Origin of the sequence: Vibrio sp. YT-16 (genome assembly GCF_033337405.1) — a bacterium.
Taxonomy (GTDB): Bacteria; Pseudomonadota; Gammaproteobacteria; order Enterobacterales; family Vibrionaceae; genus Vibrio; species Vibrio alginolyticus.
Genome location: NZ_JAWOQQ010000013.1, coordinates 57,672 through 142,363 on the forward strand (window position 1 = coordinate 57,672; position 84,692 = coordinate 142,363).

The 84,692-nt window shown below is 45.2% G+C and carries 73 protein-coding genes and 3 tRNA genes (1 of these 76 only partly in view); 37 read left to right on the forward strand and 39 right to left on the reverse strand.

The genetic code is table 11. The features are described 5' to 3' along the window. From R7F07_RS18625 to tadA, 4 genes are all read left to right on the forward strand, one after another. Positions 1 to 777, forward strand: partial view of a hypothetical protein gene (locus tag R7F07_RS18625; protein WP_053306533.1) — the 3' portion only. 519 nt of this gene lie to the left of the window's left edge; the window shows 777 of its 1,296 coding nt (coding positions 520-1,296); its start codon lies beyond the left edge, outside the window; its stop codon occupies positions 775 to 777. Then, positions 767 to 1,177: a prepilin-type N-terminal cleavage/methylation domain-containing protein gene (locus R7F07_RS18630; protein WP_053350260.1), complete on the forward strand. Its 411-nt coding sequence runs from the start codon at positions 767 to 769 to the stop codon at positions 1,175 to 1,177. The genes R7F07_RS18625 and R7F07_RS18630 overlap by 11 nt, the downstream gene beginning before the upstream one ends. Positions 1,178 to 1,465: 288 nt before the next feature. Next, positions 1,466 to 3,025 carry an AbgT family transporter gene (locus R7F07_RS18635; RefSeq protein WP_005383758.1) on the forward strand — a complete coding sequence of 520 codons (1,560 nt, stop codon included), beginning with the start codon at positions 1,466 to 1,468 and terminating at the stop codon, positions 3,023 to 3,025. A gap of 252 nt (positions 3,026 to 3,277) precedes the next feature. Further along, entirely contained in the window at positions 3,278 to 3,787 is a 510-nt protein-coding gene (tadA, locus tag R7F07_RS18640; protein ID WP_373921587.1) for a tRNA adenosine(34) deaminase TadA, read from the forward strand. A 588-nt stretch (positions 3,788 to 4,375) separates the two neighbouring features. Here the strand turns inward: tadA and mltF are convergent. Continuing rightward, positions 4,376 to 5,953: a membrane-bound lytic murein transglycosylase MltF gene (gene mltF, locus R7F07_RS18645; protein WP_031777268.1), complete on the reverse strand. Its 1,578-nt coding sequence runs from the start codon at positions 5,951 to 5,953 to the stop codon at positions 4,376 to 4,378. Between the two features lie 299 nt (positions 5,954 to 6,252). Between mltF and purL the strand changes: the two genes are divergently transcribed. Together purL and R7F07_RS18655 are read left to right on the forward strand one after the other, a co-directional pair. After that, on the forward strand, positions 6,253 to 10,146 hold the full coding sequence (gene purL, locus R7F07_RS18650; RefSeq protein WP_171343020.1) for a phosphoribosylformylglycinamidine synthase: 3,894 nt from the start codon (positions 6,253 to 6,255) through the stop codon (positions 10,144 to 10,146). Positions 10,147 to 10,441: 295 nt separating this feature from the next. Beyond that, positions 10,442 to 10,750 carry a DUF3622 domain-containing protein gene (locus tag R7F07_RS18655; protein ID WP_025998700.1) on the forward strand — a complete coding sequence of 103 codons (309 nt, stop codon included), beginning with the start codon at positions 10,442 to 10,444 and terminating at the stop codon, positions 10,748 to 10,750. Positions 10,751 to 10,840: 90 nt separating this feature from the next. Here the strand turns inward: R7F07_RS18655 and R7F07_RS18660 are convergent, their stop codons facing one another. The 3 genes from R7F07_RS18660 to R7F07_RS18670 form a co-directional block, all read right to left on the reverse strand. Next, positions 10,841 to 11,281 carry a hypothetical protein gene (locus R7F07_RS18660; RefSeq protein ID WP_054700854.1) on the reverse strand — a complete coding sequence of 147 codons (441 nt, stop codon included), beginning with the start codon at positions 11,279 to 11,281 and terminating at the stop codon, positions 10,841 to 10,843. Between the two features lie 118 nt (positions 11,282 to 11,399). Then, positions 11,400 to 13,586, reverse strand: a complete 2,187-nt coding sequence (locus R7F07_RS18665; protein WP_017635690.1) for a TonB-dependent receptor domain-containing protein — start codon at positions 13,584 to 13,586, stop codon at positions 11,400 to 11,402. Positions 13,587 to 13,849: 263 nt separating this feature from the next. Then, positions 13,850 to 14,917 carry a succinylglutamate desuccinylase/aspartoacylase family protein gene (locus R7F07_RS18670; RefSeq protein WP_017635689.1) on the reverse strand — a complete coding sequence of 356 codons (1,068 nt, stop codon included), beginning with the start codon at positions 14,915 to 14,917 and terminating at the stop codon, positions 13,850 to 13,852. Between the two features lie 330 nt (positions 14,918 to 15,247). On the opposite strand from R7F07_RS18670, the gene R7F07_RS18675 reads away from it, so the two are divergent. Next, positions 15,248 to 15,787, forward strand: a complete 540-nt coding sequence (locus tag R7F07_RS18675) for a DUF3332 domain-containing protein (protein WP_005381596.1) — start codon at positions 15,248 to 15,250, stop codon at positions 15,785 to 15,787. 64 nt (positions 15,788 to 15,851) lie between these two features. On the opposite strand, the gene R7F07_RS18680 is transcribed toward R7F07_RS18675, so the two are convergent. Beyond that, positions 15,852 to 17,324, reverse strand: coding sequence for an aminoacyl-histidine dipeptidase (locus R7F07_RS18680; RefSeq protein WP_005381594.1), 1,473 nt, complete (start codon positions 17,322 to 17,324; stop codon positions 15,852 to 15,854). A 1,023-nt stretch (positions 17,325 to 18,347) separates the two neighbouring features. Between R7F07_RS18680 and R7F07_RS18685 the strand changes: the two genes are divergently transcribed. From R7F07_RS18685 to pgpA, 14 genes are all read left to right on the forward strand, one after another. Continuing rightward, complete coding sequence (locus tag R7F07_RS18685) at positions 18,348 to 19,637, forward strand: NCS2 family permease (RefSeq protein ID WP_005381592.1); 1,290 nt, start codon at positions 18,348 to 18,350, stop codon at positions 19,635 to 19,637. Between the two features lie 263 nt (positions 19,638 to 19,900). Beyond that, positions 19,901 to 20,365, forward strand: a complete 465-nt coding sequence (gene tet(34), locus R7F07_RS18690; protein WP_005381590.1) for an oxytetracycline resistance phosphoribosyltransferase domain-containing protein Tet(34) — start codon at positions 19,901 to 19,903, stop codon at positions 20,363 to 20,365. Positions 20,366 to 20,456: 91 nt separating this feature from the next. Continuing rightward, the gene (gene frsA, locus R7F07_RS18695) at positions 20,457 to 21,704 is read left to right on the forward strand and encodes an esterase FrsA (RefSeq protein WP_005381586.1); all 1,248 of its coding nucleotides are present in this window, start codon (positions 20,457 to 20,459) and stop codon (positions 21,702 to 21,704) included. Between the two features lie 115 nt (positions 21,705 to 21,819). After that, complete coding sequence (gene crl / locus R7F07_RS18700; RefSeq protein ID WP_005381584.1) at positions 21,820 to 22,209, forward strand: sigma factor-binding protein Crl; 390 nt, start codon at positions 21,820 to 21,822, stop codon at positions 22,207 to 22,209. 121 nt (positions 22,210 to 22,330) lie between these two features. Then, a complete protein-coding gene (gene proB, locus R7F07_RS18705; protein ID WP_171343015.1) occupies positions 22,331 to 23,470 on the forward strand; it encodes a glutamate 5-kinase in 1,140 nt (379 codons plus the stop codon). Positions 23,471 to 23,487: 17 nt separating this feature from the next. Then, positions 23,488 to 24,738: a glutamate-5-semialdehyde dehydrogenase gene (locus R7F07_RS18710; RefSeq protein ID WP_054730326.1), complete on the forward strand. Its 1,251-nt coding sequence runs from the start codon at positions 23,488 to 23,490 to the stop codon at positions 24,736 to 24,738. Between the two features lie 206 nt (positions 24,739 to 24,944). After that, positions 24,945 to 25,394 carry a transcriptional regulator NrdR gene (gene nrdR / locus R7F07_RS18715; protein WP_005381578.1) on the forward strand — a complete coding sequence of 150 codons (450 nt, stop codon included), beginning with the start codon at positions 24,945 to 24,947 and terminating at the stop codon, positions 25,392 to 25,394. A 7-nt stretch (positions 25,395 to 25,401) separates the two neighbouring features. Further along, positions 25,402 to 26,529 (forward strand): bifunctional diaminohydroxyphosphoribosylaminopyrimidine deaminase/5-amino-6-(5-phosphoribosylamino)uracil reductase RibD, encoded by a 1,128-nt coding sequence (gene ribD / locus R7F07_RS18720; protein WP_025768890.1) that lies wholly within the window; start codon positions 25,402 to 25,404, stop codon positions 26,527 to 26,529. 8 nt (positions 26,530 to 26,537) lie between these two features. Further along, positions 26,538 to 27,191, forward strand: a complete 654-nt coding sequence (locus tag R7F07_RS18725; RefSeq protein WP_005381574.1) for a riboflavin synthase — start codon at positions 26,538 to 26,540, stop codon at positions 27,189 to 27,191. A gap of 173 nt (positions 27,192 to 27,364) precedes the next feature. Then, a complete protein-coding gene (ribBA, locus tag R7F07_RS18730; protein ID WP_005381573.1) occupies positions 27,365 to 28,474 on the forward strand; it encodes a bifunctional 3,4-dihydroxy-2-butanone-4-phosphate synthase/GTP cyclohydrolase II in 1,110 nt (369 codons plus the stop codon). A 169-nt stretch (positions 28,475 to 28,643) separates the two neighbouring features. Beyond that, positions 28,644 to 29,114: a 6,7-dimethyl-8-ribityllumazine synthase gene (gene ribE / locus R7F07_RS18735; protein WP_005381572.1), complete on the forward strand. Its 471-nt coding sequence runs from the start codon at positions 28,644 to 28,646 to the stop codon at positions 29,112 to 29,114. Further along, positions 29,114 to 29,581 (forward strand): transcription antitermination factor NusB, encoded by a 468-nt coding sequence (gene nusB / locus R7F07_RS18740; protein ID WP_005381571.1) that lies wholly within the window; start codon positions 29,114 to 29,116, stop codon positions 29,579 to 29,581. Before ribE ends, nusB begins: the two co-directional genes overlap by 1 nt. Before the next feature lie 78 nt (positions 29,582 to 29,659). Further along, positions 29,660 to 30,625, forward strand: coding sequence for a thiamine-phosphate kinase (gene thiL, locus R7F07_RS18745; RefSeq protein WP_005381570.1), 966 nt, complete (start codon positions 29,660 to 29,662; stop codon positions 30,623 to 30,625). Positions 30,626 to 30,716: 91 nt separating this feature from the next. Then, positions 30,717 to 31,223 (forward strand): phosphatidylglycerophosphatase A, encoded by a 507-nt coding sequence (gene pgpA / locus R7F07_RS18750; RefSeq protein WP_031780838.1) that lies wholly within the window; start codon positions 30,717 to 30,719, stop codon positions 31,221 to 31,223. A 46-nt stretch (positions 31,224 to 31,269) separates the two neighbouring features. On the opposite strand, the gene dxs is transcribed toward pgpA, so the two are convergent. Genes dxs through xseB form a run of 3 tightly spaced genes read right to left on the reverse strand, consistent with a single transcriptional unit; the run spans position 31,270 to position 34,304 of the window. Beyond that, positions 31,270 to 33,135, reverse strand: a complete 1,866-nt coding sequence (gene dxs, locus R7F07_RS18755) for a 1-deoxy-D-xylulose-5-phosphate synthase (RefSeq protein ID WP_005381568.1) — start codon at positions 33,133 to 33,135, stop codon at positions 31,270 to 31,272. 20 nt (positions 33,136 to 33,155) lie between these two features. Further along, positions 33,156 to 34,040 carry a (2E,6E)-farnesyl diphosphate synthase gene (ispA, locus tag R7F07_RS18760; RefSeq protein ID WP_042521208.1) on the reverse strand — a complete coding sequence of 295 codons (885 nt, stop codon included), beginning with the start codon at positions 34,038 to 34,040 and terminating at the stop codon, positions 33,156 to 33,158. A 21-nt stretch (positions 34,041 to 34,061) separates the two neighbouring features. Beyond that, positions 34,062 to 34,304 (reverse strand): exodeoxyribonuclease VII small subunit, encoded by a 243-nt coding sequence (xseB, locus tag R7F07_RS18765; RefSeq protein WP_005381566.1) that lies wholly within the window; start codon positions 34,302 to 34,304, stop codon positions 34,062 to 34,064. A 263-nt stretch (positions 34,305 to 34,567) separates the two neighbouring features. Here xseB and pomA point away from each other — a divergent pair, with 263 nt between their 5' ends. The 7 genes from pomA to rlmM all read left to right on the forward strand — a co-directional run bounded on the left by pomA (position 34,568) and on the right by rlmM (position 41,462). After that, positions 34,568 to 35,329: a flagellar motor protein PomA gene (gene pomA / locus R7F07_RS18770; protein ID WP_005381564.1), complete on the forward strand. Its 762-nt coding sequence runs from the start codon at positions 34,568 to 34,570 to the stop codon at positions 35,327 to 35,329. Between the two features lie 14 nt (positions 35,330 to 35,343). Next, positions 35,344 to 36,291 carry a flagellar motor protein MotB gene (locus R7F07_RS18775; RefSeq protein ID WP_005383619.1) on the forward strand — a complete coding sequence of 316 codons (948 nt, stop codon included), beginning with the start codon at positions 35,344 to 35,346 and terminating at the stop codon, positions 36,289 to 36,291. A gap of 211 nt (positions 36,292 to 36,502) precedes the next feature. Further along, positions 36,503 to 37,951, forward strand: coding sequence for a tRNA uracil 4-sulfurtransferase ThiI (gene thiI / locus R7F07_RS18780; RefSeq protein WP_005383617.1), 1,449 nt, complete (start codon positions 36,503 to 36,505; stop codon positions 37,949 to 37,951). Positions 37,952 to 38,461: 510 nt separating this feature from the next. Continuing rightward, complete coding sequence (locus R7F07_RS18785; RefSeq protein ID WP_005383616.1) at positions 38,462 to 39,382, forward strand: transcriptional regulator GcvA; 921 nt, start codon at positions 38,462 to 38,464, stop codon at positions 39,380 to 39,382. Next, positions 39,363 to 39,986 carry an alpha/beta fold hydrolase gene (locus tag R7F07_RS18790; protein WP_005383614.1) on the forward strand — a complete coding sequence of 208 codons (624 nt, stop codon included), beginning with the start codon at positions 39,363 to 39,365 and terminating at the stop codon, positions 39,984 to 39,986. The genes R7F07_RS18785 and R7F07_RS18790 overlap by 20 nt, the downstream gene beginning before the upstream one ends. Continuing rightward, positions 39,976 to 40,374 (forward strand): DUF423 domain-containing protein, encoded by a 399-nt coding sequence (locus R7F07_RS18795; protein WP_042521214.1) that lies wholly within the window; start codon positions 39,976 to 39,978, stop codon positions 40,372 to 40,374. Before R7F07_RS18790 ends, R7F07_RS18795 begins: the two co-directional genes overlap by 11 nt. Continuing rightward, entirely contained in the window at positions 40,371 to 41,462 is a 1,092-nt protein-coding gene (gene rlmM, locus R7F07_RS18800) for a 23S rRNA (cytidine(2498)-2'-O)-methyltransferase RlmM (protein ID WP_017820611.1), read from the forward strand. Before R7F07_RS18795 ends, rlmM begins: the two co-directional genes overlap by 4 nt. Positions 41,463 to 41,571: 109 nt before the next feature. Here rlmM and xni read toward each other — a convergent pair whose 3' ends face one another. The 5 genes from xni to queF form a co-directional block, all read right to left on the reverse strand. Beyond that, entirely contained in the window at positions 41,572 to 42,354 is a 783-nt protein-coding gene (xni, locus tag R7F07_RS18805) for a flap endonuclease Xni (protein ID WP_025768895.1), read from the reverse strand. A 58-nt stretch (positions 42,355 to 42,412) separates the two neighbouring features. Further along, positions 42,413 to 43,789 (reverse strand): nucleotide 5'-monophosphate nucleosidase PpnN, encoded by a 1,377-nt coding sequence (gene ppnN / locus R7F07_RS18810; RefSeq protein WP_047102074.1) that lies wholly within the window; start codon positions 43,787 to 43,789, stop codon positions 42,413 to 42,415. 291 nt (positions 43,790 to 44,080) lie between these two features. Further along, positions 44,081 to 45,646: a sensor domain-containing diguanylate cyclase gene (locus R7F07_RS18815; RefSeq protein WP_005381978.1), complete on the reverse strand. Its 1,566-nt coding sequence runs from the start codon at positions 45,644 to 45,646 to the stop codon at positions 44,081 to 44,083. A gap of 98 nt (positions 45,647 to 45,744) precedes the next feature. Then, positions 45,745 to 48,027 carry a tetratricopeptide repeat protein gene (locus R7F07_RS18820; protein ID WP_017635678.1) on the reverse strand — a complete coding sequence of 761 codons (2,283 nt, stop codon included), beginning with the start codon at positions 48,025 to 48,027 and terminating at the stop codon, positions 45,745 to 45,747. 164 nt (positions 48,028 to 48,191) lie between these two features. Beyond that, positions 48,192 to 49,037 (reverse strand): NADPH-dependent 7-cyano-7-deazaguanine reductase QueF, encoded by an 846-nt coding sequence (queF, locus tag R7F07_RS18825; protein WP_025768898.1) that lies wholly within the window; start codon positions 49,035 to 49,037, stop codon positions 48,192 to 48,194. A gap of 108 nt (positions 49,038 to 49,145) precedes the next feature. On the opposite strand from queF, the gene syd reads away from it, so the two are divergent. Both syd and R7F07_RS18835 read left to right on the forward strand, forming a co-directional pair. Continuing rightward, entirely contained in the window at positions 49,146 to 49,691 is a 546-nt protein-coding gene (gene syd / locus R7F07_RS18830) for a SecY-interacting protein (protein WP_025768899.1), read from the forward strand. A 2-nt stretch (positions 49,692 to 49,693) separates the two neighbouring features. Then, positions 49,694 to 50,470 carry a Zn-ribbon-containing protein gene (locus R7F07_RS18835; RefSeq protein ID WP_065274234.1) on the forward strand — a complete coding sequence of 259 codons (777 nt, stop codon included), beginning with the start codon at positions 49,694 to 49,696 and terminating at the stop codon, positions 50,468 to 50,470. A gap of 111 nt (positions 50,471 to 50,581) precedes the next feature. Here R7F07_RS18835 and R7F07_RS18840 read toward each other — a convergent pair whose 3' ends face one another. From R7F07_RS18840 to metN, 3 genes are read right to left on the reverse strand one after another with little or no spacing between them, the layout of a single operon-like run. Then, positions 50,582 to 51,391, reverse strand: coding sequence for a MetQ/NlpA family lipoprotein (locus R7F07_RS18840; RefSeq protein ID WP_005381966.1), 810 nt, complete (start codon positions 51,389 to 51,391; stop codon positions 50,582 to 50,584). 32 nt (positions 51,392 to 51,423) lie between these two features. Beyond that, positions 51,424 to 52,101 (reverse strand): methionine ABC transporter permease, encoded by a 678-nt coding sequence (locus R7F07_RS18845; protein WP_005383604.1) that lies wholly within the window; start codon positions 52,099 to 52,101, stop codon positions 51,424 to 51,426. Beyond that, entirely contained in the window at positions 52,091 to 53,125 is a 1,035-nt protein-coding gene (gene metN, locus R7F07_RS18850; protein WP_005381962.1) for a methionine ABC transporter ATP-binding protein MetN, read from the reverse strand. The genes R7F07_RS18845 and metN overlap by 11 nt, the downstream gene beginning before the upstream one ends. 341 nt (positions 53,126 to 53,466) lie before the next feature. Between metN and gmhB the strand changes: the two genes are divergently transcribed. The 4 genes from gmhB (at position 53,467) to treC (ending at position 58,414) form a co-directional block, all read left to right on the forward strand. Further along, a complete protein-coding gene (gene gmhB / locus R7F07_RS18855; RefSeq protein ID WP_005381961.1) occupies positions 53,467 to 54,018 on the forward strand; it encodes a D-glycero-beta-D-manno-heptose 1,7-bisphosphate 7-phosphatase in 552 nt (183 codons plus the stop codon). Between the two features lie 74 nt (positions 54,019 to 54,092). Further along, positions 54,093 to 55,040 carry a trehalose operon repressor TreR gene (gene treR, locus R7F07_RS18860; RefSeq protein ID WP_171343016.1) on the forward strand — a complete coding sequence of 316 codons (948 nt, stop codon included), beginning with the start codon at positions 54,093 to 54,095 and terminating at the stop codon, positions 55,038 to 55,040. Positions 55,041 to 55,216: 176 nt separating this feature from the next. Further along, on the forward strand, positions 55,217 to 56,641 hold the full coding sequence (treB, locus tag R7F07_RS18865; protein WP_005383602.1) for a PTS trehalose transporter subunit IIBC: 1,425 nt from the start codon (positions 55,217 to 55,219) through the stop codon (positions 56,639 to 56,641). An 87-nt stretch (positions 56,642 to 56,728) separates the two neighbouring features. After that, complete coding sequence (gene treC / locus R7F07_RS18870) at positions 56,729 to 58,414, forward strand: alpha,alpha-phosphotrehalase (protein WP_054576933.1); 1,686 nt, start codon at positions 56,729 to 56,731, stop codon at positions 58,412 to 58,414. 89 nt (positions 58,415 to 58,503) lie between these two features. Here the strand turns inward: treC and R7F07_RS18875 are convergent, their stop codons facing one another. From R7F07_RS18875 to R7F07_RS18885, 3 genes are all read right to left on the reverse strand, one after another. Next, entirely contained in the window at positions 58,504 to 59,403 is a 900-nt protein-coding gene (locus R7F07_RS18875; protein WP_047102068.1) for a hypothetical protein, read from the reverse strand. A gap of 131 nt (positions 59,404 to 59,534) precedes the next feature. Further along, positions 59,535 to 61,055, reverse strand: a complete 1,521-nt coding sequence (locus tag R7F07_RS18880) for a winged helix-turn-helix domain-containing protein (RefSeq protein ID WP_047102066.1) — start codon at positions 61,053 to 61,055, stop codon at positions 59,535 to 59,537. Positions 61,056 to 61,145: 90 nt separating this feature from the next. Continuing rightward, positions 61,146 to 61,748 (reverse strand): YitT family protein, encoded by a 603-nt coding sequence (locus tag R7F07_RS18885; protein ID WP_031780204.1) that lies wholly within the window; start codon positions 61,746 to 61,748, stop codon positions 61,146 to 61,148. A 347-nt stretch (positions 61,749 to 62,095) separates the two neighbouring features. Between R7F07_RS18885 and glyA the strand changes: the two genes are divergently transcribed. Continuing rightward, positions 62,096 to 63,346 (forward strand): serine hydroxymethyltransferase, encoded by a 1,251-nt coding sequence (glyA, locus tag R7F07_RS18890; protein ID WP_005381985.1) that lies wholly within the window; start codon positions 62,096 to 62,098, stop codon positions 63,344 to 63,346. A 461-nt stretch (positions 63,347 to 63,807) separates the two neighbouring features. On the opposite strand, the gene lipA is transcribed toward glyA, so the two are convergent. The 12 genes from lipA to leuS all read right to left on the reverse strand — a co-directional run bounded on the left by lipA (position 63,808) and on the right by leuS (position 76,341). Next, positions 63,808 to 64,773 carry a lipoyl synthase gene (gene lipA, locus R7F07_RS18895; RefSeq protein WP_005391329.1) on the reverse strand — a complete coding sequence of 322 codons (966 nt, stop codon included), beginning with the start codon at positions 64,771 to 64,773 and terminating at the stop codon, positions 63,808 to 63,810. Then, positions 64,770 to 65,432, reverse strand: coding sequence for a lipoyl(octanoyl) transferase LipB (gene lipB, locus R7F07_RS18900; protein ID WP_005384137.1), 663 nt, complete (start codon positions 65,430 to 65,432; stop codon positions 64,770 to 64,772). Before lipB ends, lipA begins: the two co-directional genes overlap by 4 nt. Before the next feature lie 176 nt (positions 65,433 to 65,608). After that, positions 65,609 to 65,887 carry a DUF493 family protein YbeD gene (gene ybeD, locus R7F07_RS18905; protein WP_005384135.1) on the reverse strand — a complete coding sequence of 93 codons (279 nt, stop codon included), beginning with the start codon at positions 65,885 to 65,887 and terminating at the stop codon, positions 65,609 to 65,611. A gap of 139 nt (positions 65,888 to 66,026) precedes the next feature. Beyond that, positions 66,027 to 67,205 (reverse strand): serine hydrolase, encoded by a 1,179-nt coding sequence (locus tag R7F07_RS18910; protein ID WP_005384132.1) that lies wholly within the window; start codon positions 67,203 to 67,205, stop codon positions 66,027 to 66,029. Between the two features lie 91 nt (positions 67,206 to 67,296). After that, positions 67,297 to 68,100 (reverse strand): septal ring lytic transglycosylase RlpA family protein, encoded by an 804-nt coding sequence (locus tag R7F07_RS18915; RefSeq protein ID WP_017635670.1) that lies wholly within the window; start codon positions 68,098 to 68,100, stop codon positions 67,297 to 67,299. 2 nt (positions 68,101 to 68,102) lie between these two features. Continuing rightward, complete coding sequence (gene rodA / locus R7F07_RS18920; protein ID WP_005373004.1) at positions 68,103 to 69,224, reverse strand: rod shape-determining protein RodA; 1,122 nt, start codon at positions 69,222 to 69,224, stop codon at positions 68,103 to 68,105. Next, entirely contained in the window at positions 69,224 to 71,140 is a 1,917-nt protein-coding gene (mrdA, locus tag R7F07_RS18925; RefSeq protein ID WP_042521231.1) for a penicillin-binding protein 2, read from the reverse strand. Before mrdA ends, rodA begins: the two co-directional genes overlap by 1 nt. 29 nt (positions 71,141 to 71,169) lie before the next feature. Continuing rightward, positions 71,170 to 71,640 carry a 23S rRNA (pseudouridine(1915)-N(3))-methyltransferase RlmH gene (rlmH, locus tag R7F07_RS18930; RefSeq protein WP_017821762.1) on the reverse strand — a complete coding sequence of 157 codons (471 nt, stop codon included), beginning with the start codon at positions 71,638 to 71,640 and terminating at the stop codon, positions 71,170 to 71,172. Positions 71,641 to 71,644: 4 nt separating this feature from the next. Then, complete coding sequence (gene rsfS, locus R7F07_RS18935) at positions 71,645 to 71,962, reverse strand: ribosome silencing factor (protein WP_005373015.1); 318 nt, start codon at positions 71,960 to 71,962, stop codon at positions 71,645 to 71,647. Between the two features lie 88 nt (positions 71,963 to 72,050). Next, positions 72,051 to 73,070, reverse strand: a complete 1,020-nt coding sequence (holA, locus tag R7F07_RS18940; protein WP_033905862.1) for a DNA polymerase III subunit delta — start codon at positions 73,068 to 73,070, stop codon at positions 72,051 to 72,053. Positions 73,071 to 73,075: 5 nt separating this feature from the next. Beyond that, a complete protein-coding gene (gene lptE, locus R7F07_RS18945) occupies positions 73,076 to 73,615 on the reverse strand; it encodes an LPS assembly lipoprotein LptE (protein ID WP_005384122.1) in 540 nt (179 codons plus the stop codon). A 152-nt stretch (positions 73,616 to 73,767) separates the two neighbouring features. Further along, complete coding sequence (gene leuS, locus R7F07_RS18950; RefSeq protein ID WP_318110549.1) at positions 73,768 to 76,341, reverse strand: leucine--tRNA ligase; 2,574 nt, start codon at positions 76,339 to 76,341, stop codon at positions 73,768 to 73,770. Positions 76,342 to 76,494: 153 nt separating this feature from the next. Here leuS and R7F07_RS18955 point away from each other — a divergent pair, with 153 nt between their 5' ends. Next, the gene (locus R7F07_RS18955) at positions 76,495 to 76,965 is read left to right on the forward strand and encodes a zinc ribbon-containing protein (protein ID WP_005373024.1); all 471 of its coding nucleotides are present in this window, start codon (positions 76,495 to 76,497) and stop codon (positions 76,963 to 76,965) included. An 84-nt stretch (positions 76,966 to 77,049) separates the two neighbouring features. Here the strand turns inward: R7F07_RS18955 and lnt are convergent, their stop codons facing one another. From lnt to miaB, 5 genes are all read right to left on the reverse strand, one after another. Then, positions 77,050 to 78,567 carry an apolipoprotein N-acyltransferase gene (gene lnt / locus R7F07_RS18960; RefSeq protein ID WP_025768907.1) on the reverse strand — a complete coding sequence of 506 codons (1,518 nt, stop codon included), beginning with the start codon at positions 78,565 to 78,567 and terminating at the stop codon, positions 77,050 to 77,052. 33 nt (positions 78,568 to 78,600) lie between these two features. Then, on the reverse strand, positions 78,601 to 79,500 hold the full coding sequence (gene corC / locus R7F07_RS18965) for a CNNM family magnesium/cobalt transport protein CorC (protein WP_171343017.1): 900 nt from the start codon (positions 79,498 to 79,500) through the stop codon (positions 78,601 to 78,603). A 105-nt stretch (positions 79,501 to 79,605) separates the two neighbouring features. Next, positions 79,606 to 80,070, reverse strand: coding sequence for an rRNA maturation RNase YbeY (gene ybeY / locus R7F07_RS18970; protein WP_005373030.1), 465 nt, complete (start codon positions 80,068 to 80,070; stop codon positions 79,606 to 79,608). A 2-nt stretch (positions 80,071 to 80,072) separates the two neighbouring features. Continuing rightward, entirely contained in the window at positions 80,073 to 81,170 is a 1,098-nt protein-coding gene (locus R7F07_RS18975; protein ID WP_005373033.1) for a PhoH family protein, read from the reverse strand. Positions 81,171 to 81,243: 73 nt separating this feature from the next. Beyond that, the gene (gene miaB / locus R7F07_RS18980; protein ID WP_318110550.1) at positions 81,244 to 82,668 is read right to left on the reverse strand and encodes a tRNA (N6-isopentenyl adenosine(37)-C2)-methylthiotransferase MiaB; all 1,425 of its coding nucleotides are present in this window, start codon (positions 82,666 to 82,668) and stop codon (positions 81,244 to 81,246) included. 257 nt (positions 82,669 to 82,925) lie between these two features. Here miaB and R7F07_RS18985 point away from each other — a divergent pair, with 257 nt between their 5' ends. Further along, positions 82,926 to 84,104 (forward strand): 2-octaprenyl-3-methyl-6-methoxy-1,4-benzoquinol hydroxylase, encoded by a 1,179-nt coding sequence (locus R7F07_RS18985; RefSeq protein WP_171343018.1) that lies wholly within the window; start codon positions 82,926 to 82,928, stop codon positions 84,102 to 84,104. A gap of 135 nt (positions 84,105 to 84,239) precedes the next feature. Here R7F07_RS18985 and R7F07_RS18990 read toward each other — a convergent pair. The 3 genes from R7F07_RS18990 to R7F07_RS19000 all read right to left on the reverse strand — a co-directional run bounded on the left by R7F07_RS18990 (position 84,240) and on the right by R7F07_RS19000 (position 84,587). Continuing rightward, positions 84,240 to 84,324 (reverse strand) — tRNA-Leu (locus tag R7F07_RS18990). 53 nt (positions 84,325 to 84,377) lie between these two features. After that, positions 84,378 to 84,452: transfer RNA gene (locus R7F07_RS18995), tRNA-Gln, on the reverse strand. 50 nt (positions 84,453 to 84,502) lie between these two features. Then, positions 84,503 to 84,587, reverse strand: a tRNA-Leu gene (locus tag R7F07_RS19000). Positions 84,588 to 84,692: the final 105 nt, after the last annotated feature.

Here is an 84,692-nt window from a genome sequence, read left to right on the forward strand (position 1 = left end):
CATGGTTCTGCCCCTTATGCTGATTTTGTTCACAACAATATAGATTGTAAATCGGAACATATGAGTGTGACCTCTTCTGACTCAGATTACGGAGAGGACTTTATTCAAGATGCAGACCTAGAGCCATTTTACGACATTTTTAGAGAGCAACGCAGTGACTGGAACTCGGTGAAATCAGGCTGGGGGTTTACTACGATTGATTACGACGACTCAACTAACCAAGTCGTTACTGATTGTGGAAAGAAAGTTGGGGAGCAAATTTCAGCAGGGAAAACTCATATTTGGGTTACGGGGTCCTGTGAGTTTACTTCCTCTAAAAAGAATAGCTCTGGAGAGTATGAGAATGATTCTGATGGGATACTAATCAAAGGAGGCATTGATTATCTTAATGAAGCTTTTGCCGCTACTGGAGAAGCTCCAATATTACTTGTGGTTCAAGATGGTATTTTTGCTGTACATGGTTCAATGACATTCCCTGGTATGCTCTATCAACTTACGACTAATTCACTTACAGATTTAGATACACATTGGAACTTGTTCGAGGCCAAAGATCATTTTGGGGATGCGGCTAACTTTCCCACGCTTGCTCTAGATAAAGTCGTTTACCTGCAGCGTGGCTCATTTAGTTTTTCGGGGGGACAAGTCTTAGATAGTCCAGGTTACAGTGCTTATTTTGTTAACTCTCTAAATTTTGCTTACAACCGAGATAACATCGATGAGGTCGTTGATCCGATTATTAATTTCCGCTGGAAGAAGGGCTCCTGGAATGATCTCTAAACAAAAAGGTTTTAACCTTCTTGAAGTTCTAATTTCTTTTCTACTTATCGGTGTTGGGGCTCTAGGTTTAACGAAGCTAAACGTATATCTAGAACGCGAATCCGAATATGCCATAAAAAGTATTGAAGCACTTCGTCTAGCAGAAAACCAGCTTGAATGGTTCCGAACGCGTGGTGCTTCGGATGCGCTTTCTACGATTTCTACTGCCAGTTTTGCCTCTATCGTGACAGGATCTTCCGCCACTGGAGCGTACACGGTGGAGTGGGATGTGCCACCTGCTACTGTATCAGGTTCACTAAAGACGATCATCATCACAACAAGTTGGGAAGATAGAATGGGGCAGACGCAATCCGTTCAGCTGAAAACTATGATTTCACAGTACAGTGAATTCGAAAACTAAGTTCAATTGCATACATGGGCTGAGACAAATGCGGGTGTAATTCCTGTTTGATACCGGATTTGTCACGGTTAATAAATGGTTTTTGAACTGTTAATCGAGTTGATGTGCTACTGTTTTTATTATGTTTAATTGAAGTGGTGTTTTTGCAAAATATGTCTCCAATTATGAAAAAAAATCTAGAACCTTGTGCTTTCTCCATTAGTGTTTACTAGAATACTCGTTGGATAGTAGGTCGTTATAATTATTCAAATAGGCCTTGGCACCAACATCATTCACTATGGAGTTACCATGAGTAACCAAGCTGTAAATAAGGCACCATCATCGAAGCCGAGCGGGATGGAGCGCTTTTTAAACTTTATCGAGAGGACAGGTAACAAAATTCCTGATCCTGCGATTTTGTTCTTCTGGGCATTGATCATTACTTGGGCGGCGTCAGCACTTTTGTCGAATGTATCATTCGATCTTCCAAACCCTCGAACGGGCGAAGCTCTTACTATCACCAACTTACTTACGGGCGAAGCGCTAGCAAGTTTCCTTGCTAATATGGTGACGACGTTTACTGGCTTTGCGCCACTGGGTATCGTACTTGTCGCAATGCTAGGTGTGGGTGTTGCAGATTCTTCGGGTTTTATTACGACGGGTCTTAAGAAGATGCTGAACTTCACGCCAGCTAAGCTTCTTACTCCAATGCTTATTTTGGTTGCCATTGTATCGCATACTGCGGCAGATGCAGGCTATGTTCTGGTTATTCCTCTTGGCGGTATTATCTTCCATGCGGCAGGTCGTCACCCTCTAGCAGGTATTGCGGCAGCATTTGCAGGTGTATCTGGTGGCTTCTCTGCAAACTTTATCCCTTCAGGTATAGATCCACTACTAGCAGGCTTTACGCAAACTGCGGCGCAGGTTCTTGATCCTGAATACGTGGTTAACCCATTAGCGAACATCTTCTTTACTGGCCTATCTTCCATCATTATTGTAGCGATTGGTTGGTACGTGACAGAAAAAATCATTGAGCCTCGTTTGTCAAAAATGCCAATTGATGACGATGCGGAAACTGCGCCAAACCTAGGTTCATTTACTGAACTGGAATCAAAAGCATTCCGTTATGCAGGTTGGGCAATGATGGCGGGTATTGCTTTACTTGTTGCAGCGTTAATTCCAGAAACATCAGCACTACGCTCGCCTGAAGGTGAAATTACGGCCTTCTCAGCACCGATCATGAAGTCTATCGTTCCGCTGATCTTTATTCTGTTTATCATTCCTGGTTACGTTTACGGTAAAGTGTCTGGAACGTTCAAGACCAGCAACGACATTATCAAAGCGATGGCTGACACCATGTCAACCATGGGCGCATACATTGTAATGTCGTTCTTCTGTGCTCAGTTCTTATCTGCATTTGCTCAGTCAAACATCGGTACGATGCTAGCGTTGTATGGCGCAGAAGGCTTAAAAGCGATGAACCTACCAGGTGAAGTGACCATCATCGGTATGATCCTTCTAACCGCGTCTGTAAACCTACTTATTGGTTCGGCATCGGCAAAATGGGCTTTAATTGGTCCAATCTTAGTGCCAATGCTAATGGCGGTTGGTATCTCGCCTGAGCTGTCTCAAGCGGCTTACCGTGTGGGTGACTCTGTATCGAACATCATTTCGCCTCTAATGGTATTTTTCCCTCTTGTAGTGGTTTACTGTCAGCGTTATGTGAAGTCGGCTGGTATCGGTACGCTTGCGTCACTAATGATGCCATTCTCGATCGCAATGCTGATCGGTTGGTCTATCTTCCTAGTTGCTTATTGGATGGTAGGTATCCCACTAGGCATTCAAGCTCCTTACACTTACACCATGTAAAAACGTGTAGGGTGTGAAAGCCACTAATTGGCAGCCGAAAAGCGCAGGTCTTCGATCTGCGCTTTTTTTGTTCTCGCACAACGAACATCGATAGGTCTTGTAACTAGTTTTTTGGAGTTGCAAACTTTGTCCCGTGATGTGTCGCTGTAGTGAAACCGAAGTTGGTGATAAAATTCCCGACTTCAATCGTTTTTTGTTTCTTTGGAGCCTCCTTTGTCTAACCATCCGTTTACCCCTCAAGATGAATTGTTTATGCGCAGAGCGATGGAGCTTGCTGAGCAAGCAGAAGCTGAGGGGGAAGTACCTGTCGGCGCAGTGCTTGTCAAAGATGGTGAAATTATCGCTGAGGGCTGGAACCGCTCTATTGGCACCCATGACGCTACCGCACATGCTGAGATCCAAACACTGCGTAAAGCAGGCCAAAAGCTAGAAAATTACCGTCTTCTGGATACGACGTTATATGTAACACTTGAGCCATGCCCAATGTGTGCCGGAGCCTTATTGCATAGCCGCGTTAAGCGGGTTGTTTTTGGAGCGCCAGATTTAAAAGCTGGAGCTGCAGGAACAGTGCTTAATTTGTTTGAAAGCCAAGCAGCTTACCATTACGCCTTAGTTGAAAAGGGGCTGCTAGAAGATGAGTGCCGCACTCAGCTACAAGCGTTTTTTAAGCGCCGCCGAAAGGAAATTAAAGCGAAGAAGCAAGCACAAAAAGCATTAGAAAATGGAGAGAGCGAACAAGGTAGTAGGAGTAGTGAGGGCTAGCAAACACCTACAACGTGGTAGATGTTTGCTTGGACGCACTAGTGATTGACTAAATGTACAAAAACACGATTACGTGAACTTACTTTCTTTTTCATACATGTCAGTTTACGTTTACGTCGGATAGCAGCTACTGTGTTATTTAAACGCTTTGACTGCACTCTACGTCTTCTCATATTCAAAACCTCCTGCAGACAAGACTTATACCAGTAAAGCGCGGCTCATCGATGCTTGGCAATAGGCTCGATAATCGCACTAAACATTGTATGGTTTAAACGTTCTTCATTTGACTTCTGCATTGCACAGAGCCAGCAAACAATTTCAATACGATGCTTAATAATAGGAGTGACGTTATTTCGGCAGAGTGTAGCCGAAAGCGCCGCTTCATCAAGTGAGCTAAACCATGTGGTTGTAAAGTAATCTGTTACAAAGCAATCAGTTTTACTAACGATGAAGAAAAGGCGACCAACCAAAGGAATGGTTGAGTGTGGTTGGTGTCACTCAGAATATTGGAGTCTAGATAAGTTTTCGTTAGGACTCAACAAAAATGACGAGCTTCATAGGCTCGTCATTTTTTAGTTTACCGCGGGTTTATTCTTCAATGCTTTCTTGTTCGGTGTCTTCTTCAACCGTGACGTCAGAAGCGCCAGAGACTTGTTCTACGACGGTCTCTACTGCGCCCGATATCAAAATGTCGGGGTTGAGCGGCGGAATCACTTGCAAGTCATCGCTATTCTCATCAATCGCTGGCTGTTGGCTGACATGACCAATGATGGATTGGTAGTAACGTCGAATATTTTCTACGTAATTACGCGCTTCATCGCCTCTGGCGTACCCATAGCGAGTTTGACTGTAATAGCGCTTCTGACGCAGTAAAGGCAGCCTGTCTTTTACATCAGCCCAAGCGTTTGGATCGCCACCTTGCGCTTTAGTAAGTCGTCGTGCGTCCATCATGTGGCCATAGCCAATGTTGTATGAAGCCAGGGCAAACCATATTTTTTCATGCTCGTTGATGCTATCAGGCACGCGACCTACAATGCGACGTAAGTACTCGACACCACCACGAACAGATTGCTCAGGGTCTAAACGGTTTGTTACCCCGACGCTTTTCGCTGTTGGCAGAGTAAGCATCATCATCCCCCTAACACCCGTTGGCGATTTTGCTGTTGGTTTCCAATGTGACTCTTGATAAGCCAATGCTGCAATTAATCGCCAGTCGAACTCTTCGCTGTATTTTTGGAATAAAGGTGCCCATTTAGGCAATTTGTCATCCAGAGCTCGAATGAATGCGCGAGTATCAACGTAATCAAATGCCTCAATATGACCAATGTACTTTTCTTCGAGGGTGGACAGTTCTCCTGATTGTTTGATGTTACCGAAAAACTCTATCAGCATCGCATACAAACTTTCGTCTTCAGAACGTCGAGTAAACCAAGACACTGGTTGATCTTCTGTAAGTTCAAATGCGAGCGCAAGATCGGGGTAAAGGCGTTGAGCTAGGGAAAGTTCCACCGAATCAGTCACAGTAAAACGTAACTCACCCGTCGATACGTATTTGAGTAAGTCTCTCGTGTCAGCATCACCAACAATTTCAAACTGAAGTTCTGGATACTGCTTCTTTAACGCTGTTAGGGTCGGAACATATTGCGATTGTTCAACGATCTTTAATGTTTGCGCTCCTGCATTTGTATCTTCGTCGGACTCGTCGTCTTTCGAGGCTTGGTATTCAATGAGTTGTTCGATATCACGTGGTCGAAGTTGCCCTTTTTTATATACCACTTGTTGGCTTACATAATAATAGGCAGGGCCTGGTCTAAATCGTTTGACTGCTTGTGACGTTTGATTTAAACCCGTAGCGATGATATCGATATCTCCTTTCTTAAGAGCAGGAAAAAGCTCAGCCTGGCGAAAGGCTGGTTTAATCTCGAGTTTGACGCCGAGCTGCTCCGCAAACTGACGCGCCAATTCGTAATCCAACCCTGCGGGACCATCGGGTCCTATGTAGTAGGAAAGCTGATTGTTTAGCGTGCCAACACGAAGCACACCACGTTCTTGAATTTTTTCAAATTCACTTTTGGGCTCCGACTCAATCTGGCAAGCAGAGAGCAAAAGAACAGAAACTAAAATTAGAGCACTGCGCTTGAGCCGGTTGAAGTGACTTATTTGCATTAATAGGTACATCTTGGAAAATTTCTATTTGCCTTTATATCAAAGCGAGCTCATGGGGCAAAGTGAATCACACACTTATAACGTGACATTGTGTGTTTTATCGACATTTTAGTTGTAATTCAAATTTGACAAAAAAAATGACGCAAACGGTTGCTTTTGGTGTTACATCACAAAAACAATTACTATATAATGCGCTCGCAATGACGAGGTGGAATCGGCATAGGTTCGACAGGGCTTATTTTAAGTGTCTGAATTTATTCCAATATCACCTTAATCAATTGCATAAGAGACCTAAGCACATGAGAATTTTGCGTGGCTCCCCAGCTCTTTCTGAGTTTCGTGTTAATAAACTACTGGAACTTTGTCGTGAACAAGATCTGCCTGTAACTGGTATTTATGCCGAGTTTATGCACTTTGCCGATCTAAAGTCAGACCTTGATGACCAAGAGTTAGAAAAACTTGAAAAGTTACTAACTTACGGCCCAACCATCGAAGAGCATGAGCCTGAAGGTCTTCTACTTCTTGTCACGCCTCGTCCTGGCACTATCTCGCCTTGGTCTTCTAAATCTACCGATATCGCTGTTAACTGTGGTTTGGATAAAGTGAAACGTCTAGAGCGTGGTACGGCTTATTATGTCGAATCTTCAGTTGTTCTATCAGAAGCTCAAGCTGACGCTGTTAAAGCGTTAATTCACGACCGCATGATGGAAACAGTATTCACAGCATTTGAAGCCGCATCAGCATTATTTACTGTTGCAGAGCCTAAGCCTGTCGCACATGTTGATATCTTAGCTGGCGGTCGTCTTGCGCTTGAAGAGGCAAACGTTTCCCTTGGCTTGGCACTCGCAGAAGATGAAATTGATTACTTGGTCGAGAACTTTACTAAGCTTGGGCGTAACCCAAACGACATTGAATTGATGATGTTTGCTCAGGCGAACTCAGAGCATTGTCGCCACAAAATTTTTAACGCAGATTGGACTATCGACGGGGTAGATCAACCTAAGTCTTTGTTCAAAATGATCAAAAACACTTTTGAAACGACACCTGACTATGTACTGTCTGCATACAAAGACAACGCAGCCGTTATGACAGGTTCTAAAGCGGGGCGTTTCTTCCCTGACCCTAAATCTCGTCAATACACGTACCACCATGAAGATACGCACATCTTGATGAAGGTAGAAACGCACAACCACCCAACGGCAATCTCTCCATGGCCGGGCGCATCGACTGGCTCAGGCGGTGAAATCCGTGACGAAGGCGCGACGGGTATCGGCGGTAAGCCAAAAGCGGGTCTGGTTGGTTTTACAACCTCTAACTTACGTATTCCTGGTTTTGAACAGCCATGGGAAACCGACTTCGGCAAGCCGGGTCGTATTGTAAATGCGTTAGACATCATGCTTGAAGGCCCTCTAGGAGGCGCGGCATTCAACAACGAATTTGGTCGTCCAAATCTATTGGGTTACTTCCGTACTTACGAAGAAAAAGTCACTTCTCATGCGGGTGAAGAAATTCGTGGTTACCACAAACCAATCATGATTGCTGGTGGTATGGGTAACATCCGCGATGAACACGTACAGAAGAAAGAGATCCCTGTGGGTGCGAGCCTAATCGTACTTGGTGGTCCGACAATGAACATCGGTCTTGGTGGTGGTGCGGCATCTTCCATGGCATCTGGTCAGTCAGCAGAAGATCTGGACTTCGCTTCAGTACAGCGTGAAAACCCAGAGATGGAACGTCGCTGTCAGGAAGTGATCGACCGTTGTTGGCAGTTAGGCGACGACAACCCAATCGCATTTATCCACGATGTGGGTGCAGGCGGTATCTCTAACGCATTGCCTGAACTTGTCGACGACGGTGAGCGTGGCGGTAAGTTCCAATTACGCGATGTACCAAACGATGAGCCGGGCATGAGCCCACTGGAAATCTGGTGTAACGAATCACAGGAACGTTACGTTCTAGCGGTAGCGCCAGAAAACATGGAAGCATTCGACGCCATCTGTAAGCGTGAACGCGCACCGTATGCAGTGGTGGGTGTGGCGACAGAAGAGCGTCATCTAACGCTAGAAGATTCTCACTTCGACAATACGCCAATCGATATGCCAATGGATATCCTGCTTGGTAAGCCACCGAAGATGCACCGCGACGCAACCACACTAAAAGTGGAAAGCCCTGCCATTGTTCGTGATGGTATTGAGCTTAATGAAGCGGTGGATCGCGTACTTCGTCTTCCTGCTGTTGCAGAAAAAACATTCCTAATTACTATCGGTGACCGAACAGTAACGGGTCTGGTTGCTCGTGATCAAATGGTTGGTCCTTGGCAGGTACCAGTAGCAAACTGCGCAGTAACAGCGGCAAGCTACGACACTTACCATGGCGAAGCAATGTCGATGGGTGAGCGCACGCCAGTGGCATTACTAGACTTTGGAGCATCGGCTCGCCTAGCCGTTGGTGAGTCACTAACGAACATTGCGGCAACAGACATCGGTGATATTAAACACATTAAACTGTCTGCGAACTGGATGTCTCCAGCGGGTCACCCAGGTGAAGATGCGGGTCTTTACGAAGCAGTGAAAGCGGTTGGTGAAGAATTGTGTCCTGCGTTAGGTTTGACTATCCCAGTTGGTAAAGACTCCATGTCGATGAAAACCAAGTGGGAAGAAAACGGCGAGAGCAAAGAAGTCACTTCTCCACTGTCGCTAGTTATCACGGCATTTGGTCGTGTGGAAGACGTACGTAAGACCGTGACTCCACAACTACGCACTGACAAAGGAGATACCTCTCTAGTTCTTGTTGACTTGGGTAACGGAAAAAACCGCTTAGGTGCGACAGCATTGGCACAAGTATACAAACAGCTGGGTGACAAACCTGCTGACGTAGATAATGCAGAGCAGCTAAAAGGCTTCTTTGATGCAATGCAAGCGTTAGTACGTGATGACAAGCTAGTGGCTTACCACGATAAAGGCGACGGCGGTCTTTTTGTTACACTGGCTGAGATGGCGTTCGCGGGTCACTGTGGCGTAAAAGCGAACATCGCAGAGCTGGGTGATGATGCGCTAGCCGTTCTATTTAACGAAGAGCTAGGTGCGGTTGTTCAAGTTAAGAATGATGATCTAGATTCAGTTCTATCTACTCTGGCGGCAAACGGCTTAGAGGCATGCTCACATGTGATTGGTTCTGTTGAAGCTTCAGACGACTTTGTTATCACTTCTGGTGATGCAGTTGTGCTTGAACGTTCACGTACCGAACTACGCGTTATCTGGGCTGAAACAACGCATAAGATGCAAAGTCTACGTGATAACCCAGCGTGTGCAGACCAAGAGCACGAAGCTAAGAAAGACAACTCTGACCCTGGTCTAAACGTTAAGCTCAGCTTCGACGTAAATGAAGACGTTGCAGCACCGTACATTGCGAAAGGTGCTAAACCTAAGATGGCAATCTTACGTGAGCAGGGCGTTAACTCCCACGTCGAAATGGCAGCAGCGTTTGACCGCGCAGGTTTTGAAGCAACCGACATCCATATGAGCGATATCCTAACGGGCCAAGCGGTACTGGATGAATACCATGGCTTAGTAGCTTGTGGTGGCTTCTCTTACGGCGACGTACTAGGTGCGGGTGAAGGTTGGGCTAAGTCTATCCTGTTTAACGCACAAGCTCGTGAACAGTTCCAAGCCTTCTTCAACCGTGAAGAGACGTTCTCTTTAGGTGTATGTAACGGTTGTCAGATGCTATCAAACCTGAAAGAGCTGATCCCAGGTGCAGACTTGTGGCCACGTTTTGTGCGCAACGAATCTGAGCGTTTTGAAGCGCGCTTTAGTCTAGTTGAAGTTCAGAAATCTGATTCTGTATTCTTTGATGGCATGGCTGGTTCGCGTATGCCAATCGCGGTTTCCCACGGAGAAGGGCGTGTAGAAGTACGTGATGCAGAGCACCTAGCAGCGATCGAGGCATCAGGTACGGTTGCGGTTCGTTACGTGGATAACATCGGTAACCCAACACAACAATACCCGAACAACCCGAATGGTTCGCCAAACGCGATTACCGGTTTAACAACAGCAGACGGTCGCGTAACTATCATGATGCCTCACCCAGAGCGCGTATTCCGCACAGTTGCAAATTCTTGGGCTCCGGAAGGTTGGGGTGAAAATGGCGCTTGGATGCGTATGTTCCAAAATGCCCGTAAGAATATCGGTTAATTAACCAAAGGTTAATCTAGCTTAAGTAAAGCGCTGGTTGAGAGACCAGCGCTTTCTTTTTTCTTATCACTCTTTTTTCTTCGTCGCTCTTTCTAGTGACTTGGCGAAACGTTGCTTTGTTCTGCCTCTTCTTTGTCATCTATTATCTAGCGTAAAAAACTTGCAGCGTTTAGATTACTTTTATGCTCTAATACCGCGCTTACCAAGGGATGGTGTTAAACAGCTCAGCTTAGATGGAGTTATCAAGTTGACCGAATCCCTGATTGATCCCTAAATCCCTTAGGAAATGAAAGAAATGTCTAAGAATCCAAAATTTGCTATCCGCGTCACTGAAAAACGTAACGGCTGGAGCGCAGAAATCACTCGCCAAGTGACATCTCGTAAGACTGTAGTATCAAAGCGTGAAACAGGCTTTGACAGCGAAGAGAAAGCACAAGCTTGGGCTGAACAAGAACTGGCTGGATTTATCCAAAACCAAGTGGTTCGTAACGAGCGTAAAGCAGCGCAACGTCAAGAGCGTGAAGCAGAACAACTAGCGGCAAAAGTTCGTAAAGAAGAAGCCCGCAAAGCACGTGAAACCGAAGTAGACACTGACGAAGAATAAGTTTAAATCGGTGAGATGGTGACGTTACCCATCAAACAAATAGTGAAAATGCCCTGAGTTTTGTCTCAGGGCATTTTTTATTTATATCGGCTAAAAACAATCCGACGATACGGACAAGCTAAACGTGCCGTCTTCAGGGGCTGCAAATTGTTTATTGCCAGGAAGAAGGTGAGGGTTATTAGCATAAGTGCGATGTGTCGATTTGATCTTTGCAGAATGTCTTTCCGGTAAATCAAAGTGTTGTAAGCCGTCAGATAGATCGTTTGCTTCACCGTAGTCGAAATGTGTTGCGACGTCTTTGGGCTGCTTGGCGTAACGACAGTGATCCGGCTTACCATCTTCGTGCCAAGTTAAAGAGTTAGTTTTTGCATCTAGATTCAGGTTATTTGCTGTTGGCTGTGCGTAAAAATCTTCTGAAACTTGGTGCTTGCTTTGTTCTTGTAAGTAGTCTGCAATGTTCTCAGAAGCTTGCGCTAGGCTACCTACAGGGAAGAAGCAAATCAGAAGAAGCCGTGTTTTTAGATTGTTCATAATGTGTATGCAAGCAAAAGGAAATGATAATACTGATAAATAAAACGGCGTGCAATTATGGCCATTGGATACGATATAACAGGGCAGTTAATGTCTGCCCTGCATCTTTTAGGTATGGTTAGTATTGATAAGTGAGGTGCAGTTTGACTTCGCGACCAGGCGAAGGCACGCCATTAGATAGGTATGCTTCGTAGTAACGATCGGTTAAGTTTTTCACAACCGCGCCAACGCTCAAGCCTTCGACTTGTTGTATTTCCCAAACCACGTAAGCGTTTTGTAGCGTGTATTGCTCACTTGGCGATTTCACTTTTAAATTATTACCGCTTGCCTTGGTTTTGGTTTGCGCATCATACCAACGGACTTCCCAGCCCGTACGTAAACCAGGAATCCATTCGTAACCTAAACCCAGATTAATGTTTAATGGCGGTACATCAGGATGATCATCATCTGAACCTGTAGAGTCAGATAGGCTACCTTTGTTTTTGCCGCGAATGTAACTTGCTGAGAAATTACTGTAGAAATCTTCAATCCGGTATTGTGAAATTAGCTCAAAGCCATAGTTTTTAAAGCCATCTAGGTTTGTATTCCAGCTTTGTAACTCAGTAGTATTTTTGTCGAGGTTTTCGCCCGTTCGTATATCAACTGTGTCGCTAACATCGTTATAGAACATAGTTAACTCTGTTGCGAGGTTATCGCGAGAGTTCACCAGCCCTTCCGTTAAGTTGATAACGCTTGCTTGATAAGCATGGATACGAGACACGTCCAGATTCAAAGCAGTAGCCGTAGCGGTAGCTCGCGCATATTGCACTGAGTAGATGTTATCAACGGTTGGTGCTTTTAAAGCGTAGGCGTAGGAGGCGTTTAAACGCGTATTATTGCTCGCATCAAAGTCGATATCCAAACGTGGGCTAAAGCCTTTATGCGTCGTTTCACCGTAGTTATGTCCGGCAGCTGGATCATTATAATCCGGCGCTGCGTTCCCTTTTCCTTCACTCTTGATGTATTCGTAACGCAGAGAAGGTGTGATTGTTAGGCGGTCTGTTGCTTGATAGTGATCAGCAATGTAAGCGGCATAAATTGACTGCGTGCCAGATGGTTCGTAGTAAGGGGTGTACCAACCGTAGTTTTTCGCTTCATTACTGTCGTATGATGCGTTGAATACTAACGAGTCTCTATCGGTTTTTTGATATTGAAGCCCAGTGACTAGAGTGTGATCTCCGAATTGCGCTTGGTTAAACACATCAACGTAATCACGCTCGTAACTCAGCCATGACTCATGACCGTAACTGCCAACAGAAACGAACATTTTCTCGAATGCTACGTCAGGGCGAACCCAATGACGATCGTTTTCGGAACGTGCCATTTTGATATTGAAATCAATATACGGGTTAGTCGGCATGTAGTGGTAAGAGATGGTCGTGGTGTTGTCCGTGTATTTGTTATCGACGGTGTAAGCGTATTGGGCTTTTTCTAATGAGCCGTATTTCTTGATATTGTATTCGGTGATGTTAGGCATTTTTCCGCGGCGGTTAGCCCAAGGTTTACGACCTTCATCTTTGTAGCGAGTGTGGCTAATTTCAAACTCGTGATCGTTGTTTTCATAACCGACCTTTACGAGCATGTTTTCTTGCTCATAACCTGAGTAATCCAGCGTTTCACCACCTCCGACTTTAATGTCATCAGAATCTTTTACCGAGCCATTCGCTAGAAAATAAAAACCAGTATCGTTTTTACCATAGAGTGTTAGCGTGTAGGCGTTCTCATCGCCGTTGGTGTTGTATGCACTTGAGATGCGAGCACCAAAGTTTCTTTCGCCGTACAGGAGATCATCGACACTTTTGGTTTTAATGCGAATGGAGCCACCAAACTTCCCGTTGAGTGCTCGATAGTCGTGCGCGCCCTTGATAATTTCTGCTTCGCCAATTAAGAACGGATCAAAAAAGAAGGTACCGTAGCGGTATTGTTGAAAGCCAATTGGAGCGCCATCGACAAACACGGCGATATCGCTTGGATCATCAAAACCACGAATGTTAATACGTTCGCCACCAGAACGACCGCCACCATCTATTGATGCACCGGGAACGGCATCGATCATTGAGGCAAAATTAGAGTACTGTTGCTCTTCAATCTCTGACCAATTAATGGTGGTTTGCGCAGGCTCAGCAATGGTAATAGGTTTGGCATAACGAACGCCTATGACTTCAAGCTCTTCATTTGGCGCTGTCTCGGCATATGAATAAAGAGGGAAGAGCAAAGCCAGTGAAATGAGATTTACTTTGAGTGGATGACTTTTTAATCGTTTCATATTGATGATTTATAGTGTTTTTATGAAGCTCGGATTATAAGAACATTATTACGATTAATAAATGATAATGAGATTAATTATCAAATGTGTTTTTGCGACGGATTGTAAAGTTTTTTATCCATTCGTGGAAACTACGATAAGTATCGTTAGCGTACATAAAACAAAAAGCCCAGCATCATGGACGCTGAGCTTATTGGCTTTAAACAAGATAGTGCGAGCACTGTTGCTCCTTTTGAGCTAATCAGGCGCCTACTTGGTAGGAATTACTGAGTTTCTAACGGTATCTGTCCGGTGGTCAGCGGCTCGGCATCGAATTCAGTGAGGCCTTCAATATAGCTTTCGACTGCTTGCTCTAAAGCATTATCACCTTGGTTAAAATAGGCAAGGTGGAAAATTGCATCGCCTTCGTTCACCAATGGTAATGTTTGTTGACCGATAACCAAACCACGCTTCGGGGCTTTTAGTTCTATCTCATCATGACCAAGAGGAGAGCTAATATAAGCGAGCGTTTCACCCTGTTCTACTTTGTCTCCCAGATTAACGACAGTACGCAAAATGCCGTTACCTGACGCGCGAACCCAGCTGGTGGACTTCGCTATGATAGGCTCAGGCAGCTTTTTCCTGCTCGCTCGCAACATACCAATGGCTTGCATTACGCGCCGAACCCCGAGTACACCAGCGCTGATCGAAAGTGGATCAAAACGCAATGCTTCGCCAGCTTCGTAGGTGAGCACTGGAATATCGCATTTTTCTGCTTCACTGCGTAAAGAGCCATCACGCAATGCTGAATCAACAATCACTGGCGTTGCAAATGCTTGAGCAATACGCAGAGTTTCTGAGTTGCTTAAGTTTGCGCGGATCTGTGGCAAGTTCGTGCGATGAATGGCCCCTGTGTGTAGATCCAAAATGTAGTCACAACGCTTGGCAATGTTGTTAAAGAACCCGTGTGCCATACGAGATGCAAGTGCGCCTTTTTCACTGCCAGGAAAGCAACGGTTGAGATCTCGTCGGTCGGGCAAGTAACGAGATTTATGGATGAAACCAAAAACGTTAACGATAGGTACTGCAATGACAGTGCCTTTCAGTTTTTGTGGATCCAGTTGGTTAATGATCTGACGAACGATTTCTACGCCATTAAGCTCATCACCATGGATAGCGGCATTCACCATTAACACTGGTCCTTCTTGTTTCCCATGGATGATTTCCACAGGAATAGATAAAGGCGAATGTGTATATAGCTTCGCTGCTTCAAATTCGATCTCTAATCGTTGTCCTGGTTGTATTTGATGTCCTAAGAGCTCAAATACTTTGCTTTTTTTACTTCTGGCCATAAACCATCTCTGTCAAATGCGTCATCAGCAATGTAACAATTGCTGCAAAATCGCACTAATCATTCTCATTAAGGACACGACAAATTACTTTAATCGTCATGCGTGAAATTTTGGTATGTGTGAAGTTTTTGTTTTCAATATGATCTTTTCTATCAGTTTAATACATAACAAGACATAGAGAAGAGTGCGCAATAATAGCCTTAAAAAATGTGACTGTATTAAAAATAATACTGTTCATGGAGGACAAAAAAACGGACTTTTAACCCTACTTTTTATCCGATAATATCCGCGCCGAATTTGAGGTTTCACACTTTCTAACTAGAGGTTTTGATGAAAAAGGCAATTGCTAAAATTGGTGCATTGACTGCGGTAGCAGTTTCACTTTCAGGTTGCGTAGGTAGTAATGCCGTGACAGGTTATGTTATGGGGTTTAACTTGAAAGCTGTTGACAACCGTTACGCTCGAGGTGGTCTAAATATGCTTTTAGCGCCTGTTTATGGTGTCGCGATCGCAGCGGATTATATCGTGTTTAACTCTCTAGAATTTTGGACGGGTAAGAACCCGTTAAATGGTAAGCCACATATCTTCGATACAAAGGTAGATACTTACATTGATGTCAATCACCAGTTAGATAAGTCGTTAACGACGGCACCAATCGCACCATTAGCGGATAACCGTGTCATTGAGCAGGGGCGAATGCAGCAAATCGATGAGAACACTGTTCAAATGGATATTACTTACAGTAACGGTGAAAAGGCGACACTCATGGGTGTACGCGATGGTGAGTTTGTTACTTACTACATTGATGGTGAAGTTGCTGCACAAACCTCAATGGATGAATTAGCCGCTTACGCGCAAAACCGTGTGTAGTTGGGTTCAACTAAACCAAAAAAAGGGTGCCGTATGGCACCCTTTGTCATTTTTCGTGATTGAATTATGCTTTCTCTGGAATCGCTTCTAAAAGCGCGACCATCTGATCCCAGTACAACTGAACAGTATCAATCTTCACTTTCTCATCTGGAGAGTGAGGGAATTTTATTGTTGGACCGAAAGAAACCATATCCATGTGTGGGTATGGTTCTTTAAATAGGCCACACTCAAGACCAGCATGGATGACCATGATGTTCGGCTTATGACCGTAAATGCCTTCATACATATCACGGAAAATTGCCATGATCTCGGAATCTGCATCTGGCTTCCAGCCAGGGTAAGCGCCTGAGAACTGAATTTGTGCGCCTGCTAGCTCAGTAATCGAGCGCAGCATGCTTTCCACTTGGCTACGGCCAGAGTCAATGAGAGAACGAATCAAGCAAAGCACGGTGACTTTATTTTCTTCTGTGCTGATCACACCAACGTTTAGAGAAGTTTCAACAACGCCTTCCACCTCATCACTCATACGGATTACGCCGTTTGGACAAGCGTTAAGTGCCGCAATGAATCGTTGCTGATCGGCGATTGAAAATACTTGCGCGTCAGTCGTGATCGCTTCATTAAAGGTTACGATACCTGTTTCGATTTTACCCAATTCAGTTTTAAGCAGCTCAGTGTAGTGGTTGAACAGCTCAGCAAGTTTGTCTTGGTTTTCGACAGGAAGCGCGACAGTAACAAACGCTTCGCGAGGGATTGCATTACGTAAGCTACCACCACGGAATTCGACTAAACGTAAATCAAGCTCTTGAGCATGACCGGCAAGGAAACGACCAAGTAATTTGTTGGCATTACCGCGACCTGTGTGAATGTCACAACCTGAGTGACCACCTTTTAGGCCTTTCAGCGTCAGTTGGCGTGTTACAAAACCTGCAGGCGTTGATTCTCGAGAAATATCGAAAGTCATGGTGCCATCAACGCCACCTGCACAACCCATGTAGACTTCGCCTTCTTGCTCAGAGTCTGTATTTAGAAGAATCTCACCCTCTAACCAACCAGCTTCAAGGCCAAATGCGCCAGTCATGCCTGCTTCTTCATCAATCGTCAGCAGAACTTCGAGTGGACCGTGCTTAATATCTTTAGATGCCAATACAGCAAGGCAAGAAGCCATACCAATACCGTTATCTGCACCAAGCGTCGTGCCTTTCGCAGTTACCCATTCGCCATCGATGTAAGGTTGGATTGGATCTTTGGTGAAGTCGTGTTCAGTGTCTTCGTTTTTCTGCGGCACCATGTCGATGTGTGCTTGAAGTACAACAGCCTTCTTATTCTCCATTCCTGGTGTCGCGGGCTTTTTGATGAACACGTTACCGGTTGGATCACGGCGAACGTCAAAGCCTTGCTCTGTTGCCCAGTTGATAATGTACTGTGCTAATGCTTCTTCATGTTTCGATGGATGAGGGATAGAACAAATCTTATCGAAAAACTGCCAAAGTGGAGCAGGTGATAAGGTACTGATCTCAGAATGGAACTCAGACACGGAGGACTCCTTTTGATGTGCTTTGCCAAATATATACCGTAAAAATGTTGTCAAGGTAGCATTAAATGCTAGACGATTTGGCCTTCAAATTGCCGTTAGCATACCACCAGATAAGGAGTACGAGTAGTCGCGATCACAAGGATTTCTCTCAGAACTGTCACAGTTTGTGAATACAATAACAAGCACTATGTGTTCTCTATCATACATTCTGAAAGTGGCTTTATTTTTTAATTCATAAAATTGTAATTTAATTACATATAAACTTTGATAAAGGTCAATTTATGTATTTTTTGTGATTCCAATCACTAAAATGCTTGTAATTAAATTTCTTGGTGGTATATTTGTAACCAGCTTCTGAGAGAAGAATGAAATGCTCAAAGGATGAGTCCGTTTTATCGCCTCCAAGGAACCGAGAAATCAACGAATGTTTAATTGATTTAAAAGGTGATAGTTATGAAAGGTTTACCAAGTACAATGTTCTGGAATAGCAAGTCTGTTTACACCGGTAACTTTGTATACCCAACAAGCTTTGGCTACTAAGTGAAGTCAACGCATGTGACTCGAACAGTTTGTTCACCCCTATAAATTGGAATTTTTTTTCAGTGATAGTGCTGACATGATTCACCGCCACCCAAATTGGGTGGCGTTTTTTTATCTCTATTTTCTCTTCCTGACTCACTTATTGCCATCAAAGCCTTCTTCTATTCCCCATTCTTCGGTTTTATCGACTTTTCCATCAAATCTGTTAGATACCATGTTTAAAATGGGCCTTTTTCATCTGAAAGTTTAGTACATTGCTCAGTTTTTATTCTCTTTTAGAGAACTGTGTTATCTGGGTTACCTATTGTTTTATAAGAATATATTTCTTTACTTGCTTTGATGGGTTAGAGAATGTGTTTCATATCCAAAGAAAAAAAACGCATTAGAGTGAAGATTCTATCTAGAATTTGCTATTTGATAACTTTATAATTCCCGCCAATCGATTACGCAACCGTTTACTTTTTACCTTTACAGGATTCGATCATGCTCGAGAGGCTTTTTAAACTCAGTGAAAATGGCACAAATGTGCGCACTGAGATCATTGCAGGTGTTACGACCTTCCTAACTATGGCTTACATTATTTTTGTAAACCCAGCGATCCTGTCGGATACCGGTATGGACCGTGGCGCCATTTTTGTCGCAACTTGTCTTGCTGCCGCAATCGGCTGTTTTATCATGGGATTTGTTGCCAATTACCCAATCGCACAGGCACCAGGAATGGGCCTGAACGCATTTTTTACTTACTCTGTTGTATTAGGAATGGGTTATACGTGGCAAGTTGCGTTGGCGGCTGTATTTGTTTCTGGCCTTCTGTTCATTCTTTTAAGCGTATTTAAGATCCGTGAGTGGATTATTAACTCGATCCCGCATTCTCTACGAACAGGTATTTCAGCTGGTATTGGTCTTTTCTTAGCGTTTATCGCATTAAAAAATGCAGGTATCGTCGTTGATAACCCAGCGACATTAGTTTCTATGGGAGAGATCACATCATTGCCATCTGTATTGGCCGCGATTGGCTTCTTTCTTACGATTGCATTGGTTCACCGTGGTGTGAAAGGTGCGGTGATGATCGCTATTCTTGGCGTTACAGCGCTTGGTCTTCTATTTGGTGATGTGCAGTGGGGCGGCATTATGTCAACGCCACCAAGCATTGCGCCAACTTTCATGCAACTGGATTTCTCTGGTTTGTTTGAAGTAGGCATGATTTCCGTCGTATTTGCTTTCCTATTTGTCGATTTATTTGACACCGCAGGTACGCTCGTTGGCGTTTCTCAAAAAGCAGGTCTAACTGATGAGAATGGCAACATCCCTCGTTTAAACAAAGCGTTACTTGCAGACTCAACAGCAACGTCAGTAGGTGCATTACTTGGTACTTCTAACACGACATCTTATATTGAAAGCGTTTCTGGTGTGGCTGCGGGTGGGCGTACTGGTCTAACAGCCGTGGTTGTTGGTGTACTCTTCCTACTTGCTCTATTGTTCTCACCACTTGCGGGTATGATCCCTGCTTATGCAACGTCAGGTGCGCTATTCTATGTGGCGATCTTGATGCTGTCTGGGCTAGTAAGCATTGATTGGCGTGACCTAACTGAAGCGTCCCCAGTTGTTGTGACTTGTTTAGTTATGCCGCTAACATTCTCGATTGCAGAAGGTATCACGTTAGGCTTTATCGCATACGCGGCGATCAAGTTATTCAGCGGTAAGGGCCGTGAAGTGTCGATGAGTGTATGGGTGATGTCAGCCATCTTCATCGTTAAATACCTCGTCGGTTAATTTCTCGAGCAAAAAGCCAGTGTGGATTTATTCACGCTGGCTTTTTCTTTTTTACGTTGTTCACAGAAGACGGTTTTTCTGCGGAATAGGCAGAGAATTTTGATATCACCGTTGGTATTAGCGGTGTGTTTCGGTAGAATAATCGTTTGCGCAGCTTGAAATCCTCGTCTCCAAACATTTTGGAGAAGTTAGTGAGCATTCCGCTTTTGAGTGACTTCGCTAGATTTTGAGGATGCATATTTTCAAATTATTAGGTTATTACAATGAGTAAAAAATTCATTATCACTTGGGATGCAATGCAGACTTACTGCCGTGAACTGGCTGAAAAACAAATGCCAGCTGAGCAATGGAAAGGAATTTGGGCGGTAAGCCGCGGCGGTTTGGTTCCTGGCGCTATTTTGGCTCGTGAACTGGGTATTCGTTACGTTGATACAATCTGTATTTCAAGCTACGACCATGATCATCAGCGCGACATGACGGTACTAAAAGCACCTGAAGGTGATGGCGAAGGTTACCTAATCGTTGAAGACCTAGTAGACAGTGGTGATACAGCGCGCAAACTACGTGAGATGTATCCAAAAGCGAAAATGATCGCTGTGTGTGCGAAACCATCAGGCAAAGAGCTGCTGGATGATTACGTTGTAGATATTGCTCAAGACACTTGGATCGAGCAGCCTTGGGATATGTCAATCCAGTATGCTGAGCCAGTAAACCGCAAGCAAAAATAAGCGCGGTTAAAGAATATTGAGAAATGCCCCTTTATAGGGGCATTTTTTTTATTATGATATTAAATCATGCTAATAGCCTAGGGTTCTTCCTATGTCTGAAGACGTCAGTAAAAATCTTTCCGAAACTTTGTTCGTGAAACATAAGCAAGCAAAAGAAACCTCCGCGCTTACCCAGTACATGCCGACCAGTAAAAAAATACTTGATGAACGAGAAGCGCAAGGTGATCGTGCTTGGTATCGTCATTTGCGTCGCTTGCAATGGGCTTGGCAAGGATTGTCTCCGATCGAAATGGAAGGCGTACTGTCTAAAATTGCTTCATCTTCTCACTCGCGAACCAATGATGATTGGTTAGACACTGTAATGGGTTATCACAGTGGTAACTGGACATTTGAGTGGATCAAGCTTGGTATGGATCATCAGAAGCGAGCAAATGAAATGCAAGGAGAAGAGGCAGCGGATGAACTCTTCACTGCTTCTTTGTGTTTTAGTATTGCAGGCTACCCACATTTAAAAAATGACAATTTGGCATCGCAGGCTCAAGTGCTGGCAAACAAAGCGTATTCTGACGGCGCAGAAAAAACTAAGTACACCATCAAGCAAATTGAAGTGCCTTACCAAAATCGCAAAATCATCGCGAACCTCCATTTACCAAGAACGGATAAACAGTTGCCTGTGGTCATGGTGAGCGCTGGTTTGGATACTCTACAAACCGACATGTGGCGTTTGTTCCGTAATCGTCTTGCACCGCGAGATATTGCGATGTTAACCGTAGACATGCCTTCAGTAGGGCATAGCTCTCATTGGCCCTTGACCGAGAATTCAAGTTGCCTACATCAAGCGGTATTGAATGAGCTTTACTCGCTACCTTGGGTTGATCATCACAAAGTGGGGTTAGTTGGGTTTCGTTTTGGTGGTAATGCCATGATCAGACTCTCTTTTGTCGAGCAGGAAAAGATCAAAGCTTGTGTCGCTCTAGGCGCACCCGTACATGATATTTTTACTTCCCCTCAGAAGTTACAAAAAATGCCGAAGATGTATTTAGATCTTTTGGCTTCCCGTTTGGGGAAAAATGCGGTTGATATTAATAGCATGGCTGGTCAGATGATGGCGTGGTCATTGAAGGTTCAGGGCTTCCTGAGCAGTCGAAAAACCAAAGTGCCTATTTTGGCTTTGAGTCTTGAAGGCGATCCAGTGTCGCCACACAGTGATAATCAACTTGTTGCTCTATTTAGCCAGTATGGTAGAGCAAAAAAAATCAGTTCCAAAACAATTACAAAAGGATATGAGCAATCCCTCGATTTAGCCATAAAGTGGCTAGAAGATGAATTATTAGGGTGACAATTCTCCTAAATTAGTTAAGAGTGATATATCTGAGCAAAAAATAAGCTCATGATAATTAAAAATAATAATCATTCTTGGGTGTTTACTTTTAACTATGAAAACGGAGATTCATATGTCAGAGACGACTCAGGGCCCGACTCACTTTCGCTTGATGTCAAAGTTGAAGGCGATAGGGCCTTACCTGCGCGAACCACAATCGCAAGAAGGGCGCTATTATTTTGATTGTTTATCTGTATGTGTAGACGACAAAAAATCGCCTGAGAAGCGTGAATTTTGGGGCTGGTGGATGGATTTGGAATCCATCGAGGGAGGCTTTACTGCTAAATATCATATTGGCAAGTACAACAAAGAAGGGCAATGGGTATCTGAAGCCCTTCCCAAAAAAGTGGTAGAGGAAGTGTATCTCACGCAGAGCACATTCCATCAAAAGCTGGTTGATACTTTAGAAGAACACTTCAAATTAGAAGTCGAATATCACACGGAGTCTTTCGATTTCGCTTAATTTGGTTGTTTTCATTTAATACCAAACAAAAAGGTGCGAAAACGCACCTTTTCTCTTGTTAATTCCCTATTTGATTGTTAAAACATCCTCTCTTTATTTGTTTTTCACTTCAGAAGACATCATGACAACGAATCAACAAAATGCAGTTGTTTCACAACCACAAACTGTCGTTGTGAAACTGGGTACAAGTGTGCTGACAGGCGGCACTCTGGCACTCGACCGTGCACACATGGTTGAGTTAGCACGCCAGTGTGCTGAGCTTAAAAAACAAGGCCATTCAATCGTAATGGTTTCGTCTGGTGCGATTGCAGCAGGCCGTGAGCATCTTGGTTACCCCGCATTGCCCAACGAGATGGCGAGTAAGCAGTTACTTGCCGCGGTGGGGCAGAGTCGCTTGATTCAAACATGGGAGTCTTTGTTTGGTATTTATGGTATCAAGATCGGCCAAATGCTACTAACCCGTGCCGATTTAGAAGATCGTGAGCGATTCCTTAACGCGCGTGACACTATTAATGCGCTCGTTGCGAACGATATTGTTCCTATCGTAAACGAAAATGATGCCGTTGCGACTAGCGAGATTAAAGTTGGCGATAACGACAACCTTTCCGCTTTGGTAGGCATTTTATGTGGTGCAGATAAGCTCTTGCTTTTAACGGACCAAAAAGGTCTGTTTACTGCTGACCCTCGTAGAGATCCGAACGCAGAGCTTATCAAGGAAGTAAAAACCATCGACGATACGCTGCGTAAAATCGCAGGTGGAAGCGGTACAACATTGGGTACTGGTGGTATGGCAACGAAGCTGCAAGCCGCAGACATCGCTCGCCGCGCAGGTATAGAGGTTATTATTGCTGCTGGTAGTGCGCCGAATGTTATCTTTGACTCTTTAAGTGCTGAACCTCAGGGCACGCGCTTCCTACCTTGCGCTGAATCCTTAGAGAACCGTAAACGCTGGATTCTAGCGGGACCTGCGGCATCGGGCGACATCATTATTGATGATGGTGCAGTCAATGCTGTGGTCGGCAAGGGCAGTAGCCTACTTGCTAAAGGGGTCATCAAAGTTAGTGGTGACTTCGCACGAGGCGAAGTGGCGCGTGTAACAAACGCTCACGGTAAGTTGGTGGCTCGTGGCATCAGCGCCTACTCAAGTGATGACCTAACTAAAATTACGGGTAAGCACAGTAAAGATATCATCTCTATTTTGGGTCATGATTATGGCTCTGAGGTGATTCACCGCGATGATTTGGTCGTCATTCAGGAATAGAATTAGAGGGAAGCAAAGTGGATTTAACGAATATGGGTAAAGCTGCTAAAGATGCAGCTTTCGAATTAGCGACAGCGTCAACTGCGCAAAAAAACCAAGCATTAGCCATCATTGCTGATGAGCTAGAAGCAAACTCTGCTGCTATTTTGGCGGCAAACGCTAAAGACATCGAACTTGGCCGTGAAGCGGGTTTAACCGATGCGCTGCTCGATCGCCTTTTGCTTAATGAAGAACGATTGACTGCAATTGCGAATGATGTTCGCAACGTCATTAGCTTGAACGATCCTGTAGGCAGCGAAATAGACAGTAAGGTACTGGAAAATGGGATGTCACTGTCTCGTCGTCGCGTGCCGCTTGGTGTCGTGGGCGTAATTTATGAAGCGCGTCCAAACGTAACCATTGATATCGCAGCGTTGTGCTTGAAAACCGGCAACGCAAGCATTTTACGTGGTGGCAAAGAGACCTTTTTCTCGAATATGGAATTAGTGAAGGTTATTCAGTCTGCGCTCGCAAAGGCGAACCTTCCAGCCGCTTCTGTGCAGTACATTGAAAAACCAGATCGTGAGCTTGTTTCTCAATTGCTTAAGTTGGACGATTACGTCGACATGATCATTCCACGCGGTGGTGCTGGCCTACACAAAATGTGTAAAGAAAACAGCACGATTCCGGTGATTATTGGTGGCTTTGGTATCAGCCATATCTTTGTCGACGAATCCGCTGATCTAGAGAAATCCCTGAATGTGGTTGAGAACTCTAAAGTTCAACGTCCATCTGCGTGTAACTCATTAGATACGCTGCTCGTGCATGAAAAAATTGCAGCGCAATTCCTACCAATGATCGTAGAGCGCATGAACGATAAAGTGACCTTCGTGACAGAGCCTAAGGCAAAAGCACTGATGCCTCAAGCAACACAAATTCGCGATGCTGTTGAAGGTGACTTTGATACGGAATGGTTGAGCTACACTCTTGGTGTAAAAGTTGTGTCTGATGTGAAAGATGCCATTGTTCATATGCGTGTCCATAACGCGAGCCACTCAGATGCGATCATGACCAATAGTTTGGAAAACTCAGAACTGTTCATCAATTCTGTCGGTTCGGCGGCGGTTTATGTGAATGCTTCAACGCGCTTTACAGACGGTGCGCAATTTGGCCTTGGCGCAGAAGTCGCAGTATCTACGCAAAAGCTACATGCACGCGGTCCGATGGGCTTAGAAGAGCTAACTAGCTACAAGTGGGTTGGTAAAGCGAACTACTTAGCACGCAGTTAACACATTCGACGAGATCTTGAGTGAAAAAGGGGCCTTTGCGCCCCTTTTTGTTTTGTCTAACATACCAATTCCGCTACACTACATGAGCTTTTATTTCGGTTTGAAAGCGTTATACCCAAATAGCTTTAATAGAGTCCGTATAACCATGAACGCGTGGTTATCCGTGATTGCTCATGAGGTTATTTTGGTATAGATATGGAGGTGATATGCATTGTCCTTTTTGTTCCGAGAACGATACCAAAGTTATTGATTCCCGCTTAGTGGCTGATGGCCATCAAGTTCGACGTCGCCGTCAGTGCTTGGCGTGTAGCGAGCGTTTCACTACGTTTGAAAGCGCAGAGTTAGTGATGCCTAAAGTGATCAAATCGAATGGCAACCGTGAACCATTTGATGAAGATAAAATGGTTGGCGGTATTCAACGAGCTTTAGAGAAACGCCCAGTGAGTGCCGATTCTATAGAGTTAGCGATCAGTATGATCAAATCACAACTGCGTGCGACGGGTGAGCGAGAGGTTCCGAGTGAAATGATTGGTAATTTAGTCATGGACCAGCTCAAAGAGCTCGATAAGGTGGCTTACATTCGTTTCGCTTCCGTTTACCGCAGCTTTGAAGATATTCGCGAGTTTGGCGAAGAGATTGCCCGCCTAGAAGACTGAGTAGCTCATGACTCAACACACTCCTGAAAGCGCGTTTTCTGATTTAGATTTCGCCATGATGTCACGAGCTATTAAGTTAGCGAAACGTGGCATTTATACCACCGCCCCTAATCCAAATGTAGGGTGTGTCATCGTTCGTGATGAAGAAATTGTCGGTGAAGGCTATCACCATCGTGCTGGTGAGCCGCATGCCGAAGTGCACGCGATGCGCATGGCGGGTGAAAAAGCAGTTGGTGCAACCGCTTATGTGACGCTAGAACCTTGCTCTCATTACGGCCGTACACCGCCATGTGCCGAAGGGCTGATTAAAGCGAAAGTGGCACGTGTGGTTTGCGCCATGGTAGACCCAAACCCGAAAGTTGCAGGTCGCGGCATCCAGATGTTACGTGATGCCGGAATTGAAGTTCAAATCGGCTTGTTAGAGCAAGATGCCCTTGCCCTTAACCCTGGTTTTATAAAGTACATGCGTACAGGCATGCCGTTTGTTCAATTAAAAATGGCGGCCAGTTTGGATGGGCAAAGCGCACTCAATAATGGTCAGAGCCAATGGATCACCTCCCCAACGGCCCGCCAAGATGTGCAGCGTTATCGAGCAATGAGTGGTGGCATTCTTTCTACTAGCAAAACGGTGATTGATGATAATGCATCACTCAACGTGCGCTGGGATGACTTACCTAATAGTGTTCAAGCGCAGTATTTACAAGAAGAGCTTCGTCAACCAGTACGTGTAATCTTAGATCGTCAGAACCGTTTAACTGATGCGCTCAAGCTGTTCCATACCGATGGAGAGCGAGTTATTGTTCGCTCTGATGGAGACTGTATCCCTCTATTGGACAGCGCTGACCAAATTGACTTATCAACGACATTAAAACGTATCTCTGATGAGCACCATATCAATCACTTATGGGTTGAAGCTGGAGCTACGCTAGCGAGTGCGATGATAAAGGCTAATCTTGTAGATGAGCTCATTGTTTACCTTGCGCCAAAACTCATGGGCAGCGATGGTCGGGGGCTTATCGGTGCTTTAGGGTTAAGCGCTATGGCTGACGTCATAGATTTAAACATTACAGACGTTCGTATGGTTGGGGTAGACATTCGCATCACCGCCACCATAAAACGTAATGAAATTAGATAAGAAATAGTATGTTTACAGGAATAGTAGAAGCAGTTGGCAAGTTAGCTGCGATTACGCCGAAGGGCGAAGACATCACCGTCACGGTTGAAACGGGTACGCTTGATATGTCAGACGTTAAGTTAGGCGATAGCATTGCGACCAATGGTGTTTGCTTAACGGTAGTTGACTTCGGAAGCCACTATTACAGTGCTGATTTGTCATTAGAAACCTTGAAGAAAACGGGGTTTGCTGAATACCAAGTAGGCGATAAGGTGAATCTAGAAAAAGCCATGTTGCCAACAACGCGATTGGGTGGACATATCGTTTCTGGCCATGTCGATGGGGTTGGTGAAATTGTCGAACGCAATTCAGTTGGCCGTGCGATAGAGTTTTGGGTTGCAATGCCTGCGGAAATTAGCAAGTACGTTGCAGAGAAAGGCTCGATTACTGTTGATGGTATTAGCCTAACCGTCAACGACTTACGTAAAAATGCTTTTAAGCTGACGATCGTTCCTCATACGAGTGAAGAAACTACGATTGACCAGTTTCAAGTGGGGCGCAAAGTCAACTTGGAAGTTGATGTACTTGCGCGTTATATGGAGCGTTTACTGCAAGGACAACAAGAAGATAAGGCCGAGTCTCGTATCACGATGGACTTTTTACAGCAAAACGGTTTTGCATAAGTCTTGGGAGTGGCTGCGTGAGGCATGCGATAAAGAGCAGACTCACAGAACACCGCGAGATTCATTGACTTGCTTAATGCAAAGCTCAAACTATTGACCTAACTAGCATTCACTGCAACGTAATTTTTCATTGCTGTCGCAATAACAAATTTAGAATAACGGGATAACAGACTATGCCAATCAGTACGCCACAAGAAATTATTGATGATATTCGCGCAGGCAAAATGGTCATCCTAATGGATGATGAAGACCGCGAGAATGAAGGTGACTTGATCATGGCTGCCGAGCATATTACGCCGGAAGCCATCAACTTTATGGCAACCTATGGCCGTGGCCTGATTTGTTTAACCATGACCAAAGATCGTTGCGAAAGTCTAGGTCTGCCACCAATGGTGCAAGACAATAATGCGCAATACACCACCAACTTTACTGTTTCGATTGAGGCAGCAGAAGGGGTAACGACGGGTATTTCAGCCGCAGATCGCGCACGTACCGTTCAAGCAGCAGTCGCGCCAAACGCTAAAGCTGCGGATTTGGTGCAGCCTGGTCACATCTTCCCTCTCGCAGCTCAAGACGGCGGTGTACTGACTCGCGCAGGTCACACTGAAGCTGGCTGTGATTTGGCTCGTCTTGCTGGTTTAGAGCCAGCATCGGTGATTGTTGAGATCTTAAATGACGACGGCACCATGGCTCGTCGCCCAGATCTAGAGATCTTTGCAGAGAAGCACGGTATTAAATTGGGCACTATTGCCGACCTAATTGAGTACCGCAATAACACTGAGACAACGATTGAACGTGTGGCAGAGTGCAAGTTACCGACAGAGTTTGGCGAGTTCACGTTAGTCACGTACAAAGACACCATTGATAACCAAGTGCACTACGCAATGTGCAAGGGCGATTTGAAAGAAAAAGCGCCACTGGTTCGCGTTCATCTTCAAGACGTTTTTACCGACTTACTACGTAGCGATCGTAATGCAGAGCGCAGCTGGACACTAGATAAGGCAATGAAACGCATTGGTGAAGAGGGCGGTGTACTGGTTGTTCTTGGCCATGAAGAATCGACCGATCTACTTATTCATCGCGTGAAGATGTTCGAAGCGCAAGACAAAGGTGAAGCACCAACGCTTGCTAAAAAACAAGGCACGTCTCGCCGTGTTGGCGTTGGTTCACAGATTCTTGCGGATCTCGGTGTACATGATATGCGTCTTCTGTCATCGACCAACAAAAAGTACCACGCGTTAGGTGGTTTTGGTCTGAACGTTGTTGAGTACGTCTGCGAGTAACAACCGAACAATAAGTTCCTAGTCTTTGACGTGCTTAACTCGTCAATGGCTAGGAACCAGTGATTTGCCTCCAATTTCCATTAGATATTGCTCACAAATTTGTGCTAGAATCCGGCGATTCTCACTTGATGAACATATTTCACTTATAAATAGAGTTAAAGGAAAGCTTATGAAAGTGATCGAGGGTGGCTTCCCAGCGCCAAATGCAAAAATTGCTATCGTTATTTCTCGTTTCAACAGTTTTATTAACGAAAGCCTACTTTCTGGTGCGATCGATACACTAAAGCGTCACGGACAAGTAAGCGAAGACAACATCACGGTTGTGCGTTGTCCAGGTGCCGTAGAACTACCTCTAGTAGCTCAGCGTGTTGCTAAAACTGGCAAATTCGACGCTATTGTTTCTCTAGGGTCTGTTATTCGCGGTGGAACGCCTCACTTTGACTATGTTTGTAGTGAAATGAACAAAGGTCTAGCACAAGTGTCTATGGAATTCAGCATTCCAGTAGCATTTGGTGTTTTGACTGTTGATACGATCGATCAAGCGATTGAACGCGCAGGAACCAAGGCTGGTAATAAAGGTGCAGAGGCTGCACTAAGCGCACTTGAAATGATTAATGTACTATCTGAAATTGATTCCTAATGGGGGCCAGTGTGAAACCAGCCGCACGTCGTAACGCACGTCAATTCGCTCTACAGGCGATCTACTCATGGCAAATTACTAAAGAGAATGTTGCCAAGATTGAAGAACAGTTTTTGTCTGGCGACAAATACGATGAAGAAGAACTTCATGCATCTGAGCCAGCGCTTGCTGCTCCAGAGACAGACGTAGCTTACTTCCGTGAACTATTAAGCGGTGTTGTACTTAGCCACGCTGAGCTAGATAGCAAAATTCGTCCATACATCTCTCGTCCTATGCAGGATTTAGATATGATGGAACTTGCTCTTCTTCGCCTTGCTATGTACGAGATGACTCGTCGCGAAGATGTTCCTTACAAAGTTGTTATCAATGAAGCGATTGAACTTGCAAAAGTTTTCGCAGCAGAAGATAGCCACAAGTTTGTGAATGGTGTACTTGATAAAGCAGCACCTCACATTCGTAAGAAATAACGATTTCTTCAATGAAAAGGTCAGCACATGCTGACCTTTTTTGTATCAAAAGCTTTTACATCAAAAAGTAAGTGAATTATGTCTGGTGAATTTAATCTGATAGACAAATACTTCGTCGGTCGTCAGAGCCAACGTAAAGATGTCCATCTAGCCGCTGGTGATGATTGCGCTTTGGTCAAAGCGCCAGCTAATGTTCAGATTGCGATTAGCACGGATACATTGGTAGCTGGAACGCATTTCTTAGCCGACGCGAACCCAGCATGGGTCGCACACAAAGCATTGGCTTCTAACATCAGTGATTTGGCGGCGATGGGCGCAACGCCTGCGTGGGTGAGCTTTGCATTAACGATGCCTGAGCCAGATGAAGAATGGCTTGCACCTTTCTGTGATGCATTTTTCGAACTGGCTGATTACTATGGTATTCAGTTAATAGGCGGTGATACCACCAAAGGCCCATTGTGTCTGACACTGACGGTGCAAGGTTTTGTACCTGAAGACAAAGCGCTCACGCGATCCGGCGCCAAGCCTGGGGATTGGGTATACGTAACGGGAAACCTTGGCGATGCAAAAGCTGGCTTGGATGTGATTCTAGATGACTCTCTGCGCAGCAGAGCCGGCGCGGAAGCACTAGAGCGAGCTCATTACCTTAGTTCTCCGCGTGTGCTTGCTGGACAAGCTCTTGTTGGCCTAGCCTCTTCGGCGATAGATATTTCAGATGGTTTAATCTCTGATATTAAGCACATTTTACAGCGATCTCAGGTTGGGGTGAGTATTGATGTCTCTCAGCTACCGATCTCTTCAGAATTAGTCCAGTTTTTAGATGATAAGATCAGCGCGCAGCAGTATGCTTTAGCAAGTGGCGAAGAATACGAGTTGTGTTTTACCGTGCCGGAGCAAAATCGAGGCTCGTTACAAAGCGCTTTATCTCATACTGGCTGTAAGGTCACATGTATTGGTCAAATCCGACCAAATGGAACCTTCGAGCTGCATGATAACAATCAACCACTTGATTGGGACTTAAGTGGCTTCGACCACTTTAAATGATCTGAGCTAAGCTCTAGCCAAGAGCCTGTTACTATTGAGCAACTCACAGGCATGACGATTGAAACCAAACTAGCAGTATAGGTTTAAGGATATGACCAACCCTCTTTCTCTGATTTCATTAAAGAACCCGTGGCATCTATTGGCGACGGGTTTTGGCAGTGGATTATCCCCGTTTATCCCTGGAACAATGGGCACACTGGCGGCCGTGCCTTTCTTTTTGTTGTTGGCACAATTACCATTTACGGCGTATGTCATTGTTGTTCTGATTTCGTGTGTGATCGGCATTCAAATATGCCAAGTGACGTCTGCAGACATGAAGGTGCATGATCATGGTTCAATCGTATGGGATGAGTTTGCAGGCTTTTGGATTACGATGAGCATTGTACCTGCACTGAATATTCCACTCACTGAATGGAAGTGGTTGATCACTGGCTTCATCTTATTTCGTTTTTTCGATATGGTAAAACCTTGGCCAATTGGGTGGCTAGATAAGCGAGTTCACGGTGGGCTGGGTATTATGGTTGATGATATCGTGGCGGGAGTTATGGCCGGTGTTGCCCTGTTTCTAGTCGCAAAATATGCGGGCTGGATGAACTAAACACTGAACGTAAAAAAGGGATGTTATGAACATCCCTTTTTACATTCTATTTTGCTAAATAATCCAAGATGGATTTTTCAATTCCTTTTGCATCGAGGCCAAGCTCTTCATGCAGTTCATCTTGTGTTCCCTGATGAATAAACTCATCTGGTAAACCTAGGTTCAACACAGGTTTAATGATTTTATCTTTCATCATGAACTCAACGACACCAGCACCAGCACCACCCGCGATAACATTTTCTTCTAACGTCACGAGCACGTCATGATCTGCGGCTAATTGACGAATTAATGCTTCATCGAGCGGCTTCACAAAGCGCATATCAGCAACAGTGGCGTTAAGGTATTCTGCCGCTTCTAGCGCGTTACCCAAGAAAGTACCAAAGCTCAGAATAGCAACTTTTTCACCTTGGCGAACCATGCGCCCTTTACCGATTTCTAACGCGGTAAACTCAGTTTCGATTTCTACGCCCATGCCGCTACCACGAGGGTATCGAACCGCACTCGGGCCAGAATGCTTATGGCCAGTGTAAAGCATTTGTCGGCACTCGTTTTCGTCACTTGGCGCCATGATCACCATGTTCGGAATACAGCGCATAAAGCTCAAATCGAACGCACCTTGGTGAGTTTGACCATCTGCGCCAACGAGACCTGCGCGGTCGATCGCAAACATCACTGGTAAGTCCATGATCGCGATGTCGTGGATCAATTGGTCATAACCACGTTGCAAGAAAGTCGAATAGATAGCAACGATTGGATGATCGCCCGCAATTGCCATGCCTGTTGCCAGTGTTACAGCGTGCTGCTCAGCAATCGCCACATCAAAGTATTGGTCTGGGTACTCTTTTGAGAAACGCACCATACCCGAGCCTTCGCGCATCGCTGGCGTAATTGCCATTAGCTTAGGATCTTGGGCCGCCATGTCACATAAAAAGTCACCGAAGATCTTTGAGTAAGTTGGCTTACCGCCACTGCTCTTCGGCAGACAATTATGCGTTGGATCGAATTTAGGAACACCATGGTAGCCGATAGGATCTTTCTCGGCAGGCTCATAACCTTTGCCTTTCTTGGTCATGATGTGTAGGAACTGAGGACCTTTGAGCTCACGCATATTTTTCAGCGTTTTGACGAGTTCATTGACGTCGTGTCCATCAATCGGGCCAATGTAATTAAAGCCGAACTCTTCGAACAGAGTACCAGGCACTACCATGCCTTTTAGGTGCTCTTCCGTACGGCGAACCAACTCTTTAATAGGTGGGACACCAGACAGCACTTTCTTGCCGCCTTCACGGATAGAAGTGTACAAGCTGCCAGAAAGTACTTTCGCAAGGTGGTTATTCAGGGCGCCGACGTTTTCTGAAATCGACATTTCGTTGTCGTTCAAAATCACCAACATATCAGGATGAACGTCGCCAGCGTGGTTCATGGCTTCGAATGCCATGCCTGCTGTAATTGCGCCATCACCAATCACACTGACGATTTTGCGACCTTTACCTTCTTTTTGTGCGCTGATGGCCATGCCAAGACCTGCACTAATCGATGTCGAAGAGTGGCCGACAGATAAGGTGTCATATTCACTTTCTTCACGCCAAGGGAAAGGGTGTAGACCATCCTTTTGGCGAATTGTTGGCATTTTATCGCGACGTCCGGTGAGGATTTTATGCGGGTAAGCCTGATGACCAACATCCCAGATCAATTTGTCGATAGGGGTGTTGTAAACATAATGCAGAGCGACAGTTAGCTCCACGGTGCCTAAGCCAGACGCTAAGTGTCCGCTAGATTGGCTCACTGAATTTAGCAGATACGTTCGCAGTTCATCACACAGATTTGGTAATGTTTCTTTCGGAAGAAGACGTAATTCTTCCGGTGTATTTGCTAACGCCAGTGTTGGGTACTTTGAAATATCAAGAGTCATATAAATGCGCGCTTATAGTGTTAATTTTTGCGCTCGATGACATATCGGGCGAACTCTTCGAGTAACTGAGTATTGTATGGGATAGCTTCCAATGCTTGAAGTGCTTCCTGTAACAGAGTGTGAGCTTTCTCTATGGCTCCCTCTAAACCCAGCAGGGAAGGATAAGTGCTCTTATTCAGACCTTGGTCGGAACCTTGAGGCTTACCCAGTGTTTCTGTGTCACTGATGATATCAAGAATATCGTCTTGAACCTGAAACGCCAAACCAATTGCTTTTGAGTAGCGCTCCAAGTGAGGTAGAACCTCGATACCTTTCTCACCAGCAGCTAATGCACCTAATTTTACCGCACAATCAATCAGAGCTCCGGTTTTTTTACGGTGTATCTCTTCCATTTCTTCAAGAGAAACTAGGCGATTTTCCGCGCCTAAATCTAAGGCTTGCCCTACACACATGCCGCTGGCACCAGAGGAATGCGCTAAGGCTTTGATCATATTGATGCGTTGAGCTTCTGCCGCCGAGCTTAATTGACCATCAGAAATAATAGTGAAGGCAAGAGTTTGTAGTGCATCACCTGTCAGTATTGCGGTTGCTTCATCAAACTTAATATGACAAGTTGGTTGACCTCGACGCAGTTCATCATCGTCCATGGCTGGCAGATCATCATGAATGAGTGAGTAGGCATGTATACATTCGATAGCAGCGGCGGGGGTGTCTAAGTCTTCAGGTTTACAGCCGAGCATTTGACCTGTGATGTAAACAAGAAAAGGGCGAACGCGTTTCCCACCTAGCAAAAGGCCGTATTTCATTGCTTGAATCAATGGCTGCTCTTGATATGGAAGCTGATCGAGCCACAAATTCAATTGCTGATTGTTTCTTTGTTGAAAAGACGTCAATGTCTGTTGCATCACATTGCTCACTACTGATTGTTATTCTGAATCTGGTTTGAAGTCACTCAGTGGTGCTTCATCATCTTCACTAAGAAGAATGCTCACGCGCTGTTCGGCGTCGCTTAATTTAGTTTGGCCTGCACGAGCTAAGGCAATGCCTCGTTCAAACTTACGCAGGGCATCATCTAGAGCAAGATCGCCATTTTCTAATTGATCAACCAAGCTATCAAGCTCTTCAATGGTTGCTTCAAAGGTCATGTTTTCTGGTTTCTTGACCGCCATCTTTTTTCTGCCTTAATCAAGCCTCGGGTAAGATGCACGAAAGTTACCTTAGCCTAGTAACTTGGTCAAATTTAACCTTATATAATTGTCACAAAATTAGCGTTCAACGAGTCTAAGCGATGAAACCCCATATTTTGGTTGAGGTTGTTAAGTGTAATTTGTGATCCATTAGCTAAGATTTTTCTAAAAATTCTGCGCGAGTTGTCGATACAGGTAATAATCCGCCCAATGGCAGTATTTGAGTATAGCGTGAGGAGTGCTTTGTGGATTTAGCAACCCTATTAGGTTTGATTGGTGGTTTTGCATTCGTCATTATGGCGATGGTGCTTGGTGGCAGCATCGGCATGTTTGTCGATGTCACGTCGATCCTTATTGTCGTTGGCGGCTCAATATTCGTCGTGTTGATGAAGTTCACAATGGGACAGTTTTTTGGTGCGACAAAGATTGCTGGCAAAGCCTTCATGTTTAAAGCGGATGAACCCGAAGACCTGATCGCAAAAATTGTGGAAATGGCCGATGCGGCGCGTAAAGGTGGTTTTCTTGCTCTTGAAGAGATGGAAATAAACAACACATTCATGCAGAAAGGCATTGATCTACTGGTTGATGGCCATGATGCCGACGTTGTGAGAGCGGCACTCAAAAAAGACATCGCGCTTACGGATGAACGACATACGCAAGGTACTGGCGTATTTCGCGCCTTTGGCGACGTTGCTCCTGCGATGGGAATGATTGGCACCTTGGTTGGTCTTGTTGCGATGCTTTCAAACATGGATGACCCTAAAGCGATTGGACCAGCAATGGCCGTTGCACTCTTGACCACATTGTATGGCGCGATCCTGTCCAATATGGTGTTTTTCCCTATTGCGGATAAGCTTTCTCTTCGCCGTGACCAAGAAACGCTAAATCGCCGTTTGATCATGGATGGCGTATTAGCGATTCAAGATGGCCAAAACCCGCGAGTGATCGATAGTTACTTGAAGAACTACCTCAATGAAGGTAAACGTGCCCTTGAGATTGACGAGTAACTTGGAGAGTAGTGATGGATGATGAAGATAACAAATGCGATTGTCCGCCACCCGGTCTCCCGTTATGGATGGGGACATTCGCGGACTTAATGTCGCTACTGATGTGTTTCTTTGTTCTTCTACTCTCGTTTTCTGAGATGGATGTACTGAAGTTCAAACAAATTGCAGGATCAATGAAATTTGCCTTCGGTGTGCAAAATCAGCTTGAAGTGAAAGACATTCCCAAAGGTACTAGCATTATTGCCCAAGAGTTTCGACCGGGTCGGCCGGAACCAACTCCGATTGATGTCATCATGCAGCAAACCATGGACATCACTCAGCAGACGCTCGAATTTCATGAAGGGGAGTCTGATCGAGCTGGTGGCACAAAACGTGATGAAGGCAAGTTAACGGGTGGGCAATCGCCAGAAACGTCAACTCAAAACAATGAATCTGCCGAAGCGGACATGCAGCAACAGCAATCTAAAGAGATGTCGCAAGAGATGGAAACCTTGATGGAAAGCATCAAGAAAGCCTTAGAGCGAGAGATTGAACAAGGCGCCATTGAAGTTGAAAACCTCGGTCAGCAGATTGTTATACGTATGCGTGAAAAAGGTGCATTCCCAGAAGGTTCGGCCTTCTTGCAGCCTAAGTTTCGCCCTTTAGTTCGTCAGATTGCAGAGCTAGTAAAAGATGTGCCAGGCATTGTTCGAGTATCTGGCCATACAGACAATCGACCGCTAGATTCGGAACTTTATCGCTCTAACTGGGATCTATCTTCTCAGCGCGCAGTATCAGTCGCGCAAGAGATGGAGAAAGTGAGAGGCTTCTCTCATCAACGTTTAAGAGTACGAGGCATGGCGGATACGGAGCCCTTGTTACCGAATGATTCTGATGACAATCGCGCACTTAACCGACGGGTTGAAATCAGCATTATGCAAGGCGAGCCTCTCTACAGTGAAGAAGTGCCGGTAATTCAATAACTAGGCTTTAGTTTTAAGTCAGTAAAGAGACAAGAAAGCGAGCAGATTGCTCGCTTTTTTTGTTTTTCCAATCCGCTTGGGTGTATAATCTTGCGCCTTAAAAGTGAGCTCAGACTACTTTTTGTGACTGAAACGCGGTTTTACTGCGTATGAAGTATTGAAGTTGAGTGTCACTCTTTGTTGATTGCGAAACTAACCTGCGAATTAGACTATGAAATTTATTGTAAAGCCCCATCCAGAAATTTTTGTAAAAAGTGAATCTGTGCGTAAGCGCTTCACAAAGATTTTAGAGTGCAACATTCGTAACATCATTAAGAGCCGCACGGAGTCTGTCGCGGTATTTAACCGTCGTGATCACATTGAAGTGACCTCTGAGAGTAACGAATTCCACGCTGAAGTTCTTGAGGTTTTGACTCATACACCAGGCATTCACCACGTACTGGAAGTGAAGCAAACTGAATTTAAAGACTTGCACGATATCTTCGAGCAAGTGCTAGAACTCAACCGTGCTGCACTCGAAAATAAAACCTTTGTTGTACGTGCGAAGCGTCGTGGCAAGCATGACTTTACCTCTATTGAACTAGAGCGTTATGTAGGCGGTGGTTTAAATCAAGCGATTGAAAGCGCTAGTGTTAAGCTACGAAACCCAGACGTGACGATCAAGGTAGAAGTCTCGAACGACAAGCTAAACCAAGTATTGTCTCGTCATAAAGGCCTAGGTGGTTTCCCTCTGGGTACGCAAGAAGACGTGTTAAGCCTGATCTCGGGTGGTTTCGATTCTGGTGTTTCAAGCTATCTTCATATCAAGCGTGGTTCAAAAGTACATTACTGCTTCTTTAACTTGGGTGGTCCAGCACACGAAATCGGCGTTAAGCAGGTTTCTCACTACCTATGGAACAAATACGGTTCTTCAGCAAAAGTACGTTTTATCTCAGTTGATTTCGAGCCTGTGGTTGCGGAAATCCTAGAGAAAGTCGATGACGGCCAAATGGGCGTGATCTTGAAGCGTATGTTCATGCGTGCAGCAGGCATGATCGCTCAGAAGATGAAGATCGAAGCATTGGTAACAGGTGAAGCGCTAGGTCAAGTATCGAGCCAAACGCTAACCAATCTACGCCACATCGATAACGTAACAGACACGCTGATTCTGCGTCCGCTTATCAACTGGGATAAAGAAGACATCATCAATCTAGCACGTGAAATCGGCACAGAAGATTTCGCAAAGACAATGCCAGAATACTGTGGTGTTATCTCTAAGAAGCCAACCGTGAAAGCGGTGAAAGGCAAGCTAGAAGCTGAAGAAGAGAAATTCGACTTCAGTATCCTTGAGCAAGTGGTTCAAGAAGCTCGCATGATGGACATTCGTGATATCGCGAAAGAGTCTGAGCAAGCCGCACCAGAAGTAGAGCAAGTTCAAGCGGTAGAAGAGCACGCGGTTGTGCTAGATATTCGTAGTCCTGAAGAGGAAGACGATAACCCACTTGAAATCGAAGGTGTGGATGTGAAACATATCCCTTTCTACAAGCTGGGTACACAGTTTGGTGACTTAGACCAGTCTAAGACATACCTACTTTACTGTGACCGCGGTGTGATGAGCCGTCTGCAAGCGCTTTACTTGCAAGAGCAAGGCTTCAGCAACGTAAAAGTTTACCGTCCATAGCTGACTGTTAAAATACGTTAAAAGGCGCAAATTGAGACATCAATTTGCGCCTTTTTTGTTTTTGATCGCGTTACAGACAACCATTACTTAGCATAATGTTGAGGCTCATCGCAAAGCCATACACTTTGTGTTGATATAACGATAATTAATCCGAAAGAAGAGTAATAAAGTGATATTGCTGCCAGATATGCGGATGAGATTTTTGATAGATAAAAAAACACCGCCTAATTTAGGCGGTGTAACAAATTTGACAGACAGGTCAAAAATAAATACAGGAAGTATATGTTTTGTCACAGGGAGTGTGGACAAAACATTATGGTAGAAATCTACCTAACTCGAAATACGAGTTTGCAAACACAACATCGCAACAACGAAGCCAATTGATTTCCAAAGAAATCAAGCCGTTCAGGCCCGTGTTGCGGGGTGAAATATAGAATTTATCTGGCTGTTCGACAACGGACATTTTATAATGTTTCAGATTAAAAAAACTAATCCTATTAGAGGTCCCATATGTCTCGCAGATTGCCTCCATTAAATTCGCTTCGAGTCTTCGAAGCGGCTGCTCGTCATCTCAGTTTTACACGAGCAGCAGAAGAGTTATTTGTTACTCAAGCCGCGGTCAGTCACCAGATTAAAGCGCTTGAAGAGTTCTTATCATTGAAGCTCTTCCGTCGACGTAATCGTTCTTTGTTGTTAACAGAAGAAGGCCAAAGTTACTTTCTCGATATCAAAGATATTTTCACCTCGATTGCGGAAGCGACAGATAAGGTGTTGGAACGTAGCGAAAAAGGGGCATTGACGATTAGCCTACCGCCGAGTTTTGCTATCCAATGGCTTGTACCTCGTTTGGCCGATTTTAATGCTCAAGAGCCCGATATCGATGTACGTATTAAAGCCGTAGATATGGATGAAGGCTCACTGACTGATGATGTTGATGTGGCGATCTACTATGGCCGTGGGAACTGGCCAGGTTTGCGAGCAGATAAATTGTACCAAGAGTTTTTGATCCCACTTTGTTCACCTTCATTACTTTTGGGTAACAAACCATTAGAATCTTTAAGTGACCTCAAATTACATACTTTGTTACACGATACTTCGCGTAAAGACTGGAAGCAGTTTGCTCGTCATTACAACATTGAAGGCATCAACGTAAACCACGGTCCTATTTTTAGTCACTCAACGATGGTGCTACAGGCTGCTGCGCACGGTCAGGGGGTCGCGCTCGGTAACAACGTACTCGCCAAACCTGAAATGGAAGCCGGACGACTCATTGCACCATTCGACGAGGTGTTGATATCTAAGAATGCATTCTATGTGGTGTGTCATGAACAGCAGGCAGATATGGGCCGAATCGCAACGTTTAGAGACTGGATGTTAGCAACCGCGAGAAAAGAACAAGAGGAAGTATTGGATGAATCACTGGATAGCTGAGGGACCTGAAAACGGACCGCTGTTTATTTTTGCTCACGGCGCAGGTGCGGGGATGGAGCATGACTTCATGACAGCTGTCGCCAAAGGATTAGTGGAGCAAGGTATTCGTGTAGTGCGTTTTAATTTCCCTTACATGGTGAAACGTTCGGAAGATGGCAAAAAGCGTCCGCCCGATCGCGCGCCAAAGTTGCTCGAAGCATACAGCGAAGTGATCGCTCACTTTACTTCTTCTCCCGTGGTTATTGGTGGTAAGTCAATGGGCGGTCGTATGTCGAGCTTGTTGGCTGAAAATGAGCTGGTGGCGGGCATTGCCTGTTTAGGGTTTCCATTTCACCCGCCGGGAAAGCCAGAGAAATACAAAGGCGAACACTTAGCAACCATTGAGAAACCTACGCTGATTCTGCAAGGGGAACGAGACACCTTTGGTAAGCGTGAGGAATTCGATGATTTCGTCCTTTCGTCACAAGTAACGGTGAGCTTTTTACCTGATGGTGACCACAGCTTCAAACCGCGCAAGATCTCAGGTCATACTGAAGTGGGTAACATTGCACTCGCGATAGAGCAGTTAGCGGCGTTTATAAAAGAGGTGTACAGTGAAAAGTAAGTGGTTACTATCATTCTCTGCTCTGTCTGGGCTGATTTCGGTCGCTCTTGGAGCATTTGCTGCTCATGGGCTAAAAGCGACACTGGCCCCTTATTTGCTCGGTGTATTTGAGACCGGAGTTCTGTATCAATTTATTCACACGTTGGCGATTGTGTTTTGTGCCATTCTGCTTCTGCTCAATTTGGGACAAAAAGCACAAAAATATTTTTTCATTGCGGCGATTTGCTTTATTATCGGCATCTTTTGTTTTAGCGGCAGTCTTTACGCGCTGGCGCTGACGGGCATTAAGTGGTTTGGGCCAATTACTCCTGTGGGAGGATTACTGTTCATGATTGGTTGGTGTCTGTTCTTTTTTGCTGCGTTCAATATCAAAGAGGTCTCCAAGTGAAACAACTAATGCTCTATTGCCGTTCTGGCTTTGAGAAAGAGTGTGCTGGTGAAATTCAGGACAAAGCGACACAGTTGGAAGTGTATGGCTTCCCTCGTGTGAAGAGAAACTCAGGTTATGTTGTCTTCGAGTGTTACCAAGATGGAGATGCCGACAAACTTGCGAGAGGTTTAGACTTTAAGTCTTTAATTTTTGCTCGACAAATGTTTGCGGTAGCAGCTGAGTTTCAATCGTTGCCAAGTGATGACCGCATTAGTCCAATTTTGAATGAACTAGCAGACATTGAAGCATTCCCTCGTTGTGGTGATTTGAGAATTGAAACGCCAGATACAAATGAAGCGAAAGAGCTACTGAAATTCTGCCGTAAGTTTACCGTCCCAATGCGTCAAGCGTTGCGCGGCAAAGGCTTAATGCTGAACAAAGATAACGCGAAAAAACCAGTACTGCACATTTGCTTTGTTGAGCCTGGCCACTGTTACGTTGGTTACTCTTACACTGACAACAACTCACAGTTCTTCATGGGTATCCCTCGCCTTAAATTCCCAGCAGACGCTCCAAGTCGTTCAACACTTAAACTGGAAGAAGCATTTCATGTCTTTATTCCACGTGAAGAGTGGGATGAGCGTTTGGCACCAGGTATGTGGGGTGTGGATTTAGGTGCATGTCCAGGCGGTTGGACGTACCAATTAGTGAAGCGCTCAATGTTCGTTCACTGCGTAGATAACGGCATGATGGCAGACAGTTTGATGGAAACTGGCCAGATCAAGCACCATATGGTGGATGGTTTTAAGTTCGAACCAGACCGCAAGAACGTAACATGGATTGTTTGTGACATGGTGGAAAAGCCAGCTCGTGTTGCTCACCTGATGGGACAGTGGCTGTTAAAAGGTTGGGCAAAAGAGGCCATCTTTAACCTTAAGCTGCCAATGAAAGGGCGTTATGACGAAGTGCTGCAAGACCTTGAAAATCTGAAGCAGTTCCTCATTGATAATAAGGTAAAGTTCAAGCTACAAGCTAAACATTTGTATCATGATCGTGAAGAGATCACGATTCATATCCAATGTCTGTCGAATATTTCACCTTACTAACTTTATTCCCCGAGTCTTTTGGGAATAGTGATTAGAATAGAAAAAGCGCCTTCAAATGGCGCTTTTTTAATATCTGCCGGATTTCATGGTGTGAAACTTCCATCGGGCACTACTTCGCTTTGTTTGGCCCTAAAAAGCGAATATCTTGCAAGTTAAAGCCTAGTTCGATATCGCACTTTAAAGCGGCGACGCGTTTACATAAACGAGCAGACTCAATGTGCTCGTCCAATTTTTTACGGTATTTCGGTACGAGGTCTTCACTAGCGTAGGCAGCTTCAATACTCTCAAACTGAGTGAGAATCTCTTTCGCTGCTTTCGGGCCAATTCCAGGTACGCCCGGAACCTGGCTAGAGCTTATCCCTGTCAATCCCCAGTAGTCCGCTAGTTGATTTGGTTTTACGCCGAACTCTTTTTCGATAAATGGTTCATCTAACCAACGGTGTTGGAAATAATCACGGATTTGTAGGGTAGGGGAAAGTAGCTGGCAGTAACCTTTGTCTGTGGAAACGATGGTGACTTTTTCACCATGGCTGGCCACTTTCGTTGCGAGTGTAGCAACCAAATCATCTGCTTCATCGCCTTCAGAAAGCAATGAATCAATACCTTGCTCCCACCACGCTTGTTGAATCGCATCTAACCCTTGCAGTAGTGGCTGAGGCATTGGCTTTCGGTTTTGCTTATAGTCAGGGAGAATTTCAGCGCGCCAACCTCTGTCTTGTTCGTGGTGATCAAAAACTGCGATGATGTGTGTCGGGTTGGCCTCTGACAGAATGCGAGTGAGGGTTCTTTGCGTTGTGGTTATGGTTCTTGCTATGTCGGTTGGATCTGGTTGTGCTGAGTGCACTCGGCGGATCAGGTTTAGGGCATCAATGATAACAAGATGAATAGACATAATGACTTAGCAATAAAAAAGGGACGTAATGCCCCTAGTGTAACGAATGCTAGCCTGACTATCGACCACCAATTTCCGGGTGAGCGATTCGATAACACGGTTCGTAGTCTGAACCGCCAGGTAATTTCATTCGGTGCTGTTCGACAAAGTCTTTTAGCAACTTATCGAGTTTTTTCATGAGGACTGCGTCGCCATGAATGGTGAAAGGCCCTCTACGTTCTATTTCTCGAATGCCTTCAGCCTTTACGTTACCTGCCACTATGCCAGAGAAGGCTTGACGCAAGTTGGCCGCTAAAACTTGCGGTTCTTGATCTAGGCTTAAATCCAATTGTTCCATCGACTCATGAGTAGGCTCGAATGGTAGTTGGAAGTTTGGCTCAATTTTCAATGACCAGTTAAAGCTGTACGCATCGCCTTTCTCTTTTCGGTGAAGGCGTACCGAGTCCATGGAGCGTTTCATAATACGAGCGACTTCTGCCGGGTTGTCAATGATGATCTCGTAGTGCTTTTGCCCTTCCTCACCAAGTGTGTCGCGAATGAACTCATCAATAGAGCGGAAGTACTCTTCACTCTCTTTTGGTCCTGTTAATACGATAGGCATTGGCTGATCGGCGTTATCCGGGTGCATCATGATGCCAAGAATGTACAGTAGCTCTTCCGCTGTGCCCGGGCCTCCTGGGAAAATAACGATACCATGAGCCATACGGACGAAAGCTTCCAAGCGCTTTTCGATGTCGGGCATGATGACCAGTTCATTTACTATTGGGTTTGGTGGCTCGGCAGCAATAATCGAGGGTTCGGTTAAACCAAGATAACGTTGCTGAGTATAACGTTGCTTTGCGTGCCCAATTGCTGCACCTTTCATCGGCCCTTCCATTGCACCAGGGCCGCAACCTGTGCAGATGTTAAGTTCACGCAGGCCCAGTTCGTTACCCACTTCACGTGTGTACTGATACTCCACTCCATTGATAGAGTGACCACCCCAACATACGACAAGATTCGGTGCGATACCTGGAGTTAATGCTCTGGCATTACGAAGAATGCCGAATACGAGGTTCGTAATGTGAATTGGGTTAGTAAGGTTGAGCCGCTGGGCGTCTGCCAAATGCATGTTTACGTAAACGATATCACGCAATACGGAGAACAGATGCTCTTGGATACCTTTAATTATTTCGCCGTCAACAAAAGCGTGCTCTGGCGGATTAGTCAGCTCAAGCTTAATACCACGCTCACGACGCACGACGTTGACATCAAACGATTGGTATTTATCGAGCAGTTCTTTCGAGTTATCGGTATGGCTACCGGAGTTCAACACCGCTAATGTGCAATTACGGTACAGCTGATAAAGTTCACTCGAGGCTGTGTTCTTTAAGCGCTCTACTTCTAGTTGAGATAGCAAGTCCATGCTACCAGCGGGGCTTATATGGGTAATCATAACGCCTCCTTGTGTTGCATTAATTTGAGGGAAAGTACCAACTTACCTTTTTGGTGTTATACGTATGGTTTGATGAAAGGTAGTTGGCCGATTTGGTTTTATGGTTATCAACTCCCAAGCAACCTCAAGATGATACATTTGCCTTTTATAAATACATCATCTTGAAGTGACTTGGGTTTTTACAGCTTAGCAGACTAAAAGGGAAGAAATGTGATAACTCGTTGAAAATGGGTGGTTATAAAGCGAAGATTGCACCAAATTTGGTTTGTTTGCTCGCTTTTTGTACGAATCTTAGCTCCAGTTAAGCTGGTTTGTTCCACGTTTTTTAGCGTCCGCAAGCATCTTGCCAAGACGATCGAGCACATACTCTGGCGTATCGGACTCTTTGAAAGACGTCGATACAGCAGCTAAGGTAATCATGATATTTTGCTCACGGAACTTAAAGGGTAATTGGCTAATATCACGCTGGATATGCTTAATAAGATCCAGTGTGTATTCTTCAGATTGTTCCGGGACGAGTAGAATGAACTCCTCGCCACCAAAGCGAGCCACTGTTTCCGTTTCTGATACGCGCTTGTTAATAGTACGAGCGATGATCTTCAGCGCTTTATCGCCAGCCGTATAACCATAGCTATCATTCACCGCTTTGAAATTGTCTACATCAAACAGCACAACACGAAGGTTTTGCTGAGAGCGAATCCAACGGCGATACTCTAGCTCTAGTCGATCGTTAAATGCAGTGCGGTTATAAACTTTAGTCAGCGGGTCGAGCAACATACGCTGAGCTTGGTCATCTAAGCGTCGACGATAATCTTGCGTAGTTTCAAATACCGCTTCGAGTTGGTTCTTACTGTAACTTAACCGCTCTTGCAGCGCTTGCTCTCGCTCTTCCGTCATTTTCAGTCGCTCTGTCAGCGACGCCATTTTTTCGAGAAGAGGCGTGATTTCTTTTTTCACAACCGCGATATCTTGAGCTTGATTAAGTGACTTTTGGCTTAATTCAACCAAGCTGTTCATTTCTGTGTTGAGCTCTTGGCGGTGTTCAAAGTAGGTATGATGCTGGTCGACGTTCTGATGAACGGTTTTTAGGTTACTTGCGAGAGAAGTGTTCAGCTGATCAAGGAATTGGCTAGACGCCTCGCGCTCGAACTTTGTTGCTTCGACAACCAATTTCAGCGTTGAGAGCGTAAGCTCAATGAGAGACTCGGCACTCACGCCAAGGAGCAACTTAGCGCGAATATCCAGCAATCTATCGCCTGATTCTCCCTCGAAATCAAGCTCTGTAATAGTATGTTGGAGGTCGCTGGCTAAGCACTCAAGCTGAGATCTGTCGGGATTGTTTTCAAATTCACTAAGATGTAGACGTGAATTAGACGTGATGATTTTCAGAGCGCGTTCGTAAATACTCAGTAGCTTAGTGGCTTGATCAGCTTTATTGCTGGCGTGAACTTCAGAGAAACTCATCAGGTTCCGTAGTTCACGTTTTAACTGCGCAGGTAAGCCCGTGACACGTTGCAGTGTTTCACCACTGTGCTTGATTTGTTCGTCAAGGTAACCGTTTTGTTTATCCATCGTCTTCGACTGCTGTTTGAGCATCCTCTCTAATACCGCTAAACGCGGGATAAGAGTGCTGATATCTTTTTGATGTTGCAGCTCTTGTTGGATTTCAAATAGGTAGTTGGATACCTGAGTATTCGAACCCTGGCAAGCTGAAGACAATGATGCCACAACGCGTTTAAGAACTTGTTGTTCACGTTTGAATTTGAGTGAAGTATCACGATGAGTCAGTCTGAGTTGGTCAAGTTGACAACTCAGCTGATGCAGCTGCGACTGAATATCGGATTCCAAGATTCCCATGAAGTGACTACGGTTAAGTCCATGTACTACTGACAATTATCTGATAATAACAAAAAACTTTATAGCGTCATTAGTTATTACGTTCAACAGGCGTTTAATTATCCATTTTTTAATATTTTCTTGATGTCGTCCTCATTCTTGTAGGACGAATGGATCTTGATCAGGCCTTGGCTAATGGCATGTTGACAGGCAGTTCTTATGTTACCTGTTGCAAAGCTAGCAGCAGGCGCATTATCGATGGCTTTTAAGAACACCCAGTGGCTTTGCTTATCCTTCAAGCTGACTTCTCGTGCGATGTGAGTAGCAAGCAATAACAGATCGAGTAATTCCTCATCGTTAATTGCAGTGTAGGCTCGGGGTAAGAACGGATAATCGCTGATGCCCATACGAATAATACGATTGACGTTGTGCTGCTGTGCGAACTCATCCACCCAAGTCTGGAATTTTTCGAACATGACTTCGGCAGAAGCATCACGGTCAGCGTTCGGTTCTATGTAGAGTAAGTTCGCATCTGAGAAATGGTAAAGACGCGACGGTTTTTCTATTTTTTCCGCAAGGAAGTCGCCAAATGCCCGTTCTAGTTCTAGACCTGCCTTATAGCCGTTATGGACGTACATGCTTCGTAAGAATGGCAAATCGATCATAACAAAGCGTAGGCGATCATTAAGTGGTTCGTGGATCAATTCACCCATTTGCCATTGCTCGAAAGTTTCGCTCGACTTTTTCAATGAGCGAGAAAGCTTAACATTCAGCATACGCAAGTTACGTAAACGAGAGCGAGAGTGGGTGAAGAGGTCGTTACGCAGTTTTTCGATTTCACTTGCTTGGCGCTGCATAATGACACCACGGCGCATAATGAACAAAAACATGACCAAGACAGTAATAAACAATGCAAATGAGATTTTCTGGAATTTACGATGCTCTCTTTCCACTTGCTCTAAGCGTTCTGATTGACCGATGTAATGGATGGTTTGTTCGGCAAATTCTTTTTGCTGACGGAACGCATCCTCACTGATTTGGTTAAGCTGCTTTTGTTCTAGACGAACGAGGTTGGTGTATTTTTTATAAGCTTGCAGAGAAAGTTTGTATTCGCCTGCCTGCTCGTAACCCAACCCAAGTAAACGGTATGACTGCTGCTTAATGAAGTTGTTATTTTCAGGTGACTTTTCAGCAAGTGCTAACGCCAGCTTAGCATTAGTAATGACGTCTTTACTGTCATTTTGATGATAAGCCAGACCTGACTGAAGCAGGGCAGCCTTTGCTTCAAGCTTAGGAATATTGGTGTATTCTAAAAGCTCTTTAGAGCGGTCTAAGTACTGCTCTGCTAGCGCGTAGTTATAGAGTTGTAGGTAGGTAGCCGCCAAGCTTAAGCGAATTTTAATGATTCTATTGATGTTCTTACTGGTACTTTCATGGTCAAGCACGTTGAAGTAATGCACTAACGCAAGGTTAAACTTACCCTGATAAAAGTAGATGTCGCCCATTTGCTCTAGGACGTCCGCTAGGATCGGAGAGCTAGGGTAAGAGTCATAAAAATCTGCGGCTTGAGATAAGTATTCGATCGCTTTGTCGTACACTCGTCGCTCCTGGAAGAGCCTAGCCAAAAGGCGATTCACTTTTGCTAATCTTGCACCACTGTTACTTTCAATAGATTGCCAATAACCGTATAGCAGCTCTGACAAAGCCAAATTGTATTTCTTGCTATTGAGGTAAAACTCGCCGACGGCTGTGTAGTAGTCGATCAAGGCTAACTCAGAGCGGCTATCGTCAAGCATGGTCTTTGCTTCAGAGTACAAGTTTTCCGCTTTAATGATATCGCCACTATGTGAAGCGAGGAGTGCTCTTTGCATCACTAGTCGGTAGCGAACGCTGTCGGTGCGTTGTAATACGGCATCGGCTTCATCGAGCTGTTGTTCAATTTGGTTAAGCGTGTCTTCCGCTTTTGAGTAGTTTTCGTCGTACATCCAAATCATTTGGTTGCGCATCAGCTGGAGATCTAAGTCCATGTACGGCAATTGATATTCTTGCGCTAAGCGTTCCGCTTTATTTAGGTGCTCGATAGCCGAACGAACATTACCCATGGCGTAATCTGCCTGAGCGATAATCTTGTGCGCTTCGATGGTGCTGCTTGGTGTGCGAACGCTACGATCTGTTTCGTCGCGAGACATGGCTGAAGGGCTGTCACTTTCTTTGCGTTCTGTTAGCTCACGCTGTGACAAATAGTTGGTTGCCGCTTGTTTTGCTTGTGATGGTTCTATTTCCGCCAATTGTTGTGCTTCGTTGAGTAACGCGGACGATAAAATGGTTGCATGAAGTGGCTGTACAAACAGCAAGCAAAGAAAGCCAATCAATTTGAATAGACGCGAACTGTCCCAAAACATCCTTTCGTTCCCTCGAACTGTTTTTAGATATGGCGATAACGGCGAAAAGCCTCAATTAGCCGTTTAAATGCGGGTTGAAGCCATTTGATATAGTAACATGCTTGGACAATAAAAACGTCCGGCAACCCTTTAGATTGCCGAACTTATTTCTGTTGCCTATGCGCTTACTGACGAGCCATACGGTGATTGTGAGCTGGCTTATCTTGTTCCGTTGAGCGGTAAGGGTTGATATCCAAGCCTCCACGGCGCGTATAGCGGGCAAATACGGTCAGTTTGCTTGGTTGGCAGTATTTCATTAGATCCGTAAAAATACGCTCTACACACTGTTCGTGGAACTCATTGTGCTCGCGGAAAGACACTAAGTAACGTAACAGCTTCTCACGAGCTATTTTTGCGCCTTGGTAGCGAATTTCTACACTGCCCCAGTCGGGTTGGTTAGTGATCAAACAGTTTGATTTCAATAGGTGGCTATGTAGCACCTCTTCAACTTGTACTTCACCTGCTGCACCTTCAAGCAAATCGGCATCGAAATCGTAACTGGTGATGTTAATGTCTTGGTCATCAATACATTCACCGTCCATTGTTACGATAGGTTGATTGGTATAGTGGGTCACTGGATTCACCTCAACCAGCACCTTTTCACCTGCGCATTCAGAAAGGTCTTGTGTTAAACGCTCAGTCACTTCTTCCCAGCTTGCAAAGCGGGTTTGGTTATAGCTGTTTAAGTACAGTTTGAAAGACTTCGATTCAATCAAGTTTGCGCTGGTGGCTGGAATGTATACTTCGCCAACGGCCACTTGTGGTAAACCTTTACTATTTAACCAAGACAGTTCGTACAGCGTCCAAATGTCGTGCCCCATGAAAGGCAGAGTATCGCCTAACTGGAGGTCATCTCGGTTCAGGCTGCGAGGGACTGGTTGCAGCAAGCTTGGGTCATACTGGTTCGCATACTCGGTCGTTTTACCTAGTGTTAAGCCAGCAAGCTCTTTAGCGTCAGAATATTTGCTCATACTTTGTGGTCGTTTTCGATTAGAATGGCGAGAATTTTACTGAATCCGCTGGTCAATTGCCATCCGGCAAGCACGGCTATCTGATAAATAAGGAATGAGGAGACCTTCATGACCCCAAACGTTACTCAGGCGCTACAAGAGTTCAGCCTGCGCTACCAACAAGCTTGGCAAGCTAAGCACAATGAGTTGCCAAGCAGTGAAGAGCTTGCAGAGCTTGTTTCTCCTTGTGTCGAAGAGAAGCGTGATGGAAAGGTGCTTTGGAAAGCGGTCGCACGTGATGAAATGGCCGATTTCACCAATGTGGAAAATGCGATTGAGTTGTCACTGCAAGATGATGTTAAAGCCTTTTATGGTTCTCAATACTGCGCTGATATGGAGGCAACTTGGCAAGGTAATTCGTTGACGCTGCTGCAAGTCTGGAGCGATGACGATTTCGTGCGTCTACAAGAAAATATTCTTGGTCATTTGGTGACGCAGCGCCGCTTGAAACTTAAACCAACAGTATTTATCGCAGCGACAGATGAGGAAATGGATGTGATTTCTATTTGTAACCTCACTGGCAATGTGATTCTAGAGCGTTTGGGCACCTCTAAACGTGATGTATTGGCAGATTCATTGGTTGAGTTCTTGAATAAGTTAGAGGCTGCCGTCTAAGTATGTATGTTGTTGAGTTGCAGTTTGAGTGTTTTGATAACACCACCGTCAGCGCGGTAGACAAAGCCATTAATGGCTTGATGGATGCTCTGCGTTACAACGGCCAAGTATTAGGTCGTGAATTCCCGATAGTGATGGGAGAAGGTGAATTTTTCGTTCGTGTTGTTTGCCCAGAACAAGACAGCTTGCATCCACGTTATCACTCAGATTTCGTCAAAGTGTGCATGAACCGTTTGTCGGATGCGTCTTTGCTTGCACCGAAAATGCGTATGCTGGGGCGTGATTTGAATTCAGAACAAGCAGCCGAAGAAGAGACACCTAGCTGGCAAGTGTTGTACACGACTTATGTTCATACGTGTTCGCCTTTGCGAAGTGGTGAAACCCTGTTGCCAATTCCTTTGTATCGTAATGAGCCAACACTTAATGGAGACCATAAAGCCGTCATTAAGTGGCAGACTGAGTGGCAAGCGTGTGATGAAATCCAAATGGCAGGGGGCTGCCGAGCGGAACATGCGGCGCTGCACGAAATTTGCGATGTGGATAGTGTGCTGTTTCGCCGAGGTTGGGACTTACGTGGCCGTATCGATTACATCACGAAGATCCCTACGTACTATTACCAGTATCGTGTCGGTGGTCAGTCGCTGGAGAGCGAGAAAGCGCGCAAGTGTCCAAAATGCGATGGCGAGTGGCTACTCGATGAGCCACTACATGACATATTTCATTTTAAGTGTGATGACTGCCGAATCGTGTCGAATATCTCTTGGGACCATCTTAAGTAGCGAATTGAAGCTACTTAAATGGGTAGATAGACAAATAGAAAGGGCTGATGTTTTCACATCAGCCCTTTTGTGTTTAGAACGTTGTTTTCAGTCATGTTTTGAAAAGTGGGATTACCAACCTTTCACAACACCGCCTTTGAACAGTTCTTTTGCCGCTTCGTAAACTTCTTCCGTTTGGTAAGCTTTTACGAAGTTTTGTACGTTTTGCGCATTAACATTTTCTTCGCGAGCGACAATTAGGTTTACGTATGGTGAGTCTTTATCTTCAACGAACACGCCGTCACGCTCTGGCGATAGGTCGATAGAGCTTGCGTAAGTGGTGTTGATGATAGATAGCGTTACGTCATCCAGTGAACGTGGAAGCTGTGGGGCTTCTAGTTCAATGATTTCGATATTTTTAGGGTTGCCTACGATGTCACGTACTGTAGCGAGTAGACCAACGCCATCACGTAGCGTAATTAAACCTTGCTGCTCAAGAAGCAGTAGTGAGCGACCTAGGTTAGTTGGGTCGTTTGGTACTGCGATGCGTGCGCCATCTTGAATTTCATCAATTGATTTTACTTGCTTTGAGTAACCAGCAATAGGGTAAACGAATGAGTTACCCGCGATAGCCAGTTTGTAGCCGCGGTCTTTCACTTGTTGGTCTAGGTATGGTTTGTGCTGGAACGCATTCGCGTCTACTGAACCATCATCCAGAGCGGCGTTTGGTGTTACGTAATCGGTAAATGTTACTAGCTCAACATCTAGGTTGTATTTCTCTTTTGCTACTTTAGCGGCAACTTCGGCTACTTGTGCTTCAGCACCAGCAATAACGCCAACTTTTACTTTGTTTACGTCTACTTCTTTGTCGCCGCAACCCGCTAGAGCAAGAGCAGAGGCGGCCGTTGCTACAGTCAAAAGACCTTTAAGGCTAAATTTCATCTTTATCTCCTTATAATTTGTATTTTTGATGCTTATCTGTGGTCTACACGGCGCACCACTGCGTCGCCGATAGACTGAATAATCTGTACTAGAACAATCAACATCACGACAGTCACGGCCATGATAGTTACATCGTAGCGGTGGAAACCGTAACGAATGGCTACGTCGCCTAGGCCGCCGCCGCCTACCGTACCCGCCATAGCTGAGTAGCTAACGAGAGTGACCAACGTAATCGTTACTGAGTTAACAATAGTCGGCATTGCTTCAGGTAGTAGAACTTTTGTGATGATCTGTGTTGGTGTCGCCCCCATTGACTGCGCTGCTTCCACCAAGCCTGTCGGTACTTCTAATAAAGCACCTTCAATGAGACGAGCGACAAAAGGAATGGCGCCAATAGTCAGTGGGACGATTGCTGCGGTTGTGCCGATAAAGGTTCCAACTAGCATTTTTGTCACTGGAATAATCGCAACCATCAGTACGAGGAATGGCACTGAGCGACCAATGTTAACGATAGCGCCTAAGCCGCTATTTAGTTTGGTGTTTTCAAGTAGGCCGCCTTTCTTAGTAATATGGAGGATTACGCCTAATGGAATACCCACAGCAAAGCCGACTAATCCGGCAACCGCAACCATGTAAAGCGTTTCCCACGTTGCACCTAAAAGTAGTTTGCTGTTTAAGCTCAGCCATTCAGAAATCGTATTAAAGGACATAACCAAGTACCTCTACTTTTACGTTGTGCTTACGCAGGTATTCAAGAGCTGCGTTGTCATCTTCTTCGTTACCAAATAGCTCTGCGACCATCATGCCGAATTTCACGCCACCAGCGTAATCAAGGTCGGAACTCAAAATACTCACATCAATATTGTATTTACGAGAAATTTGCGACATTAACGGTGCATCGACGGTTGCGCCAGTAAACTCTAAGCGAACCAACGGGTAGCTGCCATCAACACGCTCTGCTTGCAGACGAGCTTGGTAATCTTCAGGAATGGAAAGATCCAGCGTTGAGCGAATGAATTGGTGCGCTAGCTCTGTCTTAGGGTGCGCAAAAATATCGCCAACGGTGCCTTTTTCCACCAGCTCACCACCACCGATGATTGCTACTTCGTGACAGATACTTTTTACGACTTCCATTTCGTGAGTGATAAGTAAAATCGTGATGTTGAGTTTGCGGTTGATCTCTTTCAATAACTCAAGGATAGATTGAGTTGTTGCCGGGTCTAGCGCACTAGTGGCCTCATCACAAAGCAGCACGCTAGGATCGGATGCCAATGCACGAGCAATTGCCACACGCTGTTTTTGGCCGCCACTTAAGTTAGATGGGTAGCTCTCGTGTTTGTCGGCTAAGCCTACAAGCTTTAGCAACTCAGTTACTTTTGTTGTGATTTGCGATTTGTCTTTACCTGCCAGTTCTAGTGGCAGTGCTACATTATCAAACACAGTACGAGACGAAAGCAGGTTAAAGTGCTGGAAGATCATGCCAATGTTACGGCGTGTTTCGACTAGTTGTTTTTTGCTGAGTTTGGTTAGATCCACACCATCAACGATGATGGAACCAGAGGTCGGCGCTTCTAACATGTTTACGCAGCGAATCAGCGTACTTTTACCAGCACCTGATGAACCGATAACACCAAAGATGGTGCCTTTGTCGATGTGTAGGTTAATGTCTTTCAGGGCAAGGATTTCCTTACTGCCTTGGTAGAACACTTTATTGACGTTTTTTATTTCTATCATGTTTCAACATGCCCAAAGATACGGGGAACTTCGCTGTCAAAAACGGCCTTTGACAGAACTTAATGTTGAGCTTTATCTCAATTTTCAGTTGATGCTATGGGTTAAGCAGAATGAAGTCAATAGATATTTTTACGTCTAGACGTCTAAATGTATGGATGTTCTGTTTTAAAACGAAGATGTATAGATAACAAGCAGGAGGTAGACGGCGGGGCACCCTCAGATTTACCGATTCTTGCCCAACAAATCAACCGTTTTGTCGAGGCCTAGAATGAATTAGATAGTGTTGAAGTTTATAAGGTATGTAATAATCTGATTAAACCGAGTTAATAGAGAAATACGTTTTGGCAAAACCTGCTGTTTTTATCGATCGTGATGGCGTGATAAACGTTGACCACGGCTACGTTCATGACGAACATGATTTTGAGTACATTGATGGTGTATTTGAAGCGACGAAAGCGCTAAAAGATAAAGGCTACCTTCTAGTGTTAGTGACGAATCAATCGGGCATCGCACGCGGTAAATTCAGTGAAGACCGTTTCTTGTCTCTGACTCAATGGATGGATTGGAACTTTGCTGATAATGGTGTTGAGTTCGATGGTATCTATTACTGTCCACATCATCCAGAACATGGCATTGGCGAGTACAAGCAAGATTGTGAGTGCCGTAAGCCAAAACCAGGCATGTTCATTTCTGCGCGTGACTTCTTGAAGATCGACATGGAGAAATCTGTGATGATCGGCGATAAAGCTGAAGACATGATGGCAGCAGAAGCGGCAGGCGTTGGCACTAAGATTTTGGTTCGCACTGGTAAGCCAGTAACGGAACAGGGCGAAGCCATTGCAACGGTAGTATTAGATAGCATTGCAGATGTGCCTGCGTACTTAAACAAGTAATCTTCATTACTGACTGAGATAAGGGAAGCCACTGCTTCCCTTTTGTTTGATTCCTTCTTTTAGTCTGAACACTTATGAGCAAAAAACTCACCATTCTTGATATCGCAAAATTGGCAGGCGTGGGCAAATCGACAGTAAGCCGTGTGCTTACTAACGATCCAAAAGTGAAACCCCAAACGCGAGAGAAGGTTGAGCAAATCATTCGTGAATCTGGTTATGTGCCGTCCAAATCTGCGCAATCAATGCGTGGCGGCCGCCAAAAAGTTATTGGGGTTATCATCTCCCGTTTAGATTCACCATCAGAAAATCGCGCCGTTGGTACAATGCTCAATGCTTTGTATTCCGCTGGTTATGATGCGGTGATCATGGAGAGCCAATTCGATCGCGATAAAACCAATGAACATTTGGATGTGCTTAAACGTCGCAACGTCGATGGGGTGATCGTGTTTGGCTTTACTGGATGTGATGAGCGAGCATTGGCGGAGTGGGGGAATCGTATCGTCGTGATCGCGATGGACACGCAAATGGTTTCTTCGATCAACTACGACAACCAAGGTGTGATAGACATGGCTTTGTCTCATCTTGAGCAGCAATCTTTATCTCGCATTGCTTATATTGGTGTTGATCCTGAAGACAAAACCACTGGCTTAGCTCGTCTAAATGCTTATAAAGCTTGGTGTCAACGCAAGCAAATTGCACCTTGTTTCCAAACGGGTAAGTTGAGCCATGAAAGTGCTTATCAGTTGGTAGACAAAGTCCTTCAATCTGATACTCAGGCCATCGTGTGCGCCAGTGACACCATCGCGTTGGGCGTGATTAAGCGTCTTCAAGAGTTAGGCCGTGAAGACGTGGTTGTGACAGGTGTTGGTGGTAATGAATTGCTCTCTTTCCTTTTCCCTAAAGTATTTAGTGTCGACCCAGGTTATACCCTTGCAGGTGAGAAGTCCGCTAACATGCTGATCAATCAATTAAATGGTGATGAGGAAGTGGTTCACTTTACTCAACAGCCTATCGTTTGTTAATCCACACTAAAACGATCTGCTCTAAAATTATACTGTGATCATTCTCAATTAATGGGACTGTTCCCATTTTGTTTTTTGTCTTCGAATGGCAATATTAAAATTAAGAAATGGGAATGTTCCCATTTATAAAAACAAAATGATGAATCGAATGTATCCAATACAGGGTGGACAAAGTTATGAGTAAGATTGCGCGTAAAGACGTGGAGCGTCTTATTGAGCTGGTCGGGGGGCCGGACAATATTGCCAGTGTAAGTCACTGTTTAACTCGCTTGCGTTTTGTTCTAAATGATACGGACAAAGCAGATACGAAACAGTTAGAAACATTACCGATGGTGAAGGGCTGTTTTACCAACGCAGGCCAGTTCCAAGTGGTTATCGGTACTGAAGTGGATGAAGTTTACAAGGTACTGATCGGACTGACGGGTAAAAGTGAAGCCAGCAAAGACGAAGCGAAGAACGCTGCTCGTCAAAACATGAATATCGTTGAGCGTGGTATTTCCCACCTTGCAGAAATCTTTGTACCACTGCTACCAGCGATCATCACCGGTGGTCTGATCCTTGGTTTCCGTAACGTGATTGGCGACATCAAGATGTTTGATGGTCAAACGCTAACGGAAATCAGCCAGTTTTGGGCAACGGTACACTCTTTCTTATGGCTGATTGGTGAGGCGATCTTCTTCTTCCTACCAGTTGGCGTGTGTTGGTCGACAGTGAAAAAGCTCGGCGGTACTCCGATTCTGGGTATCACGCTTGGTGTAACATTGGTTTCGCCGCAGTTGATGAACGCCTACCTGATTGGTAAGCAAGTACCCGAAGTGTGGGATTTTGGCTTATTCGCCATCGAAAAAGTGGGCTATCAGGCGCAAGTGATTCCAGCAATGCTTGCTGGTATGGCTCTGGCGTTTATTGAAACCAACTTAAAACGCATCATTCCGTCTTACCTTTACCTAGTGGTCGTGCCGTTTGTCTCAATCATTGTGTCTGTGATTCTTGCGCACTCTATCATTGGTCCATTCGGTCGTATGTTGGGTGACGGCGTTGCTTTCGCAGCAAAAGCAGCCATGACGGGTGACTTCGCAATGATTGGCTCAACCATCTTCGGCTTCCTATACGCGCCATTGGTCATTACTGGTATTCACCACACCACCAACGCGGTTGACCTTCAATTAATGCAAGAGCTAGGCGGCACGCCAATTTGGCCTCTGATTGCGCTTTCAAATATTGCTCAAGCGTCTGCGGTCGTCGGCATCATTATCATCAGTAAAAAACATGGCGAGCGTGATATCTCAGTACCTGCGGCTATCTCTGCTTACCTTGGTGTGACCGAGCCGGCGATGTACGGCATCAACTTGAAATACAAGTTCCCAATGCTGAGCGCGATGATCGGTAGTGCGTGTGCTGCTGCTATTTGTGGTAGTGCGGGCGTAATGGCGAACGGTATCGGTGTGGGCGGTTTGCCGGGCATCTTATCTATCCAACCGCAGTTCTGGGGCATTTTTGCTTTGGCTATGTTAGTCGCAATGCTGGTACCTGCTGCATTAACGTTAATTCTTTATAAGCGTGCACAAGCCAAAGGTGAGCTTGAGCCTGCAAACGCGTAATTCTATTTGAGGCAGTGACTTGGCTGCCTCCTCCTATTTTTCTTTTCAAATTTTAAGTTTCCGATTACTGGTAAGTGAGTGTTAGAAATGGCTATGACCAAGCATGATGAGAGCTGGTGGAAAACCGCAACCATCTATCAAATTTACCCAAAAAGCTTTTGTGACAGTGGCAGTAAAGGCACGGGCGACATCAAAGGGATCATTTCTAAGCTGGATTATCTTAAGCATCTTGGTGTGGATGCGATTTGGCTGACGCCGGTTTACCAATCACCAATGATCGACAACGGTTATGACATATCCGATTACTACTCGATCAACCCTGAGTTCGGCACTATGGAAGATTTCGATACTTTGCTAGCAGAAGCGCATCAGTTGGGCATTCGTATTATCATGGACATTGTAGTGAACCACACGTCGACAGAACACAAGTGGTTCCAATCCGCACTGGGTGATAAAAACAGCCCATACCGTGATTACTACATTTGGAAAGATCCGGTAGATGGTGTAGAACCAAACAACTGGCAATCTAAGTTTGGTGGTAACGCTTGGGCGCTGGATGAAAAAACAGGCCAGTACTATTTGCACCTTTTTGCTAAAGAGCAAGCGGACTTAAACTGGGAAAACCCAGTAGTGCGTGAAGAAGTGAAAGAAGTCATCAGCTTCTGGGCAGACAAAGGTGTCGATGGTTTCCGTCTCGACGTTATCAACCTGATTTCCAAGCAGCAAGATTTTCCAAGTGACGATATTGGTGATGGTCGTCGTTTCTACACGGATGGTCCACGTGTGCACGAATACCTTCAAGAGATTAGCGAATCTGTGTTTCAAAAATACGGCAGCGTAACAGTGGGTGAAATGTCTTCCACCACACTAGATCACTGCCAGCAATATTCTTCGCTAGACGGCAAAGAGCTATCCATGGTGTTCAACTTCCATCATCTGAAAGTCGATTATCCAAATGGTGAAAAATGGACCAAAGCGCCGTTTGATTTCATTCAGTTAAAACAGATCTTCAATCATTGGCAAACGGGCTTAAATGGCAAAGGGTGGGGGGCGCTGTTCTGGTGTAACCACGACCAGCCACGCGTTGTGAGCCGATTAGGTAACGACGAGCAATACCGTGTTGAATCTGCCAAGATGCTTGCGGCATCAGTGCACATGATGCAAGGCACACCTTATGTTTACCAGGGGGAAGAGATCGGCATGACCAACCCGGGTTATACCGAAATCAGCCAATATCGTGATGTTGAAAGTACTAACATGTACGACATCATGGTCAACCGTGATGGTGTATCTCATGACGATATGATGGCGATCTTGGCACAGAAGTCGCGTGATAACTCACGTACACCAATGCAATGGAACAGTGCAAAACACGCGGGCTTTACTGAGGGCACGCCGTGGCTTGAAGTGGCGCAGAATTACTCTGAAATCAATGCTGAAGCTGCGGTTGCCGATTTGAACTCGGTGTTCTACTTTTACAAGCGTCTGATTGAACTGCGTAAACAGGTTCCAGTTATCACCGATGGCCGTTACGAGGACCTGCTGCCAGAGCACAAACGTATTTTCGCTTACGCTCGTCAGAACGATAAGCAAACGCTGCTGTGTATCAATAACTACTACGCAGAAGAGGTGGAATGCGTTCTGCCAGAACGTTTTGATATGAGTAAAGCGAAAAACTTGCTATCTAACTATCAAAACTCAGCGAGCGCAGTCGCGTCAAACCATCAAGTGTTACGACCTTACGAAACTCGTATTTTATTGATAGAAGAATAAACTCGGGTGTCATCACCCCCTAAGGTTGATGTTCGAGATGAAGGCTTTGGTGTGCTCCCCAAAGCCTTCTTTTATTGAGATATCCTAGCTTATTTTGTTTCAATCGCTGTTAGCTGCACTTTCTCTTCATTGATTTGTACTTGTTGTACTTTCAGCAGTTCAATTTGTTCAATCAGACCTAAGCTCGGATTAAACCAACGTTCTGCCGAAGTGGCGAACTCCATTGATTCCATATCATCACAGTTTAGGTTGTAGATGTTCTCTTCCATCAGGTATGCCGCTTCAATTTTCTTGCCTGAGATCGAGAACGCTTTACGCACACCAGTCTCTCGGATTTGCTGTTGCCAAACCACTTGGCAAGATGCTGTCATAGGAAGGTTTTGTACCCACTCATGATCTTCAAAACGGTCTAGAAGGTTGTGAACTGCGTAGCCTGTAAGAGTGGTTTGCAGAGACATAGTTTCTTCACCGATGTCAATATTCGGGCTTTTCTCTTTTACGTCGTCACCGTTTAGGCGGAAAATCGGACTGCTGTGCATAAGCATGGCAATAAACTGATGACCAATGAAATAAGCGTCAGTGATTTCATGGAGTGCACCATCTGATCCTGCAAAGTAAAGCGTATTGCTCTCTTCGTCGTCGTTGTACTGCTCGTCTGAATAGTAGAACTGTTCGGCGCCGTAGTTCACCAAGTCATTAACCAACTGGACCATTGCCTCGCTGTTTGGGATTTGTGCCAATGCTGCCAATATTTGCTCGCTATCCATCGCTTGGAAGCTCAGTTTCATGTCGCCCTCTGGTTGGCCATCCAAGCTAAACGAATAGCTCAATTGTGTGTTTGGTATAGGAGCGAAAATGGAGTTGTGAATCGAGACGTCGAAACTTTCTTGAGGCACTTTGTTTGGATTCGCACTGCCAGAAGACGAACCTCCGCCACAGCCGTAAAGAGCCAGAGTTGCTGCTGCGATAAGCGTCATTTTGTTTAGCATGGTTTACATTCCTGATTGATAAGGCCGCTTCATGTTGGGCCGTTGCTTGAATGCGAGCATGCTAAGTTCAGTGAGAGAAAAAGGGCAAAAAACAAAAGATAACAGGGGTTAATGAAAGCTTAATTTTATATTTAGGTCTTTGTTTTATTTGGGGTTATTTCGTTGGCTACGTTAGTGCAATACTCGTTAATGAGCGCTTTCCATCGGCTTATGATTTCTTGATCGGTCACACTAACACGCAACGTTTTCCACGGTTGGAGGCAAGTCTCTTTTGATTCAGATTGAGAAAGACGCTCAAACAAGGTTTCGGAAGGTAAAACGCGCAGCAGCGCCACCAGTGATTCCATGTAGTTGAGACGGAACTGTTCAAGTTTGTTCTGCTTATAAGCAATGTGAGACACAAAGGTATAAATCAGTGCGTTTTGGATACGTGAGTCGCCATCTGGTGTCGTTAACAGAGCTTTTGCCCTGTCTAAGTTACCTAATTTGAAATGCAATAGACCTAACCAAAGGCTCAGCTCATCTGGCAAAACATCAAACGACGATTGCACTTGAGTTAAATATGCTTCCAGCTTTTGATGTTCGTGCTCGTATAAGGCGAGATGTCTTGCCGTTGTTATAGCCGCAAACTCATCAGATTGTCGGAGAGGTTGGCTAGAAAAGGCATTCTCGAATAACATTTTTTTGTGAATATCCGAAAGCTGCCACGTACTTGCCGAAGGTGCAGGCAGATTGAAGTATTGCGCGACATCCGAGTGCATTTGGAAAATATCCGATTGTAAGTCAGATAAACGCAGTGTGTACTCATTGCGAAACGCTAGCTTGCCCGTCGCAGGATAAATAAGGTTCATCTGCGCTTTCAAGATGTCCTGTTTTGTGCTGTCTTTTAACTCGATATTGAGCTCGTAGTCGCTGGTCTGCATGTTTCGTGCGCCAGGGAAATATGGCGCATGACCGATAGGATCAAGAAAGTAACTGGGAGCATCTTGGTTGGCTATGTCGGTGTATGGATATTCGACCTGTTGTTGCAGCAAGATGGCTTTGACCAGTATGCGGTATTTTCGCGCCTGAGAGCCGATTGAATCGACACGGTTGAGTAGTAGCTCGACTTTGGGAATCAGTAGTTGATGACGTGTTTGTTGTGTTGAGATTTCTTGGCGTTGCCATAACAAGCTTGCGAGCGTCACGCTACAAACTGCAAGTATGGCACACAAGCTATAAGCAAAAATCAGCTTGAAGTTCTTATTACTCGCCACCTGAGTTGGGATAACGCGTCGATGGCTTTTCGCTGGTGGCACCAAACGAATATTGGCAGGGTTAAGAAAGTAGCCTTTGCGGGGGTAAGTGACTAAAAGCTTAGCGGCATCGTATTCGGGTAAGTACTGCTGTAGCAGGGCACGTAAGGTGCTAATGCGGTTCGTTAGCACATTCTTAGAGATGAACTTGCTCTGCCAAATGGTTTCAATAATGGTGTCAGCAGAGAGTGGGTGGCCAACGCTTGTTAACAGCAGTTCTAATAATTCAATGGTGCGAGGTTCAAGATCAATCGCGATAGCATCTTGATGAAGGCTCTGTGTCTTCGGGTTATAGATCAGCTCTCCAATCGCAATACAACTGTGAGTCTGTTTAGCTTGTTGCAGAAAGTCGCGCATACCGTACCGATCTATTTGGAAATCGCGAAGTATTATATAGCGATTGGAGCGCGAAATCTTATAAATCGCGCTTCAATCATTATCAAAAATTTATGAACCGTAGGTCACGGAATAGCGGTGCGGTTTGTGGTTCATCGCTAACACGACATTGAGTGCAAACGCCCCCAAAATTGAAAGGCCAATCACCTCTGGTGTGACAAAGAAGAATGAAGCAAACAGGATACATGCATCGATTGCCATTTGGCTTTTGCCAACTGAAATGCCAAATTTGTCTTGGATAAACAAACACAGCACGTTAAAGCCACCTAAGCTGGAGCGATGTCTGAATAGGATCAGCATACCGAGCCCCATTAAAAGCCCGCCTGCGACGGCGCAATAAACTTCATTTACCGATTCGAGCGAGATTAGCAAATAAAGATGATCGGCAAAGATAGAAACCAACGCGCCAGAAATGGCACTATTAATGGCGAAATGACGGCCGAAGCGTTTCCATGCTAGTAAGTAAAAAGGACTGTTTGCTAAAAAGTACAGCACACCAAAGGTAAAAGGTGTAAATTGGCTAATAAGCAGAGCCAATCCAGTCGTGCCTCCCGTTAGAAGGTTCGCGGATTGGAGAAAGAAAACGCCTTGAGCTACTAAAAAGGTACCCGTGAGAATCGCTATCCAGTCTTCTTTTAATGAGTGTTTTTCCATCAATGTTGCAGTCATTAGTGATAAATAAGGCGTGCATAGTAGTAAAAAGATGATCTTTTCGGTAGCTAGAGGGTAAAATTTACGGTAAACCTATGTAATTGCTGTTTTACAGGGTGTAAAGCACAAATTTGACAGGCAATAGATTGTCGTTATGCGATTGCAATGCTGGCATGATAAACATTGCTTGTCATCATGAAAAAACTGCATGAGAAAAATTGTAAATTTCTCTTTATGACCTAAATCAAATTATGTAGAATGCGCGCCATTAGGGTGACGAAAACGTTTGCGTCGGGTCATTCAACAGTTTTTTTGCAACTTTCAGTACTAATCTGAGTCAGGAGATACAGATGCTTAAGCGTGATATGAACATCGCAGATTACGATGCGGAACTGTTCGCAGCTATCCAGGAAGAAACTCTTCGCCAGGAAGAACACATTGAACTTATCGCTTCTGAAAACTACACAAGCCCACGTGTAATGGAAGCGCAAGGTTCTCAGCTAACGAACAAATACGCTGAAGGCTACCCAGGTAAGCGTTACTACGGCGGTTGTGAGTACGTAGATAAAGCTGAAGCACTAGCAATTGAGCGTGCATGCCAACTATTTGGTTGTGAGTACGCTAACGTACAGCCTCACTCAGGTTCTCAAGCAAACAGCGCAGTTTACATGGCGCTTCTTAACCCAGGCGATACAGTTTTAGGCATGAGCCTAGCGCACGGTGGTCACCTAACTCACGGTTCACCAGTAAACTTCTCGGGTAAGCACTACAACGTTATCCCTTACGGTATCGATGAAGCTGGTCAAATCAACTACGACGAGATGGAACAGCTAGCACTTGAACACAAACCTAAGATGATCATCGGTGGTTTCTCTGCTTACTCGCAAATCGTTGATTGGAAACGCATGCGTGAAATCGCTGACAAAGCAGGTGCTTACTTATTTGTTGATATGGCGCACGTAGCTGGTCTTATCGCCGCCGGTGAATACCCAACACCAGTACCGCATGCTCACGTGGTAACAACAACGACGCACAAAACACTAGCAGGTCCTCGCGGTGGTCTTATCTTGTCAAATGCTGGCGAAGATATGTACAAGAAATTGAACTCAGCAGTGTTCCCTGGTGGTCAAGGTGGCCCTCTAATGCACGTTATCGCTGGTAAAGCAGTAGCGTTCAAAGAAGCGATGGAGCCAGAGTTCAAAGCTTATCAAGCTCGCGTAGTGAAAAACGCAAAAGCAATGGTTGGTCAGTTCCAAGAACGTGGCTACAAAATCGTATCTAACGGTACAGAAAACCACTTGTTCCTTGTTGACCTAATCGACAAAGATATCACTGGTAAAGACGCAGACGCGGCACTAGGTGCAGCAAACATCACTGTAAACAAGAACTCAGTACCAAATGACCCACGCAGCCCATTCGTAACGTCTGGTATCCGTGTAGGTACGCCAGCGATCACTCGCCGTGGCTTCACTGAAGAAGATGCAAAAGAGCTAGCAAACTGGATGTGTGACGTTCTAGATAACATCGGCAACGAAGAAGTTATCGAAGCGACTAAACAGAAAGTGCTAGAAATTTGTAAGCGTCTACCGGTTTATGCCTAACTGTTCTTCATAGAATGAGTCGATTTCGGTGTCGAACATACTCATTTGCTCGCGCAAACTCCGTGTGTTCTTCTAGAACTCGACTCATCTATTTTGAACATTGATATACTAAAGGCCCTCATTTGAGGGCCTTTTTGTTTGTCTGGCGTTTGGAATGAGATATAGCGAGAGTGTGTGATAAGGGGATGGCTACCAACACTGTCCCTTTTCAATATATCCAAACCACGTCATTCCGACGAGCCTAGGCGAGATCAGGAATCTTGTTGAGGCACACTCTTTTACTCAGAGTTTCCCTAAAAATCATCAGTATTCTGAAAACAGATTCTGAATCACGCTCGTTCCTCGCTGTTCAGAATGACGGTGGTAGAATGGCTTTTTATCATCATTTGCCAGATACAAAAAAGGTTGGCACTGAGCCAACCTTTTCTCTTCAAAACAAGCTTTTCAAAACAAGCGAGAGCTTATTTAATCTCGATACCTTGAGCTTGCATATCGGCATGGTAAGAAGAGCGCACAAATGGACCACACGCTGCATGCGTGAAGCCAAGTTCTAGTGCAACTTCTTTTAGCTCGTCAAACTCTGATGGTGGAACGTAACGTTCTACTGGCAAGTGGTGACGGCTTGGCGCTAAATACTGGCCTAGAGTCAGCATCGTTACGCCGTGTGCGCGTAGATCTTTCAGTACTTCGATGATTTCTTCTTTGGTTTCACCAAGACCCATCATCAAACCAGACTTGGTCGGTACATCTGGATGCTGCTCTTTGAACTTCTTAAGGAGCTCAAGTGACCATTTGTAGTTCGCACCTGGGCGAGCTTTACGGTAAAGACGTGGCGCGGTTTCTAAGTTGTGGTTGAAGACATCTGGCGGATTGTCTTTCATTAGATCAAGCGCTACATCCATGCGACCACGGAAGTCAGGAACCAGTGTTTCAATCTTAATATGCGGGTTTAACGCACGGATCTCGCGGTTACAATCGGCAAAGTGCTGTGCACCGCCGTCACGCAGATCGTCACGGTCAACAGAAGTGATTACTACGTATTTCAGCTTCATATCGGCAATGGTTTTCGCCAGTTTTTGAGGCTCTTCTGCTTCCGGTGGTAATGGGCGGCCATGAGCAACGTCACAGAAAGGACAACGACGAGTACAAATAGCACCTAAGATCATGAAGGTTGCTGTACCGTGGTTAAAACATTCCGCTAGGTTCGGGCAAGATGCTTCTTCACATACGGAGTGAAGTTTATTCTTACGCATCGCCGCTTTGATGTCTTGAATTCGTTGGCTGTCGGCTGGTAGCTTGATCTTCATCCAATCAGGCTTACGTAGCACTTCTTTCTGCTCTGTAGGCATGTTCTTTACGGGAATCAATGCCATTTTATCGGCGTCACGATATTTAACGCCTTTTTCCATCTGGATTGGTTTGCTCATGCTTTATTACCTTGAGAAGGTGCTTCTGTGCTGAATTCTACTTGCTCATAATCGAGCAAAGTAACGAGTTCTTCTATTAATTGTTTTTCTACGGCTTCTACATTGTCTGGGCCGCCAAATTGGCTGACCTGAACCATTTCCATACCTTCATAACCACAAGGGTTAATACGCAGAAACGGTGTTAAATCCATATTTACGTTCAAGGCTAAACCATGAAACGAGCATCCTTTACGAATGCGTAAACCGAGAGAGCATATTTTCTTACCGGCAACGTAGACACCTGGTGCGTCAGGTCGCGCGGCTGAGTCAATATTGTATGCTTTTAGCGTGTTGATCACGAGGTTCTCGATTGTGGTAACGAGATCTCGTACACCTAATTTTTTACGGCGTAGGTTGATCAAGAAGTAGGCGACCAACTGACCAGGGCCATGATACGTAACCTGGCCTCCGCGATCACTTTGTACAACAGGAATATCGCCAGTGTTAATCAAGTGCTCAGCTTTACCTGCCTGTCCTTGCGTAAATACTGGGTTATGTTCTACCAACCAGACTTCATCACGGGTTTCTTCTGTGCGTTGGTCGGTGAACTCATGCATCGCCTTCCATACAGGCTCATAGTCTTGGCGGCCAAGTCGTTTTACAACAAGTTGGTGTTGCATGGGAATTCCTGTTGCTAATATATAAAGTTTTTGGATTATAAACCGGATAACCCTGATGCTCTACCGCTGCGTAACAGATTTTTAACTGAAAGCGATGTAAAGCTTCGTTATCTCTTTGATAAATAAAAAGAAAGCAGCCAAAGCTGCTTTCAAAAAAAATTTAATCTATCAAAAAATTATAGAACCATGCGTACGATGTCAATTTCACCTAACTCTTTGTACAGTGTCTCAACCTGCTCGATAGAGGTTGCAGTAATGTTGATTGACACAGAGTGGTAGTTGCCCTTAGCACTTGGTTTAACGGTCGGGCTGTAGTCACCTGGAGCATGGCGCTGAATAACTTCAAGAACAAGCTCTGGAAGTTCAGGCTTTGCATGACCCATTACCTTGTAAGTAAATGAACAAGGGAACTCAAGCAGGTCTTTTAATTTTGCATCAGAGTTGATGGTTAGCATATCGATAACTCCAGTAGATATTCGTTGCGGTGCGAAATAGTACAGTCAAATTAGGGGGAACTCAAGACGAGGAGCTCAAACTTAAAAAGCCGCCCATTCAGGCGGCTTTGCGAATAAGTTTGCTACTCTAACGTTCTTTTTAGAAGAAGCTCTTGAATAACAATACGATGTAATCCCACATGCGGCTAAATAGACTACCTTGCTCTACGGTTTCTAGTGCCATTAGTGGGTACTCGGCAATATCTTCACCATCGATCTGATAGTATAGCTTACCAACTACATCACCTTTATTAATTGGGGCTTCTAGCTCTTTTTCAAGGACGAAGCTTGCTTTTAAGTTTTTCGCTTCACCACGCGGTAGTGTTACGTAAGTATCTTGGTCAAGACCCAGTGCTACGGTGTCTTTGTTACCCATCCACACTTTTTCTTCTACGAACGTTTCACCTGCTTTGTGCGGTGCCACTGTTTCGAAGAAACGGAAGCCGTAGCTTAGCAGCTTTTTGCTTTCTGACTTACGAGCATTGGCATCTTTAGTACCCATAACGACCGCAACCAAGCGCATTTGACCTTCAGTTGCTGAACTTACTAGGCTGTAACCCGCATTACTTGTGTGACCCGTTTTGATGCCGTCAACGTTCATGCTCTTATCCCAAAGTAGACCGTTACGGTTGTATTGGGTGATGCCGTTGTAAGTAAATTTCTTCTCTGAGTACACTCGGTACTCATTTGGTACGTCACGGATAAGTGCTTTACCTAGCAGTGCCATGTCGTATGGTGTTGAGTACAATTCTGCGTTATCTAAGCCATGAACGTTGGCAAAGTGCGAGTTAGTCATACCCAATGTGTTGGCCCAAGCGTTCATTAGGTCAACAAATGCATCTTCTGAACCTGCAATATGTTCTGCCATCGCAACACAGGCATCGTTACCTGACTGGACGATGATACCTCGGTTCAGGTCACGTACTTTAACTGTTGTGCCTACTTCAATGAACATCTTTGATGAATCAGGGAAGTTTTTCGCCCACGCATTTTTACTGATGGTGACATCATCATCTTCTGAGATATTACCACGCGCTAGCTCTTGGCCGATTACATAGCTGGTCATCATCTTAGTCAGACTAGCTGGAGACAATTTTGTGTTCATCTCTTTCTCTGCCAGTACTTTACCTGAATGGTAATCCATCAGCACGTAGCCCTTCGCCGCGATTTGAGGGGCATCTGGAACAACGATAGGTGATGCAAGAGCAGATTGAGCGAAAGTTGCAGAAAGGGCAACCGAAGAAACGAGAATAGATTTCACAAACTTATTTTTATTCATGGTAATTCAAATTTTTGGGTTAACTGCAGACATCTTATCAGAATCCCTAGTTATGTAAGAGGGGGATCAAAGAGAAATTCATGACACGAGGTCATTTGGCAGTGTTGTGTTTTTTAATAAATGCAGACGAATAGCCGAGCAACTTTACTTTATCTAATGTGGCTTGCGTCAGGGAATAGTCAGTAAATGGCCCTAACAACAAGCGATAAGACTCTTTCGCACTCTCTAGGAAAGTTTCTGTATCCAATTTTTGACCAAGCTCGGTACCTAAAGTTCGCGCGCGTTCTTCATTTTTTGATGATGCCACTTGAATAACGTACCTAGGGTGCGCTTCTAATGACTTTTTGTCCGTGGGCTGATTGATACTGATCACTTCAATTTCCACGTTCGCGGTGCCTGTTTTTATGACATCTAACTTGTGCGCGGCGGCATAGCTTAAATCAATGATACGGCCATCGTGAAAAGGACCTCGGTCATTAACTCGTACTATGGTGGTTTTGCCGTTGTCAGTATTGGTAACTTTTACGTAACTTGGTAACGGTAGCGTTTTATGCGCTGCCGTCATTGAGTACATGTCATAGATTTCGCCATTAGAAGTCAAATGACCTTGGAATTTTTTCCCATACCAAGATGCGCGGCCTTTTTCTTTAAAGCCTTTCGCATTGCGAACTATTTTGTAGTCTTTGCCACGCAAGTGGTAATCTTTGTTCCCACCTAGGCTGTACGGTTCATATTTAGGATGCGCATCCTCGATGTGTTCGACTGAAAGCGGTGTGTCCGGTGCAACATCGGATTCGAGTTCGTAACGGCCTTCTTGTTCTTTTTGGCTAGTTGATGAACAGCCTGCCAAAATAAGAGCAGAGAAAACCAAGGAATATAAAGCGCGTTTTTGCATGTCTAGGTCGCCTTAGAGAATGCTTTTCGGTGCGTATGAATCGACATCAGAATACCAAAACCAGCCATCAAGGTTACCATTGATGTGCCGCCATAACTGATGAGTGGCAACGGTACACCTACTACAGGTAGGATGCCACTTACCATGCCAATATTTACAAAAATATACACGAAGAAGCTGAGTACAATACTGCCTGCCATCATTCGTCCAAATGCGGTTTGCGCTTGGCTGGCGAGATATAAACCTCGTCCAATAATAAATAGATAGATGGCTAAAAGGCAAAGGAAGCCAATCATACCCCATTCTTCAGCAATTACTGCAAAGATAAAGTCAGTGTGTCGTTCTGGAAGAAATTCTAGTTGTGACTGCGTACCTTGCAACCAACCTTTGCCGGAAATACCACCGGAGCCAATCGCAATTTTACTCTGAATAATGTGGTAGCCCGCTCCTAGCGGATCAGATTCCGGGTTAAATAGAGTACGAACTCGCACTTTTTGATACTCTCGCATCAAGAAAAACCACAGAATTGGAATGAAACCACCTAATGCAATCGCAGCACCAGCGATGATTTTCCAGCTAATGCCGGCGAGGAAGATAACAAAAATACCGGAAGCGGCGATCAGGATCGAGGTACCTAAGTCAGGCTGCTTTGCAATGAGAATGGTTGGTAAGCAGACCATAATCAGTGCAACAATGAGTGTTTTTAGCGTTGGTGGAAGGGGCTGTCTACCGACATAGCGAGCCACCATTAATGGCACCGCGAGCTTCAATAGCTCTGACGGTTGAAAGCGCACAAAACCGAGGTTAAGCCAACGCTGCGCGCCTTTCGATGCTTCACCGAAAAACAGCACGCCGAAAAGCAGTATAACGCCACCAACGAACATCAAAGGTGCCAAGCTTTCGTAAGTTCGTGGAGAAAGCTGCGCAAGGACGAGCATCACAACGAGTGAAAGGACCATTCGCATGGCTTGGCGATCCATCATCAGTAAACTTTGGCCACTGGCGCTGTACATGATCACCAGGCCAAACCCCATCAGGGCCAATATGCCAAGTAGGAGTGGTAAGTCGATATGGAAGCGTTCAAACAGGGCGCGATTTTTACCTGTAGAGGGATCCATCTTCATTACTGTTTTACCTCTTTCTTCGCATTGTTTTCAGGCTCAATTTCTTCTGGACCAAGAACGACTCGGTCAAAAATTTTCCTTACTACTGGGGCACCGTTACTAGAACCACCACCGGCATTTTCTAGTACTACAGTGACGACCACTTTAGGATCATCAAATGGTGCAAAGCCAGTAAATAACGCATGGTCACGTAAGTGCTCGGCGATCTCATCGGCGTTGTATTCTTCGTTTTCACCCAGACCGAAGACCTGTGCAGTACCTGATTTACCCGCTGTTTCATAATTCATTTTGTAGAATGAGCGGCGAGCTGTTCCGCGCGTGCCATGGTTTACCCGACGCATGCCTTCTTTCGCCATATCCCAGTACTTTTTAGGCACATTCTTGATTGGTGGGTAAGTCACGTATTCTGTCGTTTTTTGCTCTTCGAAGTCGTTACCATTTTCTATCGTCGCTTTGAGCAAGTGAGGTGCGATCACTTCTCCCTCGTTTACTAATACGGAGGTTGCTTTGGCTATTTGCATTGGTGTTGCTGTCCAATATCCTTGGCCGATACCCACAGGGATCGTATCACCTTTATACCACGGGGTTTTATGGCGAGACATTTTCCAGTCACGAGTCGGCATATTCGCCTTACTTTCTTCGTAGATATCAATGCCAGTGTAATCACCAAAACCGAACATCATCATCCAATTCGAAATACGGTCAATACCCATGTCATAAGCGATTTGATAGTAGAAGGTATCAACAGACTCTTCGATCGACTTAATGATATCGACGCGCCCGTGTCCCCAACGCAACCAGTCCCGGAACGGACGTGTGTTAGAGTTTGGTATGCGCCAATAACCAGGATCATTTCGTGTAGTGTTAGGTGTGACGACACCTTCTTGCAACGCGGCTACCGCCATAAATGGTTTGATGGTAGAGGCAGGAGGGTAAATGCCAAGTGTAGTGCGGTTGACCAAAGGACGGTTTTTATCGTTCAAAAGGGCGCGATAGTCTTTACCTGAGATTCCGTGCACGAACGAGTTAGGATCGTAGCTAGGGCTCGAAACCATAGCCAGTACGCCGTTGTCTCTAGGATCGATTACTACAGCACTGCCTCGGCGGCCGTCCAACAATTGGTGTACGTACAACTGCAAGTTGATATCAAGGTTTAAAACGATGTCTTTTCCGGGTACAGGTGGAACGTACTTTAACGTACGAATTACTCGGCCGCGGCTGTTTACCTCGACTTCTTGATATCCGGCCGTACCGTGTAAGAGGTCTTCGTAGTATTTTTCAATACCCAGCTTACCAATGTCGCGAGTGGCTTGATAGTTTGCGTCTTTTTCTTCTCGGATCAGGCGCTGCATGTCGCGATCATTGATTCGAGAAACATACCCAATCACGTGGGTTAAGACTTCGCTGAAAGGGTAGTAGCGCTTTAAGGTCGCACTTATTTCAACACCCGGAAAGCGGTACTGATTGACGGAGAATACCGCTACTTGTTTTTCGTTCAGTTGGGTCAGCAGTGGGACCGATTTAAATCGACGAGTCCGTTTACGCTCGTGGTGGAAACGTTCAATCTGGTCTGGTGTAATTTCCAGAATAGTTTGTAATTCTTGGATGGTTGCATCAATGTCTTTAATTTTTTCTGGGGTCAGTTCTAAGTTAAAGACGGGACGATTCTCTGCCAGTAAAACGCCATTTCGGTCATAAATTAGACCTCGGTTAGGCGCGATAGGCACTACTTTGATGCGGTTATCGTTCGAGCGGGTTTGATAGTCTTGAAACTGGTTCACCTGAATGTTGTACATGTTGGCAACCAGAGCTCCCATCAAGACAACAATGCCGATAAAAGCAACAATAGCGCGGCTGGCAAACAGACGCGCTTCGGCTTGATAATCTCGGATTTGACTGCGGCGTTTACGAATCATTAACGCTTGGCTCTAAAGTTAAACAACGATTATTCGCGATGATAAGGGTGGTTAGCGGTGATGCTCCACGCTCGGTATAAGCTTTCTGCCATTACGATACGCACTAGAGGGTGGGGTAGCGTTAAGGCAGACAATGACCAGCTTTGGTCTGCTGCAGCTTTGCATGCAGGAGCGAGTCCTTCGGGACCGCCGATTAATATTGATACATCACGGCCATCTAATTTCCAAGCTTCTAACTGCTCAGCGAGTTGAGGAGTGTCCCATTTTTTACCTGGGATATCTAACGTGACGATACGGTTGCCTTTTGGTACCGCCGCGAGCATCGCTTCTCCTTCTTTTTGCAGGATGCGAGCGATATCGGCATTCTTACCACGCTTGCCAGCAGAGATTTCAATCAACTCCAACGGCATATCATGCGGGAAACGGCGACGATATTCTTGAAAGCCTTCCTCAACCCATTTTGGCATTTTTGTGCCAACAGCAATTAGTTGAATTTTCAAAAGATTAACCCCAGAGTTTTTCTAGCTGGTAGAGTTCGCGGTGCTCTTCTTGCATCACGTGAAGCATGGCGTCGCCCATATCTAGAACTACCCATTCACCTTCGTTTTCACCTTCCATTCCTAGTGGCTCAAGACCGGCTTTTTTCACCTCTGTTGCAACATGGTCAGCGATGGATGAAACGTGGCGTTTGGATGTACCAGTACAGATGATCATGTAATCTGTCACGCTTGATTTATCTTCCACATTTAGGACGATAATGTCTTCCGCTTTCATGTCGTCGGCTTTATCAGCTAAAAAGTCTTTCAGTTCTTCGCGAAGCACTCGGTTTTCCTCGGTTTGTCTCTTATCTCTACAGTGTTTTACATTCTTGCTTGCAAAACAGGTCGCGCACTATATCACGCTTTGATTTTTAAATTGCCAGCTTAATATCAGGAGAGCAGGTTTCTAAGCTCAACTGATGAATAGTTGGCCATACAGACTCGTCATACTGAGTTTTGGCTTTTATCTCGGCTTGAGCCAACAAGGAGAGCAATGCACAAATACGACTCGCTGATAAGCGGGTCAGTGCTGCGTTATAGAGTGGACGCTTGTTTTGCCAAACTCGATATTTCTCAAATACCTGGTTCATTCCCATTTGACTTAAGTCTTGATGCATATTTAAAAGTTGGCTCAACTCTTTTTGTACACTTCGAATCAAGATCACGGTCTCAACCCCTTCCGCCTCAAGTTGGCGAAGAATACGTTGTGCACGGTTTGCTTTACCTGCCAGTAAGGCGTCGATCCAGTTAAAGGTAGTGAAGTGGTTATGGCGACTTAGGGCTTCCTCTAAACGTATGATGGTCAGCTCACCATCCGGGTAGAGTAGGGCCAATTTCTCTAAGCTTTGTGTCAATGCAAATAGGTTACCTTCATGCCATTGAGCCAACATTTGCAGTGATTGCTGATCGGGTTTTAGTCCTAACGTGCGGCAACGTGTCTGAATGAACATAGGTAGGCGTTGAAGGTCTGGCGACAAGCAGCTTACCCAATCGCCTTTTGAGCTTAATGCTTTGAACCATTTCGCATTTTCTTGGGCTTTGGTCAGTTTGCTACCAACGATGACGAGCATGATGTCATCATGAAGCATATCACACAGTGTTTGCAGCTCTTTGCTGACGGCGGTTGTCACGCCACTTTCAGGAATTTCAAGCTCAATCAATTGACGGTTTGAAAACAGGCTCATCGCTTGGAAACAGTCGTAAACTTGGTTCCAGTCGATGCTAGCATCCACCGCAAAACGGTGTTTTTCCTCAAAACCTTGCTGAAACGCTGCCTTTTGGATGGCTTGGCGGCTTTCTTGAATCAGTAACGGCTCATTACCAAAGATTAAGTAAACCTGTTTAACTTGTTTAGTTAAATGATCCGTTAGCTTATCGGCATAAATTCGCATAGTGACTAAGAGTTTTTGTTCGCTGGCTCAGAGATTTGTCCTGCTTCATATTCGGCACGAATACGGCCCAACTGGCGCATCATCTGTTTTGCAGCTTGCAAGCGCATCTCGTCTTCAATTACGTCACGCTCAACAGATTTTGCAAGTGCGGTCAACGGGTTGTCTAGGTAGTTGCGGTTTACTGTTGTCGTAAAGTTTTTAGAACCATAGCCAGGAATTGTCACACGGTATTTTACTACGTATGTCAGCTCTTTTTCTGCTGCACGGCTATTTTGATAAAGCGATAGTGTACGCTCATCGATTGTCGCTTCCGTCAAATGAAGGTTGGGTACCGTCGATGATGGTTGAACAAGTTCAACTTTGTTCAGTTCGAGTTGAGAGCGAACATAGCGAGTTAATTCACTGTATTCATCGTAGCTGGAGAAAGACATAGTGTGCAGCTCTTCCGGTACGGAATACTCGCCGCGAAGGTGAAAACCACAGGCAGAAAGAAGCCCCGCTAATACCAATACCACTGGTAGTTTAATCAAAGAGAAAAAGCGCATTGATTGTATTCATCCTAAATTGAAGGGGTTATTTACCTTAAACCACTCATGTGAATGGTTTGAGGTAAATAAACAGGGTAGAAAACTACCCTGTTTAATGACTCTTGGTTAACAAATAAGTTCGCTACACAGAGACAAATTGGCAGCTGCGATTAGTTTGCAACGATGTTCAGCAGTTTACCTGGAACGTAAATAACTTTACGAATAGTCAGGCCATCAGTGAACTTAACCACGTTTTCGTCGTTTAGACCAAGCTGTTCGATATCGTCTTTAGAGATATCAGCTGGGACTGTTAGCTTCGCACGTAGCTTACCGTTAACTTGAACAACGATAGTTTTTTCGTCTTCAACTAGCGCTTTTTCGTCAAACGTCGGCCATGCCGCGTTATCAATGTCTGTTTCACCTAGTGCTGCCCATAGCTCGTATGAGATATGCGGAGTGATAGGGTAAAGCATGACAACAATAGCTTTCAGTGCTTCGTCAAGGATTGCACGATCTTGCGCAGATTCTTGAGGCGCTTTCGCTAGTTTGTTCATCAGCTCCATGATCGCAGCGATCGCGGTGTTGAATGTTTGACGACGAGCGATATCGTCCGTCACTTTCGCGATAGTCTTGTGAACGTCGCGGCGAAGTGCTTTTTGATCACCAGAAAGCGCTGAGGTATCTACTGCTTCTGCTGCGCCTTTCGCTGTGTGCTCTTTAACTAGTTTCCAAACACGTTTTAGGAAGCGGTTCGCACCTTCTACGCCAGACTCTTGCCATTCAAGTGTCATGTCCGCTGGAGACGCGAACATCATGAATAGGCGTACTGTGTCAGCGCCGTACTTGTCTACCATTTCTTGAGGGTCGATACCGTTGTTCTTAGACTTAGACATCTTGATCATGCCTGAGTGCGTTACATCACGACCTTCAGTGTCTTTAGCAGAAGTAATGCGGCCTTTACCATCACGTTCAACGGCTACGTCTGTTGGAGCTACCCACTCTTTGCCGCCTTTCTCGTTCTCGAAGTAGAACGCATCAGCCAGTACCATGCCTTGACACAGTAGTTGCTTGAACGGTTCGTCAGAAGTTACGTAACCCGCATCGCGCAGTAGTTTGTGGAAGAAGCGTGAGTACAGTAGGTGCATACAAGCGTGCTCGATACCACCGATGTACTGATCTACTGGTAGCCAGTAGTTTGCTTTTTCTGGGTCTAGGATGTCGTCCGCTTGTGGTGAACAGTAACGCGCGTAGTACCAAGAAGATTCCATGAACGTATCGAACGTATCTGTCTCACGTAGAGCAGGTTCGCCGTTAAAGGTTGTCTTCGCCCACTCTTTGTCTGCTTTGATTGGGCTGGTTACGCCGTCCATTACCACGTCTTCTGGAAGAATCACTGGTAGTTGGTCAGCAGGTACTGGGTGAACTTCACCGTCTTCAGTCGTTACCATTGGGATTGGTGCGCCCCAGTAACGTTGACGAGATACACCCCAGTCGCGTAGACGGAAGTTTACAGTCTTAGTGCCTTTGCCTTCTGCTTCTAGCTTCGCTGCAATTGCATCGAACGCCGCTTGGAATTCTAGGCCGTCGAATTCACCAGAATCGAACAGTAGGCCTTTCTCTGTGTATGCTGCTTCAGAGATGTCTAGCTCGCTGCCATCAGCAGGCTTGATAACAGGCACGATGTCTAGACCGTACTTCGTTGCGAACTCGTAGTCACGTTGGTCGTGTGCAGGTACTGCCATTACCGCGCCTGTACCGTAGTCCATCAGTACGAAGTTTGCTACGTAAACAGGAACTTCACGGCCGTTCAATGGATGAATAGCAGTAAGGCCAGTAGCCATACCTTTCTTCTCCATTGTCGCTAGCTCAGCTTCTGCAACCTTGTTGTTCTTACATTCGTCGATAAACGCTGCAAGCTCTGGGTTGTTCTCTGCAGCAAGAGCTGCAAGAGGGTGGCCGGCTGCGATGCCCACGTAAGTCACACCCATTAGCGTATCTGGACGTGTTGTGTAAACTTCTAGGTCTTGTTGACCCTTAACTTCAAACTTCAGCTCAACGCCTTCAGAGCGGCCAATCCAGTTGCGCTGCATGGTTTTCACCATTTCAGGCCAACCTTCAAGCTTGTCTAGGTCGTCTAGTAGCTCTTGAGCGTATTCAGTGATTTTGATGAACCATTGAGGGATTTCTTTTTGCTCTACAGGCGTATCACAACGCCAGCAACAACCGTCTTCAACCTGCTCGTTTGCAAGAACAGTTTGGTCGTTAGGACACCAGTTAACAGAAGAAGTCTTTTTGTAAACTAAACCTTTCTCGTAAAGTTTAGTGAAGAACTCTTGTTCCCAGCGGTAGTACTCCGGTGTACATGTTGCGAATTCACGGTTCCAATCGTAACCAAAGCCTAGAAGCTTAAGTTGGTTCTTCATGTATTCGATGTTTTCGTAAGTCCAAGGTGCTGGCGCAGTTTTGTTTTTTACTGCTGCGTTTTCTGCAGGTAGACCGAATGCGTCCCAACCGATTGGTTGCATCACGTTTTTGCCTTGTAGGCGTTGGAAACGAGATACTACATCACCGATAGTGTAGTTGCGCACGTGACCCATGTGCAGTCGACCACTTGGGTATGGGAACATGGACAGACAGTAGAATTTTTCTTTATTTGGGTCTTCACTTACAACAAAGGTTTTGTTGTCATCCCAGTGCTTTTGAACTTTTTGTTCAATATCTTGTGGGTTGTATTGTTCTTGCATCGATGGTATCCGTTATCTTGGAATTTGTGAGTTCGGTTAGAACAGACTTAAATAGATCGTCATAGAATACCTAAAGCTAGGGATCACAACAATAGCCAATCTGTACCCATGCGCCCTTAAGTGACGCAGGTAGGAGAAAGATGGAGGTCAGTTATGCCTAAACGTAAAACAGGTTATGAGGAAATGCTCGAGGATGTGATTGAAACCTTGAAGCACAGTCCGGAAGAAGTTAACAAAGCGATTGAGACGTCGGGCAAAGTGGTGGATGCTGCTAATGACTTGACCAAAGATGAATTGGCTTTAATCAAAGCGTACCTTAAAGCAGACTTAAAAGAGTTTTCAGAGAGTTACGAGGATAGCAAAAGCGGCCCGTTTTACTTAACGATTGCGGACTCGATATGGCAAGGGCTGTTAGAGATTACTGACCGAACTAAAGTTGAGTGGGTTGAGTTGTTCGATGACTTAGAGCATCAAGGGCTATATGAAGCAGGAGAGGTGATAGGCTTAGGCACTTTAGTCTGTGATGAGTGTGGTCACAAGACAACGTATAACCACCCAACTGTAATCATTCCGTGTATTAAATGTGGTCACAAAGGCTTTACTCGTCAGTCATTAAAGCCATAAATGGCGCGTAACGACAGTATAATGCTATGAATAAAAAAGAGGCTTAGTCGCCTCTTTTTTGTCTTTTCTACTTTCAAGCTGTTATCAGCTCTGTTTTCTTCTTAAGCCGAGCGCCAGCGCTAAACTTAACCCAACCCAAATATACAATGGCCAAGTACCAAGGACTCGATATGGCGTTTGTCCATTGGTTGGGGTGAGCTCTGCGCGCAGTACTGCAGTTTCAAACTGCGGTACTTGCTCAACGATTTTACCTTTGTGATCGGTTACCGCTGTTAATCCGTTGTTAGTCGAGCGGATGAGCGGTTTACCTAACTCTAAGGCACGCATACGGGCGATCTCCATATGCTGAAGAGGACCGATAGAGTGACCAAACCATGCATCATTTGAAAGCGTTAGAATGAAGTCTGTTTCGTCAGTCACATTTTGACGCACTTGCTCATTAAAGATGATCTCATAGCAAAGCGCTGGTGCCATGTGCATGCCATTCGCAACGATGTTTGGCTGCACAAAAGCCCCACGGCTAAACGACGACATCGGTAGGTTAAAGAATGGCGCTAATGGGCGCAAAATATCTTCAAATGGTACAAACTCACCAAATGGTAGTAGGTGATGCTTATGGTAACGTTCGCTTAAATCGAAGCTGTAGTCACCGTATGGTGTGATGCCTAGGGACAGAATACTGTTGTAGAACTGTCGATCTTCAGCTTGGTTGACGACACCGGTGATGATTGCGCTGTTATTCATTTTTGCAGCGCTGTCGATATTGCTCAAAAATGAAGGCACTTCAATTTCAAAAGCGGGAATTGCTGCTTCTGGCCAAACGATAATGTCAGCGTCCCAGTTTTCACGAGTTAAGTCAGCGTACTTCATGATGGTTGGCCAGCGTTGACTTGGTAGCCACTTTAGGTTTTGGTCTACGTTACCTTGAATTAGTGCGAGCTTAGTCGTGTCTTCTGGTCGGGGTGTTACCCAATCGTAGTTGCGAATCCCAAAGCCAGTACTGAGTAGCACCGCAGGGATAATCACCATCAGCCACTGCTTATGAATCCAGGCATAGGCTAACGCCCCTGCGCTGATAAGGATAAATAGAGTAAGCAGTTCTACGCCGCCAATTGGTGCAAAGCTTGCGAGTGGAGCATCTATCTGGCTATAGCCTAGCCATAACCAAGGGAAGCCAGTCATCACCCAACCACGCAACCAATCACTGATCAGCCATAAAGCAGGTGCAGCGAGAAGTGCTTTTGTGAGCGTAAATTGAGGAAACAGCTTGTTGTTGAGCCAAGCAAATAAGCCTGAATAAACAGCCAAGTAGGCAACAAGCAAGCCCATTAAAAATAAATTGGCAATGAGCGGCATACCGCCAAAACCGGAGATACTGACGTAAACCCAGCTAACGCCAGTTGCAAATTGACCTAACCCCCAAGCATAACCAATCCATAGTGCGCGTTTCGGAGTTTGGTTAGCAAGAAGAATCAGTAGAATTGCAGGGCTAAGAATGGCAATAGGCCACAGCTGGTAAGGAGCGAAAGCGAGTGTAGTAGAGGCGCCAACAAAAGCGGCCACTAAGGGCCGCTTAAGGCGATGAAAGAGTTCATTCATCATTGTAATTTTCTGAGATTCCCAATGGGTATCGCGTTACTCTTGAGTGGCTTCAACCAGGGGTTCTTCGTCTGGGATCGTCACTTGGAGTTGAATGACACGACGGTTATCGGCAGCGGTGACTTTGAAGTTGTAGCCTTCAATTTCAACCAGTTCACCACGAGAAGGTAAGTGACCAAAGGCAGTCATGACCATACCACCAACGGTATCAACTTCCTCATCGCTGAAGTTGGTTCCGAATGTCTCATTAAACTCTTCGATGGTTGTCAGCGCTCTGACAGCAAACGTATGCTTGCTCAGCTTACGAATGTCCGTCTCTTCACTTTCATCGAATTCATCTTCAATATCCCCGACGATTTCCTCAAGGATATCTTCAATGGTCACAAGACCAGAAACACCACCGAATTCATCGACAACAATGGCCATATGATAACGTTCTTCACGGAATTCTTTCAGCAGTCGATCAACGCGTTTACTTTCCGGTACTACAACCGCTGGTCGAATGACTTCTTCGATATCAAATGGATTGCTGCCTGAGCCTAAGTATTTAAGTAAGTCCTTCGCTAGAAGTATGCCTTCCACATGGTCTTTATCTTCGCTGATCACAGGGTAGCGAGAGTGTTGAGCATCGGTAATCAAAGCAACCAAGGTATCAAGGTCGTGAGTACGCTCAACTGTAACCATTTGCGAACGCGGGATCATAATGTCACGCACACGCATTTCGGAGATTTCCATAACACCTTCGAGCATATCGCGAGTGTCATGGTCAATCAGGTCGTTAACTTCAGAGTCGCGGATAACATCCACAAGCTCTTGGCGATCTTTTGGTTCGCCCTGAAATAGTTGACCTAGACGTTCAAAGAAGGACTTTCTACTCGGACCTTCTGCCTTTTCTTTCTTATCTTCGTTAGAAGAGGGAGAATTATCTTCGTTCATTGTTTCTCAATTAAGTAACGCTATCAGAAGTGTGATAGCACACATAGAGAGGCGAACACGAGAGTCATTTAGGTGGTTCGCCTTTCCCTGTCGAGTGGCCAATAGCTACTCTTTTTCAGCAATGTAAGGATCTTCATAACCCATACCTTGCATGATTTCGGTTTCGAGGGACTCCATCTCTTCGGCTTCGTCATCCTCTATATGATCATAACCTAGCAGATGCAAGCTGCCATGTACAACCATATGCGCCCAATGTGCTAGCAGAGGCTTGCTCTGTTCAACCGCCTCTTTTTCAACAACTTGGCGGCAAATAATCAAATCACCAAGTAAATCTATTTCCATACCAGGAGGTGCTTCAAATGGAAACGACAACACATTAGTTGGTTTATCTTTGCCGCGATACTCATGGTTGAGCGTATGACTTTCTTGTTCATCAACAATACGAATGGTGACTTCGGCTTGTGGCTGGAAGAGAGGGATTGTCTTATCTAGCCACAATTGGAAATCTTGCTGCGAAGGCAGACCTTCTTCATTTTCGACTGCCAGTTGCAGATCAAGTTCAATCGCCATGGTTATTCCTTAGTTGAAGCAACTTGTGCATTCAGTTCGGCTTTTGCTGCTTCTAGTAACTTCGCGTCGCGTTCTTCACGACGGCGTTTCTCGAACTCTTTACGCTCTTTCTGGTCTTGTGCTTCCCACTTCTCGTACGCGTTAACGATACGAGCAACCACAGGGTGACGTACAACGTCGTCGGCTAAGAAGAAGTTAAAGCTGATGTCGTCAACTTCGCTTAGTACTTCAATAGCATGACGAAGACCCGATTTCGCACCACGAGGTAAGTCAATCTGCGTGACATCACCAGTGATAACCGCGCGAGAGTTAAAACCAATACGCGTTAGGAACATCTTCATCTGCTCAACAGTGGTGTTCTGACTCTCATCAAGAATGATGAAGGCGTCGTTTAGAGTACGACCACGCATGTAAGCAAGAGGAGCAACCTCAATCACGTTACGTTCAATCAGCTTCTCTACGCGCTCAAAGCCCAGCATTTCAAATAGGGCGTCGTATAGCGGACGTAGGTATGGGTCGACTTTCTGGCTTAAATCACCAGGCAGGAAGCCCAATTTCTCACCAGCTTCAACCGCTGGACGAGTAAGTAGAATACGACGGATCTCTTGGCGCTCTAGTGCGTCAACAGCTGCTGCTACAGCAAGGTAGGTTTTACCTGTACCAGCCGGGCCAATACCAAAAGAAATATCATGCGTGACCATGTTAACCAAGTACTGCGCTTGGTTTGGCGTACGTGGTTTGATCACACCTTTCTTGGTTTTGACGAAGACTTCTTTACCGTGCTCGATATTAGACTCAGTATTCTGCTCAAGAACACCAGACTCTTTGATCGCTAGGTGGATTTGCTCAGGCTCAATATCTGGGATCTCACCTCGTACAGGTGCGGTATCAACATATAGAGTTTTCAGGATATCCAGCGCAGCTGATGCGGTATGAGGTTTACCGACAATCGTAAAGTGGTCACTACGGTGGTTAATTTCAACGCCTAGACGACGTTCTAAATGCTTGATGTTGTCATCGAATGGGCCGCACAGGCTAGCTAGTCGGCGGTTGTCTGAAGGTTCTAGGTTAATTTCTAGAGTTACGATTTTATTGCTCAATGTTGCCTCTCATTTTTTGCCACTTAGTGAGAGCCTGATAACGACCAGGCTCTCTATGGCTATTTATACGAGCTTACGGCGTAAAAGTAGCTACACCCAGCTCATCTTCGCGACGTGTTTTCGCCATCATCTGCGTTGGGGAAATCACACTACGAAGATCCATGTCTTTTTCAGTACGTACTAGCTCACCACGCAGTGAGTTTGCAAATACGTCTACGATCTTCACATCAACGAACTGACCAATTAGGTCTGCACTACCTTCAAAGTTTACTACACGGTTGTTTTCTGTACGAGCGCGTAGTTCCATTAGATTTTTCTTCGAAGGACCTTCAACTAGAACACGTTGTTCTGTGCCAAGCATTAAGCGAGAGTAACGCATCGCTTGAGCATTGATAGTTTGCTGTAGTTCGTAAAGGCGCTCTTTCTTCACTTGTTCTGACACATCACAAGGGTAATCCGCTGCTGGCGTACCTGGACGTGGAGAGAAAATGAAACTGAAGCTCATGTCAAAGTCTACATCTTTGATTAGCTTCATGGTGTCTTGGAAGTCTTTGTCTGTCTCACCAGGGAAACCAACAATAAAGTCTGAACTGATTTGGATATCAGGACGAGCTTTACGCAGTTTACGGATGATCGATTTGTATTCGATAGCGGTGTGAGGGCGTTTCATCATCGTTAGGATACGGTCACTACCACTTTGCACAGGTAAGTGCAGGAAGCTCACAAGTTCTGGCGTATCTTCGTATACTGCGATGATGTCGTCTGTGAATTCTAACGGGTGGCTCGTCGTGAAACGAATACGGTCGATACCATCGATAGACGCAACCAAACGAAGCAGTTCTGCAAATGAACAGATCTCACCATCGTGCATAGGACCACGGTACGCGTTTACGTTTTGACCCAGAAGGTTTACTTCACGTACGCCTTGTTCAGCAAGTTGGGCGATTTCGAACAGTACGTCATCCATTGGACGGCTTACTTCTTCACCACGAGTGTACGGTACGACACAGTAAGTACAGTACTTAGAGCAGCCTTCCATAATAGAAACGAATGCTGTCGCACCTTCAGCGCGAGGTTCAGGTAGGCGGTCGAATTTTTCGATCTCTGGGAACGAAATGTCCATAACTGGTGCATCATCGGACTGAGATTGTTTGATCATCTCAGGTAGGCGGTGCAAAGTTTGTGGGCCAAAAATAACGTCAACGTATGGTGCACGTTCACGAATATGGTCACCTTCTTGTGTTGCTACACAACCACCTACACCGATAACTACGCCAGGTTTTTTATCTTTTAGTGTTTTCCAGCGGCCTAGCTGGTGGAAAACTTTCTCTTGCGCTTTTTCACGGATCGAACAGGTGTTAAGTAGAAGTACGTCTGCTTCCTCTGGCTCTTCCGTCAGCTCGTAGCCGTTTGCAGCATTAAGCAGGTCGGCCATTTTTGATGAATCGTATTCGTTCATCTGGCAGCCCCAGGTTTTAACTAGCAGTTTCTTACTCATCTCACTTTCGCTCGTTCAGTTGTACTTAAATCGGAGAGCTATTGCTCAAATTATAGCCGCCATCACGGCGGTAAGCGGCGTATTGTACTGCTTTAAAAAGCACCTGACTAGTGATCTAGCTAATTCTCTGCAAAGCCTGATGAAATCTAGTTTTTCGCCCTATGCAGAACAAGGTTTTTTGTTAAACAATTTTGTAAAAATAGCCATGGAAAGTACAATAAAAAACGCCAATTAATCAGCACGATGAAGAGTGAAAAATGAACAAGTATGACATCGCCGTGATCGGTGGCGGTATGGTTGGGGCAGCCGTCGCTGTTGGATTTGCCAAGCAGGGCAGAAGCGTTGTCTTGGTCGAAGGTACAAAACCTAAAGTTTTTGATGCCTCTCAGGCGATGGATATTCGTGTATCTGCAATCTCGCACCAGTCGGTGGAGTTACTTGATTCACTCGGAGCATGGTCAGAGATCAAGAGCATGCGAGTTTGTCCTTATCGGCGCTTAGAAACTTGGGAGCACCCAGAGTGCCGTACTCGTTTTCACTCTGATGAATTGTCATTGGATCAGCTAGGTTACATCGTTGAAAACCGCCTAATCCAATTAGGTCTTTGGCAAGTCTTCTCTCAGTATGAAAATCTAACCGTGATGTGTCCTGAGCGATTAAAAGCCATTGAGTTTGCAGATGTAAATCTTGTGACACTAGAAAGTGGGGCGCAGTTTGAAGCTAACTGGGTGATTGGTACTGATGGTGCAAACTCTAAAGTTCGTCAATTGGCTGGAATTGGTGTAACTGCGTGGGATTACCGACAACACTGCATGTTGATTAATGTGAAAACAGAATTGCCTCAGCAAGATATTACTTGGCAACAATTTACACCTTCAGGCCCACGTTCATTTTTACCTCTGTGCTCTTCGAGTAACGACGATGGTCAAGTCGTAGGCCAAGGTTCTTTGGTTTGGTATGACTCGCCTAAACGTATTAAACAACTGTGTGCGATGAGTAAACCTCAACTAAGAGAAGAAATTTTACGTCATTTCCCTGCTGAATTAGGCGATATTGAAGTTTTACAGTTTGGCTCATTCCCACTCACTCGTCGTCATGCGCAAAGCTACTCAAGCAAAAATTGCGTGTTAGTGGGTGACTCTGCCCATACGATCAACCCGCTTGCAGGGCAAGGGGTAAACTTAGGCTTCAAAGATGTAGACGTTCTCCTTTCGGTAACAGAACAACAAGAAAAGCTGGAAGATACCTTACTCGCGAAATACGAACGCGCACGTCGACCTGACAACTTACTCATGCAGACGGGCATGGACTTTTTCTATAAAGGTTTTAGCAACGATCTAGGGCCATTGAAGTTCGTACGTAATGCTGCATTGAAGCTTGCTGAAAACTCAGGGCCAATTAAGGCTCAAGTACTGAAATACGCGTTAGGTATGTAGTAAGCTACTCAAATCACAGATAGAAAAAAAGCGAGCCATGAGCTCGCTTTTTTAATTCGGCAAATCTAATGATTTCCCGAGTCCAGAACCAAAAAAAGAAAAAACCCAGCAAAGTCATGCTGGGTTTTCCGATAATGGTGCGGAAGGAGAGACTTGAACTCTCACACCTTGCGGCGCCAGAACCTAAATCTGGTGCGTCTACCAATTCCGCCACTTCCGCAACTTAATCTATAGATATCAAGGTAATTGGTAAAATCTCAATATCGTTGTATATGGCAGGGCTACCTGGATTCGAACCAGGGAATGGCGGCATCAAAAGCCGCTGCCTTACCGCTTGGCGATAGCCCTACAGCGTAAATAGTCAAAGACTACTTAACCTCTCTTATCGAGAGAAAGAATGGTGCGGAAGGAGAGACTTGAACTCTCACACCTTACGGCGCCAGAACCTAAATCTGGTGCGTCTACCAATTCCGCCACTTCCGCGTATTCTGATAGTGTAGATTAATTTAAGATGGTGCGGAAGGAGAGACTTGAACTCTCACACCTTGCGGCGCCAGAACCTAAATCTGGTGCGTCTACCAATTCCGC

Excerpts from the sequence above, each read along its gene's own strand:
- lnt (WP_025768907.1), bottom strand. The coding sequence starts at position 78,567 with ATGATGAATGAACTCTTTCATCGCCTTAAGCGGCCCTTAGTGGCCGCT.
- R7F07_RS18790 (WP_005383614.1), top strand. The coding sequence starts at position 39,363 with ATGAATCACTGGATAGCTGAGGGACCTGAAAACGGACCGCTGTTTATT.
- R7F07_RS18835 (WP_065274234.1), top strand. The coding sequence starts at position 49,694 with ATGTATGTTGTTGAGTTGCAGTTTGAGTGTTTTGATAACACCACCGTC.
- R7F07_RS18910 (WP_005384132.1), bottom strand. The coding sequence starts at position 67,205 with ATGAATAAAAATAAGTTTGTGAAATCTATTCTCGTTTCTTCGGTTGCC.
- holA (WP_033905862.1), bottom strand. The coding sequence starts at position 73,070 with ATGCGAATTTATGCCGATAAGCTAACGGATCATTTAACTAAACAAGTT.
- R7F07_RS18815 (WP_005381978.1), bottom strand. The coding sequence starts at position 45,646 with ATGGGAATCTTGGAATCCGATATTCAGTCGCAGCTGCATCAGCTGAGT.
- miaB (WP_318110550.1), bottom strand. The coding sequence starts at position 82,668 with ATGAGTAAGAAACTGCTAGTTAAAACCTGGGGCTGCCAGATGAACGAA.
- ispA (WP_042521208.1), bottom strand. The coding sequence starts at position 34,040 with ATGCAACAGACATTGACGTCTTTTCAACAAAGAAACAATCAGCAATTG.
- R7F07_RS18775 (WP_005383619.1), top strand. The coding sequence starts at position 35,344 with ATGGATGATGAAGATAACAAATGCGATTGTCCGCCACCCGGTCTCCCG.
- R7F07_RS18655 (WP_025998700.1), top strand. The coding sequence starts at position 10,442 with ATGTCTAAGAATCCAAAATTTGCTATCCGCGTCACTGAAAAACGTAAC.
- ppnN (WP_047102074.1), bottom strand. The coding sequence starts at position 43,789 with ATGATTACCCATATAAGCCCCGCTGGTAGCATGGACTTGCTATCTCAA.
- R7F07_RS18660 (WP_054700854.1), bottom strand. The coding sequence starts at position 11,281 with ATGAACAATCTAAAAACACGGCTTCTTCTGATTTGCTTCTTCCCTGTA.
- leuS (WP_318110549.1), bottom strand. The coding sequence starts at position 76,341 with ATGCAAGAACAATACAACCCACAAGATATTGAACAAAAAGTTCAAAAG.
- lipB (WP_005384137.1), bottom strand. The coding sequence starts at position 65,432 with ATGCAACACCAACTTGTTGTAAAACGACTTGGCCGCCAAGACTATGAG.
- lipA (WP_005391329.1), bottom strand. The coding sequence starts at position 64,773 with ATGAGCAAACCAATCCAGATGGAAAAAGGCGTTAAATATCGTGACGCC.
- mltF (WP_031777268.1), bottom strand. The coding sequence starts at position 5,953 with ATGCAAATAAGTCACTTCAACCGGCTCAAGCGCAGTGCTCTAATTTTA.
- ribBA (WP_005381573.1), top strand. The coding sequence starts at position 27,365 with ATGCCAATCAGTACGCCACAAGAAATTATTGATGATATTCGCGCAGGC.
- ribE (WP_005381572.1), top strand. The coding sequence starts at position 28,644 with ATGAAAGTGATCGAGGGTGGCTTCCCAGCGCCAAATGCAAAAATTGCT.
- nusB (WP_005381571.1), top strand. The coding sequence starts at position 29,114 with ATGGGGGCCAGTGTGAAACCAGCCGCACGTCGTAACGCACGTCAATTC.
- R7F07_RS18885 (WP_031780204.1), bottom strand. The coding sequence starts at position 61,748 with ATGGAAAAACACTCATTAAAAGAAGACTGGATAGCGATTCTCACGGGT.
- nrdR (WP_005381578.1), top strand. The coding sequence starts at position 24,945 with ATGCATTGTCCTTTTTGTTCCGAGAACGATACCAAAGTTATTGATTCC.
- queF (WP_025768898.1), bottom strand. The coding sequence starts at position 49,037 with ATGAGCAAATATTCTGACGCTAAAGAGCTTGCTGGCTTAACACTAGGT.
- treC (WP_054576933.1), top strand. The coding sequence starts at position 56,729 with ATGGCTATGACCAAGCATGATGAGAGCTGGTGGAAAACCGCAACCATC.
- R7F07_RS18785 (WP_005383616.1), top strand. The coding sequence starts at position 38,462 with ATGTCTCGCAGATTGCCTCCATTAAATTCGCTTCGAGTCTTCGAAGCG.
- R7F07_RS18685 (WP_005381592.1), top strand. The coding sequence starts at position 18,348 with ATGCTCGAGAGGCTTTTTAAACTCAGTGAAAATGGCACAAATGTGCGC.
- xseB (WP_005381566.1), bottom strand. The coding sequence starts at position 34,304 with ATGGCGGTCAAGAAACCAGAAAACATGACCTTTGAAGCAACCATTGAA.
- glyA (WP_005381985.1), top strand. The coding sequence starts at position 62,096 with ATGCTTAAGCGTGATATGAACATCGCAGATTACGATGCGGAACTGTTC.
- lptE (WP_005384122.1), bottom strand. The coding sequence starts at position 73,615 with ATGCGCTTTTTCTCTTTGATTAAACTACCAGTGGTATTGGTATTAGCG.
- ybeD (WP_005384135.1), bottom strand. The coding sequence starts at position 65,887 with ATGCTAACCATCAACTCTGATGCAAAATTAAAAGACCTGCTTGAGTTC.
- pgpA (WP_031780838.1), top strand. The coding sequence starts at position 30,717 with ATGACCAACCCTCTTTCTCTGATTTCATTAAAGAACCCGTGGCATCTA.
- purL (WP_171343020.1), top strand. The coding sequence starts at position 6,253 with ATGAGAATTTTGCGTGGCTCCCCAGCTCTTTCTGAGTTTCGTGTTAAT.
- R7F07_RS18630 (WP_053350260.1), top strand. The coding sequence starts at position 767 with ATGATCTCTAAACAAAAAGGTTTTAACCTTCTTGAAGTTCTAATTTCT.
- R7F07_RS18985 (WP_171343018.1), top strand. The coding sequence starts at position 82,926 with ATGAACAAGTATGACATCGCCGTGATCGGTGGCGGTATGGTTGGGGCA.
- xni (WP_025768895.1), bottom strand. The coding sequence starts at position 42,354 with ATGTCTATTCATCTTGTTATCATTGATGCCCTAAACCTGATCCGCCGA.
- ribD (WP_025768890.1), top strand. The coding sequence starts at position 25,402 with ATGACTCAACACACTCCTGAAAGCGCGTTTTCTGATTTAGATTTCGCC.
- R7F07_RS18635 (WP_005383758.1), top strand. The coding sequence starts at position 1,466 with ATGAGTAACCAAGCTGTAAATAAGGCACCATCATCGAAGCCGAGCGGG.
- thiI (WP_005383617.1), top strand. The coding sequence starts at position 36,503 with ATGAAATTTATTGTAAAGCCCCATCCAGAAATTTTTGTAAAAAGTGAA.
- ybeY (WP_005373030.1), bottom strand. The coding sequence starts at position 80,070 with ATGGCGATTGAACTTGATCTGCAACTGGCAGTCGAAAATGAAGAAGGT.
- R7F07_RS18725 (WP_005381574.1), top strand. The coding sequence starts at position 26,538 with ATGTTTACAGGAATAGTAGAAGCAGTTGGCAAGTTAGCTGCGATTACG.
- syd (WP_025768899.1), top strand. The coding sequence starts at position 49,146 with ATGACCCCAAACGTTACTCAGGCGCTACAAGAGTTCAGCCTGCGCTAC.
- R7F07_RS18915 (WP_017635670.1), bottom strand. The coding sequence starts at position 68,100 with ATGCAAAAACGCGCTTTATATTCCTTGGTTTTCTCTGCTCTTATTTTG.
- dxs (WP_005381568.1), bottom strand. The coding sequence starts at position 33,135 with ATGACTCTTGATATTTCAAAGTACCCAACACTGGCGTTAGCAAATACA.
- R7F07_RS18670 (WP_017635689.1), bottom strand. The coding sequence starts at position 14,917 with ATGGCCAGAAGTAAAAAAAGCAAAGTATTTGAGCTCTTAGGACATCAA.
- R7F07_RS18955 (WP_005373024.1), top strand. The coding sequence starts at position 76,495 with ATGCCTAAACGTAAAACAGGTTATGAGGAAATGCTCGAGGATGTGATT.
- treB (WP_005383602.1), top strand. The coding sequence starts at position 55,217 with ATGAGTAAGATTGCGCGTAAAGACGTGGAGCGTCTTATTGAGCTGGTC.
- metN (WP_005381962.1), bottom strand. The coding sequence starts at position 53,125 with ATGATAGAAATAAAAAACGTCAATAAAGTGTTCTACCAAGGCAGTAAG.
- R7F07_RS18845 (WP_005383604.1), bottom strand. The coding sequence starts at position 52,101 with ATGTCCTTTAATACGATTTCTGAATGGCTGAGCTTAAACAGCAAACTA.
- mrdA (WP_042521231.1), bottom strand. The coding sequence starts at position 71,140 with ATGATTCGTAAACGCCGCAGTCAAATCCGAGATTATCAAGCCGAAGCG.
- crl (WP_005381584.1), top strand. The coding sequence starts at position 21,820 with ATGTCAGAGACGACTCAGGGCCCGACTCACTTTCGCTTGATGTCAAAG.
- R7F07_RS18875 (WP_047102068.1), bottom strand. The coding sequence starts at position 59,403 with ATGCTAAACAAAATGACGCTTATCGCAGCAGCAACTCTGGCTCTTTAC.
- thiL (WP_005381570.1), top strand. The coding sequence starts at position 29,660 with ATGTCTGGTGAATTTAATCTGATAGACAAATACTTCGTCGGTCGTCAG.
- R7F07_RS18665 (WP_017635690.1), bottom strand. The coding sequence starts at position 13,586 with ATGAAACGATTAAAAAGTCATCCACTCAAAGTAAATCTCATTTCACTG.
- R7F07_RS18820 (WP_017635678.1), bottom strand. The coding sequence starts at position 48,027 with ATGTTTTGGGACAGTTCGCGTCTATTCAAATTGATTGGCTTTCTTTGC.
- tadA (WP_373921587.1), top strand. The coding sequence starts at position 3,278 with ATGCGCAGAGCGATGGAGCTTGCTGAGCAAGCAGAAGCTGAGGGGGAA.
- R7F07_RS18675 (WP_005381596.1), top strand. The coding sequence starts at position 15,248 with ATGAAAAAGGCAATTGCTAAAATTGGTGCATTGACTGCGGTAGCAGTT.
- R7F07_RS18880 (WP_047102066.1), bottom strand. The coding sequence starts at position 61,055 with ATGCGCGACTTTCTGCAACAAGCTAAACAGACTCACAGTTGTATTGCG.
- R7F07_RS18840 (WP_005381966.1), bottom strand. The coding sequence starts at position 51,391 with ATGAAATTTAGCCTTAAAGGTCTTTTGACTGTAGCAACGGCCGCCTCT.
- corC (WP_171343017.1), bottom strand. The coding sequence starts at position 79,500 with ATGAACGAAGATAATTCTCCCTCTTCTAACGAAGATAAGAAAGAAAAG.
- treR (WP_171343016.1), top strand. The coding sequence starts at position 54,093 with ATGAGCAAAAAACTCACCATTCTTGATATCGCAAAATTGGCAGGCGTG.
- proB (WP_171343015.1), top strand. The coding sequence starts at position 22,331 with ATGACAACGAATCAACAAAATGCAGTTGTTTCACAACCACAAACTGTC.
- frsA (WP_005381586.1), top strand. The coding sequence starts at position 20,457 with ATGTCTGAAGACGTCAGTAAAAATCTTTCCGAAACTTTGTTCGTGAAA.
- rodA (WP_005373004.1), bottom strand. The coding sequence starts at position 69,224 with ATGAAGATGGATCCCTCTACAGGTAAAAATCGCGCCCTGTTTGAACGC.